This is a genomic window from Pseudomonas sp. No.117 (assembly GCF_054558395.1).
The window spans coordinates 168,989-280,352 of sequence record NZ_BAAJNP010000004.1; the positions used below are offsets into that span (position 1 = coordinate 168,989).

Below are 111,364 nucleotides of genomic sequence, written 5' to 3' on the forward strand. Positions count from 1 at the left end.
CGGCTATTACGGCGGCAAGGTCGATGCCCTGGTGAGCTACCTGGTGACCACCCGCCTGGCGCTGCCGGTGGTGATGGTGGCCCTGGCCGCGGCCTCCCTGGTCGGGGGCTCGCTGCAGGTGGTGGTGATCCTGCTCGGCTGCCTGCTGTGGGACCGCTTCGCCGTGGTGGTACGGGCCGCGGTGCAGCAGATCCGCGATGCCGAGTACGTCACCGCCGCCCAGGCGCTGGGCTGTTCCACCTGGCGGGTCATCGTCGGCGAGATCCTGCCCAACCTGCTGGGCGCCCTGATCGTGGTGATCACCCTGGAGATGGCCCACGCCATCCTGCTGGAGGCGACCCTGTCCTTCCTCGGCGTGGGGGTGCAACCGCCGCTGCCGTCCTGGGGGCTGATGATCGCCGAGGGCAAACCCTACATGTTCTTTTCGCCCTGGGTGATCGCCATTCCCGGCATCGCCCTGATGCTGCTGGTGCTGGCCATCAACCTGGTCGGCGACGGCATCCGTGACCTGGCCGCCCCCGACGGCCGCAACTGACTGGAGGTCTGACCATGGCACTGCTCGACGTACGCGACCTGCGCATCGACATTCCCCTGGGCGACGACACCCTGCACGCCGTCCGCGGCCTGGACCTGCAGGTGGAGCGGGGCGAGATGCTCTGCCTGGTGGGCGAATCCGGCTGCGGCAAGTCGCTCACCTCCCTGGCGCTGATGGACCTGCTGCCGCCCAAGGCCCGGCGCCAGGCCGCACGCCTCAGCCTGGGCGAGCACGACCTGCTGGCCGTGGGTGAAAGGGGCATGCGCGACCTGCGCGGCAACCGCCTGGCGATGATCTTCCAGGAGCCCATGACCGCCCTCAATCCGGCCTACAGCATCGGTGACCAGCTCGCCGAGGTGCTGCGCCGGCATCGCAAGCTGGACCGCAAGAGCGCCTGGGCGCGGGCCGAAGCCATGCTGGAGAAGGTCGGTATCAGCAACGCCGGCGAGCGACTGCGTCAGTACCCCCACCAGCTCAGCGGCGGTCTGCGCCAGCGCGTGGTGATCGCCATGGCGCTGCTCTGCGAGCCGGACCTGATCATCGCCGACGAACCGACCACGGCTCTAGACGTCACCATCCAGGCGCAGATCCTGCACCTGTTGCGTGGCCTGCAGCGTGAATTCGGCACCGCCATCGTCTTCATCACCCACGACCTCGGCCTGGTTGCGCGCATCGCCGACCGGGTGGCGGTGATGTACGCCGGGCAGATCGTCGAACAGGCGCCGGCCGCCGAGCTCTTCGCCGAACCGCGGCATCCCTATACCCGCGGCCTGCTGGCGAGCATCCCGGTGCCCGGCCGGACCCGGCCCGGACAGCCGCTGGGTGCCATCCCCGGGCTGGTGCCCAGCCTGGTGGGCGAGCAGCACGGCTGCGCCTTCCGCAACCGTTGCCCGCAGGCGGTGGCGGCCTGTGCCGACAGCGTGCCGCTGGTGGAGGAGGGTGCGCACCTGGCCCGATGCCACTTCGCCGTGCGCAGCGAACCCCTGCGCCGTGTGGGAGGTGTGCGATGAGCCGCGAGATCGCCCTGGAACTCTGCGACATCCGCCGCGAATTCACCCTCGGTCGCGGCCTGTTCCGCCCGCCGGCTACCTTGAAGGCGGTGGATGGCATCTCCCTGCGCCTCTACCGCGGCGAGACCCTCGGGCTGGTGGGGGAGTCGGGTTGCGGCAAGAGCACCCTGGCCAAACTGCTGCTGGGCCTGCTGGCGCCCACCAGCGGCGACATCCTGGTCGGTGGCGAACACCTGCGTGGCGTGGATCGCAAGCGGATGGCGCGGCATATCCAGCCGATCTTCCAGGACCCTTATTCCTCGCTCAATCCGCGCAAGACGGTGCGCCAGATCGTTGGCCTGCCGCTCAGGGTGCATGGCCTGGGGTCGGCCGAGGAGCAGCGCCGGCGGGTCGCCGAGATGCTCGACGTGGTGGGCTTGCCCCGGCGCGCCGCCGACAGCCATCCCGGCCAGCTCAGTGGCGGCCAGCGCCAGCGCGTGGCCATCGCCCGTGCCCTGGTGATGCGCCCGGACGTGCTGATCTGCGACGAGCCCACCTCGGCGCTGGATGTCTCGGTGCAGGCGCAGATCCTCAACCTGCTGCTGGAGCTCAAGCGTGAATTCGGCCTGACCTACCTGCTCATCAGCCACAACCTGGCGGTGGTGGAGCACCTGGCCGACCGGGTGGCGGTGATGTACCTCGGCAAGATCGTCGAGGAGCGCGAGCGGGCGGCGCTGTTCGCCCAGCCGGCGCATCCCTACACCCGGGCGCTGCTCGATGCGGTGCTCACCCCCGATCCGGCCCTGGGCCTGCCGGCCTTGGGGCTCGGCAGCAGCTTTCCCAATCCCATCCAGCCGCCCAGCGGCTGCGCCTTCCACCCGCGCTGTCCGCGCTGCTTCGGCCCCTGCGCCGAGCGCTATCCCGAGCGCGCGGACATCCCCGGTGGCAGCAAGCGCTGCCATCTGCCGGAACCCGCCTGATCCGGGTCGCGCACGCCCGCTCGATCCCTCGCACACCACCGGAGCCCGTCATGACCAGTCGTACCCACGCCCTCGACCTCGCCGCCGCTCATTTCGACAGCGGCGCCTTCCGTGAGCGGCTCGCCGCCGCGGTCGCCCTGCCAACCGAAAGCCAGGAGCCCGAGCGCCAGGCGGAGCTGGGCCGCTACCTGGACGCCTTCATCACCCCCTACATCGCCAGTCTCGGCTTCACCAGCCAGCGGCTGGACAATCCCGTCGCCGGCAAGGGGCCCCTGCTGATCGCCGAGCGCATCGAGGATCCAGCGCTGCCGACCCTGCTCAGCTACGGCCACGGCGACGTGGTCCGCGGCGACGCCGCCAACTGGCGGCCCGGCCTGGCCCCCTGGACGCTGGTGGCGGAGGGGGAGCGCTGGTATGGCCGGGGTACCGCCGACAACAAGGGCCAGCACCTGCTCAACCTGGCGGCGCTGGAACAGGTCATCGCCGCCCGCGGCGGGCGCCTGGGCTACAACGTCAAGCTGCTGCTGGAGATGGGCGAGGAGATCGGCTCGGTGGGCCTGCGCACCTTCTGCCAGGCCCAGCGCGAGGCCTTGAAGGCGGACCTCTTCATCGCCTCCGACGGTCCGCGGATCGCGGCGACGCGCCCGACGCTGTTCCTCGGCGCCCGCGGCACCTTCAACTTCGACCTGCACCTGGACCTGCGCGAAGGCGGCCATCATTCCGGCAACTGGGGCGGCCTGCTGGCCAACCCCGGCATCATCCTCGCCCATGCCTTGGCCAGCCTGGTCGATGCCCGCGGCCAGATCCGCGTGCCGGGCCTCAAGCCCGCCGAGTTGCCCGCGGCGGTGCGGCGGGCCCTGGCCGACATCGAGGTCGGCGGCGCCCCTGGCGATCCGGCCATCGATCCGGGCTGGGGCGAGCCGGGGCTGACGCCGGCCGAGCGGGTCTATGGCTGGAACACCTTCGAGCTGCTGGCCTTCACCACCGGCAACCCGGCGGCACCAGTCAACGCCATTCCCGGCAGCGCTCGTGCCCACTGCCAGATCCGTTTCGTCGCCGGCTGTGACTGCAACACCTTCATTCCCCTGATCGAGGCGCACCTGGCCGAACAAGGCTTCGCCGCGGTGCGCGTGACCCGCGCCAAGGATGAGATCCTCCAGGCCTCGCGGCTGGACCCGGAAAATCCCTGGGTGGACTGGGCCCTGACCTCCCTGACCCGCACCCTGGGCGAGAAGCCCGCGCTACTGCCCAATTTTGGTGGTGGCTTGCCCAACGACATCTTTGCCGACATTCTCGACCTACCCACCCTGTGGGTGCCCCATTCCTATCCCGCCTGCTCCCAGCACGCGCCCAACGAGCACCTCCTGGCCCCGGTCGCGCGGCAGGGGCTGCAACTCATGGCCGGCCTGTTCTGGGACCTGGGCGATCGCTGGAGTCGTCACTGATGTCGCTTGCCAAGACCACTGCGCTGGAGTGGCTCGCCACCCAGCGCGAAGCCATGACCAGCCTCCTGCAACGCCTGGTCGATACCGATTCCAACAGCTACGACAAGGCGGGCGTAGACGCCGTCGGTGCCGTGCTCGCCGCGTCTCTGGCGGAAGACGGCATCGAGGTCGCCCGTACGCCGATCGCCGAGTTCGGCGACGTCCTCGCCGCCCAGGTAGGACCCGCCACGGGCCCCGCGGTACTGCTGCTGGGCCACCGCGACACCGTCTTCCCCACCGGTACCGTGGCCAGCAGGGGCTTCACCCGCGATGCCAGCCAGGCCTACGGCCCGGGCGTCGCCGACATGAAGGGTGGCCTGGTGGCGAGCTGCTTCGCCCTGCGCGCCCTGCAGCGCGCCGGCCAGTTGCCGTTTCCGGTGCGGGTGCTCTACACCGGCGACGAGGAAATCGGCTCCGGCACGGCCCGGCCGCACCTGGAAGCGGCCGCGCGCGAGGCGCGGGCCGTGCTCAACTGCGAGCCCGGACGGGTCAGCGGCCATGTGGTCAAGGCGCGCAAGGGCGGCACCAGCCTCACCATCACCGTGAGCGGGCGGGCGGCTCACGCCGGGGTCAGCCACGCCGAGGGTGCCAGCGCCATCCAGGCCCTGGCGCTCAAGATCGTCAAGCTGCATGCCCTGACCGACTACGAGCGTGGTATCACCACCAACGTCGGTCTCATCGAGGGCGGTACGTCCAGCAATACCGTCGCACCCAGCGCTACGGCACGGCTCGACGTGCGCTTCGTGGCCCTGGCCGACTGGCCCGCCCTGCAGGCACGCATCGAGGCCATCGTCGCCGAGGTGGAGGTGCCGGGTACCTCGGCCAGCGTCACCCCTACCAGCCTGTTCCTGCCAATGGAAGAGCACCTGAGCCGCGACCTGCTGGCGCTCTACCAACGCGAGGCCCAGGCACTCGGCTTCAGCGTGGAGGGGGAGTTCACCGGCGGCTGCGCCGATTCGGGCTTCACCGCCAGCCTCGGCGTGCCCACCCTCTGCGGCCTGGGTCCGGTGGGCGCCAAGGTGCATACCGAGGCCGAGTTCCTGCTGCTCGATACCCTGGTCCCGCGGACCCAGGCGCTGGTCGCCACCATCCTGGCCCTGGCCCTGGCCGTAAAGGCCTGATCCTCTTGTCGGTTTACGAGCCATAGCTGCCCTTTATTTGGGGCAACGCTCGGTCGGAATCTGACACTGTCGGCGACGACCCGCATTGCTATGGAGAAGGGCAGTGGCGCAGCCTTTCGTCAGGGAGACGAAAGGCCCTTCCTTGACAGCCAGGTTATCTAGGCAAATACTCGCCGCAAGATTCATATAGATGACTAGATAATAAGGTGAATAAAGTCGATGAATTCCTTATCCAGTGATGCCCGACTGCCGCTGTACCAACGCCTGCGTGACCAATTGGCTGAGCAGATCGCCAATAATCGCTGGCGGCCGGGGGAGGCGATCCCTACTGAAGCGGCGTTGTCTGCGGAATATCAACTGTCCACCGGCACGGTGCGCAAAGCGATTGATGCGTTAGTGAGTGAGGGCATTCTGGAGCGTCAGCAAGGGCGAGGGACGTTCATTCGGCGGCCTCAGTTTCAATCCTCCTTGTTTCGTTTCTTCCGATTCCAGACTGTTTCCGGTGAGCGCCAGGTCCCGGAGAGTCGCATCCTCTCGATCGAACCCGTTGCAGCACCTTCGGCCGTAGCGCAAGCGCTAGGGTTGCCCGCCGATGCGCCGGTCATTCGTATTGTCCGTGTGCGATTGCTCGATGTTGAGCCGGTGCTCGCCGAGGAAATCTGGTTGCCCCGCCAGCGGTTTCAGGCGCTGCTGGAGATCGACCTCAGTCGCGAAGGGCCGCTGCTGTATCCGATTTACGAGGAAGTGTGCGGACAGGTTGTTGCATCGGCCGAAGAAACGCTGACCGCTGAATCGGTGAATGACGTGCATGCCCGACTGCTCCAGGTAGCGGTCAACAGTCCGGTGATCGTGATCGAGCGTTTGGCCCGCGATTATGCGGGTAGCCCGTTGGAATGGCGTCGCTCGCGCGGCCACGCGGAGCATTTCCGCTACCGCGTGGATATTCGCTAACGCCTGTCTGCGTAGCGAAGCGTTCTGCGGCGGCTGGATCGCCGCCCGATTGCTGTTTGTTTGCCTGAGTTGACCCTGTCGCGGTGGGGTTGGCAGTCGGCTGCCTTGCATAACACCTATAAGGATAAGAATCATGTTCAGCTGGTATCGCCACATCACCCCTCGTGAGCGCAAGACATTTTGGGCCTGCTTCGGCGGATGGTCGCTCGACGCGTTGGAAGTGCAGATGTTCGGTCTGGCGATTCCGGCGCTGATCGCCGCTTTCGCGCTGACCAAGGGCGATGCCGGATTGATCAGCGGCGTTACCCTCGTCACCTCGGCTCTCGGTGGTTGGGTGGGTGGGACGTTGTCTGACCGCTATGGCCGTGTGCGCACCTTGCAGCTGATGATTTTGTGGTTCTCGTTCTTCACCTTTCTCTCGGCTTTCGTCACGGGCTTCAATCAGCTGTTGGTGGTCAAAGCGCTGCAGGGTTTCGGGCTTGGCGGGGAGTGGGCGGCCGGCGCGGTGCTGATGGCCGAGACGATCAATCCGCACTATCGCGGCAAGGTCATGGGCACCGTACAAAGTGCCTGGGCGGTGGGTTGGGGCCTGGCGGTCGGGGTGTTCACGCTGATCTATACCGCTGTGCCACAGGATATGGCCTGGCGTGTGATGTTCCTTGTCGGGTTGCTGCCGTCGTTCCTGATCATCTGGGTGCGGCGTAACGTTGAGGAGCCGGACAGCTTCCAGCGTCTGCAAAAAGACAACGCCATCCCGCAGAGTTTCTTCAAGTCGCTCGCGGGCATTTTTCGCCCGGAACTGATTCGCGTGACCCTGTTTGGCGGACTGCTGGGACTGGGCGCGCACGGTGGCTACCACGCGGTAATGACCTGGTTACCGACTTTCCTAAAGACCGAGCGCAATCTGTCCGTGTTGAACTCGGGCGGCTATCTGGCGGTGATCATCGTCGCCTTCTGGTGTGGTTGTGTGGCCAGCGGCTATTTGATCGATCGCATTGGCCGTCGGAAAAACATCGTGCTGTTTGCCTTGTGCTGCGTGGTCACGGTGCAGTGCTACGTATTTTTGCCGCTGACCAATACGCAGATGCTGTTCCTGGGGTTCCCGTTGGGGTTCTTCGCCGCCGGTATCCCGGCCAGTCTGGGAGCGCTCTTCAACGAACTTTACCCTGCCGATGTACGCGGCGCCGGCGTTGGCTTCTGCTACAACTTTGGCCGGGTGCTGTCCGCTGTATTTCCATTCCTGGTCGGGCACATGAGTGCTTCCATGTCGCTGGGTTCGGCGATTGGTATCGATGCCGGAATCGCCTACGGCGTGGGGGTGCTTGCCGCACTTTGCCTGCCTGAAACCCGCGGCAGGGACCTTGAAGCCCATGCCACCCCCGTTCCGGCCACTATCAACGGCAATCAACGCGCTCGGGCGTGATGATCCCAACCTTCAGTAGATAAAACCCATGTCAGTTCCCCGCCCCATGTCGATCACCGGCATTGACGCCCATGCCCATGTGTTCAGCCGTGATCTGCAGCTGATCGGTGCACGGCGCTACAGTCCTGAGTACGACGCCACGCTTGACCAGTACCTCGAGCATTTGCAAACCCATGGTCTGAGTCACGGTGTATTGGTGCAACCAAGTTTCCTTGGCACCGACAATAGCTACCTGTTGGCGGCGTTGCAGCAAGCACCTCGGCAGTTGCGCGGTGTGGTAGTGCTGGAGCCAGGCATCAGTCGTTCTACCTTGAATGACATGGCTCAGCTGGGCGTGGTGGGCGTGCGCCTGAACCTGATCGGCAAGGCGTTACCCGATTTTCGTGACAGTGCCTGGCAAGGGTTTTTCAGCGATATCGCTGATCTTGACTGGCACGTCGAGTTGCACCGGGAAGTCAAGGATCTGCCGGGCTTGATCCAGCGATTGACGCCGTTCGGCGTGAAATTGGTGATCGATCACCTTGGGCGGCCGGACGCGAATGCGGGTCTCGATCAGCCCGGGTTTGGCGAGTTGCTTGAGGCCGGATCGAAAGGTTCGATCTGGATCAAGGTATCGGGAATCTATCGTTTGGGAGGTACGCCACAACAGAACCTCGATTTTGCTCGAAGGGCATTACCGTTGCTGGAAAAAAGCTTTGGCCTGCAGCAGTTGGTGTGGGGCAGCGACTGGCCGCATACGCAGCATGAGCAAAGCATAGCTTTCACTACCGTCGTCGACCAGTTGCAAGCCTTGGAGCTTTCAGCGCAAGCCAGCGCCTCGCTATTGGTGCAAGCACCTCGCAGGTTATTTGGTTTTTAGAAAGACGGACGCTGCAACTTAGCCGTTGCAGACGCCATTCATCTCACCCACTTACAAGAGTTTGGCACCAGCCCAACCGAGAACCTTTCATGACTCCCTTAGATATAGATCTGTTACTGACTGCATTGATCAGCGTCCTGGTGCTGGTAGCGCTGATCGTCTCGCGGCTCAAAATGCACCCGCTGCTGGCTTTGCTGGTAGTTTCCGTCGGCGTAGGCTTTGCGACCGGTATGGAGCCAGATCGCATCGTCTCCAATTTGATCACCGGCGCTGGCAAGACACTGGGGGCAGTGGGGGTGGTCATCGCGCTGGGGGCAATGCTCGGCAAAATATTGGCGGACGCCGGCATCACCGAGCAGATTGCTGCGGTCATCCTCAAGCGCACATCGGATCGGATGATTCCATGGGCGATGATGATGGTCGCGTTTGTGATTGGCATTCCGATGTTTTTCGAGGTCGGTTTGGTGATCATGCTGCCGCTGATCTTCAGCGTGGCGCGCAAGCTGGAAAGTCAGGCGCGCTTCAAGGGTTCAGCGTATGTCTACGTGGGCGTTCCGGTGATTGCCGCACTGGCCGCCATGCACGGTATGGTCCCGCCGCACCCTGGCCCGTTGACGGCCATCGCCGCGCTGAAAACCTCGGTCGGGCCGACCATGCTCTATGGTTTCCTGGCGGCTATCCCGGCCATGATCTTGGGTGGCCCCCTGTACGGCGCATTCATTTCCCCACGCATGAGCACTCGGCCCGATCAGGTGTTGCTGGATCAGTTCACCCTGGCTGAAAAAGCCGACGATAAACCAGGCCCCAGCGTATACCTTGGCGTGCTGGCAGCCTTGCTGCCGGCGATCCTGATGCTGATCCATGCCGTCGCCGAGATGGTATTGGCCAAGGACAATGCGCTACTGAAAATGGCCGGTTTCCTCGGCAATCCGCTGATAGCGATGCTGCTTGGCGTGCTGTTCGCCGGGGCGAGTCTGGTACTCGCACGCGGCGGCGACGCAGAACTACTGCGCGAATCGCTGGGCAAGAGCCTCAAGCCGATCGCCTCGATCATCATGATCATCGCTGGCGGCGGTGCCTTTCAGCAACTGCTGACCAGCGCCAAGGTGGGCGATGCGATCGTGCACCTGACTCAGCAGGCAGCGTTCCCTCCGCTGCTCCTGGGTTGGTTGATCGCCATGTTGCTTTCGGTCTCTACCGGCTCCGCCACGGTAGGTATCGTGGGGGCTGCCGGCTTGCTGGCGCCGCTTGCCGGTGCTGATCCCAGCCTCAACTTGCCGCTGCTGGCCTTGTCCATTGGCTGCGGCTCGCTGTTCTTCAACTATGCCAACCATGCAGGTTTCTGGATGGTGAAGGAATCCTTCGGCATGACGATGGGCGAAGCCACCAAGACTATTTCGGTGGTGCAATCGATCGTCGCCGTGGTCGGTTTGATTGTGGTGTTGCTGTTGAACGTGGTCGTGCATTGACCTGAGGCGGCGTCAAATCGGGACGCCGCCATCTGTGAAGCCCCTTATGGGTCGTCAGTTGCAGCGGAGTGGACTCGCGCAGTACCTCACCGCCTCCTTTTGGCCGATTGCGGCCCTTTGCGAAGGGCAGCTTTTGGTCGATTGCTGCCATTGGCTGATTCAGGCTTAGGTATTTCCAAAATTGCGCAACAACTTCGGAAACCGACACCGCTCCTGAACGGGCGCCGCTCGGCGTCCCCCTTCGGCGTCTCCTATCGAATCAGATGGGCAACAACCCATCGGTCTTGATCTCGTTCAGTACGAAAAAGGTGCGCACCTGGCGTACCCCGGGCAGGGCGATCAGCCGCTCGCTGTGCAGGCGATTGAAGGCGGCGATGTCCTTGACCCTGAGCTTGATGAAGTAGTCCACGTCCCCGGCCACCAGGTAGCACTCCAGCACTGGCGGCAGGGCGCGCGCCGCGGCCTCGAAGGCCTGGAAGGATTCCGGGGTCGACCGGTCCAGCACCACGCCCACCAGCACCGCCGTCTCCCGCTGCACGGCCTTGGGGTCGACATGGGCCCTGACGCCGGTGATGACGCCGCTGTCGAACAGCTTGCGCGTGTGGTTCCAGCAGGCGCTCGGACTCAGGGAGATCTGGCGCGCCAGCTCGGCATTGCTCAGGCGCCCGTCCTGTTGCAGCGCTCTGAGGATCTTGCGTTCGACCGGGGTGAGTTCCGCGCTATCGCTCATCGAAAGATTCTCCTTGAGCAGTGGGTATTTTCCGAATTTCCGGGTGTTGAAGCCGTACTCAGGAAAAGGAAAGCAGCTTTCGTACCGCGCAATCGAGAGCACCTTTTCGAAGGCTTTGCCTAGCATGGAAGGCGTCCTTTCAACCCCTGGAGTCGCCACCATGTCCCTGGATCTCGAAAAGCGCTTTCCCCGCGTCAAGCTCGGTTACTTCCCGTCCCCGCTGCACAAGCTGGAGCGTCTGTCGAAGGACCTCGGTATCGAACTCTGGGCCAAGCGTGACGACGTTTCCTCCGGTCTCGCCTATGGCGGCAACAAGGTACGCAAGCTGGAATGGCTGGCCGCCGATGCCCTGGCGCAGGGCTGCGACACCCTGGTGTCCATCGGCAACATCCAGTCCAACCACACGCGCCAGGTAGCCGCCGTCGCCGCGGTGCTGGGCATGAAGTGCCGGCTGGTCCAGGAGGAATGGACCAAGTGGGAAGACCCGGTCTACGACAAGGTTGGCAACATCCTGCTGTCCCGGCTGATGGGCGCCCAGACGCTGCTGGAGGGCGAGGGCTATTCCACCGCGGTGAAGGCCACCTGGGAACGCGCCCTGGACGAGGTGCGGCGCGAGGGCGGCAAGCCCTACGCCATTCCTGCCGGCGCTTCGGACCATCCGCTGGGTGGCCTCGGCTATGCCCATTTCGCCGATGAGCTGGCGGCGCAGGAGCGCGAGCAGGGCGTCTTCTTCGATACCGTGGTCACGGCCACCTGCACCGGTTCCACCCAGGGCGGCATGGTGGTGGGCTTTCGTGCCCAGGAGCGGGAACGCCGGCTGATCGGTATAGACACCGCCGCCGACGCCGAGATGACCCGCGCCGCCGTGACCAAGATCGCCCGCAACACCGCTGAGCTGATCGGTCTCAAGCAGGAGATCCGCGACGAGGACGTCATCATCGATCCGCGCTTCTGCGGCCCGGACTATGGTCTGCCGGATGGGCCCACGGTCGAGGCCATCCGCTACACCGCGCAGATGGAGGGGATGCTCACCGATCCGGTCTACGAAGGCAAATCCATGGCCGGGCTGATCGCCATGGCGCGCAGTGGCGAGATCGCCAAGGGCAGCCGGGTGCTCTATGTCCACCTTGGCGGCGCACCGGCGCTCAACGCCTACCACAACGCCTTCGAGTAAGTCCGAGCCACGTCCCGTCACGAGGAATCCAGTATGGCGATCCACCTTGGGAATCCCCTGGACGATGCGCGACCGGCCGTGGCGCTGGTCATCCTCCATGCCGGTATCGAACCGCAGCTGGCGGCGGCGTTGACCGCCGGCTTGCCCAGTTGCAGCGATCTTCCGCTGCTGCAGCTGGAGGACGTTGCCGCGCTGCACGAGGACTGGACGGCCCATGGTCCGCAAAGCCGCGTCGCGGGCTGGCTGAGCCGCCTGGGCAGCGATTGCCTGCTGCTGGTGGTTGAGCCGGCCGGTAGCAGCGAGCTGGAATGGCTGGGCTCGGTGGCGGGTCAGCGCCTGGTGCAATTCACCGCCACCACCCAGGGCGCCGCCACTGAGCTGATCGCCCACCTGCAACGGCTCAGGCGCGAGCGCTTGCTCGCCGTGCTGCCGCTCTAGCGGGCAGCGCTAGGCCAGTCGCTCGACCTGTTCCGTGATCAGGGCCTTGATCGCCCTCAGGCAACGCAGCTCACCCGCGAAGCGCGGCCGCAGCTCGGGCCGCGCCTGGGCCAGGACCAGGTTCTCCTGCTCGGTCCGCTCCAGCAGCGCCCGGGCCTGCAGTGGCAGGCGCTGGCACAGCCGCTGCAGTTGGGCAGCGGCCGGGGAGCGCTTGATGCCCAGGACCTCCGCGGCGTCGAGCAGGCGCTCGCGGTCGATGGCGATCAGGCGGCTTTCACCGAGGATCGGCCAGGCGAGGGTGGTTGCCTCCGGCCAGCGCTGCTGGTCGAAGGCGCGGCTCTCGTAGACGGCCGTGCAGAGCAGGTCGTAGCAGGGCGCCAGGGTCAGGCCGCGGGGCGACACCAGGAAGCCGAGGTTCTTTAGGTGGGCATCGGTATTGCCCACCAGCACGTTGAACGCCAACCAGCCGAACAGCCGCGTCCGGGTCACGGCCGGTGCTTCGCACAGCCGGGCCAGTTCGGCGAGCCGTTCCACGCTACCCGCCTGGTACTTGAAATGACGATCCAGCCCCAGCACCTGGCAGGCGTCTATGCCATGGCGGCGCTGCCAGCCGCCCGGGGTACGGACGCGGTCGAAGCGTTCGATCAGATAGACCGGCTCGGGTACGTAGCGCCGCTCGACGGCGGGAACAACCAGTCCCACCGAGCCTGCCAGGCGCATGGTGAACCACTCGTTGATCACCGAATGGGCGAAAGCCTCATGGGGATGGTCCGGCTTGAGGATATAGGTCGAGGGTAGGGCGCCTACCGGTTCCTGCAGCCCCTGTTCATCGAGGATCACCGCCAGCTTGTGCTGGGCGCCGGCCAGCGACATGCGCTTGAGCGCCTCGTGGGTCAGCGGCAACTGCGGCATGGCGCGGATCCGCCGGGAGAGGTCGGCATCGCTCAGGGGCCGGCGAGCCCCCGCTGGCAAGCGCTGGTCTTCACCAAGCAGGGTAAGGGATCCGGCGGACTCGGCCCCGTACCAGCCCAGCACGGCGAAGGCATCGGCCGCATCCAGCCGCGCGTCCTGGGCAAGCAGCTGCCGCTGGCCTTCCTCCGGCAGCAGGTTGTCGAAGTACCACTGCACCGGTCGTTGCGAACTGCCATCGACCAGGGGCTCAGGCTGCAAGGGGAGTTGTGGGCAGAGCCCGAACGCCTGCCAATCTGGTTGGTACTGGAATGACCAGATCCCGTTCTCGTCCCTCAGCCGACCCACCAACCGTTCGTCGATCCAGGCGAGGAGTTCGCGCTTCATGGCTTGCGGATGTTCGTCAGTGGCTCGACCTCGACCCCGGCGGGCAGGTCCACGATCAGCCGCACGCCGAGGCCGTCGAGCACCTGGAACAGCTTGCCCCACTGGACGGTTTCACCTCCGCGTTCGACCTTACCAAGGAAGTTTTCACTGACGCCGAGGCTACCGGCGGCATCGTCCTGGCGCAGCGCCTGGGCCTTGCGCACTTGGCGTAAGAGTGCACCCAGTTCCGCGGCATTCCTGAGTGTGATCTGCATGATGAGTCCTCACGATCATGAGGATTATCCTATCCTGCGAAGCTGTACCATGACAATCCTCACGAGCCTGAGGATTCACTTACCTTGAACCGCTAATAGCCTCTTAATCCTTTCGATCGTGAGGATTTCTAGCAGCCATTACCGCCGGGCTCCGATCTGCTGCGGCGCCAGGAAGGCGCTATGGAAATAGCTGCGAAAGGCCTGCATGGCCGGCGTCAGCGGGCGTTCGCGGTGCCAGGCCAGGCCGACGCTCATGGGGGTGATGGGTTCCACCAGGGTACGGGTCTCCAGCCGCTTGCCCTCCAGCGACCAGGGGCGATACACCAGGTCGGAGAGAATGGCCACGCCGCTGCCATTGGCCACCATGCTGCGCACGGCTTCCACCGAACTGGTGCGCAGCAGCACCTGGGGCTGCTGACCGGCCTGGCGCCAGTAGCGCATCGCGCTTTGCTCGGCCTCGTCGACGGTGAGCAGGACGTAGGGCTCGCGCGCCACATCGGCCAGGCTGACGTTGGGATGATCGCGCAGCGGATGGCCACTGGGCAGCCAGAGGCGGCGTTCCGAGTTGAAGAGCGTCTCGGAAACGATGTCTTCGTGGGTCAGGTTGGCGGTGAGCACCACCGCCATGTCGATGCGCTTGTCCAGCAGCGCCTCTTCGATGGCCTGGCGTTCCTGCTCGTGCACCGCGACCGTCACCTCGGGATAGAGCTGCGCCAGCCGTTGCAGGTGGTGCGGCAGGAAGTAGCCGATCACCGTATAGCTCGCGGCTATACGCAGTTCGCCACTGGCGCGGTGGTCGGGCAGGGCGCTGCTCAAGGCGTCATCGACCCCGCGCAGGATGCCGTAGGCATGATTGAGGAAATGCCGGCCGGCGTCGGTGAGGGCCATGCCCTGGGTCGAACGGACGAACAGACTGGCGCCCAACAGACTCTCCAACTCCTGGATGGCACTGGTGACCGCAGACTGGGAGATGTTCAGGTGGATGGCGGCCTGGGAGATCTGCCCCAGTTCGGCGGTGGCGGTGAAGTAGCGGAGTTGGCGCAGGGTAAGGGCCATGGCGACTGTCCTTGGTATCGATTTTTCCGAACGCCGGGCCTTGGATAATAAATCTTCCCAAGGGGGCAGGGCAGTCCTAAGGTCGAGGACATCGCACCGCTGCCAGGGAATACCGCAATGATCGAAGTGGACTTCAATTCCGACATGGGCGAGGGCTTCGGTGCCTGGACCCTGGGCGACGGCGTGGATGAACAGCTGCTCGAGCTGGTCAGCTCGGCCAACATCGCCACCGGCTTCCATGCCGGCGATCCCAGCCTCATGCAGCGCACCGTGCTGCAGGCCAAGGCGCGCAACGTGGCCATCGGTGCCCATCCTGGCTACCGCGACCTGGTGGGTTTCGGTCGTCGCCCCCTGCAGATGCCCGCCGAAGAACTGGTGGCGGACATCGTCTACCAGCTCGGCGCCCTGCGCGAATTCGCCCGGCTGCATGGCCTGCGCCTGCAACACCTCAAGCCCCATGGCGCGCTGTTCATGCACCTGGCTCGGGACGAAGCGGCTGCCCGGTTGCTGGTGGAGACGCTGCAGCGACTCGAACCCGACCTGCTGCTCTATTGCCTGCCGAACTCGGCGACCTGGCGAGTCGGTCGCGAGCTAGGGCAGCCGCTGGTGCGCGAGTTCTATGCCGACCGGGACTATGACGCCAGCGGCTCCATCGTGCTGGTGCGCCGCATGACCGCCCTCGATCCCCAGGCCGTGGCCGAGCGGGTACTGCGGGCCTGCCAACAAGGCCGGGTCGCCACGGTGGAGGGGGGCGAGGTCGGAGTGGCCTTCGAGTCCATCTGCCTGCACAGCGATACCCCCGGCGCCCTGGGCCTTGCCCAGGCGATCCGCCAGCGCCTGGACGCCGCCGGAATCGCCGTACGCGCGCCCGGCGCCGGCTGACCTCTTTTACGGACACCGGCGCCCAGACACCGGGTCCTCCCATTCTTCGCTCTGCCTGCCTTTCCGACAACATCGCCTAGAAGAGGAATCGTCATGGCCGAACATTCGGTGCTCTCGCCCCTGCCCGGGACGTTCTATCGCAAACCCACGCCCGACGCGGCGCCCTATGTGGATGCCGGGGAAACCGTCACCGCCAACACCGTGATCGGCCTGGTCGAGGTGATGAAGCAATTCTCGGAGGTCCATGCCGAGGTGGACGGGACCCTGGTCGCCTTCGCGGTGGAAGACGGCGACCCGGTCGAGCCCGGCCAGCTGCTGGCCACCCTGAGTGGAGTGGCCTCGTGAGCGCGACAGGGGGCGGTTTTCGCCGTCTGCTGGTAGCCAACCGCGGTGAGATCGCGGTGCGCATCCTGCGCGCGGCCAAGGCCTTGAACATCGAAACGGTGCTGGCCTGCAGCGAGGCCGATCAGGACTCCCTGGCGGCGCGGCAGGCCGATGCCGTGGTGGTGATCGGTCCCGCGCGGGCGGACCGGAGCTACCTCAATGTAGAGGCCCTGCTCAAGGCCTTGCGTGACAGCGGCGCCGATGCGGTTCATCCCGGCTATGGTTTTCTGGCCGAGAACGCCGCCTTTGCCGATGCGGTGGAGGAGGCCGGTGCCGTCTTCGTCGGCCCTTCGGGTGACATCATCCGCCGCATGGGCGACAAGGCCGAGGCGCGGCGTACCGCGCTGGCGGCTGGCGTCCCGGTGGTACCGGGCTCTACCAGCGAACCGGCCGATATAGAGGCAGCCATAGCGGCAGCGGAAACGGTGGGCTACCCGCTGCTGATCAAGGCGTCGGCCGGGGGAGGAGGCCGGGGCATTCGCCTGGCGCGGGATGCCGCCGAGCTGGCGCGGGAATTTCCCATTGCCCAGCGTGAAGCCCAGACCGCCTTTGGCAGTGGTGCCCTCTATCTGGAGCGCTTCATCGAGCGCGCTCGGCACATAGAGGTGCAGATCCTTGGTGACGGCCAGCGCGCCGTGCACCTGTTCGAGCGCGAATGCTCGCTACAGCGGCGCCGGCAGAAGCTCCTGGAAGAGGCACCATCGCCGGTGCTGAGCGCTGCCCAGCGCGAGACCCTGTGCGCCAGTGCGGTACGCCTGGCCGAAAGCCTCGGCTACCGCGGCGCCGGTACCCTGGAATACCTGTTCGACGAAGCCCGGGGCGAGTTCTTCTTCATCGAGATGAACACCCGCATCCAGGTCGAGCATCCAGTCACCGAGGTGGTCACCGGCATCGACCTGGTCCAGGCCATGCTGCGCATCGCCGGCGGTGAACCCCTCGGGCTGCGCCAGGAAGACATTCATCTGCAGGGCGCCGCCATCGAGCTGAGACTCAACGCCGAAGATCCGGCGCGCAATTTCTTTCCCAGCCCCGGGACGGTCGAGCAGCTCGCCTGGCCGCAGGGCCCGGGTATCCGCGTCGACAGTCATCTCTATGCGGGCTATCGGGTGCCGCCTTATTACGACTCGCTGCTGGCCAAGCTCATCGCCCATGGCGCCGATCGCACCGAGGCCCTGGCCCGGGCCCGCCAGGCGCTGGACGCATTGCGCCTGACCGGCATGGCCACTACCGCAGCCCTGCATCGCCGCCTGCTGGACGAGCCCTGGGTGATCGAAGCGCGCTTCGACACCGGTACCCTGGAACACTGGTTGGCCGAGGAGATCCCCGCATGACGACCGCGATTCGCTATAGCTTCGGCGGCGACGAGCACCTGTTCGTCGAGTTGTCCGAAAGCATGTCCCTGGAGGCGTTCTTCCGTGGCCTGGCCATGACCCGCGCGGTGCAGGCACTGCAGTTGCCCGGCATCCACGACATCTGCCTGGCCAACGCCTCTTTCCAGATCCGCTTCGATCCCGACGTGCTACCGCCCGACCAGCTGCTGGCCGCCGTCCAGGGCGTGGAAGACCAGGCGGTGGCCGAACGCCAACTGGCCACCCGGCTGATCGAGATCCCGGTGCTCTACAACGATCCCTGGACCCACGAGACGCTGATGCGCTTTCGCGATCGCCACCAGGATCCGACTGCCACCGATCTGGAGTATGCGGCTCGCATTAACGGCCTGGCCGATGTCGAGGCCTTCATCGCCGCCCATAGCGGCGCGCCCTGGTTCGTCTCCATGGTGGGTTTCGTCGCCGGGCTGCCCTTCATGTTCCAGATGGTCGAGCCCGAGCGGCAGCTGCAGGTGCCCAAGTACCTGCGGCCCCGCACCGACACACCCAAGCAGACCCTCGGCCACGGCGGCTGCTTCGGCTGCATCTATTCGGTACGGGGCGCCGGCGGCTACCAGATGTTCGGGGTGACGCCGGCCCCCATCTACGATCCGGCGCAGCGTCTCGACTACCTGCAGGAGCACATGGTGTTCTTCCGGCCCGGCGACATCGTCCGTTTCCGCGCCATCGACCGTGCCGAATACGACCGGATGCTGGCCGAGGTGGAGGAGGGTAGCTTCATCCTTAACATCCGTCCGGTGGATTTCTCCCTGGACGCCTTTCTCGATGATCCCCGCGGCTATCCGCGCACCCTGATGGAGGAGCCGGCATGATCAAGGTACTCAAACCCGGCCTGGCCACCTCGATCCAGGACCTCGGCCGCGAAGGCTATTACCACCTGGGCATCCCGCCGTCCGGGGCCATGGACAGCTACGCCTTGCGCGCGGCCAATCTGCTGGTGGGCAACCCATCCGGCGCCGCCGCCCTGGAGTGCACCTTGCTCGGCCCGGAGCTGCACTTCGGCGAAGACGCCCTGGTCGCCCTGAGCGGCGCGCGCATGACGCCACGCCTGGACGGCGCCGAAATGCCATTGGACGAAGCCTTCAGCGTGCAGGCCGGCCAGGTGCTCAAGTTCGATTACCTCAAGGCTGGCGCCCGGGGTTACCTGGCCATCGCCGGCGGGTTCGCCGTGCCCGAGGTGCTGGGCAGTCGCTCGACCTACGTCCTGGGCAGTCTCGGCGGCTTCCAGGGTCGAAGGCTCGCCGCCGGTGACGAACTGACTGTCGGAACCCCGGCGACAGGCGCCAAGCCTGGCACCCGCTTGCCCGACGACCTGGTACCCGCCTGCGGCGGCGAGGTGACCTTGCGGATCGTACCGGGTCTCTATCATCACCGCCTGACCTCAGAGGCGGCTGAGGCCTTCTTCGCCGACACCTGGACGGTGGGCTCCGAAGCCGATCGCATCGGCTACAGATTCAAGGGCGGCCGGCCGCTGGCATTCACGCCGCGCGAACAACCTTTTGGCGCCGGCTCGGATCCATCCAATATCGTCGACAGCTGTTATCCCATTGGCTCGATCCAGGTACCAGCCGGCCTCGAACCCATCGTCCTGCATCGCGATGCGGTCTCTGGCGGTGGCTACGCCATGATCGGCACGGTCATCAGCAGCGACCTGGACCTGATCGGCCAGCTGCAGCCCAACCAGAAGGCGCGTTTCGTCGCCGTGACCCTGGAAGAAGCCCTGGCGGCGCGGCGTGTCTACCAGGACCGCCTGCGGCGACTGGATCGGGCAGTGGCGCCCTGAGCGGCCGTGGTCCGGCCGCTGCGCGATCACTTGCGTCGCGGCCGGGGCGCCACGCCGGTCAGCTGTTCACGGACGCCGGACCAGGCGCGGTGCAGTCCGCTGCGCAAGGCCACCGCATCCAGGGTCATCAGGCGCACGCTGACCCCGCAATCGTTGGGCAGGGTGCTGACACCGACATAGCTGTCGGGCAGGGTGCCCAGGGCCTCGCGCAGGCGTTGCTTGAGCGCCTCTACCGGCAGCTCCTGACCCACCAGCATGAACGTCGCCAGGGCCTGCATCTCCTCGCTGACTCCCGGCAGACCGCTACGCAGGTCGGCACCGGTCAGGGCCAGGCGATCACCCGCCAGCAGGCGCCCGTCCAGGCTGCGTACCTCCAGATCGGCGCGATAGGCGTCGAACACCCCAGTACTGCCAGCGGGCGCATGCAGGCTGAAGGCATCGCAGAGCATCACCCGGGCCTGGGGATGCAAGACCACCCTGACCTGGCTGTGGAGCCGGGCCTGGGGGAACAGGATCGTCGCCATCGGCAGGTATTCGAGCCAGGCCCCTTTGCCGGCTTCCAGGCTCACCCGCTGCCGCGCCGGTTGTTCGAGCATGCTGTGGGCGACGGTGGCGGCGCCGGTGCTCAGGTAGGCCTGGCTGCCCGGTTCGGCCCTTAGCTGCAGATGCAGGTGTTCCCCGGCGAAGAGGCCGCCGGAGCAGGATTGCAGGTACACCGCGGCCATGCCTGGCGGATCGTCGGGCAGTCTCAGCGTACGCCCCAGGTGGAAGGGGTAGCCCACCCGCTGCGCGGATACATAGCTGCCACCCGCCGGGGCCTGGCTGAAGGTGATCCGCGCCTGGGGCGCGACGGCTTCGGTCAGCGGACGAAAGAGCGTCTGGGGCGCGTTCATGGACGGTCGAACAGCACGGCGCGGCTGATGGTGTCGACGACCGCATCGACGCCTTCCCCCGTCGCGCAGTTGGTGAACAACACCGGCTTGGCGCCACGGGCGTCGGCGGACTCGCGGCGCATCCGGGCCAGATCCACCCCGACGTAGGGCGCCAGATCGTACTTGTTGACCACCAGCAGGTCGCAGCTCAGCACGCCCGGACCGCGTTTGCGCGGAATGTCGTCTCCGCCGGCGACGTCGATGACGAAGATCCAGTAGTCCACCAGATCCAGCGAGAAGGTCGACGCCAGGTTGTCGCCCCCGGATTCGATGAGGATCAGGTCCAGCCGGGGGAAGCGCACCTCGAGCTCGTCCGCCATCTGCAGGTTCAGGGTCGGGTCCTCGCGGATCGCCGTGTGCGGGCAGGCGCCGGTTTCCACGGCGCGTACCCGTTCCGGGTCAATCAGGCCGCTGCGGCGGACGCGCTCGGCATCCTCGCGGGTCGCGAGATCGTTGGTGATCACCGCGAGTTCGGTGCCGCGGGCGAGGAACCGCGGGATCAGCTGTTCCAGCAGGCGGGTCTTGCCCGAACCCACGGGGCCACCGATGCCCACCCGGGCGGCGCCGGCATGGGCGAGCGGCTCGATCGAGGTCTGGGCGGCGTTGGGTGTATTCATCAGGGCACTCCTGGTATCTAGGAACATCAGCGCAGCAGGTAGCGCTGGGCGAGCGGAACCTGGCTGACCGGCTCGCAGGTCAGCCGCTCGCCATCGGCGTAGACGTCGAAGGTCTGCGGATCGACGCGGATGTCGGGGCAGGCGTCATTGTGCAGCATGTCGCCCTTGCGCAGCGTGCGGGTGCCGATGGCGGGGAGCAGCGCCTTCTTCAGACCCAGGGCGGCCGCGGTGCCGGCCTCGACGGCCAGGCGGTTGACGAAATTCACCGCCAGCGCCTGCTTGGCCTCGCCGAACGCGCCCCACTGCGGGCGCATCACCAAGGGTTCGCAGGTATAGAGCGAGGCGGCCGAATCGCCCATGACGCCATGGACGATGAAGCCGCCCTTGACCACCAGTTCCGGCTTGATCCCGAAGAACGCCGGGCGCCACAGCACCAGGTCGGCGAGCTTGCCCGGCTCCAGTGAGCCGATGTAGCGGTCGATACCGAACACCCGGGCGGCGTTGATGGTGTACTTGGCGATGTAGCGCTTGATGCGCTCGTTGTCGCCCAGCAGGGTGCTCTCTTCCGGCAACCGACCGCGCTGATCCTTCATCTTGGAGGCCAGTTGCCAGGTGCGGCAGATGACTTCGTTGATCCGGCCCATGCCCTGGCTGTCGGAGCCGAGGATCGAGATCGCCCCGGTGTCATGCAGGATGTCCTCGGCGGCGATGGTCTGAGGGCGCACCCGCGATTCGGCGAAGGCCACGTCTTCCGGTACGTCCGGATTGAGGTGGTGACAGACCATGATCATGTCCAGGTGCTCGTCGAAGGTATTCACCGTGTAGGGATTGGTCGGATTGGTGGAGGAGGGGATGCAGTTGGCCTTGCCGGCCACGCTGATGATGTCCGGCGCATGACCGCCGCCGGCCCCTTCGGTGTGGTACATGTGAATGGTGCGATCACCGATGGCGGCCAGGGTGTCTTCGAGGAAGCCCGACTCGTTGAGGGTGTCGGTGTGCAGTTGCACCTGGAAGTCGTACTCGTCGGCGACCTTCAGGCAGGTATCGATCACCGCCGGCATCGCGCCCCAGTCTTCGTGGATCTTCAACCCCAGGCAGCCACCGCGCAGCTGGCCCAGCAGAGATTCGGGCTTGCTGGAATTGCCCCGCCCGAGGAAGCCGAAGTTAATCGGCCAGGCTTCGGAGGCCTGCAGCATCTTGCCGACGTTCCACTCACCGCCACAGTCGATCCCCACCGTGATCGGCCCCAGCGAGCCGCCGATGAGGGTGGTGAGCCCCGCCGCCAAGGCGTGCTCGCAGAGTTGCGCCGAATCGAAATGCACGTGCACGTCGATGCCGCCGGGGGTGACGATCAGGCCCTCGGCATCGCGCACGGTGGTCGCGATCCCGCAGACCAGCTGCGGGTGCACGCCATCCATGACCTGGGGATTGCCCGCCTTGCCGATGGCGACGATCTTGCCCTCCTTGATGCCGATGTCGCCCTTGACGATGCCGAGCACCGGGTCGATCACCAGGGCATTGCAGATCAGCATGTCCAGGGCGCCGTCGTCGCTGTTGTGCCCGGGCATCAGGCCCATGCCGTCGCGCAGGGTCTTGCCCCCACCGTGCAGGCATTCGTCACCGGGCACCGAGTGGTCAAACTCGACCTCGGCCAGCAGCGAGGTATCGCCCAGGCGGACGGCGTCGCCGACTGTTGGGCCGTACATCGCGGCGTATTCCTTGCGGGTCATCGTCGCCATGGCTCAGGCTCCCTTGAATTGTTGTGCGCGGGCGCGCTGCAAGGCCGTGGCCTTGCACGCCGGATCGTGCAGGTTGCCGTTGGTCAGGCCGCTGAAGCCGTGGATGTCGCCGCTGCCGCCGAATTGCACCAGCTGCACCTCGCGCAACTCGCCGGGCTCGAAGCGCACGGCGGTCCCCGCGGGGATGTCCAGGTGCATGCCGAAGGCGGTTTCCCGCGGGAAGTCCAGCGCCTTGTTGACCTCGAAGAAGTGATAGTGGCTGCCGATCTGCACCGGCCGGTCACCGGTGTTGACCGCCCGCAGCGTCGCGGTGGGCCGGCCGGCGTTCAGCTGGATGTCGCCGGCGGGGGAAAGGATCTCTCCGGGCGTGGGTCCGTCTGCCAGGGCCAGGCGACCGGGGCGGATGGGCTGGTGCACGGTGACCAGCTTGGTACCGTCGGGAAAGGTCCCTTCCACCTGCAGCACCGGCAGCAAGTCGCTTACGCCGGGCAGGACGTCATCGGTGGTCAGGAGGGTCGAGCCGAAGCCGATCAACTCGGCGACGCTGCGGCCTTCGCGGGCACCTTCGAGAATCTCGTCGGCGATCAGGGCGCTGGCTTCCGGAAAGTTCAGACGCAGGCCCTTGGCGCGACGTTTGCGCGCGAGCTCGGCGGCGGTGTACAGCGTCAGGCGTTCGAGCTCCGTAGGGGTCAGCAGCATGATCTAGCTCCTATCTGGCCGGCGCGCAGGGCGGCCGGCTCAATTGGCGAACAGTCGCAGTTCCTGGGTTTCGTGGCGCATCACGGCGATTTCGGCCAGCGGGGTGAAGCCGCTGGCGTCTTCGAGCGCGGGAAGGGGCTGGGCGAGGATGTCCAGCAGCAGGGGTTGGATCGCGGTCAGGACCCGCTGGGCATCCAGATGACCCATGACGCCCAGGCGGATGGCGGCACTCACCAAACCGGTACAGAGCCCATGGGCGGCGGCCAGCTGGCAGTGCTCCTGGTGCATGCCCAGGCGCTGCCACAGCAAGCCCTGCACCACCGCCAGGTGGCCCGGCACCTCGCCCGCCAGCACGAGGCGCTGGTAGGCGGCGGCATCCGGGGTGCCCATGGCGACGTGCACGCCCAGCAGCGACTGCCCCAGGCGCCGTGAGCCCAGGCGCAGCTCTTCGGCGAGCGTCAGCGCCTCGACCTGGGCGTCGAGGTCAGCCAGGGCCGCCAGGTCGGGGGCGCTCCAGGCCGCGGCCAGGAATGCCCGGTCGAAGCTGGCCCAGCGATGCCGCAGCTGGCCGGTGACGAAGCCACTGACCTGGGCGCTGCGATCCCGGGACATCCCCTGCTGGCGGCGTGGCAGGGCCTCGCCGCCCAGGCGTCCGTCGGCGACCAGTGTCTCCAGCCCCCAGGACCAGGCGACCGCGCCGCCGGGGAAGAAGCTGTCGGCCTGTTGCAGCGCCAGCAGGCTGCTGTGCAGCGAATTCATGCGCGCGCTACCCGGCCGTCGGCCAGCATCGGCGCCAGGCGTTCGAGGTAGTCGGCTTCCGGCCCGGACAAAGGAATCTGCAACTGGTCATCGGCGAAGCGCACCTGCCAGTGCATGTTGCCGGCGAAGTAACCCAGTTCGAGCGCGGCGGCGGCGTCGCGCGGGCGTAGCCTCAGGTATTGCGGATCCTGCATCTGCACGATGATGGCGCGCTGACCGTCGAGCAGCAGCACCGAGCCGTTGCGCAGCTGCTGATGGCGCTCCAGGCGAATGGCGCAGTCGGTGCCCTGGTCGCTGGCCAGGCGCAGGCGATGCCGCTGGATATCGCTGGTCGAGAGGACCAGGGTCTCCACCTGGCCACCGTGGCTCAGGGCGTGCAGCCTATCGGCGAGCGCCGGGTCGCTGGCTTGGCCGAGGATGCGGTCGAGGATCAACATGGCGGGGTCTCCCGTGCCGGTTCAAATGGTCAGGTAGCGCAGGATGCGCTCGCGGTCGACGGTCTCGCGGACCTCGCTGTGGACGAACTCGCCCTTCTCGATGATCAGGTAGCGGTCGGCGACGGCCATGGCGAAGGACAGCACCTGCTCGGAGACGATCAGCGAAAAGCCGCGCTCCTTTTTCAGCAGGTTCAGGGCGCGGGCGATGTCCTTGATGATCGAGGGCTGGATGCCCTCGGTGGGCTCGTCGAGGATGAGCACCTTGGGGTTGGAGACTAGCGCCCGCGCGATCGCCAGCTGCTGCTGCTGGCCGCCGGAGAGATTGCCGCCCTTGCGCCGCCGCATCTCGAACAGCACCGGGAAATATTCGTAGACGTAGTCGGGAATCGGCGCCGCCGGTGCGCCCTGCATGCCACTGAGGATGTTCTCTTCCACGCTCAGGTAGGGAAAGATCATGCGGCCCTGGGGCACGAAGCCGATGCCTGCCGCGACCCGGTCGTAGCTCTTGCGCCCGCTGAGTTCCTCGCCGGCCAACTGGATGCTGCCGCTACGGGCGGGCAGCATGCCTACCAGGCTGCGCAGCAGGGTGGTCTTGCCCATGCCGTTGCGGCCCATGATGGCCAGGGATTCCGCCGGCGCCAGACTCAGGTCGAGGTTACGCAGGACATGGCTGTCGCCGTAGTACACGTTGAGGTTGTTGACGGTCAGCATGCTCAGTGCCCCAGGTAGACGTCGATGACCCGCGGATCGTTTTGCACCTGATCCATCGAGCCGTAGGCCAGGGTCTTGCCCTGATGCAGGACGGTGACCTTGTCGGCCACCGACTTCACGAACTCCATGTCGTGCTCGATGATGACCATGGCGCGCCCTTTGGCGATCTGCCTGAGCAAGCCCGCGGTCTTTTCCCGCTCTCCGGCGCTCATGCCCGCCACGGGTTCGTCGAGCAACAGCAATTCAGGCCGCTGCATCAGCAGCATGCCGATTTCCAGCCACTGTTTCTGGCCGTGGGAGAGCAAGCCCGCTTTGCGGCCGAGGTGCTCGTGCAGGAAGATCATCTCGGCGGTACGCTCGATTTCGGCGTGCAGCGCCCGGTCCTGGCGGGCGAACAGGCAGTTGAATAGGCCGCGCCTGTCCGGGGAGGAGATGTCCAGGTTCTCGCGGACGGTCAGGTCCTCGTACACCGAGGGATTCTGGAACTTGCGACCGACGCCGGCGCGGGTGATCTGGTACTCGATCAGGTTGGCCAGCTGCAGGTCCTTGAAGCGGATGCTGCCGGCACTGGGACGGGTCTTGCCGCAGATCATGTCGAGCAGGGTGGTCTTGCCTGCGCCGTTGGGACCGATCACCACGTGAACCTGGTCTTCCTCGACGTAGAAGTTGAGGCCGTCCACGGCCTTGAAGCCATCGAAGGACACCGTCAGGTCCTCGACACTCAAGAGGATTGCGCTCATCGCTCGACCTCCCGGTTGGTCAGGCGCTGCAGCAGCCCCGCCAGGCCCGCCGGCAGGAACAGCACCACGCCCATGAACAGGAAGCCGATGAAGTACTGCCAGAAGGTGACGAAGTTCTCCGACAGATAGGTCTTGGCCACGCCGATCAGCAGGGTCCCGTAGACGGCGCCGACCAGCGACAGGCGGCCGCCCAGGGCCGCATAGATGACGATCTCGGTGGACGGAATGATGCCCACCAGCGAGGGGGAGGCCAGGCCCACCTGCAGGGTGAACATCACTCCGCCAAGGGCCGAGATCAGCGCCGCCACGGCGAAGATGAACGCCTTGAACAACGCCGTGTTGTAACCGGAAAAGCGCACCCGGTCTTCGCGGTCACGGATGGCCACCACCACCTTGCCCAGCCGGCTGCGCAGGATGAAGCCGCACAGGGCCACGCAACCGAGCAACAGCAGCGCCGTGATGAGGTACAGGATCCAGGGGGTCTGCGGGGTTTGCAGGCTCAGGCCGAAGGCGGTCTTGAAGTCGGTGAGGCCATTGACGCCACCGGTGTAGCCCTGCTGGCCGATGATCATGATCGACATGATCGCCGCCAGCGACAGGGTGATGATGGAAAAGTATACCCCGCCCACGCGCTTCTTGAAGTAGGCGTAGCTGAAGGCGAACGCCAGCAGCGGCGGTATGACCAGGATCGCGGCCAGGGTGAAGGTCGCCGACTCGAACGGCTTCCACCACCAGGGGAGGGCGTCGACGCTGTTCCAGATCATGAAGTCGGGCAGGGCGGAGCCATAGAAGGCCGCCAGGGCACTGGCGGCCTCGTCGGTGGCGGTGGCCTCGAGCTTCAGGTACATGGCCATCATGTAGCTGCCCAGGCCGAAGAAGATGCCCTGGCCGAGGCTGAGAATACCGCCGTAGCCCCAGATCAGCACCATACCCAGGGCGCAGAACGCCAGACTCAAGTATTTGCCGACCAGCCCGAGGCGGAAGTCACCCAGGCTCAAGGGCAGGATGACCAGCAGCAGGATCGACAGCCAAAGCAATCCATGGCGCTCGATCAAGGGCAGCCAACCCGCGCTGCGGCTGCGCTGGGCGAGGGAGGCTGCCTGCGGCCGGCCCAAGGGCTTTTCAGTCATGTTATTCATGTCAGCGTCTCACTTTCGCGGCGAACAGGCCGTTGGGGCGGAAGAACAGCAGCACGATCACCACCAGCAGGGTGATGGCCTTGGCCATGGAGCCCGTGGTCAGGTATTCCAGCGATATCTGCGTCTGGCCGATGGCGAAGGCGGACAGGAAGGTCCCGAGCAGGCTTTCCACGCCGCCGAACACCACCACGATGAAGGTATCCACCAGGTACTGCTGGCCGCTGACCGGGCCGGTGGAGGCGAGCATGGTGAAGGAACTGCCGGCGATACCGGCCAGGCCGCACCCGAGGGCGAAGGTCACGGCGTCGACACGCGCGGTATTGATCCCGGCGGCCCCGGCCATGGCGCGGTTCTGGGTCACCGCGCGGATGCGCAGGCCCCAGCGGCTGCGGTAGAGGAACAGGAAGACGGCCCCGGCGATGACGAAGGTCAGGCCGATGATGAAGATCCGGTTGAGCGGCAGCTCCAGCCCCGCGGTGACCTTCCAGGCGCCCTGCAGCCACTGCACGGTCGGCACGCTGACCTCCTTCGGGCCGAATGCCTGGCGAAACACCTGCTGCAACACCAGGGACAGGCCCCAGGTGGCGAGCAAGGTGTCCAGGGGCCGGTTGTACATGAAGCGGATGAAGCAGCGTTCGAGCAGGAAGCCGAAGGCGAAGGTCACCGCGAAGGCCACGCCGATGCCGACGAGGAAATACCAACCCATGAACTCGGGTAGGTAGCGCTGGAAGACCAGGGAGGTGACGTAGGTCATGTAGGAACCCAGCGCCATCAGCTCGCCGTGCGCCATGTTGATGACGCCCATCAGGCCGAAGGCGATGGTCAGGCCCAGCGCCATCAGCACCAGTACCGAGAACAGCGAGAATCCGCTGAACACCTGCATTATCAAGATATCGAGAGTCATAGCGTCGCTACCTGTCGCTGCACGGGGGCGGAGCCGTGCTCACCGCCCCTGGATGGCCACCGGCGCGAGGCGAGTCGCGCCGGCACCGGGCTTTACAGTTTCGGGAAGGGATTGGGTTCGATGGGCGCGGACTCGTAGAGCACGTCGACCTGGCCCTGGGCGTTGATCGTGCCGATGCGCGCGCGCTTCCACAGGTGGTGGTTGTCCTTGTGCACCTTGACCTCGCCTTCCGGGGCATCGAGGGTCAGCTCAGAAGAGGCGGCGATCACCGCGGGGACGTCGAAGCTGCCGGCCTTTTCCACCGCCTTCTTCCACAGGTACACCGCGGTGTAGGCGGCCGCCATGGGATCGCCGACCACGCGCTGCTGGCCGTAGCGCGCCTTGAAGGCGGCGACGAACTTGTCGTTGACCGGATTCTTCAGGCTCTGGAAGTAGCTCATGCAGGTCAGGAAGCCGGTGAGGTTCTCGGCGCCGATACCCGTCACCTCTTCCTCGGTGACGGCCAGCGCCATCAGCGTCTGGTTGCTGCTGTCGATACCGGCCGCCTTGAGCTGCTTGTAGAAGGCCACGTTCGAGCCGCCGACCACGGTCGACAGGACGATGTCCGGCTTGGCGGCCTTGATCTTGTTGATCACCGAGGAGAACTCGATGTTGCCGAGCGGCAGATAGTCCTCGCCGACGATCGAGCCGCCTTGCTTGGTCACCGCCACGCGGGCGAGCTTGTTGGTGGTGCGCGGCCAGATGTAGTCGGAGCCGATCAGGTAGACGCTCTTGCCCTTGTTGGCCATCAGCCAGGCGACCGCGGCCAGGGTCTGTTGCGAGGCCTCGGCGCCGGTGTAGATGATGGCCGGGGACTTCTCCAGCCCCTCGTAGAACGTCGGGTAGTAGAGCAGCCCCTTGTTGCGCTCGAACACCGGCAATACGGCTTTGCGGGAGGCCGAGGTGAAGGCGCCGAAGGTCACCGCCACATGGTCGTTCTCCAGCAGTTTGCGCGCCTTTTCGGCGAACGTCGGCCAGTCGCTGGCGCCATCCTCGACGATCGGCTCGATGGTCTTGCCCAGCACGCCACCGCTGGCGTTGATTTCTTCGATGGCGAGCTTTTCCGCATCCACCACGGAGGTTTCGCTCATCGCCATGGTGCCCGTGAGCGAGTGGATGATGCCCACCTTGACGGTGTCAGCCGCCTGGACCTGGCTGGCCAGGGACAGCGGCAACAGGCTGAAGGCCCCTAACAGCAGGGCATGCTTGATCAAACGGCGCTTGTCGTTGTGCATTTGCTTTCTCCCCAGGAATAAAAAAAGCCCGACGTCCCGGTTGGTCGAATAACCGGGAGGTCAGGCTTCTTGTGCCGAATCTGGCGGGACAACAGTGTCCGATCCAGTCGTACGCGGGGTGTCCCCCTACTTGCCAAGTGGGCGTAGGGCAAACAGCCAGCGCGATGTCTCGCAAGCGCTTTTGCAAGGGTGGTGCCAGGTGCCAGAAAGGCCCGGATCAGGGACGGGCGGGGGCTGTCGCCTGAGTTCCTTGCATTAATTGCACATTGGGCTGGCCATGCGCCACTTCGGCGCAGGTACGCCGCTGCCTGCACCAAAAGCGGGACGAATCGCCGTTGCCGTGACGGTCGTCTGGGCGGCCGGCGCGCCCGCGTTGGCGTTTGCCGACGTCAGACGCGTCGCGCTACCACCCGGGTGGCCCGCAATCTGCAGGAGAGCAGGGCACTACCCTCGCAGGGTCCCTTGTCGCACGCCCGTTTCCGGCAGGTGTGGAAGGTCCCTCGCATGACCGGCCGCGACAGCGCAGTCGCACCGGTTCCAGGCACAGGTCGCCTGAGAGCAGCCGTCGAATCCACGGCCATCGCTCACCGAATCTTCGTCCGTTGTTCCCTTGCAAAGGGCTCGTTCCCTGGCGGACAGCGGGCGTGTGCGCTCACGTTGAACAAGGTTGATAGGCATGGTTGACCAGGCGATCCGCATAGGCGGTCTGTTTTCCGACACGGGAGTCACGGCCGCCGCCGAAGGCTCGACAAGGCGCGGCGCGCAATTCGCCATCGCGCAGATCAACGCCGCCGGTGGAGTAGGGGGGCGACCGCTGGAGCTCGTCACCCGCAATCCCGATTCGACGCCGGCGCTGTACGCCATGCACGTCGAGTCGCTGATTCGTGAGGAAAACCTGAGGTTCTTCTTCGGTTGCTACACCTCGGCCACGCGCAAGGCGGCATTGCCGGTCGTGGAGCGTTATGACGCCTTGCTGCTGTACCCGGTGTACTACGAGGGCTTCGAGTACTCGCGCAACATCATCTACACCGGTGCGACCCCGAACCACAACGCCGTGCCCCTGGGCAATTACATGCTCGACCACTTCGGCAAGCGGGTGTTGATGATCGGGTCCGAGTACGTCTATCCCTACGAAACCAATCGGCTGATGAGCGACCTGCTGTATGAACGGGGCGGGATCAAGCTGGGCGAATACTACCTGCCGCTGAAGAATGCCCGCCCCGAGGACTTCGCCAGGCTCATGGCCAAGGCCCGGGAGCTCAAGCCGTCGTTCATTTTTTCCACGGTGGTCGGAGCGACCATGGGGCACCTGTACCAGGCGTACGCCGATGCCGGTTTCGATCCCGCCGTGATGCCGATCGCCAGCCTCACTACCAGCGAGACCGACATCAAGCAGATGGGGGTCCATCTGGGGGCGGGGCACATATCGGCGGCGACCTACTTCCAGTCGGTCGACACGGCCATCAATCGCCAGTGCATCGCGCATTACCGTGAACTCTTCGGTCAGGACCAGGTGACCGACCGTTGCTGGGAGGCGGCCTATTTCCAGGTGCACCTGCTGGCCAAGGCGATTCTCCGTGCCGGCAGCACCGAGGTCGCGGCCGTGGTGCGGGCGATGCGCGGGCTGGAGTTCGACGCGCCCCAGGGGCGCGTTCGCATCGACGCGGACAATCACCACACCTACCTGTTCTCGCGCATCGGGCGGGCCAATGCCGAAGGCCAGTTCGACATCCTCTATGAAAGCCAGAGCGCCCTCCGGCCGGATCCCTACGCCATAGCGCCACGCCTGAACGACTGGTCGAGCAACACGGGGAGGGCGCTATGACCCTGCGCGCGGCAAAGAAGCGGCAACGCACCGATCCCGGCGTGGGGATCAAGGACCTGCGCGACATTAGCGTGCTGGTGGTGCATCCGGATGACGACGATGGCCGTCAGCTGATCGGCCAACTGCAGCGCATCGGCTGCCAGGTGCGGGTGCAATGGCCTATCCCGGAACGCCTCACTACCGAGGCGGACGTGATCGTGCTCGCGGTGTCCCCGGAAAGCCTGTCGACCAACACGCCCTGGCTGTTGCATGCCGCTACGCCGCCGATCATCCCGGTGATCGCCTACGAAAACCCGATCATCGTCGAGGCCCTGGTGCAGCTCAACGCCTGCTCGGTGATCCCGTCGCCGGTGCGTTCCTTCGGTCTGCTCACGGCGCTGACGCTGACCTTGAGCCAGTCACGCAAGGCCCGCGAGCGCGAAAAGCACGTCAAGCGCCTGGAGGGCCGGATGGCGGTGATGCGCACCGTCCAGCAGGCCAAGATCATCCTGATCGAAACCAAGGGCCTGTCGGAAATCGATGCCTACAACGCCCTGCGCGACCAGGCCATGGCCAAGCGTGAGCCGGTGGAGAAGATCGCCGAAGCCCTGGTCAAGGCCCACGAGTTGTTTCAACAAGCCTGTTCCTGAGTGTCGGCCCCAGGGGCCTGATCCTCTTCTGCGCGGAAGACTGCCATACGCCCTCATCGGCAGGTATGGATCACCGCGTGGCGACCGGCGTGGACAACGGCGTCCTCCGGAACGAACCGCGACCTGCGCACCGCGCAGCGGGTTCGAGTCAACGGCTGCCCGCTTCCGGACAGTCCTCATCCGCTACCTGGAGAACCTTCCATGCCCGTCAAACGCCCGAGCAAAGCCGACTTCCTCCTCGCTGCCGAAGACCACGGCTATCACCTGAGCGACAGCCAGCTGGAGTCCTTCCTGAACCTGGCCGACGAAACCCTCGGCTCCTACGACGCCATCGATACCCTCTATGCGCAAACCCTCGCCCAGCAGCCACCCGCGCGTACCTTCAGCAAGGCCACTGACGCCGACAACCGGCACGGCGCCTGGTATGTGAAGACCACCATCGCGGGCGCCGCCCAAGGCCCCCTGGCGGGCAAGACCGTGGTGATCAAGGACAATGTCTCGGTGGCCGGCGTGCCCCTGGCCAATGGCTCGCGCAGCCTGGACGGCTACATCCCCGCCGAGGATGCGACGGTGGTCAAGCGCCTGCTGGCCGCGGGCGCCACGGTGGTCGGCAAGTCGGTCTGTGAGGACCTGTGCTTTTCCGGCGCCAGCTTCACCGCGGCTAGCGGCCCGGTGAAGAATCCCTGGGACCTGACCCGCAACGCCGGCGGCTCCTCCAGCGGCAGTGCCGTGCTGGTCGCGCTGGGCGAGGTGGACATGGCGATTGGCGGCGATCAGGGCGGCTCGATCCGCATGCCGTCGGCCTGGAGTGGCATCGTCGGCCACAAGCCCACCTACGGGCTGGTGCCCTACACCGGCGCCTTCCCGATTGAAAGGACCATCGATCACGTCGGCCCCATGGCCAACAGCGTCCGCGACGTGGCCCTGATGCTCGATGTCATCGCGGGTGCCGATGGCCTCGATCCCCGCCAGAAGAATCCGCCTTCCGTCAGCTGCATGACGACCCTGGAGCAGGGCGTGGCAGGGCTCCGCGTGGGGGTACTGAAGGAAGGCTTCGGCATTCTGGGCGTGTCGGAGGCCCAGGTGGACGCCCAGGTGAAGGCGGCGATCACCCAACTGGAACGCCTCGGCGCGACGGTCGGCGAAGCCAGCGTACCCTGGCATTCCGGCGTGGCGCTGGACATCTGGAATGTCGTCGCCACCGATGGCGCGGCATACCAGATGCTGCAGGGCAATGGCTATGGCATGAACGTGGACGGCTACTACGACCCGGAGATCATGAGCTACTTCGGGGCCAAGCGTCGGGAGCACGCCGATGCCTTATCCAGCAGTGTCCGTGCCGTGGCCTTGACCGGGCACTACAGCCTGAAGAATCTCCATGGCGCCTCTTACGCCAAGGCCCGCATGCTGGTCCCCGAGCTCACCCGTCAGTACGGCGAGGCGTTCAAAGATTTCGATGTGCTGGTGATGCCGACCATGCCGTTCGTGGCCACCCCCTTGACCGCCGCCGATGCGCCGATCGAGGAATACGTCCACAGCGCCTTGAACATGCTGGCCAACACCGCGCCGTTCGACCTCACCGGCCACCCGGCGACCTCGGTGCCCACCGGCCTGGCCGATGGCTTGCCGGTGGCGATGATGATCGTCGCCCCGCGCTTCGAGGACGCCTTGGCCTTGCGCGTGGCCCAAGCCTACGAGCAGGCCCGTGGCGCCTTCCCCAAGCCGCCGCGTCCCTGAGGTAGCGGGGCAGGGTGTCGGCGGGACGGCTGTCGGCACCTGGCCATTCTTGAACTGCAGGAGTGCCTTGATGCAAAAGACTCGATTGATACGGCTGTCGCTGGGCGCGGCCTTCGGCCTGCTCCCCGCGTTCGCCTTCGCCCACCCGGGGCATGACGAATCAGGCCTGCTCGCAGGCTTCGCGCATCCGCTGAGCGGACTCGACCACCTGCTGGCGATGTTCGCCGTCGGCCTCTGGGCGGCCCAACAAAGAGGACGCGCTCGCTGGCTGTTACCCCTGACCTTCGTCGGCAGCATGCTCCTCGGCGGCCTGCTGGGGTTCGCCGGCTTCGCCATGGCCTATCTGGAAACCGGCATCGCCGCCTCGGTCCTGACCCTCGGCGTGCTGGTCACGGTGGCGGCGCGTCCGCCTGAGGTGGCGGCCCTGGCCATCACCGCCCTGTTCGGACTGGCTCACGGCATTGCCCACGGCCTCGAATTACCGGAGATGAGCAGTCCGGTGGCCTATGCGCTGGGCTTCACGGTGGCGACCTTGGGGCTGCACGGCGCTGGCTTCGCCCTGGCGCGCGGGTTGTCGATGAGCAACGGCGCCAGCGTGCGGGTGCTCGGACTGGCTTCGGCCGGCGCCGGTGCCTGGTTGCTGATGGCGTGATCGGGCCATAGTGACCCGGCCCCGGGAGCGGCCGCTGAGGCGCCTGGCAGTCGCCTCAGCGGCCCAATCGTCTCCTTCGCCGATTGCACCGTCTGATGTTCAACCACTTGGCGTCTGCGCCCCATGCTGATGCCAAAGGTAGGCGCCGTGCTGCGCGCTCATCCGGACCTAACGGTGTTCTTCGCGCCCTACGATGAATCCGCCAATGGCGTGAAGCTTGCCGTGGACGAGGCCGGTTACAGCAAGACGACGCGCATCTACAGCGCCGATATCTCCAACGCCAAGGTGCCCTAGGGCACTACCGTCGCCGGATAGATCGCGTCCTGAACCCGGATGGAGTGCGGAATCAATCCCAGCTCCTGGAAGGTATCGGCGAGGCGCTGCTGCTCTGCGACGATGTTTGGGCTGATGGCCACGGCGTTGTAGTTGCGTCTGCTGCTGGCCGCCTCCAGTACGCTGGCGTCAATACCCAGTTGCGGCGCGAGCAGTTGCGCGACGTCCTTGGGATGGGCATTGGCCCAGCTGCTGGCCTTGGCCAATTCGCTGAAGAAGGTACGGAGTAGGGCGCGGTGTGCGTCGGCGAAGGTAGCGGTGGAGAGATAGAAGGTGCGGTTGTTGGTCAGCCCCTCGCCGTCGCACAGGTTACGGACCTGCTGCTGTTGCTCGGCGGCGGCGAGAAAGGGGTCCCAGAGTGTAGCGGCGGCCACGCTGCCGGATTGCAGGGCGGCCACGGCATCGGCCGCGTTGGCCACGTACGCCGGCTGGATGTCCTTGTAGCTCATACCGGCCTGCTGCAAGGCCGCTGCCAACAGATACTGGGCATTCCAGCCACGACCGGTGGCAACGCGCTGTCCCTTGAGACCGGCGACGTCGGTAATCGGCGAATCCTTGCTGACCAAAATACCGATCCCTTTCGGATAGGGCTGCTCGGCGGCTAGGCAGACCACTGGCTTGCCGGCGGCCTTGGCGAAAACCGAGGGGGCATCTGCCGCATTGCCGAGGTCGATGGCGCCGCCAGCCCGTGCAGATCGGTTTTTCCCACTACGAGGTCGGCATGCTGGCGGCGGCAGCTGTGCACGCGGCAGGCTATGGCCGGCCGGCGTTCGTCCTCAACAGTGCAACGGGCGACTTGAGCGCCCTGGAGCGCTGCCAGGGATTCAAGGACGGCTTGTTGGCCAGGGGCATCACTATTCAGGTCCATGCACCCGCTGCGGAACTGGCACCTTTCGAAGCCGGCGAGCAGGCGATGCAGGTCTTGCTCGCCGGATCCGCGCCGGTGGACGTCATCTTCTTCGCCAACGACAACCTCGCGGCAGGCGGACTGCTGGCGGCCCAGCATGCCGGCATCCGCGTCCCGGAGCACTGTGCGGTGCTGGGTTTCGGCGACTATCCCTTTGCGCGGATGCTGATGCCGCGGCTCACGACCATTCGACCGCCAGCGCTGGAGATTGGCACCTTGGCCGCACAGCAGATACTCGAGGCGGTCGGCGGCGCTCAGGTTTCCAACATGACGGGACCGCTTCACTGTGAATTGATCAAGCGCGATAGTCTGTAGGATCAGCAGTCGCTGTCGCAGCGATTGTTCGGGTCGTGGCGGCTGAGTTCGAGGAGTAGCCGGGTAGGGCTGCACAGGTGCTGCCGCGAATCGCCAAGGCAGCCGCCAGCTGCGCCTTGATTGCCTGGCGTAGCTCGGTAGCTAATCATCCTGGTCAGGAGGCAAAGGGCAGATCCAGGGAATCAGCCATATCAAATTTAACATAATATACATTATGCGAAGTTATGGTTATGGAGCGCTGCACCGAGCCGTCTGCCTTTTCACGCTGGCTGCTTTCCCAAATTCGCTTCGACCTCGCCAGTTTACCTGCCACTACGGCTTCAGAGCTTCAGATCGCCGCTAACCTCACACCTGCACCGCAAAATCCGCAGCACCCGTTTGTACAAGATGGCGCCGACGGCTTTAATCGGATGGCGTCTTTATCCCGAATCTCTTTCCGGTGGTCGCGCGTCTCTGCCTGCACCATGCTGCGCGACCACCCTGGGTTTCCAACAAGTATTCCATCCCGAGGAGTTTTCAATGGCTTACCAAGCCGCTTCCGATCGTTATGACCGTATTCCTTACCGCCGCGTCGGCCGCAGCGGTCTCGTGCTGCCGGCGCTGTCGCTAGGCCTCTGGCACAACTTTGGCGATACCACGCCCTTGGATCGCCAGCGTGCCTTGCTGCGGACCGCCTTCGATCTGGGCATCAATCACTTCGACCTGGCCAACAATTACGGGCCGCCCTATGGCAGCGCCGAGATCAATTTCGGTCGGCTGCTGCGCGAAGACTTCGCTGCCTATCGCGACGAACTCATCATCTCCAGCAAGGCCGGCTGGGACATGTGGCCCGGTCCTTACGGTCAAGGTGGCGGCTCGCGCAAATACGTGCTGGCCAGCCTGGACCAGAGCCTCCAGCGCCTGGGCCTCGATTACGTCGACATCTTCTATTCGCACCGTTTCGATGAGCATACGCCGCTGGAAGAAACCGCCGGCGCCCTGGCCAGCGCGGTCCAGCAAGGCAAGGCGCTCTATATCGGCATCAGTTCCTATTCCGGCACCAAGACCCGCGAGATGGCCAAGCTGCTGGCCGACTGGAAGATCCCGCTGCTGATCCATCAACCCGCCTACAACCTGCTCAACCGCTGGATCGAAAAGGACCTGCTGGATGCGACCGAGGAAATCGGTAGCGGCGTCATTGCCTTCACGCCCTTGGCTCAAGGGCTGCTGACCGACAAGTACCTCAATGGCGTGCCGGCCGAGGCCCGGGTCAACCAGCCCGGTGGCCAGTCACTGCAACAAGGTCATCTGTCTGCGGAAAACCTCGAACGGGTCCGTGCCCTGAACGCCATCGCCCAGCGGCGTGGTCAGAGCCTGGCGCAACTGGCGCTGGCCTGGACCCTGCGCGATCCGCGGATCACCAGTGCCCTGATCGGGGCCAGTCGGCCCGAGCAGATCGTCGAGAACGTGGCTGCGCTGGACAACCTGGCCTTCACCGCCGAGGAACTGGCCGAGATCGATACCCATGCGGTCGAAGGCGACATCAACCTCTGGGCCAAGCCGTCGAGCGCCGAGTAGCCCTTGCTGGCGTGCCTGACTCGTCGAAGTCGGGCACGTCGGTCATCCGCTCGGCCGGTCCTTGAGGGACACAACCACCCTCACCCGCCCTTACCCCTTCGGTTCCGGCTGCCGCCTGGTCGCGAGCGCTTCACGTCGATACTGGCTCGGCGTTTGTCCGGTCTCGTTGCGGAAATGCCGATTGAAGTTGGACAGGTTGGAATAACCCACCTCGAAGCAGATGGCGGCCACGGACAGCTCCACCTGCAGCAGCAACCGACAGGCCCGCTGAATACGCAGCTTGCGCGCCAATTCGATGAAGCCATGGCCGGTGATCTTTTTGAAGAAGCGTGAAAATCCCGCTTCGCTCATGCCCACGCGCTGAGCGATCACGGTCAGCCGAATGTCTTCGGTGAGCTCGCTCAGTAGGTAGTCGAAGGCCTGGTGGACGCGCGCGGAACTGCGGTCATCCAGTGCTGGCGCATAACAGGCACTGGCCAGCACGAGCCTCTCGCTGAGTGGCGCCCGAGACAGCCAGCCAAGCAAAGCGAAAAGCCTAAGCAGGCGCTCGGCGCCCCGGGCCTCGCCGATCGCTTCGATCAGTTCGGCAGCCCGCCGCGCGGTCTCGCCCTTGAACTCCAGTCCGCGTCTGGCCTGCTCCAGCAGTGGCAAATAATCGCCCAGTTCCGGAGCCACGGCGCTCAGCGAGCGCAACAGCTCGCCGTTGAACTGGATGACCACGTCGCGGCCGGACAGCACCTCACCCTGAGGCAGGTCGCCGATCCAGTCGTGCGGCAGGTCCGGGCCGATCATGGCCACATGGCCGGCCGCGAAGGGCCCTACATAGTCCCCGGCCAGGAGCCGTCCGCTACCCTCGCGGATCAGATGGATCTCGTATTCCGGGTGGTGATTCCAGCGTGCCAGGGCATAGGGATAGTCGTGCTCATACCAGCGAAAGCTCTGTTCTGGCTCGGCAAGGATGACTTCCAGCTCCGCCGGCCGCGCTTCGAGGAAGGCGGTGGCCTTCATGGTGTTACCTCCGCTAGTGCTGATAAGGCTGCTCCGCCTCGATGGCCCGTCGATGCTTTTTTGACCTTGGCTAGACGACTGCTAGAGATCAAAAAAGTATCGGCGCCTGGTCAATGGCAGGTTAGCAAAGGTCCTGGGGCTGCTGCTGTAATCATCCGCAGCCGCCAGGGCAAATCAAATTTCCATCGGCGGTGTACGAGCCATAACAACAACAAGCTGCCCGCTACGGCAGTCACGGAGAGACGTCGATGAAGCACCCCTTCGCCTTGCTGCTTTTCACTGGCCTCGGTTTGACCGGCGTGGCCCAGGCCGTCGAATCGGTCACCGTCGCCACCGTCAACAACAGCGACATGGTCCGCATGCAGCGCCTGTCCCAGGTATTCGAAAAGCAGCATCCCGAGATCAAGTTGAACTGGGTGGTACTCGAGGAGAATGTACTGCGGCAGCGACTGACCACCGACATCACCACCGGTGGCGGTCAGTTCGATGTGCTGACCATAGGGACCTACGAAACGCCGCTCTGGGGCGCCAAGAACTGGCTCGAACCCCTCGACGATCTGCCGGCCAGCTATGACGTCGACGACATCTTCCCGGCGGTCCGCCAGGGGCTATCGGTCAACAACCGTCTCTATGCCCTGCCGTTCTACGGTGAAAGCACCGTTACCTATTACCGCAAGGACCTGTTCCAGGCCGCCGGACTGCAGATGCCGGACAAGCCGACCTGGTCGCAGCTCGCCGAGTTTGCCGGCAAACTCAACCAGCCGGAAAAGGACCAGTACGGCCTCTGCCTGAGAGGCAAGGCTGGCTGGGGTGAGAACGTCGCCCTGCTCAGCCTGATGGGCAATGCCTTCGGCGCGCGCTGGTTCGACGAGCGCTGGCAACCGCAGTTGACCAGCCCCGAATGGACGGCCGCGGCCACCTTCTATGTCGATACCCTGAAGAAGTACGGGCCGCCTGGCGCGTCCAGCAACGGCTTCAACGAGAACCTGGCCCTGTTCAACAGCGGCAAGTGCGCGCTGTGGGTCGATGCCAGCGTGGCCGGGTCCTTCATCACGGACAAGAGCCAGAGCAAGGTGGCTGATCAGGTCGGTTTCGCCGCCTCGCCCCACGAGGTAACCGACAAGGGCTCCTCCTGGCTGTACGCCTGGTCCCTCGCCATTCCGGCGAGCGCCAAGCACAAGGACGCCGCCAGGACCTTCATCACCTGGGCGACTTCCAAGGAATACATCCAGCTGGTGGCCAACCAGGATGGCATCAGCAACGTGCCGCCGGGTACGCGTCAATCCACCTACAGCCAGGCCTACCTGACTGCGGCCCCCTTCGCCAAGATCACCCTGGACATGATGCAGCATGCCGACCCGGCGCATCCCTCGGCCCAGCCGGTGCCCTACGTCGGTATCCAGTACGTGACCATTCCCGAATTCCAGGCCATAGGCACCGCCGTCGGCAAGCTGTTCTCCGCCGCCCTCACCGGGCAGATGAGCGTCCAGCAAGCCCTGGAGGCGGCCCAGACCTCGACGACGCGCGAGATGAAACGCGCCGGCTACCTGAAGTAAAGACACGCAGCGGCTCCCCGATGCCCCGAGGTATCGGGCGGCCGTACCCTACCGAGCGGAGTAACGAGCATGAACAGACTGGAAGGAAAAAGCGCCCTGATCACCGGCGCCGCCCGCGGTATCGGCAAGGCATTCGCCCAGGCCTACCTCAAGGAAGGCGCGACGGTGGCCATCGCCGACATCAACATCGAAAGAGCCCGGGAGACCGCCGCGGAGCTCGGCGAACGTGCCTATGCCCTGGCCATGGATGTCACCGACCAGACCTCCATCGACACGGCCATCGCGCAGGTGGTCGCCACCGCGGGCAAGCTCGACATCCTGATCAACAACGCCGCCCTCTTCGACCTGGCACCCCTCGTCGAGATCACCCGGGAAAGCTACGAGCGGCTGTTCTCGATCAACGTGGCCGGCACCCTCTTCACCCTGCAGGCCGCCGCCCGGCAGATGATCGCCCAGGGCCACGGCGGCAAGATCATCAATATGGCCAGCCAGGCCGGCCGCCGCGGCGAAGCCCTGGTAGCCGTTTACTGTGCCACCAAGGCCGCGGTGATCAGCCTCACCCAGTCGGCCGGCCTCAACCTCATCGAGCATCGCATCAACGTCAATGCCATCGCCCCGGGTGTGGTGGACGGCGAGCATTGGGAAGGGGTCGACGCCCTCTTCGCCCACTACGAGCAGCGTCCGCTGGGCGAGAAGAAACGTCTGGTCGGTGAAGCCGTGCCCTATGGCCGCATGGGCACCGCGGAGGATCTGGTGGGGATGGCGGTGTTCCTGGCCTCCCGCGACAGCGATTTCGTGGTGTCCCAGACCTACAATGTCGATGGCGGCAATTGGATGAGCTGAGGCGCCGGCTAGCTCAGATCGTGCAAGGCCTTGGCCACCACCGGGCCGATCTGGAGGTCGGTGAAGCTGACTTCCAGGCCTTCGCGCTGTGGCGAACAGCAATAGGGCCCGATCTCCAGCGGCGCGCCCTCCTCCCCGCCAGCGAATCGGCACAGCCGTAACAGCGGCCAGACTACCCCGTCGAGGGAATACTGGAGGCGCAGGACCTGGGCCTGTAGCGTCATCCTGAGCCAGAAACCGCGCAGCGCATCGGGCATCGGCCCCAGGGCCCAATCCGAATGCCCCAGGGTCAGCACGCTGCCCAGATGCGCGATGCCGTCATTGATCTCAAGCCCCGTCTTGCACCAGCGCGCGCTGTCCCGGCGCACCATCAAGCCGGCCTGATCATAGAGTTCGGTGAAGGTACCGGTGATTCGCACCTGGGCGGTGAATTCTTCCCCCACCGGGTAACCGTGGAAGTGTCCGCTATCCCTTTCGAAGCCGTACTGGGTCTTTTGCCAGAAATCGCTACCGCCCTCGGTACGTACGTGTAGCAGACCGTCCGTATCAGACCAGTGCCTCGGCTCGTTCAGCCAGCGGGGAGGCAAGGACTTCGCAAGGTTCATGGTCTGGCATCCGGAGGAAAGGGTTGCCAACACCATAGATCAAGGGCGCGAGAGGCGCCAAAGCGGATCGGTGGATTACGGGAGGTGGTAAGCCAAAAGCCAACAGGAACGGCGCTCGATGAGCATGAGCGGGAGGGTTGAGCGGGCAGCCAATGCCAGCACCACTTTCCGCCAGGCATGAAAAAAGGGAGCCTAGGCTCCCTTATCCAAACACGCTGCTGCCCTCTTGTTGTTGTTGTCGGACGTCAACGTCATCGATAGCTAGTACGCCCCACCAGGGGGTGGGAAGTGAACAGATTACTTTGGTGGCTCTGGGGAGTTCCAAAATGATCGGTTCGCGAGCCTTGGCCGTCTTGTTTTTGTTGTGGGCGTCAGCGGCGCATTTTGTTGTTCTTGTGCCAGTAATAAAGCAGGCACTGTGCCAACATTTATAAGCAATTGATTTATCTAGGATTTATCATTTCATGCCAGAGCTGGAGCCACCCGCTTCGCAGATTTTCGTTACCTTTTCACTCGGCCGGGGATGTATCCGGTTACGACAACCCTAGGCGCGGTAACGTGGCACATGACCGGCGCCGCTAGCGGCTGTAGGTCGATCTCTTGAGCGTTGCCTCGTTGTTACGCGGGGCAATGGGTCGCTCCGGGTTCTCGGTTGGCAGGTACAGCAGTCGCGTAGCCAGCACCTCCCGCCGCGGCTTGATGTCCGGTCGCAGTGCGCCGCGCTGGGTACGGTCGAAGTCGCGCAGGTCCACTACCTCCATGCCATCCTCGGCCGGCACCACGAAGACCGGTAGATTCGCATGGATCATGGCGTCGTAACGGCTCTCCTCGCCGAACCAGAGCATGGCCCGGGGATGGGGTGCGATCTTCTTGTGGCGGACCAGGATGTCGTCGTCCGCCATGCGACTGAGTGCCTGGTGCTCTTGCCACTCGGGGGTGCGATCCAGTGCGATCCGCTCACGATCCGCGCGGGCCATGGCCAGCGTCTTCAGCTGTTCCCGGACCTTGGACACCTTGACCCGCTCCCCACCGGCGGTATGGCCTGCCCAGGTGAAGGTCAGCTGGCGGACCGGATCGGGAAAGCCATGCACCTTGCGAATCAGCTGTTTGGTGTTGAAGGCCCCGCCCAGTGCCTTGCGCATGATCCGCGGCCGCGCTTCCGGAGCCAGCTTCAGTTCCAGCCGGGTCTGCTCGATCGCAGCGCTGAAGGCGGCCTTGCAATCGTTGATGGCCAGGACCTCCTCCATCAGTGGCTCGGCCAGCGCGATGTAACCCGGCAGACGGCTGACGGTACCAGGTGCCTGGCCAGGCTGCAGGTGGAAGGCCAGCAAGGCATCGCGGGTGAGCTCCACGGCTTCGCTACCCTCGAAGCCGTCCGCCAGGATGTGATCGGGCACCCGCTGCTGCGACAGCAACGGCAGGCGCCAGACCCGCGCCGCCACGACCCGGCTAGGCCAACGCTCGTTGAAGGTTGCGATGCTTCGCTTGAGGTCTTCAAACGCGCTCTTGATGTCTTCGTGCATGGCCAGCTCCAACCTGATGACTGCCAGATTGTAGCATTTGAGCGTATTTTCGGCTCATCATTGATTACCTTGCACGAGTCTAGCCTAATAGCTTATTAGGTTATTGGGGTGGTATTAATCTGTCTGGGTTGAAGGGCCTGGGTAAATTGCGCATGACCGTCCTGGTCTCTCAGGGTTACCTTCAGCTCGGCGGACTTCCCGTCGATTTCCACCTCTCCGAAGAATTGGAAACCACCCAACGGCGAGGTATTGGCCTGGGGTGGTGCTTTCTGGAATACCACCTCGGGCCCGAAGGTGGCGTCCAAGGGATTCGGACCGAAACTGCCGGCATTGAGCGGGCCCGCCACGAACTCCCAGAAAGGTTCGAAGTCCTGGAAAGCCGCCCGGTCCGGGTGGTAATGGTGGGCCGCGCAATAGTGCACGTCTGCAGTGAGCCAAAGGGTATTGGCGATCCCCTGCCGGGCGATGAAGCCCAGCAGATCGGCCATTTCCAGCTCCCTCCCCTTGGGCGCGCCCGGGTCGCCATTGGCTATGGCTTCCCAGCGGGCCTGCCCCTGGGCGTCCTTGCCATCCGGGACCTGCAGGCCGATGGGCATATCGGCCGCGATGATCTTCCAAGTCGCCTTGGAGGCCTGCAGACCGTGCTTCAACCAGTCGAGCTGCTCGCGGCCCATGAAGGCGCCCTGCCCGCCTTCCTCCGAGCCCAGGTTGCCATCGTTGCCAGCGCGATAGCTGCGCATGTCCAGTACGAAGAGGTCGAGCAGCGGGCCATAGGCGATCTTGCGGTAGATCCGCCCTGCCCCATCCGCCGAGACGCCACGCATGGGCGCGTATTCCAGGAAGGCCTGTCTGGCCCGGCCGCTGAGGACATTGATGTCCTTCACCTGGTAGCGCTCGTCCAGCATCTTGCTCGGCGACCAGTTGTTGGTGGTTTCGTGGTCGTCCCATTGCCAGACCTGAGGGACGTCGGCATTGAAGCGCTTGAGATGGGTATCCAGCAGGTTGTAGCGATAGTTGCCTCGGAATTCGTCCAGCGTCTCGGCCACCTTGCTCTTGGCTTCCGTGGTGAGGTTGCGCCAGATACGCCCCTCCTCGACGGTCAATTGCGCCGGCACCGGGCCATCGGCGTAGATGGTGTCGCCACTGTGCAGGAAAAAATCGGGCTGGCGTTCGCGCATGGAACTGTAGATGCGCATACCGCCGATGTCGGGATTGATGCCGAAGCCCTGGCCGACGGTGTCACCGCCCCAGACGAAGCGAATGTCGCCGCGCTGCGTCGGTGCCGAACGCAGGTGGCCGACGACAGGCTCGCTGAGCGCTCCCGTGTCCAGATCCTCGAACCGCACCCGGTAGAAGAGGTGCTGGTCGGCGGGCAACCCGGTGAGATCAAGGCGCGCCGTGTAATCCTGGGCGGCCGTGGTGACAGCGCCGGCAGCCTTGCGAGCCGAGCGAAAGCTGGCCTGGGTATCCCACTCCACCAGCAGTCGCGCCGGCCGGTCCGTACGGCTCCAGATCAGCGCGCGACCCGCGGTGACGTCACCGGCCTGGACCCCATCGGGCACGCCCGGCCGTCCGGACGGCGCCGCCCAGGTGCGCGCGCCGAGCGCTGGCAACAACAGCGTAGCCCCCAGGCCTTGGAGGACACGGCGACGATCAGGACGAAACAAGGACATGGCAGGTGCTCCTTTCGAAAGCAGCTAGCACTACCCTTCCTTGATTACCTGTTCGTGACAGCAGGACTGATCAGCGGAGTTACCTGCGCCTATAGGGGTGGTATTAACATAGGAGGTACTTGGGCCCGGGGGGCTGGAATGGCATCATGGCGCCCCTGTTACGATCCGCCGCCATGGCTGTCGCGAAGTTGCTTGGAGCCCTCATGTCCGCCAGACCCTGTATCACCGTCACCCCTCCCAACGTCGCGCTGCGTGGCCGCATCGCTCCGCCCGGTTCCAAGTCCATCACCAATAGAGCGCTGCTCCTGGCGGCCTTGGCCAAGGGGACGAGTCGGCTCTCCGGTGCCCTTAAGAGCGATGACACCCGGCACATGTCCGAGGCCCTACGACTGATGGGCGTCACCATCGACGAGCCCGATGCCACCACCTTCGTGGTCACCAGCTCCGGCCGCCTGCAGCAACCCACCCAGCCCCTGTTCCTGGGCAACGCCGGCACCGCGGTACGCTTCCTCACCGCTGCGGTCGCCACAGTCGATGGCGACGTCACCCTGACCGGCGATACCTATATGCAGAAGCGCCCCATCGCTCCCCTGCTGGAAACCCTGAGCGCCAACGGGATTCAGGTCGAAGCGCCCACCGGCTGCCCACCGGTCACGGTCAAGGGCCAGGGCCGGCTCACCGCCCGCCGTTTCGAGGTGGATGCCGGCCTGTCCAGCCAATACGTCTCGGCGCTGTTGATGCTGGCGGCGCTGGGCACCGCGCCCGTGGAAGTCGCCCTGCGCGGCAGCGAGATCGGCGCGCGGGGCTACGTCGACCTGACCGTGGCCGCCATGTGCGCCTTCGGTGCCGAGGTCGAACAACTGGACGCCGCCACCTGGCGGGTGGCGCCCACCGGCTATGTCGCCCGCGACTACTTCATCGAGCCGGACGCCTCCGCCGCCACCTACCTCTGGGCCGCCCAGGCCTTGACCGGCGGCGCTATCGACCTCGGTGTCGCCGACGATGCCTTCACCCAGCCCGACGCCAAGGCCCGCGACTTCATCGCGACCTTCCCACACCTGCCGGCGGTCATCGACGGCTCCCAGATGCAGGACGCCATCCCTACCCTCGCGGTACTGGCAGCCTTCAACGAGACCCCGGTGCGCTTCGTGGGGTTGGCCAATCTGCGCGTCAAGGAGTGCGACCGGGTGGCCGCGCTCCACGATGGCCTGAATGCCATTCGCCCCGGCCTGGCCACGGTAGAGGGTGACGATCTCCTGGTTGCGGCCGATCCCGCGCTGGCCGGGACCCGGGTAGATGCCGTGATCGAGACCCATGCCGATCATCGCATCGCCATGTGTTTCGCCCTGGCCGGCCTCAAGGTCGCGGGTATCCGCATTCTCGACCCGGAATGCGTGGGCAAGACCTATCCTGAGTACTGGAATGCCCTGCGCAGTCTGAACGTCCAGCTGACCGAGGGTATCGAAGACTAATAACAGCGGCTCCCGCCTGCGCAACGGAATTCCAGCATGTCGACGTCTTCGCTCGAACAACAGGCCCTGCTGCAGGTGACCTCCCACGCCCTGGTCATCACCGACCGGCACGGGGCTATCGAGCGCTGGAATCGGGGGGCAGAGTTGCTCTGTGGCTGGACGGCTGGCGAAGTCCAGGGCCAGCCCTTCGCCGAATTGCTCCTGGGTGGTCGGGACCCCGGTTTCCTGACGACGGCCCAGCATCAGGCCCTGGTCGACGAGCACGGCCGCGGCGCGGGCTGGATCGCCGTCCAGGGGGGCGCTTCCCGCTGGGTGGAGATCGCGACCTCGGCCCTCCGCGACGCCGACACGCTATGGGGCTTCGTGCATATCCTGCAGGATCGAACCGAACAGCTGGTGTCCGAGGAGCGCGTGCGCCTCGCCCAGGAAGTGGGCCGGGTCGGTACCTTCGAACTGCTGCCGGGCGAAGCGCGGTTGCTGGTTTCCTCGGGCTTCTGCCAGCTCTGGGGCTTGCCGGAAAAGCGCAGCTACCCGCTGGACGAGCTGGTCAGGCTGCTGCATCCGGACGATGTCGCCAGCCTGCGTACCCTGTCGCCCGCCCCCGACAACGACGCCCTCGACTATCTGGAATACCGCATCCGCCGCGCCGATACCGGCGAGGAACGCTGGCTGGGCCGCCGTGGCCAATTGATGACCAGCGAAGGCAGCGGGCGCTACCTGGGCGTGTGCTACGACATCACCGAGCGCAAGCGCCACGAGGCGGCCATCACCGAGCGGGATCTCTGGCTGCAGGAGCTGTACCACGGGATGCGCGAGGGCTTCTACATGGCCCAGGCGATCCGCGATGACGACGGGCTGATGGAAGACTTTCGCTTCCTGGAGGTCAATCCGATCTTCGCGACCCTCACCGGTATTCCGCTGGATCAGGTGCTGGGCAAGACCCTGCGCGAATCCCTGCCCGAGCTGGAAGCCAGCCTGCTACCCGCCTACGTTGACTTCATGAACTCCGACGCCGAGTTCACCCAGTTCGACATTCCGCTGCAACTGCAGCGGGATCACTGGTACGAGGTTCGCGCACACCGGTTGCCGGGCGATCGCTTCGCGGTGCTGTTCATCGACATCAGCGGGCATCGGCGCCAGGCCCAGGAGCTGGCGCGCAACGAAGCCCAGCTGCGCGCCATCATCAACTCCATCGACCAGATGGTCTGGGCCACGCGCCCGGATGGCCACCACTTCTACTTCAACGACCGCTGGTACGAATTCACCGGTGCCCCGCTGGGCTCCACCGAGGGCGAAGGCTGGGCCAACGTCTTCCACCCGGACGACCAGGAAAGAACCTGGAAGGTCTGGCACCACAGCCTCAGCACCGGCGAGCCGTACCACATCGAATACCGTCTCCGGCATCGGTCAGGGCGCTACCGCTGGGTGCTCGGACGGGCGCAGCCGGTGCGGGACGCCAAGGGCCGTATCGAACAGTGGTTCGGCACCTGCACCGATATCCAGAGCATCGTCGACGCCCGCGAGGTGCTCACCCGGTCGCGCCTGGAGCTGGAACGGCAGATCGAGTTGCGGACCCGCGAGCGGGACCGGATGTGGCGCATCAGCCATGACCTGATGGTGATCTGCCGTGCCGATGGCGAGGTGAAGACGGTCAACAGCGCAGCCACGCGCCTGCTGGGGCGGCGCGAGACCGATCTGGCCAGCATCCAGCTGACCGAATTGATTCACCCGGACGACCAGCGCCAGGTCTTCGATACCCTGCGCAGCCTGGGCGCCCTGCAGGGCTCGGCAGGCCTCCGGGCACGCCTGCGCGCCCGCGATGGCAGCTATCGCGTCCTCGACTGGACGGCCAGCGCCGAGGACGACCTCATCTATGCCGTGGGCCGGGACGTCACCGAACAGCAGGAACTGCAGGAGCAGCTCCGCCAGGCGCAGAAGATGGAGGCGGTCGGCCAGCTCACTGGCGGCATCGCCCACGACTTCAACAACCTGCTCACCGGGATCATGGGCAGCCTGGACATGCTGCAGCGCCACCAGAAGGCCGGCCGGCAGGACAAGTTCGACCAGTACCTGCATTCGGCGCTGACCTCCGCCCAGCGCGCGGCGGCCCTGACCCAGCGCCTGCTGGCCTTTTCCCGGCGTCAGGCGCTGGATCTCCAGCCCATCCACGTCAACGCCTGCGTCAGCTCCATGGAAGAGCTGCTGCTGCGCAGCCTACGTGGCGACATTGCGCTGGTACTCGACCTGGACGAACACCTCTGGCAAGCGCTGACGGATGCGCACCAACTGGAAAGCGCCCTGCTCAACCTGGTCATCAATGCCCGCGATGCCCTGCCCCACGGCGGCACCATCCGGATCGAAACGCACAACGTCTACCTCGCCGAAAGCGGCAATGGCCTGGACGCGGTGAGCGCCGGCGACTACGTGGCGCTGCTGGTGGAAGACGATGGGACGGGCATGAGCCCTGAGGTGATGGCGCGGGCCTTCGACCCCTTCTTCACCACCAAGCCCATCGGCCAGGGCACCGGGCTGGGCCTGTCGATGATCTACGGCTACGCCAAGCAGTCCAAGGGCCATGTGCGCTTGGAATCGCTGCCCGGCAAAGGCACCACCGTAGGCCTCTACCTGCCGCGCTACCTCGGCGCCGACGTCGAGCCGCCACGCCCGACCGCGCCTGCCGTCAGCCCCCATGGTGCTGGCAAGACCGTGCTGGTGGTGGAGGACGAGCCCGTGGTCCGGCAGATGGTGGTGGATCTGCTACGGGAGCTCGGGTACGCGACCCTGCAGGCCGAAGATGCCCGCGGCGCCCTGCCCATCCTAGAAGGCAGCCGGCCGATCGACCTGCTGCTCTCCGATGTCGGCTTGCCAGGCATGAACGGGCGGCAACTCGCCGAGATTGCGCGCCAGCGCCGGCCGGGACTCAAGGTGCTGTTCGCCACCGGCTATGCGGAAGGAGCGCATCTGGAAGGCTATCTGGAGCCGGGCATGACGCTGATCACCAAGCCCTTCAACCTCGATGCCCTGGCGGCGCGGGTGGCGGAAACCCTGGCCGGCGAGGCCCCGGACCTCAACCCGGCAGGTCCGCGCCGGCCAGACGTCGATAATTGACCGGGCTCTGTCCGGTCCCACGACGAAAGAAGCGCGCGAAGTAGGCGGGATCGGCGAAGCCCAGGGCATCGGCGATCTCACCTACCGAGGCCTGGGTGTAGCTCAGGGTACGGCGCGCCTCCAGTAGCAGACGTTCGTGGACGATGGCCAGGGCCGAGGCGCCGGCCAACTGGCGGCAGAGGCTGTTCAGGTGGACCCCGGAGATGCCCAGGGCCGCCGCATAGCGCCCCAGACTCCAGTGCTCGCGGTAATGCTGCTCCACCAGCGCCAGGAAGCGCCCGAGGTGCTGCTCGGCACGCCGCGGCAAGGCCGTACCCTGCTGCTGCCGATGCTGGCGGACCAGCCAGATCGACAGGCTATCGAGCAGGGCTTCGAGCAGCACCTCGCGTCCTGGCCTGCGGCCCTCGTATTCGGCGACAAGCTGGCCAATTAGCTGATCGAGCCAAGTGGCGTCCCCTCCCGCCAGCGCCAGGCATTCGGCGGCGAGGAACAGTCCTGGTCCGGCTCTCTGGCACCGCAGCTTCAGTCGCTCCAGCTGCGGCACCGGCAACGTGATGACGAATCCCTCGACCGCTGGATCGAAGGCGAAGGCGTGCACGCAGAGGACCGGCAGCACTACCAGCAAGGGCCCGGCCATCTCCCCGCGCCAGTCCTCCAGCTGCAGATTCACCCTGCCCTGGCGCACGTACAGCAACTGGGCCAGGTCCGCGTGGCGATGGCTTTCGATGTGCCAGGCATGCAGCCGGCTGCGACTCTCGATCGTTTCGCAGTGCAGGAGGTCGGGTGCCGGCCAGGCCTGGGCCTCGCCATACAGCTTGAATATCGGTGGATAGGCACTGCTCACGTTCAACCCCGGGCGATAGCCGCACGAATCATCGGAAAGTACCAGAAAGTATCGGAAAGCGCCCTGCCTATACCCGGAAAAATCGTCCAAAAATACCGGAGCCCAACAACAAGGCGGCGATTACGCCCAACAAGAGGACAGGCTCCATGCACACCCAAGTCGTCATCATCGGCGCCGGCCCTTCCGGCCTGCTACTGGGTCAACTGCTCACCCGCTCCGGCATCGACAACGTCATCCTCGAACGCCAGAGCGCGGACCACGTGCTCGGCCGCATCCGCGCCGGTGTGCTCGAGCAGGGCACCGTCGACCTGCTGCGCCAGGCTGGTGCCAGCGAGCGCCTGGAGCGCGAAGGCCAGGTCCACGAGGGTGTGGAATTCGCCCTCCACGGCCAACGCGAGCGCCTCGACCTCAATGACCTGCTCGGCGGACGCTGTGTCACCGTCTACGGCCAGACCGAGGTGACCCGCGACCTCATGGCCGCTCGCAAGGCCAGCGGCGCCACCACGCTCTATCTCGCCAGCGAGGTCCAGCCCCACGAGGTCAAGGGTGAGCGTCCCTACGTCACCTGCCAAGTCGCCGGCGAGCCGGTGCGGATCGACTGCGACTACATCGCCGGCTGCGACGGCTTCCACGGCGTCTCCCGCCGCACCATTCCGGAAGGGGTGCTCACCGAATACGAGCGGGTCTACCCCTTCGGCTGGTTGGGACTGCTGAGCGATACACCCCCTGCCAGCGACGAACTCATCTATGTCAACCATCCCCGCGGTTTCGCCCTCTGCAGCATGAGATCCGCGACCCGCAGCCGCTACTACCTGCAGGTGGAAGCGGGTGACGCAGTGGAGAATTGGTCGGACGAGCGCTTCTGGGACGAACTCAAGGCCCGTTTGCCGGCGGAGACGGCCGCCCGCCTGGTGACTGGTCCGTCCCTGGAAAAGAGCATCGCTCCGCTGCGCAGCTACGTGGTCGAGCCCATGCAGTACGGCCGCCTGTTCCTGGTCGGCGATGCCGCCCATATCGTGCCGCCCACCGGGGCCAAGGGCTTGAACCTGGCGCTCGGGGACGTGCGCAACCTGCATCTGCTGCTGGAGCGCGCCTACCGCACTGGCGACCCCAGCTGCCTGGAACGCTATTCGGCGCTGTGCCTGAAGCGGATCTGGGCCGCGGTGCGCTTTTCCTGGTGGATGACCACCGCCCTGCACCGGTTTCCGGATACCGATCCCTTCACCCAGCGGGTCCAGGATGCCGAACTGCAGGCCCTGCTCGATTCCAGAGCGGGTCGCACCACCTTGGCGGAGAACTACGTCGGCCTGCCCTTCCCCGCCATCGACTGACGGACCTCGCCGACCGGTGGTGACGGTCGCGCGTCTGATGCATGATGGCGCCCCCGTCCCACCTGGCGCTCCTCCGCATGTTCGAATTCACCCTGGATCCCATGACCCTGACGCTGCTCGCTGGGGTCGCCTTCCTCGCGGGTTACATCGATGCCATCGCCGGCGGCGGTGGCCTGCTGACGGTGCCCGCACTGCTGATGGCGGGGGTGCCACCGCACCTGGCGATAGGCACCAACAAGCTCAGTTCCACCTTCGGTAGCGCCACCGCCGCCTACACCTTCTACCGCCGCAAGCTCTTCCAGCCCCGCCAATGGCGCCATGCGCTGGTCGCCACGGCCATCGGCGCCGGCGTGGGTGCCCTGGTGGCCCACCACCTGTCCGCGGACTTCCTCAACCAGCTGCTGCCGGTCGTGGTGTTCAGCTGCGCCCTCTATCTGCTGTTCGGAGGCACGCCGAAGGCGCCGGTCCTCAGCGATGCCCCCGTCCCGCAGCGGCGCCAGTGGCCCCAGGGCGTGACCCTGGGCATGTACGACGGCATCTTCGGTCCCGGTACCGGGGCCTTCTGGACGGTCAGCAGCCTGCTGCTCTACCCCCTGGACCTGCTCAAGGCCAGCGGTGTGGCCCGTACCATGAATTTCGTCAGCAACGGCGTCGCCCTGGTCATGTTCATCCTGCTCGGCCAGGTGCTCTGGGTGCTGGGCCTGACCATGGGCCTGTCGCTGACCCTGGGTGCCTACCTCGGCGCGCGCAGCGCCATCGCCGGCGGCGCCAAGTTCATCCGGCCGGTATTCATCTGCGTCGTACTGGCGCTGACCGTCAAGCTAATCTGGCAGCACTGGTTCAGCGCCGCCTAGCCGTTGGGCTCGATAGAGGTCGATCAGGTAGCGGGAGATGGAGAACGGCGGCGGCAGGGTCGGCAGCCGTTCCATGTGAAACCAGCGGGCGTCTTCGATCTCGTCCGGCTGGCAACGGATGTCACCGGCTGCGTAATCGACGTGATAGCCCAGCATCAGGGAATGGGGATAGGGCCAGTTCTGGCTGCCCTGGTAGCGCAGGTTGGTGACCGTGACCCCCACCTCCTCCAGGATTTCCCGATGCACGCAGGCTTCCGCCGACTCGCCCGGCTCCACGAAACCGGCCAGCGTACTGAAGACGCCAGGGGCGAAGCGCGGCGAGCGCGCCAGCAGGACCTCATCGCCGCGGGTGACCAGGGCGATCATGCTCGGCGACAGTCGGGGATACTGGGTGAGGTGGCACTGCGGGCATTTAAGGCCGCGCTGGCCGTCGAGGGCGAAGGTACGGGTGCCGCATTGCCCGCAGAAGCGATGCTGGCGCCCCCAGGTGCCGATCTGGTTGGCGTAACCCAGTAGCTTGAACAGCGCATGGGGTGATTGCAGCATCAGGGGCCGCAAGGATTGCCAGGTGCAGCCTAGGAGTTCGACCGGTGCGTCCAGCTCCAGCAGGGTGACGGCCTGACCCTGCCACTGCCCCAGGCCATGGCGCTCGCCCTCGAGGCCCTGCAGCCTAGGGTCGTCCACGGCGAAGAGTACCTCGGCACCCGCGGTCAGGAAGGCCTGACCGCTATGTACCACCAGCCAACCGGCCGGTGTCGCGCTGGTCTGGAACCAGCCGGCCTGCCACTCGATCATGCCGCGGCCGACGTCCAGCCCAGGGCACGAATGCTTTGCGCCGCGATGTCGAGAATCTCCGGCGTACCGTCCTGGCTCTCGGTGCCGCCGCTTTCGACGAAGAACTCGATGCTGCTGAGCGCATCCGCCAGCATCTCGAGCGTCGCGGGCTCGCACGCCTGGCCACCTTCGATGAGACAGCGCTGGATGTAGCCGGTGCAGGCGCGCACCAGTTCGGCCGCCCGCGGATTACCGAGGAAGAACAGGGCTCCACGCACGGTATCGAGCAGCGCCGGCACGGTCGCCAGGTGCAGGGTATCGCCGCGAGAGTCAAGGAAGGCGCCTATGGCGCGCTTGGCATCGGTCAGGCCGCGATAGGCTTCCCGATGCAGCAAGGCCTGGGCCTCGCCCAGTTGGTAATTGGCCACGCTTCCCTGCACGTCCTGGGCTTCCAGCGGGACGTCCATCAGCGAGCCCTGGCCCTCGGGATGGGCGATCAGGCTTTCCACCAGCAACAGGGCATCGGCCAGGGGCGCGAGGTCCTCGAGCACCAGGCTGCGGTCCTTCAGCTGGGAAACACTCGGCAGGCACTGCTGCAGGATCTGGCCGGCGCTTTCCTGGCCCACCATCTCCAGCGTCTTGCCCAGCAGGCCGACCTGAACGTACAGCCGGGAGAAATTATCCGAGAACGGCACCCGGCGCTCTTCACTGCTGGTACGCAGCTCGCCTTCGATGAGATCGATGAGGTCCTTCACCGTATCCAGCTCTTCGCGGATGGCGGCGGACAGCGAGTGCATCACCGCCTGTCCCGGGCCGGCCAGGCGCTTCTTGCCGGCTTCGAGCTGGGCGTCGGTGAAGCCGAGGCGCTCGATGCCGTAGGCATCCATGACCTGTCGCGGATGGGTGCTGTCGACGCCGGCCAATGCCAGCAGATAGAGCAGTTCCTTGAGGGTGCTGCGGGCCGGCTCGTGCAGCTCGTTGCCGAGCATCTGGCGCAGCTCGCGATCGACGCGGGCAAACAGCTGCTTGCGCTCGCGGGTAGCGGTCAGGCGGCCCTGGGCGAACCCCTCGGCGGTGGCCGCGGCCACCCAGGGCAGGTAACCGCCGACGTGATCGTGCAGCAGGGCGGCGGATCGCTCCAGCGCCCGCGCCATCAGCTTGAGGCTGGCCGTGCCCTTGACATCGCGCAGGAAACCCAACAAGCCGATCTGGTACATCTGCCGCATTCTGCGCGCCTGGGCCTGGCGCTCACGCGCTGCCAGCCGGGTCACCTCGGTGACTGCCGGGCGTTGATCGAGGCGTACGCTGAAAAAGTAGCTTTCCGGGAGTTCCGGCTCACCGCCCGCCAGGCGCAGGGCATTGATGGCCGGCAGCAGCAGCTCGGGCATCTCGTCCTGGCCGCTGCGCAACTGCTCCAGATAGCGACGCAGGACATGCAGCCCCCGGCAGATGGCCATGAGGTGCTCGTCATGCTCGGCGCCCGCCCCGGCGGGAATGTCATTGGCAATCTGCAGCGTCTCGTGCGCCAACAGCTGGGCACCTGAAAGCTCGATGAGCGTCAGGGCGCCACGGATCTGGCCGATGCTCTCGACGGCCCGCTGCAACAGGCTGCTGCAGTGCCGTTCGACGATGAATCGTTCAAGATGGGACTCTGCTTCCTCGATGGTCGCGAACAGCTGTTCACGAACCAAGCTCAAAGCTCTCGCTCCGGTCACCATGGTGCCTTACGCCTCCTGCGCCATTACAACCTCGCAAACGCCACTCTAAAACGGGAAGAAAGGCTTGCTATTCCTGATGGAGCCTGGATACCCGCGTCGTCCTGACCGGGCCACGCCATTCATCCAACGCTCACTCGTCAGGGTGCGACGAGTGCTCACTGGAACCACCGCTCTGGAACGCTATACCTGTACATCCACAAAAGCGAAGCGATCATTCCGAATCGTCATATGAAACCCCAGAACCCTGAAAGTTCCGCGCGCTTCGAAATGTGAGGCTTCATGCGGGCTCAAATGACCAGCCTGCAGCATCCTTGTTGAACGGTAGCTGAAAATTGTGAAGCCTTTCAGCTTATTCGGACGAACGCGAACGCCGGTCTCGGGCGAGGCCTGGCGTACCGCGCCGGGAGGGCGCCGTTATTCGGCACTGCTGCCCGCGAGCCAGAGCGGCGTCTTGCCACAGCTCTTCTCGATGGCCGCCATACGGGCGGCATGGGCGTCGAGGTCCGCCGGGGTGGCCGTGATCACCCGTGTACGCGGGCGTTCGGCCGGGAGTCGCCGGATCGGCATGATGTAGTCGCCATCGCCATTGCCTTCCTGGCCATGGGCCGCCAGGGACAGGCTGGTCTGGCCACCGGTCATGGCCAGGTAGACGTCGGCGAGGATCTCGGCGTCCAGGAGGGCGCCGTGCAGTTCGCGGTTGGAGTTGTCTACGCCATAGCGCTTGCACAGGGCATCCAGGCTGTTGCGCTGGCCGGGATGTCGACCGCGCGCCATGACCAGGGTATCGAGCACCGAACAATGCTGGGCGATGTCGGCCCGCTCGGGGTGGCTACCCAGCCGGGCGAACTCCATGTTGATGAAGCCCACGTCGAAGGGCGCGTTGTGGATGACCAGTTCGGCGCCTTCGATGAATTCGAAGAAGCTGTCGGCGATCTCGGCGAAGCGCGGTTTGTCCGCCACGTATTCATCGGTGATGCCGTGGACCGCGATGGCGCCCTCGTCGATCTGCCGATCCGGGTTGAGATAGACATGGAAATGTCGCCCGGTCAGCCGCCGGCCAATGACCTCCACCCCGCCGATCTCGATGATGCGGTGGCCATCGGTCACCGGCATGCCGGTGGTTTCGGTATCCAGAACTACGTATCTCATCGCTAACCTCTTGGCTGTTACGCCTTGGCGGCCTGCTTGGCCTGCCGGACCTCATCGACACCGCGGTTGGCCAACTGGTCGGCCCGCTCGTTCTCGGGGTGGCCGGTATGGCCGCGCACCCAGCGCCACTCGACCTGATGGCGCTGAACCTGTTCGTCCAGGGCCTGCCACAACTCGGCGTTCTTGACCGGTTGCCGCGCGGCGGTCTGCCAGCCGCGCTTCTTCCAGTTCACCAGCCACTGGGTGATGCCCTTCATCACGTATTCGGAGTCGGTGGTCAGGCGGATCTGGCAGGGGCGCTTGAGCGCCGCCAGCGCCTGGATGGCCGCCATCAGCTCCATGCGATTGTTGGTGGTGTTGGCTTCACCACCCCAGAGCTCGCGCTCCGCACCCTTGAACTTCAGCAAGGCGCCCCAGCCACCCGGACCGGGATTGCCCTTGCAGGCGCCGTCGGTAAAGACCTCGACGATGTCGTCACTCATTGGATTCACTCGATTCGCGGCGGCTGATCTTGGCCACCGGCATGGGCACCAGCTTGCCACGCGGTTCCTTGCGCGCCTGAGGCACGGGGCGCAGGCCGAACATCAGCTTGCGCGCCGACAGCAGGTAGAAGCCCGCGCCCGCTGCCTGCTCGCAAGGGGGTTCGGGTTCGCCCTGCTCCATCCAGGCCAGGCGCTGCTGCCACTTGGGGGATGAAAGCGGCGGACGATAACACCCGAAGCGACGTTTCTCCAGCGCGAAGCCCAGCACCGACAACCAGTCCCCTACCCGGCTGGCGCCGAAACAGCGCGCCTTGCGCAGCGCATCCCGGGCCAGGTAGTGACGCACGCCCCACAGGCTCCAGGGATTGATCCCCACCACCACCAGATGGCCACCGGGCCGCACGCTCAACGCCGCTTCCCGGAGGAGTCGATGGGGTGCCAGCGAGAAATCCAGGCCGTGCTGCAACAGCACCACGTCGGCGGCATGCTCGCCCAGCGGCCAGGCGCCTTCCTCGCAGACGATATCGACATCGCCCAGGGGCGGACCTATGCGTACCGAGTGGCGCAGCTGGCCACAGTTGGCCGGCGACTCGGGATGCGGGCCGTAATGGACGAGATAGCTGCCGAAGTGCCGCTTGAGCTCCTCGTCGATCAGCACCCGTTCCTGCTCCAGCAACAGCTGGCCGAGCGGCCCCGCCAGCCACTCGCGAGCGGAGCTCATGAGCTTCAGCCAGCGCGGGTCGACCTGGGCGGAGAATTCATCGTGCATCGTCTGGTCCTCTGTTGCGGAAGCCGAAGCTATTGCCCTGCCACTGACTTGCTACCCTAGGGACCTGTCGTCCCACCAGAGAGCGTACCCATGTTCGACATCCTGCCCCTGCCCGCTTTCAACGATAACTACATCTGGCTGCTCAAGGACGCCGCGACGAGACAGGCGGTCGTGGTCGACCCGGGCGATGCGGCCCCCGTACTGGCCTGGCTCGACGCCCATCCGGACTGGCGCCTGACCGACATCCTCATCACCCACCATCATAACGACCATACCGGCGGCATCGCCGCACTCAAGCAGCGTAGCGGCGCCCGGGTCGCCGCACCGGCCGACGAGCGCATCGCCGAGGTCGACCTGGCCCTGCAGGACGGCGATCGCCTGGAGGTCCTCGGCGCCACCTTCGAGGTGCTGCGGGTACCGGGCCATACCGCCGGCCACATCGCCTACTACCTGGCCGGCGAACATCCCCTGCTGTTCAGCGGCGATACCCTGTTCTCGGCCGGTTGCGGGCGCCTGTTCGAAGGCACGCCGAGCCAGATGCTGGCCTCGCTGCAGCGGCTGGCGAGCCTGCCGGATGCCACCGCGATCTACTGTGGCCACGAATACACCCAGAGCAACCTGCGCTTCGCCCAGGCCGTCGAACCCGCCAATCCGGCGGTCCAGGCAGCCCTGGAGGAAACCCGTCGCCTGCGTGAGGCCAACCGCCCCACCCTGCCCACCCGCCTGGCTCGCGAGCGCACCTTCAATCCCTTCCTGCGGACCGCCGAAGCCAGTGTCCGACAGCGCCTGCAGGATGAGCGCGGGGTGGCCGCGGATGCGTCGGAGGATACCTTCTTCGCCGCCTTAAGAGCCTGGAAGGACACGTTCTGACATGCATTGACGAAGGCCCTCCGGGCGGCTGCCGCATCGCGTTTCCGGCCGTCGTCCCGGTCACAGGCCTGTGGGTTGTTCCTTGACCCCCCAGGATGCGGTTCCTAGAATCGCCCATCCTCCAGATCCCGGAAAGCCCAGACCCATGCCGCCAGCGCCGCCGAAAACCCGCGAAACAGACGTGCTGGCCACCTCTTTCAAAGTCTCGGCGCTGTGCCTCGCCCTCTTCCTCGCCGGCTGCCAGAGCAATCAGCAACCGGTGGATCGCGCCTATCAGGCCGATCTGGAAATGGCGCCCAACAAGATCCAGCGGCCGCCGGAATGGCTGCGCAAGGCCCCCGCGGCAGCGGCCACCAGCGGCGATATCTGGGATCGGGTCAGGGACGGCTACCAATTGCAGGGCGCGGGCGACAACGGCACCAACCCGCGCATCGATCGCCAGCGTCTATGGTACGCGAGTCACGACGCGGCGCTCTCCCAGTCCTGCAGCCGCGGCGCGCCCTACCTGCACTACATCGTCGAGCGCCTGGAAGAGCGCAACATGCCCCTGGAGCTGGCGCTGCTGCCGGTGGTGGAAAGCTCCTTCAATCCCAATGCCCTCTCCCGCAGCGCCGCGTCCGGCCTGTGGCAGTTCATTCCCACCACCGGCAAGTACTTTAACCTGCGCCAGACCCGCTTCTACGACGGTCGGCGCGACATCACCGCCTCCACCAACGCCGCCCTGGACTACCTGAGCAAGCTGCACGACATGTTCGGCGGTGACTGGCTGCTGGCCCTGGCTGCCTACAACGCCGGTGAAGGCACGGTCAGCCGGGCGATCGAGCGCAATCAGTCGCTCGGCCTGCCCACCGACTACTGGAACCTGTCCTCGCTGCCACCCGAGACCCAGGATTACGTCCCCAAGCTGCTCGCCGTCTCCCAGATCGTGCGCAACCCCGGCGCCTATGGCCTCGCCCTGGAATCCATTCCCGACGAGCCCTACTTCGAGGTGGTGGACATCAAGCAGCAGCTGGACCTGACCCGGGTCGCGGAGCTGGCGGACCTGGATGCCAACGAACTCTACCGGCTGAATCCGGCCTACACCCAGCGGGTGGCCATGGACGGACCCAAGCACCTGCTGGTACCGGCGGAAAAGGCCAAGCGCCTCATGGCCACCCTGCCCACCATCGCCTCCGACGCGGTGGTGCAGTGGCAGGAGTACAGGGTCCGGCGTGGCGATACCCTGCGCAGCGTCGCCAAGCGCAATCGCGTGAGCGTCGAGCAGCTCACCGCGCTGAACAAGCTCAGCAGCGGCAGCCGCCTGGCCGCGGGGCGTGAACTGCTGATCCCGCGCCGCGAGACCGGTAACACCACGACACCGCTCGAGACCATCGCCGTGGCCGAAGAGCCGGTGGTCCGCACCTACAAGGTCAGGACTGGCGATAGCCTCTGGTCCATCGCCCGCGCCAACGACGTGGAACTGGGTGATCTGAAGCGCTGGAACGACCTCGGCAAGCGCGGCCTCAAGGTCGGTGAGACCCTCAAGCTGCACGGCAACGGCAGTGCGATCGAGACCGCCGCGGCGATCCCCGCGTCCTTTACCGTGAAGACCGCCAAGGCGAGCGGCAAGGCCAGCAAGAGCGCCCCCACCTACTATCGGGTGAAGGCCGGTGATTCGCTCTACCAGATCGCCAAGCGCTACAACATTGGCGTCCAGGCCTTGCAGGACTGGAATCCCCGCGTCGCCTCGGCCCTGACGCCCGGCCAGACCCTGACCCTGTTCCTCAACTGAGCCGCGACCGCTCACCGCAGCGCTCATCCAGCGCTTTTGTCGCGGGTATCGACCTGCTACCTTACCGCCCCACCCGTGCCTGGCCCCCGAGGGGACCAGGCCAGATCTCGCTCTGACCTGCGCAGAGCCCTGCCCAACCCGGGACCCAGCCCTCTGGCTGTGGCCGGGGATTCAACACAGAAGAGGAAAAAACCATGGGATTTCTCGCCGGTAAGCGCGTTCTCATCGTCGGTGTCGCCAGCAAGCTGTCCATCGCCTCCGGCATCGCCGCCGCCATGCATCGCGAGGGCGCTGAACTGGCCTTCACCTACCAGAACGAGAAGCTCAAGGGCCGCGTCGAGGAATTCGCCGCCGGCTGGGGCTCCGGTCCCGAGCTGTGCTTCCCTTGCGACGTCGCCGACGACGCCCAGATCGAAGCCGTCTTCGCCGAGCTGGCGAAGAAGTGGGACGGCCTGGATTGCATCGTCCACTCGGTCGGCTTCGCCCCTGGCGACCAGCTGGACGGCGACTTCACCGCCGTGACCACCCGCGACGGCTTCAAGATCGCCCACGACATCAGCGCCTACAGCTTCGTCGCCCTGGCCAAGGCCGGTCGGGAAATGATGCGCGGCCGTAACGGCAGCCTGCTGACCCTGTCCTACCTGGGTGCCGAGCGCACCATGCCCAACTACAACGTCATGGGCATGGCCAAGGCCAGTCTCGAGGCCGGCGTGCGCTACCTGGCCGGTAGCCTCGGCCCGGAAGGCACCCGCGTCAACGCCGTGTCCGCCGGCCCCATCCGCACCCTGGCCGCCTCCGGCATCAAGAGCTTCCGCAAGATGCTGGCCGCCAACGAGCGCCAGACGCCCCTGCGTCGCAACGTGACCATCGATGAAGTCGGCAACGCCGGCGCCTTCCTCTGCTCCGACCTGGCGTCGGGCATCAGCGGCGAGATCCTCTATGTCGACGGCGGCTTCAACACCACCGCCATGGGTCAGCTGAACGACGACGAGTGATGGCGGCAACTGCCTGATCACTGTGAAGGGCCGGCAATTGCCGGCCCTTCTGCTTTCAGCTGTCGCTGCGTACCTGGGCGTGACTGATCAGGGCGAAGATCAGGCTGCCCCCGACGATGTTGCCCGCCAGGGTCGGCCCGGCGAAGGTCAGCCAGAAATCGCTCCAGCTCGCCTCGCCAGCGAACACCAGATAGGCCACCTCCAGGCTGCCCACCACGATGTGGGTGAAGTCACCCAGGGCCATCAGGTAGGTGACCAGCACGATGATCCAGATCTTGGCGCTTTCCGCCGAGGGCAGCATCCAGACCATGGTGGCGATCATCCAGCCGGACACTATGCCCTTGGCGAACATCGCCGAGGCATCGTTCTCCATGACATGGGTGCCGATCTCGAGGAATTTGGCATCGGTCTTGGCATCGAACAGCGGCAGATGCAGGATCACGTAGGCAACCAGGATGGTCCCTATGAGATTGCCCACCAGCACCACCCCCCACAACCGCGCCAGGCGCCCGAAATTATGCAGCGTGGGCTCGCTCATCACCGGCAGCACCGCCGTCAGGGTGTTCTCGGTGAAGAGCTGCTGGCGCGCCAGGATCACCGCCAAGAAGCCGGCCGAGTAGCCGAAGCTGGCGATGACCTTGCTGTAGCCGCCTTCCGGCAGGTTGGCGTTGAGCAGCCCCATGGCCATCAGCGACAGCCCCATGGTCAAGCCCGCTGCCAGTGCCGACCAGAACAGCGCTGCAAGGGTCCGTTCGAGTTCGTGATCACCCTGGGTGCGGATGATCTCGTGCAGTACCACCGCCCGGGGCAACTGATTCTCGTCGACGTTCTCCTCTTCCTCGCGAGTCAGTTCCGGATCATCCGGACCCGACTCCTGACCCTGTCGAGGTTCTTCGGCCTTTCCTTGGTCTCGATTCATCAGACGGCCTGCTCATCCCAAAGGAGTTCATCGTCATCGCCGATCTCGGTCACGCGATTGAGCGCCGCATCCGCCGCCTCTTCCGCCTCGGAAGCTAGATCGAAATGACGTTCGATAGCGACCTTGTGAAAGGTCGGATGGGCATCTTCCCGGCGCGCCTTGACGGCAATGACGGCTTCGAATCCCTGTTCAGCCGGAACGGCGGACGAGATCGCTTCGTGATGAGTGAAATGCTTGATGGCCATGGACGGCGAAGTCTCCCAACCTGCGGCGACCGGACTGGTCGCGCCTGATCAATAGACTGCCCAAGCGGAAAAACGATCTATGAGCGCCTGTCAGGCGCCGAGGAGTTTTTGCACCTGCAAGTGCAGGCGTTCGAGGGAAAACGGCTTGGTTAACAGCGGGACCTTGCCCAGCAACGGCGATCCGGTGTCGATGATCTCCGCCGGGTAGCCACTGATGAACAGCACCTTGAGATCGGGACGCAGCTTGAGGGCGGGCTCGGCGATCATGACGCCGGACACCCCATCGGGCAGGCGGAAATCGGTGATCAACAGGTCGAGACGCGGCCGGCCGGCCAGGATGCTGAAGGCTTCCAGCGATGAAGGGGCCTGCAGGACGGTGTAGCCGAGTTCGGAAAGGTAATCCGCCAGGATCATCAAGATCTGCGGTTCATCCTCGACTACCAGGACCACCTTGCCAGTTTCCGCACTCACCATCTAACCCCTGTAGCCACGCGTTCGGCTCCCTTGGACAGGAGATGCCGATAAAGTTCCACTCTGAGAAAAAGGCAACGGGCCGCCAGCCAGAGCCGACGACCCATAGTCCTTACTGCTGTTGCTTCTGGCCTTGCTCATTGATGGTGGTCTTGCCGGCACCGGTAGCGGCGCCTGCACCCTCACCGGTCTTCTGACCCGCCGGGGTACCCATGCCAGCGCTGTTGGCCTTCGGCGGATTGCCGGCGGTCTCGGTAGCGAAAGCGGCACCACTGACGGCGATCAGGCCAGCGAACATCAAGGCGGCGGTTTTCTTTGCGTTCATGGTAGGACTCCAGGTTGATTGGACACTGTTTAGGCAGGCCAAGCGCCGATTCGTTCTCCGCCCTCGAACGCAGGTGCTGTAACCGAATGCGAAGCAGCGCAACGATCACCGCTGCATCACCGGCCGCCCGCTCCAGAGCCGCCGAGCCGCTGGCGAGGCTGGACGCCTCGCCCAGCCTCGCGTGGCGCCAACTTGCCCCTACGCCCTAACCTGGCCGGGATGCTCACCCATGGCCAGCCTCACAATAGGCGCAACGGATAGTCGAGGATCAGCCGCAGCTGGTCGACCGAGCCACCCGTGGACAGCGAGCCGCGATGCCAGGCCTGGCGGACCCTGATCGACAGGCCCTTCGCCGAACCGGACTGCACCGTGTAGCGACCCTCCACGTTGAGCTCACGCTCCTGGTCGTCGGCGCCATAGAGGCCACGATAGGCACTGGTCGCCGGTAGCTGGCTGCCGTCGATGTCGGTGCCCTTGATGTAGCGGGTCATGAAGCTCAGGCCCGGCACGCCCAGTGTCTTGAAGTTGAGGTCGTAGCGCGCCTGCCAGGAACGCTCTCCCGGTGCGTTGAAGTCCGAGAACATCGAGGCATTGCCGAGGAACAGGCCGCCACCCACACGGTTGTTATCGCCGAAGCCGATATAGTCGAAGGGCGTATCGCCGTCGATGCGTTGCCAGCCGAGGGTGAAGGTCTGGGCGCCGTGGCTGTAGGCGGCCGCCAGACTGTAGGAGATATTGTCGATGGCGCCGGCCTTGGCCGCGCCCGTGTCCAGGGTGCGGTAGAGATTGGCGTCGAAGGTCAGTGCCTGGGTTGCGGAGAGCGGCTGTACCAGGTTGAAGTTGCCGTAGTACTGGTTCCAGATGTCGTCGAGCTGGGCGGCATAGAGCGACAGGCTAACGCCCTTGGCCAGGCTGTATTTGCCCCCGGCGAAGTCGACATGGTCGGCACGCCGCCGGGCGTAGCCGGCCCAGAGGTCGCCATCGCGGTTGGTGCTGACCTGATCGGTACCGGCCGTGAAGTGACCGGCCTCCAGGGCCAGGTCAGGCACATCGGTACTTAAAAGGCTCCAACCGGTCGCACTCTGGGGCAACAGCCGGCTGGTGCTGATGGCGAACACCGGCGCCGTGGGCAGTTGCTGGCCATAGCGCACCACCGTCTTGCCCAGGCGTAGCTTGGCCGCTGCGCCGGCACGGGAGTAGTCGTCGGCGGGTTCGTTGCCGGCATGGACCGGCAGGTTGCCGGTACCGCGCCGCCCGGGACCGCCATCGAGCTTGAGGCCCAGATAGCCGAAGCTATCGACACCCAAGCCAACGGTGCCTTGGGTAAACCCGGACTGGTAGTCCAGCAGGAAGCCCTGGGTCCAGTCCTTCTGGTCCGCTCGGCCATTGCGGCGGTCGCTGCCGAAATAGTAATTGCGCAATGTCAGGGTGAGCTTGCTGTCTTCCAGGAAGCCCTCGGCCGCAGCGTCCTGGCCACCTCCCAGCAGCGCACAGCCGCCCAGCATACCCAGCGCCAGAGGCGCGATGAGGGCGCCTCGCTTCTGCTGACGCCCGGTAGGTGCCATTCCTTGTTGATAGTGCGAGCTATCCATGAAGTCCTCTGCCTGTGGTAGGCCATTCGATGGGTTGAAACAGGCGCGCAGGAAGGCAAGGAAGCCCCTGCGCCGCCTTGGTGACACGCCTCGTCAGGGGCCCGCGCATGCCACGCGGGCCAAGATCTCAGCTCAGGGATGGCGCCAATGGACGAAGCTCCCCTGCAGCGGGCGCCAACGCCGTCGCTGTTGGGGTGCTGGTGGCCAGATGGATACGCCGATCGGCCACCGCATCGACCAGGGCCTCGTCGTGGCTGACCAGCAGGATCGCCGTGCCGAAGGCTTCGGCGGTCTCGACCAGCAACTCGATCATTTCCTTCTGGGTGATGAGATCCAGCCGCGAACTGGGTTCGTCGGCGAAGATCAGCGCAGGATCGAGCAGCAGCACGCGCAACAGGGAGAAGCGCTGCAGTTCGCCGCCGGAGATATTGCCCGGCAGCCGGTCCAGCAGCCGCTCGTCCAGGCGCAGGCGCTGCATCAGGCGGCCGATCCGCGCAGCGTCCAGGCGGTGCAGCCGGACCAGATCCGCCAGCAGCTGGCGAAGCGTCACCGAGGGCGCGAAGGCGGCCACCGGGTCCTGATGCAGCTTCTGGAAGGCGAACCGACTCAGGCCCGAGCGACGGCGGATGGCCCCGGCGCTGGGATCGGCCAGCCCCAGGAGCATATCGCCGAGGGTCGACTTGCCACAGCCGGAAGGCCCGGTCACCCCGAGGATCTCGCCAGCCCTGACCGAGAAGGACAGGCCCTCGAACAGCTGCTTGCCACCGCGCCGGGCACCGAGATCCTCGACCGCCACCACCGCCTCGTCGGCGAGGATTCGCGTCGGGCGCTTCGGCCACTGCGCGGGATCGGCAGCCAGCAATTGGCGGGTATAAGCATGCTGGGGCTGGTCGAGGACCTGTGCCGCCGGGCCGGACTCGATCACCCGTCCCTTGAGCATGATCATCACCTCGCCACCCAGCCGCCGGGCGACCTCCAGGTCGTGGGTGATGATCAGCAGGCTGCCACCGTCGGCCAGCATCGCTTGGAGCAGCTCGATGACCTCGTCGATCCGGTCGCGATCCAGGCCCTTGGTGGGTTCATCGGCGATCAGTACCGGCGAGCCGCCCGCATGGGTCGCGGCAAAGGCCAGGCGCTGCGCCATGCCGCCCGACAGCTGGAACGGGTACTTGCGCTCGGCACCCGCCAGACCGAGCCGTGCCAGGTCCGCCGAGGCCTGCTCCCGGGCTTGCGCAGTGGAAAGCCCGACCACCTGGGTGTAGGTCTCGGTTACCTGGGCGAGCGCCTTCATGGTCGGGTCCAGGCTCAGCCAGGGCTCCTGGGGCAGGACCGCGAGCCCCCTGCCCCAGTGCTGCCGTCGGCCCGCCTGGCGGCCTTCCTCGCTGAAGCCGTCCGGCAGGCCGATCTGGCCGACGGCCTGGAGTCCGGCCGGCAGGTTGCCGACCACCCCCTGGGCGAAGAGGCTCTTGCCGGAGCCGGTTTCGCCGATGATCGACAGCACCTGACCAGGCGCCAGGGAAATGGACAGCGGCTCCACGAGTTGCGTCTCGGCGGTACGGATCTCCAGCGCCGTGGTAGTGAGCGACGTGGTCATGGCTTGCGCCCTCCGGTGATGAGCATCAGCGACAGCACGGTGATGAAGATCGCGAGGATCGGCAGGGCGATGACGAAGGGCGCCTCGGCGTGATACGGCAGCAATTCGGTGATCATCAGCCCCAGTTCGGCGGTGGGTGGCCGGACGCCGATGCTGACGAAGCCGAGTGCGGCGATGGCCATGATGGTCGAGGCGGCGCCGAAGGCGGCGATGGTCAGCAGGACCGGCGCCAGTTGCGGCCAGAGGTGCCGGCGGATGATGTAGGCCGGACCGAAACCCAGCAGCTGGCTGGCGGCCACGGCGGGCGACGCCAGCACGGTACGGGACAGCGCGCGGGTCATGCGGAAGTACTCCACCCACAGCACCAGGGCGACGGCGCTGTAAAGGGCGACGAAGGAGCCGGGAAATACGGCGACGATCAGCAGCACCAGTAGCAAGCCCGGCAGCGCCAGGAACAGCTCGGCCAGACCGCCCAGCAGCTTGTCGACCAGTCCACCCTTCCAGGCCGCCAGGATGCCCAGCAGCACCCCTGGCAGCGCGGCGGTGCAGACGCTGATGAAGGCCAGCCCCAGGGAGAAGCGAACGGCCACCGCCAGTCGCGCGAGCATGTCCCGCCCCAGGTGGTCGGTACCCAGGGGATAGGCCTCGCTCGGCACCGCCAGGATCGCCAGATAATCCTGGCGCGCGATATCGCCCGGCCACAGCAGCGGCGTGAGCACGGCGAAGGCGACCAGGGAGGCCAACAGGCCCAGGCCCAGCCAACGCGCCGGAGCACGCGCCGGCGGCGCCGCCAGGGCGACGGTACTTTCCAGATTCATGCGTTTCTCCCGCGCGGGTCGATCAGGTGGTTGGCGAGATCGACGAGGGTATTGAGGATCACGAACAGCAGGCCCATCGCCAGGGCCGTGCCCTGCACCATGGGCACGTCACGCTGGACGATGGCATGCACCAGCCCGTGGCCGATGCCCGGCCAGGCGAATAGCGTCTCCACCACCACCACGCCCTCGATCAGGTACACCAGCTGCACCCCGAGGTAGGTCACCACCGGCACACCGATATTGCGCAGGCCGTGGCGCAGGAATACCCCGCCCCCCCTCAGGCCCTTGAGCCGACCGAAGGCGTAGTAGGCGGAGGCCGCCACCTCGACCGTCGCATCCCGGGCTACCCGCGAGGACACGGCAGCCAGGCCCAGGGCCAGGGTCAGCGTCGGCAGCACGCTGTGCCAGAAGGTGCCGTGCCCCGCCGCCGGCAGCAGGTTCCAGGCGATGGCGAAGAGCAGCACGAAGAGCACGCCGAGGACGAATTGCGGCAACGCCCGGATCGCGGTGGTCAGCACCAGCAGACCGCGATCCAGCAGGCTGCCAGGACGCAGGCCAGCCACAACGCCCAGCGGTGGGCCGAGCAGCAGGGATACCGCGACGGCGCCGACCGCCAGACGGATGGAGCTGCCCAGCTCATGGGCGACCACCTCCACTACCGGCTTGTCGGATACCAGCGAGCGACCGAGGTCCAGGGTCAGGAGATCGCCGATCCAGGCCAGCAGGCGCCAGAACAGCGGCTGATCGAGGTTGAGCTCGGCGCGCACCGCTTCGGCGGCCGCGGTATCCACCAGATCGTAGCCATAGCGTCCGGCCGCAATGCGGTAGGCGGCGTCCCCCGGTAGCAGGCTCATGAACAGGAAGGTGAGGCCGCCTACCAGCAGGGCGACCAGGCCTGCCTGCAGCAGGCGGAAGGCGAGCAGGCGCGTCATTGGGCCCACCGCATCTTGCTGAGGCCGAAGGTGCGCTCGAAGGGATCTATGCTGGCCCCTTCGACGGCATCCGAGACGGCCAGGGTCTGGCGGTACCAGGCCACCGGGATGACCGGCAGCTCCTGCTGGACCTGGGCCATGGCAGCGTAACGCTGGCGCTGCTGTTCGGCCGGGTCATCGCTGGCCAGCAGCGCATCCAGCGCCTGATCGAAAGCGGCGTTCTTCCAGCCCAGCGGCCCCCATTCGGCCCCACCCTTGGCGAAATCGTTGAGCAAGGTGACCAGGGGATCGGGTACCAGGGCGAAATTGCGGCCGTAGAGGGCGAGCTGCAACGTGCCGTCCTTGTAGGCTGCCGGGATGGCGCTGGAGTTCTCCACGGCCACCTCGACAGCTACCCCCACCTCGCGCAGCTGCGCTTGCAGCGCGGTGGCGATCAATGGCAATTCGGGACGATCGGAATAGGTCAGCAGCTTGAGCTTGAGCGGTTTGCCGTCCTTTTCCAGGATCCCGTCGGCGCCTGGGGTCCAGCCCTGCTTGGCCAGCAGCGCGCGCGCTGCCGCGGGGTCGTAGGCCAGGGGCGCCAGCTGCGGGTCATGCCAGGCGGGGACATTTTTGGCGAACAACTGGGTAGCCCCGGTTCCCGGCGCCCGCAGTACCGCCGCGGCCACGCCCTCGCGCTGGATGGCCAGGCTGAGCGCCTGGCGCACCTCTACCGGCGCGGTGGCACCCACGCCGGAATTGGGCGTCAGCAACACCACCCGCGGGATCGGCTCGATCAGTACCTTGAGGCTGCTGGAGCGCTTGAGGCGGGCGATGCTCGGCGGATCGATCTGGAACACCAATTCCGCGTCGCCGCTTTCCGCCATCAGGGTCCGCGTCTCGCCGCGACCTGCCGCCAGGTAGGTGGTCTTGGCGATCTGCGGCGGGGCGCCCCAGTAACCGGTGAAGCGCTCGGCGGCCAGCCGCTGCGGCGGCTCCAGCAAGGTCAGGCGGTAGGGTCCGGTGCCCAGGATCTTCTGTACCTTGCCGTCGGCATCGTAGGCGCCGGGCGCCAGGATATTGGTGGACGAATGGGCCAGCAGCGCCAGCAGCGGCTTGAACGGCTTCGCGAGCTGAATCACCACCTCGTTGCCGGACGCGGTGACCGACTCTATGCCAGCCTGCTTGAGCACGCCGGGCTTGCCGCGCGCCGCGTTCAGGGACGCCGCCACCGCGGCCGCGCTGAGCTCGCTGTCGTCGTGGAATTTCACCCCCTGGCGAATGACCAGGCGCCAGGTCCGACCATCCGCCGACTCCGTCCAGCGCTCAGCCAACCCGGGCACCGGCCGGCCCTGGGCATCGACGTCGAGAAGGGTCTCGGTGACCTGCATCCGCTGGAAGACCAGGCCTGAGATGGACGGATCCAGCCCGCCGATCTCGAAGGGACCCACCACGTCGAAGACGCGTTCCTCGGCAGCGGAAAGCGGGGGATGGAAGGCGACCAGGGTCGCCAGGGCGGAAGCCGTCAGGGCCGTACGGAGGATGCGGGATGAAAGCATGACAGTCCTTGTGAGAACGAAACGCCGCTGCTGGCCGGAAAGACCACTGCAGGGGCAGGCCAAAAGAGGCGCACGTTATATCATAACGTTTTCGTCGAAGAACCCAGGCCAGCCGTTATGGCAACATCTTGAAACAGCTCAGGATTTTCGGACCTCAGCCCCTAGTCAGGCGCAGTCATCAGGCTGACTTTTGGCTAGGCATGGGCAAAGAACCAGGCCTGCTGCTCCCTGGAGGCGAACGGCTCTGGCCGTCCGCCGCTCCAGCCAGGGCCCTCGCTCAGGCAGCAATGTTCAGGGTGCTGCCCAGCGAGGCGCTACCGCCAGCGCTGCCGATACTCTGGTATTGGCGCAATACCGCTTGAACCAGCTGATCGTAGGAGCTCGTCGAGCTCTGGGCGGTGGACGTGGTATCGCTGCCATCGTCCTCGCTTGCGCCCGGCGGCGGTGGTGGCGGTGGTTGGCGCGAGCTCGAGGCGCCGCCGAGTCCCTGGACGCCGGTATCGCTGCCACCTGCAGCGCTCGCCTGATCGCCAGGGCCGCCCGCCGGAGGCGCGAAAGCGGAGGCGAATTCGCTCTCGCCGACGGCGCCATCACCATCCTGGTCGAGCAGGCCGAGCAGCTGGTCGACATCGATGCCGCTGCTATCGGCGCTGCTGGTGTCGCTGTCACTCGTGGCGTTGGCGGCGGTGGTCAGCTCGCTTTTACTGATGGAGCCGTCGCCGTCGCTGTCGAGCTTGGCGAACAGCTTCTTCAGCGGATTGTCAGCGTCGCTGCCGCTGGTACTGCTGGTGCTGGTGCTGGTGCCTTTGATCGCGCTGGCACTGCTGTAGTAGCTGGAGTAGCCACTGCCTATTCCGCTGATCATGGAAGTCTCTCCCGGGAAGTGCGGACGTTAGTGTTCCGCGCCTCTCAGTATCCGCGCGCCAGATGTCGGCAATTTGCCCACTTTGTAGGCCGGGCGATACATCTAGTGGCGCGGTAGCACCACTTGGCAGGTCAGGCCGCCACCCGGCGTCGTTCCGAGGGTCAGGTCGCCGCCCATGTGCGCTGCCGCTTCCCGGGCGATGGCCAGGCCCAGCCCGGTGCCTCCCGAGGCGCGATTGCGCGAGCCCTCCAGGCGATAGAAAGGCTCGAAGACGGCTTCCCGATACTGCACGGGGATACCCTGGCCGTGATCGACGATGCTGATGATCAGCCGCTCCGGCTGCTCGGTGAGGTGGATTTCCGCATGACCGGCGTAGCGCAGGGCATTCTGCAGCAGGTTGCCAAGGCAGGAGCGCAGGGCCATGGGCGCTACCCGCAGCGGCTGGCACGTCCCCTCGACCACCACCTGGCCACCCTCCTCCGCTGCATCCTCCGCCATGGCCTCGACCAATGCCTGGACGTCACAGAGTAGCGGACGCTCCTCGCGGTGTTGCTCGCGCAGGTATCTCAGGGTGCCGTCGAGCAGCTCGATCATGTCATCCACGTCCTGGCTGACCCGAGCATGCAGCCGGGGATCGTCGATGTCTTCGATCCGCAGTTTCACCCGTGCCAGGGGCGTGCGCAGGTCATGGGAGATCGCCGTGAGCATGCGGCCGCGCTGTTGCAGCTGATCGAGCAGATGCTGGTGCATTCGATTGAGGGCTCGCGCGGCTTCGCGGGTTTCCCGCGGTCCGGTGACGGGGATGGGTGGTCCGTCCAGGTTATGGCTGAGGTGCTCGGCGGTCTCGGTCAGCTGGCGCAGTGGCCGGGTCAACAACCTGGCGCCCAGCCAGGCGGCGCATACCAGCGAACCCAGTTGGAAGATCAGCGGGCCGCCCAGCAACCACTCGAGGCGGCGCCAGACGCCAGGCTCGCGATCGGAAAAATGCTCCGGCGGCGGGGGTCGATCGAAGGACGCCTCTCCGGCCATCGGGGGTGGCGGCGGCGGACGTTCGCCGAGGCCATGCCGGAACCAGAAGAACGCCAGCAGATGCCCCAGCAAGATGGCCAGCAGGAAGACGCCAAACAGCCGGGCGAACAGGGTATCCAGGCGGCGCATGGCTAATGCCCTATCTGCCTGGCATCGAACAGATAGCCTTCGCCGCGGACGGTCTTGATCAGCCGCGGTGCGCGGGGGTCGTCACCGAGCTTGCTGCGCAACCGCGAGACCTGGAGATCGATGCTGCGATCGAAGGCTTCGATCGCCCGCCCACGGGTGGCATCGAGCAACTGCTCACGGCTCAGTACCTGCCGCGGCTGCTCGATGAAGACCCACAGCAAGCGCACCTCGGCGTTGGACAGCGGAACCATGACCCCGGCCGGGGAATGCAGCTGGTGCAGGACGCCATCGAGCTTCCAGCCGTCGAAACTGACACTGGTCCGCGGCGCTTTGCGCCGGGCGGTCCGGCCGTCCTGGGTGCGACGCAGCACCGACTGGATGCGCGCCACCAGCTCGCGCGGCTCGAAGGGCTTGGCCATGTAGTCATCGGCCCCCAGCTCGAGCCCCAGGATACGGTCGGCCGGCTCGCACTGGGCGGTCAGCATCAGGATGGGAATGCCGCTGTCGCGCCGCAGCGCGCGACAGAGCGAAAGTCCGTCCTCTCCGGGCAACATGAGGTCCAGCACGACCAGGTCGAAGGAATCCTCGGCCAAGGCCTGGTGCATTTCCACCCCGTCACCTACCCCCCGGGCGCTGATACTGAAACGCGCCAGGTAACCGCAGATCAGCTCACGGATCGACGGATCGTCATCCACCAGCAGGATGCGCGAAGTCCAGCGCGGGGATTCGGATGACAGCGACATCGGGGCTACCTGAAGGGTCGTACGATCTGAACGCGCATGCTAGCCGCTCAGCGTGACGGACAGCTACCGATTGCCTTGTAGCCTTGTGTAAAGCTGGTCAAGGCGCGGACACGAAAGCCGGAGTAGCTAACGCCCGCCCTTGCGCCAGCCCGATCGACGATAGGACCCCGCCCGCCTTGCCAATTGCGGAAGACCGGGAAGGATGCTAAATCGATCGAAGCGAAGCGGCGGTTCCCCGACCGTGACCAGATCCGGTGACGGAGCCTGCGGCTGCCAGGGATGACGCCTTTCCCGCCAGCAAGGCGGGCACGGGCACCTGCCCTGCGTGCGCGCCTGGACAGGGATGGCCCCCTTTTGGATTGCTCGGCCCTCGCCTGAACCGGCCCCACGCCCTGCACCTACGCCAGGAACCTCTTCCTTGACGACCAGCCCACCTGCCTCCGCCAGTCCTGACGTCAACGCAGAGCCCGTCGCGCTCGGCGTCCTGCTGCAAGCCTGCGGCCAGGGCAATCGCCAGGCGTTCGAAACCCTCTACCGCGCGACCTCGAGCAGGTTGTTCGGCGTGTGCCTGCGGTACCTGGGGGATCGCGCGGAGGCCGAGGAGGTCTTGCAGGAGGTGTATACCAGCGTCTGGCTGAAGGCGAACACCTTCGACCCTCGGCTGTCAGCCGCCATCACCTGGCTGGCGACCATCGCCCGGCACAAGGCTATCGATCGACGGCGCGCACAGCTGCGCCACGAATCGCTCGACGGTCTTGAAGAGAGTCCAACGGCGGAGTCCGTGGCGGAAGCCTTCGAGGCGTACCGCCAGCGGCGCCAGATCGACCTCTGCCTGGAAACACTGGGAGAGGACCAGCAGACCTATATCCGGGTCGCCTTCTTCGAGGGCTATTCCTACGCCGAGTTGGCCGCGCGCCATCGCATCGCGCTGGGAACGATGAAGAGTTGGATTCGTCGAGGACTCCTGCAACTGCGAGCGTGCCTGGGACTATGAACGACAACGACCTGCCACCGCCCGATCAGCCATCGCTGCTGATCGCCGAGTATGCCCTGGGCGTGCTATCCGCCGAAGAGCGGACTCGGGTGGAAGAGCTGCTGCAGCAGGACCCCGAGGCTCAGCGGCAGCTGGCGGCCTGGCAGCGCCATTTCGCGGACTGGCTCGCGGAGCTTCCCGCCGTCGAGCCACCCGCTCACGTCTGGCTCGGTATCCAACAGCGCCTGTTCCCCACGGCCGTACAGCCGCCGGAACCCCCTCGGCCATGGAATGACACTCGATTCTGGCGCTGGACGACCTTCCTGGCCCTGGCCGCCGCGCTGGTGCTGGCGGTGTCGCTGGTGCTGCGCCCGGCCGCCCAGGTGCCCGCGCCGCCGCTGCTCGCGCGGCTGGAGCAGAGCGATGGACGGCTGGTCTTCAGCGCCACCCTGCAGCTCGACGGCCGACAGGTCCTTTTCGTGCCGACTGGCGCCTCCCGCTGGCCAGACCACAGCGCCGAGGCCTGGCTTATCACGGCCGACGGCAAGCCGCATTCGCTGGGCCTGCTGCGGGACGATGCGGCGGTAGCCTTGACCGTCCCTGCGGGATTGGCGAAGGCGGTCGCAGGCGGGGCGGTGCTGGCCGTTTCTCTCGAACCGCCGGCGGGCTCCCCAACTGGATCACCAACGGGGCCGGTCATCGCCCAAGGTAAAATAATCTCGCTGTGATGCATCCGTTTCGCGGCCCGCTCCGTACATTCATCACCCTCATCCGGAGGGCCGAAGAACCGAGGAGACGCATCATGCATACCTTTCTACAACGACTTGCCGCTGTAGCCAGTTTCGCGATCCTTTGCGCCACCGCTTCGCTCGGCTTCGCCGCCGACACCGTGATGGTGGGCGGTGCACCCATGTACCCCTCCAAGACCATCGTCGAGAATGCGGTCAACTCCAAGGACCACATCACCCTGGTGGCGGCGGTCAAGGCGGCCGGCCTGGTCGATACCCTCAACGGCAGCGGCCCCTTCACCGTCTTTGCCCCGACCAATGAAGCCTTCGCCAAGCTCCCGGCCGGTACGGTCGACACCCTAATCAAACCCGAGCACAAGGCTGACCTGACCAAGATCCTGACGTACCACGTGGTGCCGGGTACCCATACCGCCAAGCAGCTGATGGCCGAAGCCAAGGCGCACGGTGGCATGGTCAAGCTGAAGACGGTCCAGGGGGAGGACCTGACCATCAAGCTGCACAACGGCAAGCTTTGGGTTGTTGACGCCAAGGGTGGCAAGGCCGCCGTCACCATTGCCGACGTGATGCAGTCGAACGGCGTGATCCATGTCGTGGATACCGTCCTAATGCCGAAATAAACCGGCAGGTCCAGCGGACGCTCGAACAGAGTGTCCGACGGCCCGGCCTCCGCCCGCAATCTGTACGACGTGAAGCTGGAGCGCGCCGTCGCCCGCTACGGCGCTGCTACCCAGCCCAAGGGTGCAGCATGAACAAGCCCGAGACCTGACCTCTCATCCGCGCGCTGCCGTGCCGGAACTGCGCCATGGCCCTGACCGGCTACTGGTCTTCATCGACACGGCAAGCTGCCCTGCGCCGCCGCGGCCAGCCTGTCCTGGGAATATGGCTACGAGCTCCAGGTCATCCTCACCGCGGACGCGGCTACACCACCCGCCTTGAGCTGGAAGCCAAGCTGCCGGAAGATCTGGTCGAGGAGATCCAAGGCGACTACACCGGCATCATCGCCTACTACCGCGACCCCAAGACCGGCAACGAGCACACCGTTACCGAAGGCGACCAGAGCAAGCCGCGGCGGCTGCGGCATCTGTACGCGACGAATGCGACGGCGAAGCGGGGGTGGAGCGGGAATGGAAGAAGATGCAGGAGCAATCCATCTGACTGTCAAACCTAAGTTGTAACGTCGCTTAGGTGGTCGAGTAAAAATGCTAGAGCGCGCCTTTTGAAAGGGCTGATGACAGGCAAATAATTTACTGCAAGAATACAAAATCAGAAATTAAATACAGTAAAACATAATGACTTACGAAAGTTAGATAACCGTGGAGTTTGACCATGACTAATGGTGCTGTGGTAGTAGATCACATAGGGTTTTCGGTCTCATCACTCGAGGACGCGATCAAATTCTGGACTGAGGCTATGGGTTTCGAAGTTTTACGCAGGGGCGAAATGGGCGGTGACTTCCTGCGAGAAGTAACGGGTGTTGCCGATCCACGGTGCCGTATGGCACTTGTTGTATCACCTTCAGGATTCCCTATAGAGCTTCTGGAGTACTCAACAGCCAGCACCTTGGGGAAGGCACCTGACAGCGCCGGCGCAATCGGTGCAGCACATATTGCTGTGAATGTGGAAAATATTGATGTAGCTGTGGCGAAGATAAGATCGCATGGCTGGAAGATAAAAGGTTCTTCACAAGCCATCTCAAGCGGTCCACGCGCAGGCACCGTTGTTGCCTATATAAGCGGCCCAGACGGAATCACCATTGAGCTCATGCAACTAACTAGCTAAGTTTTTAGGCGAGCCAATAATAACTTGTCAGTAGAGGAAGATTCATAGCTCAAACCGGCCCGCGGCACCTCCCCCACCGCGTCGTATACCCTTGCGACAGCTCTCGCCGCATCGTCCACCCCGGATCGGCGGGTACCCGCTCCAGGTAAAGTGCCGCCCGCCCGTATCGGGCATTGATCCGGTCCACCACCTGCATCAGCTCACTCGGGCGCCCCTGCCCGGCCGGGGCGAAGGCCTGGGCGTGAAATCATCGGTGGAGTACACCTCCAGGTCCGGCACCATGCCCTGGATGGTCCGCATCACCCAGTTCGAGACGTCGGCATAGAGTTCATGGTTGGAGCTAAAAACGGCCGCGTCGTGCTGCCGCAGGAAGGCGCGTTTCTGGAAGTACGGCACGCCCAGGCCTTCGCCTCTCGGCTTCGAGCGATAACGCATCCGGCTGGCTGGGTTAGATAGCGGTCCTCCAAGTCACCAAGCCACGTCTCGCCGATGGCCTTGAGCGTCGCCTCCTTGGTCCGGCCGACGGCGCCCCCGTATTGCTCAAGGTACCGATCGATCATCCGCTTCACGATCACCCCACCGCGGGTGACCCGGTCCAGTTCGCCAGGCTGCGCGAGCTCCGTTTCGCGCCTTTTCAGCCAGGCTTGGGCGGTCTGCTTCCGGTCGAATGTCTGGGTTTCCTGATAGACTCGGACTCCATCCCGCATGATGCGGACCTGGGCCGTGTAGCCCGTGCTGCCATCCTTACGGCGGCGCGAAGTTATCGTCCCCATTTCGATTTGCTACATGCCTCCGTGCATTTGCTACATTGTAGCAACGGGCTTGCAGAAACCGGCTGAAATGTAGCAAAACGGGCCTAGAACAGACGTATCAACATGCTTCCCGAAACCGCTTCAAAGCCAGTAACCACGCGCCCTGAGCCGTCCCGCCGCTTCTCCGTAGCGCCCATGATGGACTGGACGGATCGCCACTGCCGCTATTTCCACCGCCTGCTGTCGCAGCATGCCCTGCTCTATACCGAGATGGTCACCACCGGCGCCCTCCTGCATGGCGATGCCCAGCGGTTTCTTCGGCATGACGAGACCGAGCATCCCCTGGCGCTGCAGCTGGGCGGCAGCGTACCGGCTGAGTTGGCAGCGGCAGCGCGGCTGGGTGAACAAGCGGGATATGATGAGATCAACCTCAACGTCGGCTGCCCGAGCGACCGGGTGCAGAACAACCTGATCGGCGCCTGCCTGATGGCCTACCCCGAGCGGGTGGCCGACAGCGTCAAGGCGATGCGTGATGCGGTGGCCATTCCCGTGACGGTCAAGCACCGCATCGGCATCTCCGGCCGCGACAGCTACGAGGCGCTGCGGGACTTCGTCGGCCAGGTCGCCGAGGCGGGTTGCCGCAGTTTCACCGTGCATGCCCGCATCGCCATCCTCGAAGGGCTGTCGCCCAAGCAGAATCGCGAGATCCCGCCGCTGCGCTACGACGTCGCCGCGCAGCTGGTGCGGGACTTTCCGGATCTCGAGTTCATCCTCAACGGCGGCCTCAAGACGCTGGACACCTGCCGCGAGCAGTTGGAGGTGTTCGATGGCGTGATGCTGGGCCGCGAGGCCTACCAGAACCCCTATCTGCTCGCCGAGGTGGACGCGGCACTCTACGGCTGTGACCGTCCGCAACTGACCCGGCACCAGGTGATGCTGCAGCTGCGGCCCTATGTCGAGGCGCATCTGCAACAGGGTGGACTCATCCATCACGTCACCCGCCATGTCCTGGGCCTGGCGCAGGGTTTTCCCGGCGCGCGGCGCTTTCGCCAACTGCTCTCCACCGACCTGCATCGCAGCCCTGACCCGCTGCGCCTGTTTGACGAGGCCACTGAACTTCTCAGGGGCCATTGAGTCACGTCTCCACGATGTCCATTCGCTAACCGAAGGAAAGACCTGCCATGAGCAAGCTGGAACAACTCAAGCAATACACCACGGTCGTCGCCGATACCGGCGATCTGGACGCCATCGCCCGCCTCAAGCCCTACGACGCCACGACCAACCCCTCGCTGCTGCTCAAGGCCGCCGCCCTACCCCGCTACGAAGATCACCTGCAGGCCGCCTTCAGCGGCGCCGGTGGCGACATCGGCCTGGCCTGCGATCGCTTTGCCGTGGCCGTGGGTGGCGAGATTCTCAAGCTGATCCCGGGTCGCATTTCCACCGAGGTGGATGCCCGGCTGTCGTTCGATACCAGCGCCACCCTGGATCGCGCCCATCGCCTGATCGAGCTGTACGAGAAGGCCGGCATCGGCAAGGACCGCGTGCTGATCAAGATCGCCTCCACCTGGGAAGGCATCCGCGCTGCCGAGCAGCTGGAGAAGAAAGGCATCCAGACCAACCTGACCCTGCTGTTCTCCTTTGCCCAGGCCGCCGCCTGCGCCGACGCCGGCGTGTTCCTGATCTCGCCCTTCGTCGGTCGCATCTACGACTGGTACAAGAAGGCCGAAGGCCGCGACTACGAAGGCGCCGAAGATCCGGGCGTGAAGTCCGTGACCCGCATCTACCAGTACTACAAGGCCAATGGCTACGACACCGTGGTGATGGGCGCCAGCTTCCGTAACCTGAACCAGATCGAGCAACTGGCTGGCTGCGATCGCCTGACCATCAGCCCCGAACTGCTGCAGCAGCTATCGGAAGCCCAGGGCGACCTGCCGCGCGTGCTGACCGCCGACGCCAACGGTGGCGAGCCTAAGCAGCAGCTGAACGAGGCCACCTTCCGCTGGGCCCATAACGAAGACGCCATGGCCACCGAAAAGCTGGCCGAAGGCATTCGCCAGTTCGCACGTGATCAGGAAAAGCTGGAAGTGCTGCTGCCCGGCAAGCGCTAAGAGCTGACGTGGTCAGTGCCTTTCGAGGGCACTGACCAGATCGCGAAAGGCATTGCGATTGGATTCATTGAGGCCCATCAACACCCGATGGGCCTCAAGCACGCGACTGCGCACCTCGGCTTCCGATTGATCCTGCGGTGGCAGGTCGGTCAGGCAATCCGGGCAAGGCAGTACGGTCTCGACGATGTTGAACACCTGATCGAACCCCATTGAGTCCAGCAGGCGCAGGATGTCTGGGTTGCTCGTCGTGAGCATGGGCAGCAGCCCGATGCGCTGCCGCGACAGGATCGACAGCTTGGCTAGTAGCCCCAGGGTGGTGCTGTCGATGCTCTGCGTCTCGGTCAGGTCGATGACGATGGACGAGAAATTCAGCGACGAGAAGATGTGCTCGATGGTCGCGTCCAGCGCCGAGCAGAGGGTCAGACGCACCTCGCCGGTGAATTTCAGGACGAAGGTGCCATCCTGCTCGGCAAATTGGATTTTTCCGGTGCTCATGCCAGGTTCCTGCTCAACACCAGCAAAGCGATATCGTCAGGCATCTCGGAGACGGACGCCAGATTCAGGGCTTCACTCAGGCCTGCCAGTGTACCGCCGGCACGGCGGACATAGTCGGGCAAGCTGTGTTCTTTCTCTTTCAAATTGTCTCCCGGCAGCAGATCGAAGATGCCATCCGAAAAGAGGGTAAGGCTGAACCGCTCGGGCAAGGCCATCTGGTGGTCATTGTAGGTGGCTTCCTGGAACAGGCCCACCGGCAACCCCTTGCCGACCAGGAAGCGGGTTTCTTCCGGGGTGTGCAACACGGGTAACGGCAAGTGGCCACCGATGCTGTAGGCCAGGGTACCCGTGGTTTCGTCGATGACGCCACCCAGCATGGTCACGTGCTTGCCCAGCTTGCAATCCAGCAGCCCCCGGTTGATATGGCCGAGCACATCCGATGGCTTGAATTCCGGCAGGGTACCGTTGCGCTTGGACTCGTAGAGCAGGCGCGTGGTCATGAACTTGAGCAGCACCGTCACGAACGCCGATGAGGCGCCATGGCCGGAGACGTCAGCCAGGTAGAAGGCGACCCGGTGCTCGTCGATGCGAAAGTAATCGACGAAATCGCCAGACAGATACAGCGACGGGATGATCTCATGGGCGAAATGCAGCCCTTCGGTCTCCCAGGGCGTCACGGGCAGCATGTTCATCTGCACGTGGCGACCAGCGTTCTGGTCTTCCTGCAGCAGGCTCAGGCTGGCCTGCAACTCGCGATTGGTATTCTCCAGCTTGACCCGGTAGCGATCGTTCTCCAAGCGCAACCGGGCGCGGTCCAGGGCCCGATTCACCGAGTGCTCCAGGACCATCAGATCTTCGAGGGGCTTGATCAGGTAGTCGGCAGCGCCTAGGCGCAGGGCCTCCACGACGTCGCTCATGACCCCCGCGCCGGACAGCACCAGCACGGGCGTATCGATGGACAGCTCGCTGATGCGGCGCAGCAAGGTCAGGCCGTCGACCTGCGGCATGCGCAGGTCGCAGATGATGAGATCAGGCTGTTCACGCTCGAAAATCTGCAGGCCCTGCTGGCCATTGCTGGCCTGCAGGACGTTGAAGCCACTGTCTTCGAGATAGTCGGCGAGACTGAGGCGAACCACCTCGTCATCGTCAATGATCAAGAGCGTGGCAGGCGAATTAGACATAGAGGATCCAGGCATGCACCCGAACGGCAAACCGGCGGACGCTATCCGACACGGGCCACGGTGATTACGACACGGCGGAGACACTACTCCCATCCATCGGGGGGTTCAAGCTTGCCAACCGGATGGAATATCTTTACAGGGTAGCTTTAAGGAGTTTATACCTCCAAGAGACCGCCTTCCATCCTCCCAAGCAGTAGGATTGCCATGAGTACCCTTGACCGCTCTTACAGTGAAAAGCGCGATTTCATTCGCATGAACGTCGACTCCAAGGCCGTCCTGAAGGTCGGCGATGCCTCCTTCGAGGCGCGTTGCGTCGACCTGTCCAGCACCGGCTTCCAGATCGAGGCCGCCACCAGCCTGCAGGTGGGTGACCAGGTCACCGTGCTGATCCCCTCCAGCCACGCGGAACTCCAGGGCCTGGAAGCGCAAGCCGAAGTGCTGCGCGTCGAGACGACGGCAGCGGGCCAGCAGCTGCTGGGACTCTCCGTCCTGGAAATGCGCTAGGCGCCTGACGCACAAAAAAAGGCAGCCCGCGGGCTGCCTTTTTTTGTGGCGGCGAGCGGACTAGAAGTCGTCGACGACCTGGCCGTCCTTGACCTTGAACTCGCGGGTCTGCAGGTAGGCGTTGCGAATGAACACGTACTTGTCGCCAGTGATCAGGCGCTCGGCCTGCAGCAGACCGGCCCGGGTATCGACGGTGCTGAGGGCGAAGGCGCTGTTGCGCACGGCCACGTCGTCCACGTACGGGTAGGCGCTGGTGTAGCTGTCGGGAATCCGGCCAATCCCGTCGCGCACACTGCTGGGCCCGAAGAACGGCAGGACCAGGTAGGGACCGCTGTTGGCGCCCCACTTGCCCAGGGTCTGGCCGAAGTCTTCGTCGTTGCGCTGCAGGCCGGCCTTGGTGGCCACGTCGACGAGGCCCAGGCCACCCAGGGTGGTATTCATCAGCAGGCGCGCCGTATCCACCCCGGCATGCTCGACCTTGCCCTGCAGCAGGTCGTTGGCCAGGTTGCACACGTCACCCAGGTTGTTGAAGAAGTTGCTCACGCCGGTTTGCACGAAGCCCGGGGTGAAGCGCTGGTAGCCCTGGGCGACCGGCTTCAGGGCATAGGTGTCCAGGGTGTCGTTGAATACGAAGATCTTGCGGTTGAAGCCCTCCCAGGGATCGGGATTCCCGGCTTCCGCTGCCATCGCCTGACCGGCAAACGTCAGGGCCGTTGCCAGGAGCGCTCCCCAGACCCTGGAACCACGTCGCTCGACCGTCATCGCTTCTCTCCTCGTTGCACTCAGACGCCTGAAAGGCGCCGATTATAGTCATAGCTTTGCCAGTTTGGCTTAGGGCCAGGCTCAGTCACTCGATCTTTGACCCACCGTTGCGGTCAAAGAATCCGGACACAGGAGAAACGCCATGACCACCTCTCATCTGCAGGAACAACTCGATCACCTCCGCCACCAGCTGGACCAGGACCCACCCGCCTCGCCTGAGGATCGGGAGGAGCTGGAGCTGCTGATCCGGGACATCGAGTTCCAACTGGCCAACGAAGACGCCACCCACACCCGCGAGGGCAGCCTGGCCGAAGGTGTCAACCTGGCGGTGGAGCGCTTCGAGGTCAGTCACCCCACCATGGCCGGCACGCTCAGGTCGATCATGAATAGCCTGAGCAGCATGGGCATCTGATCACTGGCGCACGTAGCGCTCGGCGGCCGGCTGGACGACGTCACTGCTCCGGTAGGGATTGATGTCCAGCCCGCCACGGCGCACATAGCGGGCGAACACCGTCAGTTTCGCCGGCTTGAGCAGCCGCCACAGGTCGAGGTAGATGCGCTCGACGCACTGTTCGTGGAAATCCGCGTGCTGTCGGAAGGCGATCAGGTAGCGCAGCAGGCTGGCCGGTTCCAGCGCGAAGCCCTCCTTGTACTCGACGACCACGGTGCCCCAGTCCGGCTGCCCCGTCACCGGGCAATTCGACTTGAGCAGGTGGCTATAGAGCCTCTGGCTATCCCGCGCTGCGCCCACGCTCAGCTGGGTAGCCTCGGGATGGGCATAGCGATCCACGCTGATGTCCAGATCGTCGATGCACTGGCCGCCCGGGCGCTGCACACCGCGAGTCGCCCAGTCGTCCAGTGACACCAGGCTGACACCCACGGCAGCGCCTGCCGCCGCGCTCAGGTCCTTGACCAGCACGGCCTCAAGCTCCGCCAGGCTGGCGAATACCGACTGGTTGAGGGAGTTGAGGTACAGCTTGAACGACTTGGACTCGATGATGTTCGGTGAATCGGCCGGAATCGAGAATTCGGCGATGGCCACCACCGGCTTGCCCGAGGGCAGCAGCCAAGACAACTCGTAGCAGGTCCAGATATCCACGCCGCGAAACGGCAGGGCCTGGCCGTCCAGGCCGAGCTCCGCCCACTTGGGCGCGCGCGGGATCGGATAGAGCAAGGTCGGCGCGTACTGGCTGACGTACTCGGAGCTTTTGCCCAGGGGCGATTGTTCTACGCTATGCATGACGCTCGGACACTCAATGACGCATGCCACGCCCGCTGACGAGCAGGCGGATGCTGACCAGATAAAGCACGACCACGGCGAACAGCATGAAGGCGATCGCTACGCCGATACGGATGTCGGACACGCCCAGGATGCCGTAGCGGAAGGCGTTGACCATGTGCAGGATGGGATTCACCAGCGACACCTTCTGCCAGAAAGTGGGCAGCAGGTCGATGGAATAGAAGACCCCGCCCAGGTAGGTCAAGGGCGTCAGCACGAAGGTCGGCACGATGGAGATGTCGTCAAAGTTGCGCGCATAGACCGCGTTGATAAAGCCACCCAGGGCGAAGATCGCCGCCGTGAGCACGATCACCAGCAGCATGATGCCGATGTGGTGCACCTGCATATGGGTGAAGAACAGCGACAGCAGGCTGACGATGGCGGCCACGGCGAGACCGCGCAGGATGCCGCCCATGGCGTAGCCGATGAGGATCACATGGGGTGACACCGGCGAGACCAGCAACTCTTCCACCGAGCGCTGGAACTTGCTGCTGAAGAAGCTGGAAACCACGTTGCTGTAGGCGTTGGTGATCACCGACATCATGATCAGGCCCGGCACGATGTACTGCATGTAGGTGAAGCCACCCATGCCGCCGATACGATTACCGATCAGATTGCCGAAGATCACGAAGTACAGGACCATGGTGATCGCCGGGGGCAGCAGCGTCTGCGCCCAGATGCGGGTGAAGCGGCGCACTTCGCGGTGGACGATGGTCCGCAGCGCCACCAGGTTGGCTTGGAATTCGGTACTCATCGGGCGACCTTGGCTAGATTCTTTTCCACCAGGGAGACGAACAGCTCCTCCAGGCGATTGGCTTTGTTTCTCAGGCTCTGCACCTGGATGCCGGCGGCGTCCAGCTGGCGGAACAGGGCGTTGACCCCGCTGGCCTTGTCGATGGCCACCTCGAAGGAGTGATCGCCCAGCAGCCGGGTCGGATAGCCTTCCAGCTGCGGCGCCGCCGTCAGCGGCTGGACCACGTCGACGATGAAGGTCTCGACATTGAGCTTCTGCAGCAGCTTGCGCATGCTGGTGTGCTCCACCAGTTCGCCATGGTCGATGATGGCGATGTTGCGGCAGAGCTGCTCGGCCTCTTCCAGGTAGTGGGTGGTGAGGATGATGCTGGTCCCCTGCCCGTTCAGCTCGGTGAGGAAATTCCACATGGAGCGGCGCAGCTCGATGTCGACCCCGGCGGTGGGTTCGTCGAGGATCAGCAGGCGCGGCTTGTGGATCAGCGCGCGGGCGATCATCAGGCGCCGCTTCATACCGCCAGACAGCATGCGTGAGGGGGTATCACGCTTGTCCCACAGCCCGAGCTGGGTCAGGTATTCCTCGGCGCGCTCGCCGGCGATGCGTGCCGGAATGCCGTAGTAGCCCGCCTGGGTCACCACGATGTCGAAGGCCTTCTCGAACTGGTTGAAGTTGAACTCCTGGGGCACCACGCCCAGGCAGCGCTTGAGACCCGCCGGATCCTTATCCAGGTCGTTGCCGAACACCGACACCGCGCCACCCGACTTGTTGACCAGGGTCGAAAGGATGCCGATGGTGGTCGACTTGCCCGCCCCGTTCGGACCGAGCAGTGCGAAGAAGTCACCTTCGACCACATCGAGGTCGATGCCCTTGAGGGCGGTGAAGCCATTGTTGTAGGTCTTGGTCAGACCGCGAATGGAGAGAGCTAGACTCATGTGCCTCCCGGCAAGAACAGATTCGCAAAGAAAAGTGCTACTTCCTATAACCCCGGCAGAGGGCAAAGGTTCGATCCTAGTCGAACCAGACAACGCGGGACAGTGCCCCTATACTGCGCAGCCGCTTTTTCAGGAGACTCCCATGGCCACTACCTATCTCGCCCACCACGTTGCCCTCCTCGCCCAGCTGCGAGCGGTCCTGGCCGATGTCGGCGCGGCCGAGCAGGTGCCCTCGGAGAACCACGCCCTGTTCCTCGATCGCTTCGACGAACTGGTCGCCGGGCTGCCGCAGGCGCCGGAAGAGTACGCCTATCTTGGCCAGGACCTGCTGAGCCAGATCTTCAGTCGCTATCCGCAGATCGCTCACCGGGTGCCCCGCGACCTGCTGTGGTTCTTCGGCGGCGACTGCCTGCATTTCATGCCGGACGAAGAGCTGGCGCTCTATCAGCGGCTGGACGAGCGGCGTCACGAAGCCGAATCCCGCGGCGAAGCCTTCGACTGGGCGCAGGAACAGCGCCTGATGGCCCTGCCGGACAACGCCGCGCGCCACTAAAACGCCAGAGGGCTATCGACCAGGTCGATAGCCCTCCGTGACCGCAGAAACGCGCCAGCTCTAGTAGTAGGCGTTTTCGCGGTTGGTATGGTCGGTCACGTCACGCACGGCGGTCAGCTCGGGAATGCGCTCGAGCAGGGTGCGCTCGACGCCGTCCTTGAGCGTCAGGTCCACCTGGCCGCAACCCTGGCAACCACCGCCGAAGCGCAGCACGGCGACATTGTCATCGACGATGTCGACCAGGCTGACCATGCCGCCGTGGCTGGCCAGACCCGGATTGATCTCGGTCTGCAGGTAGTAGTCGACGCGCTCGTTGAGCGGGCTGTCCTCGTTGACCATGGGTACCTTGGCGTTGGGCGCCTTGATGGTCAGCTGGCCGCCCATGCGGTCGGTCGCGTAGTCCACCAGGGCGTCTTCGAGGAAGGGCTGGCTGATGGCATCGATGTAGGCGGTGAACGCCTTCAGGCCGATGGGCTGGTCGTCGGGCTTCTCTTCACCGGGCTTGCAGTACGCGATGCACGTTTCGGCGTACTGGGTGCCGGGCTGGGTAATGAAGATGCGGATACCGATCCCGGGGGTATTCTGCTTTTCCAACAGGTCGGCCAGGTAATCCTGAGCCGCGTCGGTAATGATGATGGCGCTCATGGTCACTCCTCAACAGGTGTGACAAGTTTACGCCACCCTACCCCCGGACGAAAGCCCTAGTGAAACAGTCGGATAATCGTCCTGGCGCCTCTCACCGCGGAGGCGGCTGGCGCCAAACGACGCCCAGCCATGAGTGACAGAGACGCACGGTGCGCTAGCCTGCCCAGGCTTCTCTATAGCGGCTGGCCCGCGCCGGGCTAGCCGTCAGTCCAGGCGATGGACGAAGCTAGTGACCCTGTTGCGCCCGGCGTGCTTGGATTCGTAGAGCGCCTTGTCCGCCTGCTGGATCAGCTGCTCGTGATTGCCCAGGGGTACCGACAGGTCGGTGATCCCGACGCTGATGGTGAAGGCGACCGGCGTGCCCAGCACGTCCAGGCGCATGGCCTCGACCGCCTCGCGCAGCCGCTCGGCGAGCAGGCGCGCGCCCTCCACCGCCGTGTCGAGCAGCACCACGCCGAATTCCTCGCCACCGTAGCGGCCGGCGATGTCGGCGTTGCGTACGTGGGTCTTGATCACCCCGGCCAGGGCCTTGATCGCCTGGTCGCCGACCGCGTGGCCGTAGGTGTCGTTGATCCGCTTGAAGTGGTCGATGTCGAGCATCATCAGCGCCAGACGGCCGCCATAGCGCTGGTGCCGGGCGAATTCCTCGATGAGGCGCTCTTCCCAATAGCCGCGGTTGGCGAGGCCGGTGAGTCGATCGGTACGCGACAACTCCTGCAGCTTGTCGTTGGAAAACTCCAGCTGCCGCTTGTTGATGGCCACGTCGGTGACGTCGTAGATCACCACGCAGATGTGGGCGATGGCGCCGGTGGAGTCCCGTAGCGGCAGCAGCGTCACGTTCTGGTACATAAAGGCTTCCACGCCGGTGATCGGCTGGTAGCTCTTGAAGTGCACCAGGTAGGGCCGCTGCTCCCAGATGGAGAAGGCGCGGGTGCCCAGCAGTACCACGCTTTCGGCCTTGGCCCGGAACCAGGCTTCGTCGATTTCCGCGAAGACCGCGAACAGCGATTGCTGGTTGACCTCGCTGAGGATCTGGCCGGAATGGTTTTCCATGAAGCTGTTCCAGACCTCGATCCGGTAGTCGAGATCCAGCACCACCACGCCGACATCGATGTTCTGCACGATGTCCAGCAGCCAATGGAGTTCGTTGATATCGATCTGTGCGGCCATGCTCAACTCATCAGGTAGCCGATCTTGCGGGTGATGCGTTTCACCGAATCCTCGGTGAACAGCAGCAGCAGATCGAAGTGGACGTTGTGGCCTTCCAGGCTGTAGCTGAGCTCGACGGCCAGGGTCTTCTTCCAGCGCGTCTTGTTGACCACGATGAGTTCGTCGATGGACGCATGGTGACCGAGGATGGTCGGATGCCCCTGGGAAAAGCGGATGTCGAATTGCTCGGCGATGCCCGCCAGGCAGGCACCGATGATGATGCTCGACAGGTCCAGCAGCATCTCGACGTCGCCCGACTGCCCTGCTTCGCGCCAGCGCACCAGCCGCGCCATGTCGTCGAATTCGGAGTCGTGGAAGATCAGCAGCGCCTCGCCGGCGATGCCCTCGCCGATGTAGCCCTGGCAGACCGCACTCAGACGATCCTCGCGCTGGGCATCCAGCAGCGTCATGTGCAGCTCGCTGACTTCGAGGATGTTGACGTTGGGAATGGGCAGTTCGACGAAGACATCCAGTGCCTTGGCCAGCAGGGCGCCGGCGCGCCCCATGGAAACGTTGACCACCTCCCGGAAGGCATCGCGGAAGCTGACCTGCAGCTCCGGACGTTCGAGAGGCTGCGCCGGTGGCGAAGGACTCGGGCTGTAGAGGCCGTGGCGTTCGAGCACCGCGGCGAGTTCGCCCGGATCCGCCGGCTTGCGCAGGAAGTCCAGCGCGCCGAGTTCGCGAACCCGGCCCACCGCCTGCTCCTGGACGTCACCGGAGACGACGATCACCTTGACCGCCAGGCCTTCGTTGCGGATCGCCGCCAGGGTGCCGTAGCCATCCAGGATCGGCATGGTCAGGTCAAGCAGCATCACCTGGCCGAGGCCCTGGCGCAGCGCGGCCAGGGCTTCTTCGCCATTGGTCGCCTGGGTGATGGATACCGCCCAGCCTTCCGGCAGGGAGCGAACCAGCTGCTTGCGCGCCATGTTCGAGTCGTCGCATATCACCAGAGGAATCACGGCTACCTTCCATGACGCAGTTTTGACGCACAGTAAACGTCTGATATCAGACAGTAAAGCAGCACATGGCCGGCTTGCACGCCCCAGCCTCGCATGGCGGACATCGGCCGCATGAGAAAGGCGCCGACCCTGCATGAGCGCGGCTCATCTTGCCAGGTCGTCGATGCCGGGACCACCGCCCGCTTTTGCTATGCTGCCACCCTTTGCCCCCGTGCCTCCTTTCTTCTTTGGAACGCCCATGACTGATCGTACCGCTCGCCTGTCCGCCCTTCGCCATGCCCTCGCGCAGCGCATTCTCATCCTCGACGGCGGCATGGGCACCATGATCCAGAGCTATCGGCTGGAGGAAGCGGACTACCGTGGCGAACGCTTCGCCGACTGGCCGAGCGACGTCAAGGGCAACAACGACCTGCTGCTGCTGACCCAGCCGAAGATCATCGCGGAAATCGAGAAGGCCTACCTGGATGCCGGTGCCGACATCCTCGAGACCAACACCTTCAACGCCACGCGCGTATCCCAGGCCGACTATGGCATGGAGGAAATCACCTATGAGCTGAACCTGGCCGGCGCCCGGGTCGCTCGCGAGGTGGCCGACGCCAAGACCCTGGAAACCCCGGACCGGCCGCGCTTCGTCGCCGGGGTGCTCGGCCCCACCAGCCGGACCTGCTCCATCTCCCCCGATGTCAACAACCCCGGCTACCGCAACGTCACCTTCGACGAGCTGGTGGACAACTACACCGAGGCCACCCGCGGCCTCATCGACGGTGGCGCCGACCTCATCCTGATCGAGACCATCTTCGACACCCTCAACGCCAAGGCGGCGATCTTCGCCGTCCAGGGGGTGTTCGAGGCCATGGGCGTCGAGCTGCCGATCATGATCTCCGGCACCATCACCGATGCCTCCGGCCGTACCCTGTCCGGCCAGACCACCGAGGCCTTCTGGAACTCGGTGCGCCACGCCCAGCCGATCTCCGTGGGCCTCAACTGCGCCCTGGGCGCCAAGGAACTGCGGCCCTACGTCGAAGAGCTGGCGACCAAGGCGGACACCTTCGTCTCGGCCCACCCCAACGCCGGCCTGCCCAACGCCTTCGGTGAATACGACGAAACCCCGGCGCAGATGGCCGCGGTGGTCGAGGAATTCGCCGCCAGCGGCCTGCTCAATATCGTCGGCGGCTGCTGCGGTACCACCCCGGCGCATATCCAGGCCATCGCCGAGGCCGTCGCCAAGCACGCGCCGCGCCAGCTGCCGGACATTCCCAAGGCCTGTCGCCTCTCGGGCCTGGAGCCCTTCACCATCAGCCGCGAGTCACTGTTCGTCAACGTCGGCGAGCGCACCAACATCACCGGCTCGGCCAAGTTCGCCCGGCTGATCCGCGAAGAGAACTATGCCGAGGCCCTGGAAGTGGCCCAGCAGCAAGTGGAAGCCGGCGCCCAGGTCATCGACATCAACATGGACGAGGGCATGCTGGATTCGAAGGCGGCCATGGTCACCTTCCTCAACCTGATCGCCTCCGAGCCGGACATCTCCCGGGTGCCGATCATGATCGACTCCTCCAAGTGGGAGGTGATCGAGGCGGGCCTCAAGTGCATCCAGGGCAAGGGCATCGTCAACTCCATCTCCATGAAGGAAGGCGTCGAGGCCTTCATCCATCACGCCAAGCTGTGCAAGAGATATGGCGCGGCGGTGGTGGTCATGGCCTTCGACGAAGACGGCCAGGCCGACACCGAGGCGCGCAAGAACGAGATCTGCGCCCGCTCCTACGACATCCTGGTCAATCAGGTCGGCTTCCCGCCGGAAGACATCATCTTCGACCCGAACATCTTCGCCGTGGCCACGGGTATCGAGGAACACAATAACTACGCGGTCGACTTCATCAACGCCTGCGCCTATATCCGCGACAACCTGCCCCACGCCCTCACCTCCGGCGGCGTGTCCAACGTCTCCTTTTCCTTCCGCGGCAACAACCCAGTGCGCGAGGCCATCCACTCGGTGTTCCTCTACCACGCCATCCAGAACGGCCTGACCATGGGTATCGTCAACGCCGGCCAGTTGGAGATCTACGACGAGATCCCCGCCGCGCTGCGCGAAAAGGTCGAGGACGTGGTGCTCAACCGCACCCCCGAGGGCACCGACGCCCTGCTGGCCATCGCCGACGACTACAAGGGCGGCGGCGCGGTCAAGGAGGCCGAGACCGAGGAGTGGCGAGGCCTGCCGGTGGACAAGCGACTGGAGCACGCGCTGGTCAAGGGCATCACCACCTATATCGTCGAGGACACCGAGGAGTGCCGCCAGCAGTGCGCGCGCCCCATCGAGGTCATCGAAGGCCCGCTGATGAGTGGCATGAACGTGGTTGGCGACCTGTTCGGCTCGGGCAAGATGTTCCTGCCCCAGGTGGTCAAGTCCGCCCGGGTGATGAAGCAGGCGGTGGCCCACCTGATCCCTTTCATCGAGGCGGAAAAAGGCGACAAGCCCGAAGCCAAGGGCAAGATCCTCATGGCCACGGTCAAGGGCGACGTCCACGACATCGGCAAGAACATCGTCGGCGTGGTGCTGGGCTGCAACGGCTACGACATCGTCGACCTGGGCGTCATGGTCCCAGCGGAGAAAATCCTGCAGACCGCCATCGCCGAGAAGTGCGACATCATCGGTCTCTCTGGCCTGATCACCCCCTCGTTGGACGAGATGGTTCATGTTGCCAAGGAGATGCAGCGTCAAGGCTTCACCCTGCCGCTGATGATCGGCGGCGCCACCACCTCCAAGGCGCACACCGCGGTCAAGATCGAGCCGCAGTACAAGAACGACGCCGTGGTCTACGTCACCGACGCCTCCCGCGCCGTGGGCGTGGCCACCCAGTTGCTGTCCAAGGAGCTCAAGGCCGGCTTCGTCGAGCGTACCCGCGCCGACTACGTCGAGGTCCGCGAGCGTACCGCCAATCGCAGCGCCCGTACCGAACGCCTCTCCTACGACAAAGCCGTGGCCAACAAGCCAGCGTTCAACTGGCTGGGTTACCAGGCGACCAAGCCGAGCTTCACCGGCACCCGGGTGCTGGAGGACATCGACCTGGGGGTGCTGGAAGAGTACATCGACTGGACGCCCTTCTTCATCTCCTGGGACCTGGCCGGCAAGTATCCGCGCATTCTCACCGACGAGGTGGTGGGCGAAGCGGCCACCGCGCTGTTCCACGACGCCCAGGCCATGCTCAGGAAGCTGATCGACGAGAAGCTGATCAAGGCCCGCGCCGTGTTCGGCTTCTGGCCGGCCAACCAGGTGCGCGACGACGACTTGGAAGTCTATGGCGAGGACGGCCAACCGCTAGCCACCCTGCACCACCTGCGCCAGCAGACGATCAAGCCCGACGGCAAGCCCAACCTGTCGCTGGCCGACTTCGTCGCCCCCAAGGAAACCGGCGTTACCGACTACGTGGGTGGCTTCATCGTTACCGCCGGCATCGGCGCCGAGGAGCTGGCCAAGGACTACGAACGCAAGGGCGACGACTACAACTCCATCATGGTCAAGGCCCTGGCCGACCGCCTCGCCGAGGCCTGCGCCGAGTGGCTGCACGAGCGGGTACGCAAAGAGCATTGGGGCTACGCCGCCGACGAGACCCTGGACAACGAGGCGCTGATCCGCGAGCAGTACAAGGGCATCCGCCCTGCCCCCGGCTACCCGGCCTGCCCCGACCACACCGAGAAGGCCACCCTCTTCAAGCTGCTCGACCCCGAGGCCAGCTTCAATGAAGCCGGTCGCAGCGGCGTCTTCCTCACCGAGCACTACGCCATGTTCCCCGCCGCCGCTGTCAGCGGCTGGTACTTCGCCCATCCCGAGGCCCAGTACTTCGCCGTGGGCAAGATCGACAAGGATCAGGTGGAGCGTTATACCGAGCGGAAAGGCCAGGAGCTGACGGTGACGGAACGGTGGTTGGCGCCGAATTTGGGGTATGACAACTAGCCCGGCAGACGCCTCAGGTAACAAAAACGCGGCCCTTTTCGCTGGCGTCCCTACTAGGGTGTAGGGACTTCAAACGACGAGGATCACGCGCCCATGAGAGGCCTTACCCTAGCCGCCGGCAGTCTCCTGCTTGGACTCGCCACCCTGAATGCCACCGCCGCGCCCCAGGCGCTGAGCCAGGAGCAGTGGCCCTTCACCGCCACGCCTCGGGCCACCCTGGATGCGCCCTGGGCCATTGCCTTCCTGCCCGATGGCACGGCGCTGGTCACCGAGAAAGGTGGCGTGCTCAAGCACCTGAATGTGCAGACTGGCAAAACGCAGGACATCAGCGGCGTGCCCAAGGTGGTCCACGCCGGCCAGGGTGGCTTGGGCGATGTCATCCTCCATCCGCAATACGCCAGCAATCATCTGATCTACCTCAGTTACGCCGAGGCTGGCGAAGGCGGCACCCAGGGTGCTGCCGTGGCCCGTGCCAAGTTGACCTTGAAGGAAGACGGCAGCGGCTCGCTCGGCGAACTCAAGGTGATCTGGCGCCAGACACCCAAGGTGACTGGCAACGGTCACTACGGCCATCGCATGAGATTCGGGCCGGACGGCAAGCTGTGGATCACCTCGGGTGAGCGGCAGAAATTCACCCCGGCCCAGGACATGAGCGGCAACCTCGGCAAGCTCATCCGCCTCAACGACGATGGCAGCGTTCCCCAGGACAACCCCTTCGCCCAGCAAGGCGGTGTCGCGGCCCAGGTCTGGTCGCTGGGGCATCGCAATCCGCTGGGTATCGCCTTCGACGCCCAGGGCCGGTTGTGGGAACAGGAGATGGGCCCCCAGGGTGGCGATGAGCTGAATCTTATCCAGCGCGGCGGCAACTACGGCTATCCCGAGGTCTCCAACGGCGATCATTACGGTGGCAAGCCGATCCCGGATCATGACACCCGTCCGGAATTCATCCCGCCGAAGATCACCTGGACGCCGGTGATCTCGCCCGCCGGACTGATGATCTACGAGGGGAATCGCTTCCCCGCCTGGAAGGGCAACGCCTTCATCGGTGGCCTCTCGTCCAAGGCACTGGTGCGGATCGAGCTCAAGGGCGAAGAGGCCCGCGAGGTGGAGCGCTATGCCATGGGCACGCGCATCCGCGACGTCGAGGAAGGCCCCAACGGCAGTCTCTGGGTCTTGGAAGACGGTGCCAATGCACGGCTGCTGGAGTTGCAGCCGAAATAGCGGCCAGGGTCACCCAGGGACGGGTGACCGCTGCCTCAGCGCAGCTCGGAAGGCGAGCGGCGGACGATCTTGATGGAATGCTTGATGTCGGGCTTGCGGGTCACGCTGATCGGCCGCTTGGTGACGGTGTCGAGGGTGATGTTCCAGAAGCCGGTGCTGGGTACGGTGATGCGCGCCGGAAAGGTATCGAACGCGCCACCGTGGTAGGTGTGGCGGCCGCCGTTCTTGAAGCTGCGGAAATTGGCATCGTTCATCAGGCGGATATTGCACACCCCCGAACTCTGGATGACGACCAGGTCGCCTTCGTTGAGATGCTCGCGCTGGTGGATGAACTTCATGACGGGTCCTCGTCTTGCAAAGGACTAGGATAGCATCCCTGCCCTGTCCTATTATCGCCGCCCACCCTCGAACCGCTCTCTTCCCATGCGTATTGCCGATGTCGTCCAGTTGCTCGCCGCCGCCGGCGCGAAGCCCAAGCACAGTGCCCGGATCCTGCGCGCCTGGTGCCAGGGCCTGCCGCTGGACACCGGCACCCGCCGCCAGCAGGCGGAGAACTTCCTGCCGCTGGACGTACGCCAGGCCATCCCGGCGCTGACCGCGCGGCTGGAGGGGCTGGCCCGGGTCACCTCGGAGCATCCGGGTGCCGACGGTTCGGCCCGCATGCTGGTGACCCTCGCGGACGGCCAGGCGGTGGAAAGCGTGTTGCTGCCCCGCGACGGCCTCTGCGTATCGTCCCAGGTCGGCTGCGCCGTGGGCTGCGTCTTCTGCATGACCGGCAAGAGCGGCCTGCTGCGCCAGGTGGGCAGTGCCGAGATCGTTGCCCAGGTGGCCCTGGCGCGACGCATCAGGCCGGTGAAGAAGGTGGTCTTCATGGGCATGGGCGAGCCGGCGCACAACCTGGACAACGTGCTGGAGGCCATCGACCTGCTGGGCACGGCCGGTGGCATCGGCCATCGCAACCTGGTGTTTTCCACCGTCGGCGATCCGCGGGTGTTCAATCAACTGCCGCAGCAGGCGGTCAGGCCGGCCCTGGCGCTGTCGCTGCACAGCACCAATGCCGAACGCCGTGCCCGGCTGCTGCCCAAGGCGCCACGCTACGAGCCTGCCGAGCTGATCGAGCAGGGCGAGGCCTATGCGCGGCTGATCGGCTATCCCATCCAGTACCAGTGGACCCTGCTCGCCGGCATCAACGACAGCCAGGAGGAAATGGACGAATTGCTGCGGCTGCTGAAGGGCAAGTACGGGGTGCTCAATCTCATCCCCTACAACAGCCTGGAAGTGGACGACTACCAGCGCCCCGACGGCGAGCGTATCGTCCAGATCGTGCGCTACCTGCACAGCCGCGGCGTGCTCACCAAGGTGCGCAACTCCGCTGGCCAGGACGTCGATGGCGGTTGTGGCCAGTTGCGGGCACGGGCCGAGGTGATAAGGCCCCGACGAGTCACCGCCTGACCGATCATCCCGTTCAGGACCCCGTCCATCCGTTCGGGCGGAACGCCGGCCCGATCGGTCTTTCTGAGAGCTTTCGCACCACTCAGAGGGAAGCTCTCCATATGCAGGACCGCATCAATCGCCACGACCCTTTCATCGCCGGCCTGAAGGAGCGCCTTCCCGAAGAGCTGCGCGAGTCCTTCACCGAGGAACAGCTGGAAGCCTTGAAACTGGCTTTCGGCACGCGCAGCTGGGGCAAGCACAGCGTCGATCTGCGTGGCACCCTCAAGTTCTGGCACCGGCGCTACTATTTCGTCGTCCTCGCCGGCCGCAACTACCGTCAGCTCTCGCGCCTGGAGCAGGAACTCTCGCTGCTCGGCAAGGCCACCATGCTGGCGGTGATCCTGCTCGCCTGTGGCCTGGTAGGCCTGGTGTTGCTCTATCTGCTCAAGTCCGCGCTCGGCATCGATATCCTGCCCGACTATCACGTGGGACTTTGGGACTGGTTCAAGGGTCTGTTCGAGTAGCACGGATTCGCTTGACCCTGGCAGGGAGGCTTGCCCCTCGGGAGACCTGCTATGCGCTATCTGAATCGCCGTCAGACCCTCGGCCTGCTGGCTGCCAGCGCCGCCCTGCCGCTGCTGGGCGGCCTTCCGCTCCAGGCGCGCGCGGCCGGCGAGGAATATCTTGCCCTGGTCGAGAAGGAAGCTCCAGGCGTGGGCTTCTATCGGCTGGCGGACGGCAAGCGCGTCGGCGGTCTGGAACTGCCCACGCAACCCCATGAAATCGTCGCCGACCGCTCGGGGCGCTATGCCTATGTCGGCCAATACGGCGTCAAGAGCTGGCAGGCGCCCGGCGACGGTGGCCACCAGGTCAGCGTGATCGATCTCGCCGGCCAGCGCCTGGTGCGCGCCATCGACCTGGCGCCCTACCACCGGCTGCATGGCATGCGCCTGGATGACCAGGGTCGCCTCTATGTGCTCAGCGAAACCGATTCGCTGCTCATCCGCTTCGACCAGCCGGCCACCGACGAGTCGCCCAGCCAGATCGTCCCGGTCGGGGGCACCCGCAGCCACTACTTCGCGCTGACCCGTGACGGTCGCCGCGCCTATGTGGCGGATACCCTGAGTGGCCTGGTGATCCTGGTGGATGCCCATAACCCGGCCGTCCTGCCGGTGAAAAGATTTCTCGGCCAGGCACCCGAGGGCTGCTGCCTGAGTCCGGACGAGCGCACCTTCTATGTGCTGGATCGCTTCGCCGGCATTCTCCATGCGCTGGACGCCCGCGACCTGACACCACTCCGGCAGATCAAGCTGCGCGGCGAGGCGGTACGGGTCGCCGCCCTGCCGGACGGGCGTCTGCTGGTGTCCAACCTGGCGGACAGGAGCCTGTCGTTGCTGCGGCCCGACACCCTGGGTGAAGTGGCCTACCTGCCCATGGGTAGCGCCGTACCCGGCCTCAATGTCGATGCCCGCGGCGAGCGCCTGTTCGCCGCCCTCGAGGACAACCAGCTGGCGGTTGTCGACCTGCGCAACTGGCGGGAGCTCCGGCGCTTCCCCACCGGCAAGTCACCTGACACCGCCGTGATGTTCCGGGCCTGAGTAACGTTCGTACCGCGTCCTACCGCTTAGCGCCAGCGAGCGTCTCGGTCGCGGTACGAGAATCATCCTCATTTAACAATCCGAATCATTGTGATACAAATCACCGACCTTCGGGCGCATGGGTGCGCCCTCGTTCCTGTCGGTGACCTTTTCCATGCTCGTCCCCTTTCTGATCATGCTCCGCGAAGGCATCGAAGCGGCGCTCATCGTTGGCATCATCGCCAGCTACCTGCAACGCACCGGCCGCGGTCACTGGATGCCCGCGGTCTGGATCGGCGTGATGCTGGCCGCCGCCCTCGCCCTCTTCGTCGGCGCCGGCCTGCAACTGGCCAGCGCCGAGTTTCCGCAGCGCCAGCAGGAACTCTTCGAAGCGGTGGTCGGCCTGGCTGCGACCGCCATCCTCACCTCCATGGTGTTCTGGATGCGCAAGGCCGCGCGCTCGATCAAGACCGAGCTGCACGCCTCCCTGGACGCAGCCCTGTCCAGCTCGCGCAACCAAGTCTATGCCCTGATCGGCATGGTGTTCCTGGCCGTCGCCCGTGAAGGCCTGGAAACCGTCTTCTTCCTGCTGGCCATCTTCCAGCAGAGCGAAGGTCCCGGCGCCCCTCTTGGCGCCCTGCTGGGCCTAGCCATCGCCATCGCGGTCGGCTACGGCCTGTACAACGGCGGCGTACGCCTCAACCTCGGCAAATTCTTCCGCTTCACCGGGCTGTTCATCCTGTTCGTGGCAGCCGGGCTGTTCACCAACTCGGTCAAGGCGCTGCACGAGGCCGGGCTGTGGAATTCGCTACAGCAGGTGGTGTTCGACTGGAGTCACGTGCTGCCGGCCGACGGCCCGGTGGGTACCGTGCTGGCCGGCATGTTCGGCTATCAGGACACCCCGACCGTGAGCACCCTGGGTGCCTATCTGCTGTTCCTGGCCGTCACCCTGCCGCTGTTCTTCCGCACGCCGGCGCCCGCGCAGCGCCCGGCCGCCACCACCACTGCCTCGCTGGAGCGTCCCTCTTGAACCTGCCCATTTCCCCGCCGCCGAAGCAGCGCTCGGCAGCCATGCGCCTGGCCGTAGCGGGATCGGCGACGCTGCTGATCGTCGCGGCCGCCGCCTTCTACTACGCCTCGCGTTCTGCCGGCCAGCGCCACGCCGCGGTGGGTGCCGGTGAAGTCCGGGTCGATATCCTGGCCAACCGCTGCGAGCCCAACGCGCTGGAAGTGTCCGCAGGTCCGGCACGCTTTCGTATCGTCAATCGCTCGGACCGGGCGGTGGAGTGGGAAATCCTCGACGGCGTGCTGGTGGTCGAAGAGCGCGAGAACATCGCGCCGGGCCTCAGCCAGGTCATCAATGCCACCCTGGCACCCGGCGACTACGCCATCACCTGCGGCCTGCTGAGCAATCCGCGCGGCACCCTGAAGGTGCTGCCCACGGCGGCCTCCGAGGCTGCCAGCAAGGCAGGCCCGACCCTGACCCAGTTCGTCGGACCGCTCTCCGAATACCGCGTCTATCTCAACCAGCAAAGCCGAATGCTGCTGCAGGGTATCGCCAGCCTGCAAGAGGCGCTGGCCGCGGGTGACCTGAGCCAGGCGAAAGCCGCCTACGCCGCCGCCCGCCTCCCCTACCAGCGCCTGGCGGCGACGGCCCAGCGCTTCGCCGAACTGGACAATCGCCTCAATGCCCGCGCCGATTACTACGAGCAGCGCGAGCGGGATCCGGCCTTCGGCGGCTTCCACCGCATCGAGCAAGGTCTCTTCGCCGCTGGCAGCACGGCTGGACTGGCGCCCGTCGCCGCCCGCCTGCAGCAGGACGCCACCGCCCTGCGCGACGCCCTGCTCGGTCAGCCGCTGCCGCCGGAGCAGCTCAGTGGCAACGCCGCCCGTTTGTTGCACAACCTGGCCAGCACCCGTATCTCGGGTGAGGAAGAGCGTTACAGCCAACTGGTCCTGCCCGGCTTCGCCGCCAACCTGGAGGGCACCCGCAAGGTCATCGAGCTGTTGCGTCCCCTGCTGAGCAAAGGCCACCAGGACTTGCAGCAGCGACTCGACGCTCAAGTCCAGGTCCTCGCCGAGGCGCTGGGCGATCAGCAGCGATCCTACGCCAGCCTGACCGATGCCGACCGTGATCACATCGCCAAGGCGGCCCAGGCGCTGGGCGACTCCCTCGACCAGGTTGCCCCGGCCCTCGGCCTGACTCCGACCAAGACCGCGCCATGAAGAAGCCTTCCGACCAACCCAATATCGAACGCCGCCGACTCCTGGGGGGCCTGGGCGCTACCGGCCTGGCCCTGGCCGGGGCCGGGCTCTGCCCGATGCACGCCGGGGCGGCTACCACCGCCGAGGTAACCCGCGCCCCCGGTAGCGCCAATACCCATCAGCGCCAAGCCTTCCTGGGGCAGCACCAGAGCGGCATCGTCACCCCGCGCCCGGCCGCCGGCATGGTGGTGGCCTTCGATGTCCTGGCCAGCGATCGCGAGGACCTCGAGCGGCTGCTGCGCACCCTCGACGAACGCATCCGCTTTCTGATGCAGGGCGGTCCGGTACCGGAGGTCGACCCCAGGTTGCCGCCACTGGATTCCGGCATCCTCGGCCCGGTGGTGACGCCGGACAACCTCACCATCACCGTCTCGGTGGGTGAATCCCTGTTCGATGATCGCTTCGGTCTGAGCGCCGCCAAGCCGCGCCAGCTGCAGCGCATGACCAGTTTTCGCAACGATGCCCTGGAGGCGGATTGCTGCCATGGCGATCTCTGCCTGCAGTTCTGCGCCAACACGCCCGACACCAACATCCACGCCCTGCGCGACATCGTGAAGAACCTGCCCGACCTGCTGGCGATCCGCTGGAAACAGGAAGGCAGCGTACCGGTGCAGGATCCGCCGCCCGGGCAAGCGGCGGAGAGCGCGCGCAACTTCCTCGGCTTTCGCGATGGCTCGGCCAACCCGGATTCCACCGACGCCCAGGCCATGGAACGCATCGTCTGGATCCAGCCCGACAGCGGTGAGCCGGCCTGGGCGGCCCAGGGTAGCTACCAGGCGGTACGCATCATCCGCAATTTCGTCGAGCGCTGGGATCGCACGCCACTGCAGGAGCAGGAAGCCATCTTCGGCCGGCGCAAGGCCAGCGGCTCACCCATGGCCGGTGGCCACGAAACCGATGTGCCGGACTACGCCAGCGATCCCAAGGGCGCCATCACGCCCCTGGACGCCCATATCCGCCTGGCCAATCCGCGTACCGCGGAGAGCCAGCGCAACCTGATCCTGCGCCGGCCCTTCAACTACTCCAATGGCGTACGCAAGAACGGCCAGCTCGACATGGGGCTGCTGTTCATCGCCTACCAGGCCGATCTGGAACAGGGCTTCATCGCGGTGCAGAAGCGCCTGGATGGCGAACCGCTGGAGGAATACATCAAGCCCATCGGCGGCGGTTACTTCTTCGTCCTGCCTGGGGTCACCGATCCAAAGGATTATCTCGGCCGCAGCCTGCTGGCCGCGGCACAGTCTTGAACCCTCGACAGGAGAAGTCGAATGAAACGCTCGTCCCTCGCCGTTGCCCTTGGTCTGGCCTTGGCCATGCCGGTGTTCGCCGCCAACTCGCCGCTGGATCTGGTCGGCCCCATCTCCGACTACAAGATCTACGTCACCGACAACCTGGCCAAGCTGACCGAGCAGACTCAGGCCTTCACCGCCGCGGTCAAGCGTGGTGACCTGGCCACCGCGCGCAAGCTCTATGCGCCGACCCGGGTGTCCTACGAACAGGTCGAGCCCATCGCCGAACTCTTCAGCGATCTGGACGCCGCCATCGACTCCCGCGAAGACGACCACGAGCAGGGCGTCAAATCGGAGGACTTCACCGGCTTCCACCGCCTGGAATACGCCCTCTTCACCCAGAACACCACCGACGGCCAGGGCGCCCTCGCCGACAAGCTGCTGAGCGACGTCAAGGACCTCCAGGCCCGCGTCGACGGCCTGACCTTCCCGCCGGAAAAGGTGGTGGGTGGCGCAGCGGCGTTGATGGAAGAGGTCGCGGCGACCAAGGTCTCGGGTGAAGAGGAACGCTACAGCCATACCGACCTGTACGACTTCCAGGCCAACGTCGATGGCGCGAAGAAGATCGTCGACCTGTTCCGCCCGCAGATCGAGAAGCAGGACAAGGCCTTCGTCGGCAAGGTCGACAAGAACTTCGCCACGGTCGACAAGATCCTGGCCAAGTACAAGACCAAGGACGGCGGCTTCGAGACCTACGACAAGGTCAGCGAGCGGGATCGCAAGGCCCTGGTCGGCCCGGTCAATACCCTGGCCGAGGACCTCTCCACCCTGCGCGGCAAGCTGGGTCTGAACTGACCACGGCGGGTAAAACACTGCGCGCCCGCCAGGCGGGCGCGTGCAGTGCCCGGAATTCTCATGTAACTCTCGTACACTCGTGCGCGAGCCCGGTCCGATTCCTGCGCACCGCGCGCACCCGCCTGACATTTGCTCGCTACGTTTTACCAACCGTAGCTTATAGCAGTCGGCATCCGGCGCCGTCCGCGCCTACCGCTTATCGCCGGAATAGATTTATATATAAAGAAACATCGCTTTTAAGCATATAGCCCTGCTGCTATCGTTCACGGCCTAGAAAAGTCCCTAGCGCCCTCTCGGGAGCCGAAGACTTCGATCACGCGCAGCCGTGCGCGCCGCCTGACAGCAGGATGACCATGTACGTTTACGATCAGTACGATCAGCGGATCGTCGAAGAACGTGTCGCCCAGTTTCGCGACCAGACCCGCCGCTTCCTCGCCGGGGAGCTCGGTGGCGAGGAATACCGCCCCCTGCGCCTGCAGAACGGCCTCTACATCCAGCGCTATGCGCCCATGCTGCGCGTGGCCGTGCCCTATGGCCTGCTGAACACCACCCAGGTGCGCAAGCTGGCGCAGATCGCCCGCGACTACGACAAGGGCTACGCCCACATCAGCACCCGCCAGAACTTCCAGTTCAACTGGCCGGAGCTGGAAGACGTCCCCGAGATCCTCGCCGAGCTGGCCACCGTGCAAATGCACGCCATCCAGACCAGCGGCAACTGCATCCGCAACACCACCACCGACCAGTTCGCCGGCGTCGCCCATGACGAACTCGTCGATCCGCGCCCCTGGTGCGAGATCATCCGCCAGTGGTCGACCTTCCACCCCGAATTCGCCTTCCTGCCGCGCAAGTTCAAGATCGCCGTCAACGGCGCCGCCCTGGATCGCGCCGCCATCGAGGTGCACGACATCGGCCTGGAAGCGGTGCGCAACGAGGCCGGCGAGCTGGGCTTCCGCGTGCTCGTCGGCGGTGGCCAGGGCCGTACGCCCCACACCGGTGAATTCATCCGTGAATTCCTGCCCTGGCAGCACCTGCTCAGCTACCTCGAAGCCACCCTGCGGGTCTACAACCGCTACGGCCGCCGCGACAACAAGTTCAAGGCCCGCATCAAGATCCTGGTCAAGGCCTTGGGCGCCGACGTCTTCGCCGAGAAGGTCGAGGCCGAGTGGGCCCATCTCAAGGATGGCCCCATCACCCTGACCGACGCCGAGGTGGCGCGCGTCTCCGCCTTCTTCGTCGACCCGGCCTATGCCGAGCTGCAGGACCAGGACGCGGCTCTCGCCCGCCTGGACGCCGAGCACCCCGGCTTCGCTCGCTGGCGCCAGCGCAACACCTTCCGCCACAAGCGTCCGGGCTACGTCGCCGTGACCCTGTCGCTCAAGCCCACCGGCGTGGCCCCGGGCGATGTCACCGACCGCCAGCTCGACGCCATGGCCGACCTGGCCGATCGCTACAGCTTCGGTGAGCTGCGCACCTCGCACCAGCAGAACGTCATCTTCGCCGACGTCCGCCAGGACCAGTTGCTCGAACTCTGGCACGAACTGCGCGAGCACGGCTTCGCCACGCCGAACATCGGCCTGCTGACCGACATGATCTGCTGCCCGGGTGGCGACTTCTGCTCCCTGGCCAACGCCAAGTCGATCCCCATCGCCGAATCCATCCAGCGTCGTTTCGATGACCTGGACTACCTGTTCGACATCGGCGAGCTGGACCTGAACATCTCCGGCTGCATGAACGCCTGCGGCCACCACCACGTCGGCCACATCGGCATCCTCGGCGTGGACAAGAAGGGCGAAGAGTTCTACCAGGTGTCCCTGGGCGGCGACGCCGGCCGTGACGCCACCCTGGCCAAGATCCTCGGCCCCTCCTTCGCCCAGGACCAGATGCCCGAGGTGATCGGCAAGCTGATCAACGTCTACGTCGAGCAACGCACCGAAGACGAGCGCTTCATCGACACCTACCGCCGTATCGGTATCGACCCCTTCAAGGAGCGCGTCTATGCAAAGAATCATTAAGGGCGACCAGCTGGTCACCGACAACTGGCACCTGCTGCCCAAGGACGTCGCCTTCGAAGACGTCCCCAACAGCGATGACGTCATCATCCCCGCCGCCCTGTGGCTGGAGCACGGCCATGCCCTCACCTGCCGCGACGGGCGCCTGGGTATCTGGCTGGACAGCGATGAAGAGCCGGAGAGCATTGCCGCCGACCTGGAGCACTTCGCCCTGGTCGCCATCAACTTCCCGGCCTTCGTCGATGGGCGCGGCTATTCCTACGCCCGACTGCTGCGCGAGCGCTTCGGCTGGACCGGCGAGCTGCGCGCCATCGGCGACGTGCTGCAGGACCAGCTGTTCTTCCTCAAGCGCTGTGGTTTCGACGCCTACGTGGTACGGGCCGACCGTGACCCGGAAGCGGCACTGAAGGGCCTGCGCGATTTCAGCGAGACCTACCAGGGCGCGGTCGACGAGCCCCAGCCACTGTTCCGTCGTCGCCAGGCCTGACCGAACTCAGGCCAGGTAAAAGAAAACCCGCCGCGGCGGGTTTTCTTTTGCGCGGTGATACCTCACCCGAGGTCCACGACCACGCGCCCCACCATCTTCCCCGCCAGGATCTGGCTGATGGTGTCGGGCAGCTCCTGCAACCCGATCTCGCGGGTCAGGCTGTCCAGGTCGTCCAGCTTCCACTGCACCGAGAGCTTGTCCCAGAGCGCGGCCTTGGCCATCAGCGGCAACTCCACGGAATCGACGCCCAGCAGGTTCACGCCGCGCAGGATGAAGGGAAAGATCCCGGCTTCGAACTTGGTGCCGGCGGTCATGCCGCAGCAGGCCACGCTGCCACCGTATTCCAGCGACTTGATGACGTTGAAGAGGATGTCGCCGCCCACGGTATCCACCGCGCCTGCCCACTGCTGATCCAACAGCGGCTTGCCGACGCCATCGGCTAGGGTCGCCCGGTCGAGGATCTGCCGGGCACCCAGGCGGTGCAACCACTCCGCCCGCTCCAGCTTGGCGGTGGAGGCCGCCACGTGATAGCCCAGTCGCGCCAGCAGCTTGACTGCCAGGCTACCCACGCCGCCGCTGGCGCCGGTGACCAGGACGGTACCGGACTCGGGCGCCAGGCCCATCTGTTCGAGTTTCTCGACGCACAGGGCCGCGGTCAGGCCGGCGGTGCCCAGCACCATGGCCTCGCGCAGACCGAGGTTGTCCGGGCGGCGGATCACCCAGGCCGCCGGCACGCGGATGTACTGGCCGAAGCCGCCCGCGGTATTCATGCCCAGGTCGTAGCCGGTGACGATCACCTCGTCACCGACGGCGAATTCGGCGGCGCTGGAGGCCTCCACCACGCCGGCCGCGTCGATCCCCGGGGTATGGGGATAGCGCCGGGTGACGCCCCTGTTGCCGATGGCCGAAAGGGCGTCCTTGTAGTTGAGGGATGAATAACGCACCCGGATCAGCACCTCGCCCGCGGGCAGGTCGTCCAGCGTGCGTGTCACCACCTCTTGCCGGAAAGCGCCGTGGGCCCCTTCGGTCACCCAGAGCGCCTGAAAATTGCTCATCGCAGAACCTCCGTTGGAGTCTTGTTATGGGGCGCCAGTCCCAGGGACCTCAGCGCCAGCGGGTCGACTCGGCGAGGCGCTCCCACCAGGTGGTCACCAGGCGATCGACGCCAAGGCTCGCCGCCATGCCCAGGCGTTCGGGCAGCGACTTCTTCTCGACGAAGCGCACGGCGAAGACTTCCACCACCTGGGCCCGTTCGGCCAGGTACTCGTCGCTGGTGCGTAGCTCGTCCACCAGGTGCTTGCCCAGCGCGGCCTGGCCCAGCCAGACCTCGCCGGTCGCCACTTCGTCGATGTTCAGCTGGGGACGGTAGTGGGCGACGAAGTTCTTGAACAGCTCATGGGTGGTATCCAGGTCATCCTGGAATTTCTCCTTGCCCTTCTCGTCGTTCTCGCCGAAGACCGTGACGGTGCGCTTGTACTCGCCGGCGGTGAATACTTCGAAATCCACGTCGTGCTTCTTCAGCAGCCGGTGGACGTTGGGCAACTGGGCGACCACGCCGATGGAGCCGAGGATGGCGAAGGGCGCGCTGAGGATGCGGTCGCCGATGCAGGCCATCATGTAGCCGCCGCTGGCCGCCACCTTGTCGACGCAGATGGTCAGGGGCACGCCGGCCTGACGGATGCGCGCCAGCTGCGAGGCGGCCAGGCCATAGCTGTGCACCAGCCCACCACCGCTTTCCAGCCGCACCACCACCTCGTCCTTGGGCGTGGCCAGGGTCAGGACCGCGGTGATCTCGTTGCGCAGGTGTTCGTTGGCCGTGGCCTTGATGTCGCCATGGAAATCCAGCACATAGACCCGGGACTTGCCGGTTTCGCTCTTGCGCTTGGTCTTTTCGGCCTTGGTCTCGCGCTTGCGCAGGGCCTTGAAGGCCTCCTTGCCGAGCACGCTCTGCTGCAGGCGCAGGCGGAGATCGCGATAGAAGTCGTTGAGCTTCTGGACCTGCAGCTGACCACCCGAGCCACGGCGATTACGACCGCGAATGGCAGCGGCGAACAGCAGCACGGCGAGGATGGCCACCACCAGGGTGACGGTTTTGGCCAGGAAACTGGCATAGTCGGCAAGAAACTCCACGGACTCTCCTAGAATGGCGGCAGCAATGCCCTGCCCAGCATACCGAGTCGCCGGACCGATAGAAACTCGCCTGCCGCACGAGGCGCCCTGGGCATGCCAGTCGGCGTACTTGGTGCAGGTCCGATACGCCCACCCATTCAAACGGTTGTATGAATAGCCGTTGACAGGGCTCCAGCCGCCCCCTACCCTCGGTCGAGTGCCCTGCCAGGCCGCTTCGGACCTGGCTTCATCGAAAAAGACCACAAGGACCCTCGCCATGAGCGCAGCCGATGCCATCGCCACCCTCAAGAGCAAGTTCGATCCCGCCGCCGCGGCCGGGCTGGATCTGACCTATCAGTTCGACGTCGAAGGCGGTGACAACTACTACGTGGTCATCAAGGATGGCACCTGCGACGTCCAGCAGGGCGACGCCGCCGATCCGGATTGCACCCTGATCATGGACCAGGCCACCCTGGCCGGTATCGTCAGCGGCGAGACCGACGGTATGCAGGCCTTCATGTCCGGCAAGCTGCGGGTCGAAGGCAACATGATGCTGAGCATGAAGCTGGGCGAACTCTTCCCCAACTGAGCCGCCAGCCAGGCGAAAAAGCCGGGCCTCTGCCCGGCTTTTTCATGCCTGCCGTCAGGGCCGCCGCCCTGGCGTGGGCGGCGTGAGGTTGCCATCCCAGCCACCGCCGAGCGCGGCGATCAGCCGGACGCTAGTGCTCAGACGACTGCCAGCGACGTAGCGTGGAAAACGGCGCAGCCTTTTCCACTGAGATACTCAGCCCAACACGCGGCCCTCGCGACTCCAAAGCTTACGCGTGGAAAACGCTGCGCGGTTTTCCACCCTACCGACTGGACCTGCTTTATCGCGGCCATGGTCCGCTCCTCCAGGCATGAGCCACTACGTTTGATCACGGCGATGCGGCCGTTCCTAAGGGCTCCAAGATAACTGTAGGAGCGGTCGCTACGGCGCGCCGGCATGGCCGCGATTAGGAACCTGCCCGACTCCTCCTGCCTGGGTTCAGGGACGGCGAGGCGCTGCGGCGGGGGCGAGGTTGCCATCCCAGCCGCCGCCGAGGGCGGCGATCAGCTGGACGCTGGCACTCAGGCGACTCCCCAGCAGGGTCAGGTTGGTGCGTTCGTTGCTCAGGGCGGTGGTCTGCAGGGTGACCACGTCGAGATAGCCGATCAAGCCGGCCTGGTACTGGTTCTGCGCCAGCTGCAGGGCGCGGCGGGCGGCCGCCAGGGCCTCCTGGCGGACCCCGGCTTCGTCGTCGTAGGTGCGCAGTTGTACCAGGTAGTCTTCCACCTCGCGGAAGCCGTCGAGCACGGTCTGGCGGTAGCCGGCGACGCTGGCGTCGTAGCTGGCCTCGGCGGACTCCACCTGGCCGCGTCTCAGGCCGCCATCGAACAGCGACAGCGCAAAGGACGGCCCGATCGACCAGAAGCGATTTGGCGTGCTGATCAGGCTACCCCACTGGCTGGCGGTATAGCCGCCGCTAGCACTCAGGGTCAGGTCGGGATAATAGGCCGCCTCGGCGACGCCGATGGCGGCATTGGCGGCCATGACCTGGCGCTCGGCCTGGGCGATGTCCGGCCGGCGCTCCAGCAGGGCCGAGGGCACGGCGCGGGGCAGCCCCGGTAGCGTTGGAATAGCCTCGACCGCCGCCAGCTGGAAATTGGCCGGGACTTCGCCGACCAGTACCGCGATGGCGTTTTCCAGCTGGGCACGCTGATACCTGAGATCGATGGCGTCGGCCTGGGTACTCTTGAGCTGGGTGGTGGCCTGGGCGACGTCGGCCAGGGTAACGATCCCCGCACGGTACTGGTTCTGGGTCAGGCGCAGCGAACGCTCGTAGGCGGCGACAGTGGCGTCGAGCAATCGCTGCTGGGCGTCTAGCACCCGCAATTGCAAATAGTTGGTGGCCAACTGGGTCTGCAGGCTCAGCCGGGTCGCTGCCAGCTCCGCCGCGCCGGCCTGGGCGGTGGCGCGGTCCGCTTCCAGTTGCCGGCGCACGCGGCCCCAGAGATCGACCTCCCAGCTCACCCCCAGGCTCGCGTCGTAGGAGTTGTTGATGGTGCTCACGCCGCCGCTGCTGACGGTACTGCTGGTGCCGCTGGAGTTGCGGATGACAGTGCTGTTGCCCGACCCACCGCCGCGTCCGGAGCGCGTAGCCCCCAGGCTGCTCGTCAGGGTGGGAAACAGCGCGGAACGGGCCTGGCGTACCAGGGCCAGCGACTGCCGATAACTGGCCTCGGCCTGGGCCAGGCTCTGGTTGCGCTGGTTCAGCTGGACCATCAGCCGGTCCAGGGTCGGGTCGTCGTAGCGCCGCCACCAGTCGCCACGCAGCTCCAGGTCCTTGGGCGCGGCGGCCTGCCAACCCTCGGCATGGCGATAGGCGACCGGCACCGAAGTGGTCGGCCGCTGGTAGTCCGGGCCCAGGGTGCAACCGGCCAGCAACAGCGCCAGGGTCAGCGCCGACAGGCGCAGGGTTGGAATCATAGCGGCGTATCCAGGGCAGCGTCGGTACGGATGCCGCGCCAGCGATTGACACGGCGGCGCAGGCGTTCGAAATAGAGATAGACCACCGGGGTGGTGTAGAGGGTGAGGATCTGGCTCAGCACCAGCCCGCCGACGATCACCAGGCCCAGCGGCTGGCGCATCTCGGCGCCCTCGGTGTCGCCGATCAGCAGCGGCACGGCGCCGAGGATGGCGGCCATGGTGGTCATGAGGATGGGCCTCAGGCGCAGCAGGCAGGCCTGGCGGATGCCTTCCTCGGGCGTCAGCCCCTGCTGGCGTTCCAGCTGCAGGGCCAGGTCCACCATCATGATGGCGTTCTTCTTCACCACGCCGATCAGCAGGAACAGCCCAAGCATGGAGATCAGGCTGAACTGGCCACCGGTGAGCTGGATGGCCAGCAAGGCCCCTACCCCGGCCGAGGGCAGCGTCGAGAGGATGGTCAGGGGGTGGACATAGCTTTCGTAGAGCACGCCGAGCACGATGTAGACCAGCACCAGGGCGCCGAGGATCATCAGCGGCTGCCCGGACACGGTGCTGGCGAAGATATTGGCGGAGCCACCTAGCCGGCCTTGGACATCGCTCGGCAGGCCGATGGCGGCCACTGCGCGCTGCACGGCGCGGGTGGCCTGCTCCAGGCTGACATCGGGCGCCAGGTCGAAGTTGATGCTTTCCGAGGCGAACTGACCGTCGTGGGTGACGCGGTCCTCGGCCAGGCTGTTGGTGTAATGGGCGAAGGCCGCCAGCGGCACCTGGGCGCCGCTGGCGGTGATGACCCGCACCTGCTCGAGGACGGTGGGGTCCTGGGCATAGCGCGGATTGATCTCCATCACCACCTTGTACTGGTTGAGCGGCTCGTAGATGGTCGAGATCTGCCGCTGGGCGAAGGAGTTGTTGAGCACCGCGGCGACGGTTTCCATGTTCACGCCCAGTCGCTTGGCCATTTCCCGGTCGATCTGCAGAGTGATCTGCTGGGTGCTGCCCTCGCGCCCATCCACCGCGGTCAGTTCCGGCAGCGCCTTGAGCGCCGCCAGCACCTTGGGTTGCCAGGTTTCCAGCAGGTCGACATCGCCGGACAGCAGGTTGTACTCATAGGACGAGGTGCTCTGCTGGCGCCCGCCGAATCTCAGGTCCTGGTCGGCCATGAGGAACAGCTGGGCGCCCGGCACCTTGGGCGCGTTGGCGCGGATGCGCTCGATGACCTTCTGGGCATCCAGCTTGCGCTCGGCGACGGGTTTGAGGCGGATCAGCATGACCGCGTTGTTCACCCCGCTGCCGGCACCCGAGCTGCCGACGAAGCCGGAGGCACTGGCCACCGCCGGATCGGCCAGCAGCGCCTTGCGCAGGATCTCGATCTTGGGCTGCATCACCTGGAACGACAGGGCATTGTCGCCGCGGATGAAGCCGATCAACTGGCCGGTATCCTGCTGCGGCATGAAAGTCTTGGGCACCACCACATAGAGCACGACGTTGAGCACTATGGTAGCGATCAGGCTCAGCAGGGTCAGTCGCCGATGGCGCAGGGCCCAGCCCAGGGTACGGTCGTAGCCGGCTACCAGGCGGCGGTGGGCGCGCTCGCTGAAACGCTGCAGCCGGCTTTCGCTACCCGGATCGTGGGGACGTAGCCAGCGGGCGCAGAGCATTGGCGTCAGGGTCAGGGATACCACCAGCGAGACCAGGATGGCCGCGGCCAGGGTCAGGGAAAATTCGCGGAACAGCTTCTCGACGATGCCACCGATGAACAGGATGGCGACGAACACCGCGACCAGGGAGACGTTCATCGACAGCAGGGTGAAGCCCACCTCACGGGTACCCTGGTAGGCGGCCTTCAATGGCGCCATGCCATTGTCGATGTGCCGGGCGATGTTCTCCAGCACCACGATGGCATCATCGACCACCAGCCCCGCGGCCAGGATCAGGGCCATCAGCGACAGGGTGTTGAGCGAGAAGCCGAGGATGTACATCACGGCGAAGGTGCCCACCAGTGAGATGGGTACCGCCAGGGCCGGGATCACCGCGCTGCGCAGGCGGCCGAGGAACAGCCAGACCACCCCGATCACCAGGAACACGGCGATGATCAGCGTCAGCTCGGCTTCGTGCAGGGTCGCCTTGATCACCCCGGACCTGTCCATGGCCACTTCCAGGCGAGCACTGGCCGGGACGATGGCTTCCAGCGCCGGCAGGCGCGCCTTGAGCGCGGCGATGGTCTCGATGATGTTGGCGTTGGCCTGGCGATTCACCACCAGCAGCACGGCACTCTGGTTGTTGTAAAAACCGGCGTTGTAGCGATCCTCCACCGCATCGCTGACCTTGGCCACGTCACGCAGGCGCAGGGTCGCGCCATCCTGGTAGCGGATGATCAGCGGCGCATAGTCGGCCGCCTTGAACAGCTGGTCGTTGGCCTGGATCTGCCAGTTGTGCTCGGCATTGGCCACCGCGCCCTTGGGCCGGCGCTGATTGGCGTTGTTGATCGCGGTGCGGACGTCGTCCAGCGCCAGGCCATAGTGCTCCAGCTGGCGCGGCTCCAGCTCGATGCGCACGGCCGGCAGGGAGCTGCCGCCGATCTGCACCTCGCCTACACCACTGACCTGGGACAGGCTCTGCGCCAGCACCGTGGAGGCCAGGTCGTAGAGCTCGCCCTTGCTCAGGGTCTTGGAGGTCAGCGAGAACACCATGATGGGTGCCTGTGACGGATTGACCTTGCGGTAGCGTGGCATCTGGCGCATGCCGCTGGGCAGCAGGTTGCGCGAGGCGTTGATGGCCGCCTGGACTTCCCGGGCGGCGGTGTTGACGTCCTTGTCCAGGTCGAACTGGATGATGATCTGCGTCGAGCCCTGGCTGCTGCGGCTGGTCATGGAGCTGATACCGGCAATGGTGCCCAGGGAGCGCTCCAGCGGCGTGGCGACGCTGGAGGCCATGACCTGGGGACTGGCGCCGGAAAGGCTGGCGGACACGGTGATGGTCGGAAAGTCCATCTGCGGCAAGGGTGCCACCGGCAGCAAGCGGAAGGCGATGGCGCCCAGCAGCAGCAAGGCCAGGCTCAGCAGCAGAGTCGCCACCGGCCGGGCGATGAAGGGCGCCGAGAGATTCACCTCAGGCCGTCCTGCGCCGACCCAGGCGCTCGCCCAGGCTGTCGAAGGCCAGGTAGATCACCGGGGTGGTGAACAGCGTCAGCACCTGGCTGACCAGCAGGCCGCCGACCATCACCAGGCCCAGCGGCTGGCGTAGCTCGGCCCCTGCCCCGGTCGCCAGCATCAGCGGTACCGCGCCGAACAGCGCGGCCAGGGTGGTCATCAGGATCGGCCGGAATCTCAGCAGCGCCGCCTGGTAGATCGCCTCCTCCGGCCTTAGCCCCTGGTGGCGTTCGGCGTCGAGGGCGAAGTCGATCATCATGATGGCGTTTTTCTTGACGATGCCGATCAGCAGGATGATGCCGATCACCGCGATCAGGCCGAGGTCGTTGCCGGTGAGCAGCAGCGCCAGCAGCGCGCCGATGGCCGCCGAGGGTAGCGTCGAGAGGATGGTCAGGGGGTGGATGAAGCTTTCGTAGAGCACGCCGAGGACGATGTACATCACCACCACCGCGGCCAGGATCAGCAGCAGGGTGCTGGACAGCGACGCCTGGAAGGCCGCCGCCGCACCCTGGTAGCGGGTGTTGATACCGATCGGCAGGCCGATCTCCTGCTTGGCCGCGTCGATGGCGGCTACTGCAGCGCCCAGCGAGACCCCGCTCGCCAGGTTGAAGGACAGTGTCACCGCCGGGAATTGGCTCAGGTGGTTGATCACCAGCCGCGTCGGCCGCTGCTCCATCTTCACCAGGCTGGACAGGCGCACTGGCGCGCGGCTGCTGTCGGTCGTGGTATCCGAGGTGGCGGCCGTGCCGGTGCCACTACCGTTGCTGGCGGTGCTGCCGCTGCCGGCCTTGACCCAGACCTGGTCGAGAGCATCCGGGCCCAGGCTGTCGGCGGCGGCGCTGGCCAGCACCACCCGGTACTGATTGGCCTGGGTGTAGATGGTCGAGATCTGCCGTTGGCCGAGGGCGTCGTAGAGGGCGTCGGTGATGGCCGACACCTGCACGCCGAGGCGCGCCGCGGCGTCGCGGTCGATGGTCAGGTACAGCTGCAGGCCCTTGTTCTGCAGGTCGCTGGTGACATCGGTCAGTTCCGGCCGCTGCTGCAGGGCCTGGGTCAGACGCGGTACCCAGGTGTCGAGTAGGTTGGCGTCCGGCGAGTCCAGGCTGAGCTGGTACTGGGTGCGGCTGACCCGGTCCTCGACGCTGAGATCTTGCACCGGCTGCATGTAGAGGGTGATGCCGACCAGCTTGGCGACCGCGGGTCGCAGGCGGTCGATCACTTCCTGGGCGGTGACGTCGCGCTCGCCCTGCGGCTTGAGGTTGATCTGCATCCGCCCGCTGTTGAGGGTGACGT

The 111,364-nt window shown here is 65.4% G+C and carries 107 protein-coding genes and 2 pseudogenes (2 of these 109 cut by a window edge); 54 read left to right on the forward strand and 55 right to left on the reverse strand.

Features of this window, described 5'->3' with window-relative positions; all coding sequences use genetic code 11:
* From ACYJP6_RS10625 to ACYJP6_RS10665, 9 genes are all read left to right on the forward strand, one after another.
* A protein-coding gene (locus ACYJP6_RS10625) for an ABC transporter permease (RefSeq protein ID WP_145002508.1) crosses the window boundary here: on the forward strand, window positions 1–535 show its 3' portion. Its footprint begins 368 nt before the window's first position; 535 of the gene's 903 nt are visible here — the last part of the coding sequence; its start codon lies off the left edge, out of view; it ends in the stop codon at window positions 533–535.
* A 14-nt stretch (window positions 536–549) separates the two neighbouring features.
* Entirely contained in the window at window positions 550–1,545 is a 996-nt protein-coding gene (locus ACYJP6_RS10630) for an ABC transporter ATP-binding protein (RefSeq protein WP_459474949.1), read from the forward strand.
* Window positions 1,542–2,504, forward strand: coding sequence for an ABC transporter ATP-binding protein (locus ACYJP6_RS10635; RefSeq protein WP_459474950.1), 963 nt, complete (start codon window positions 1,542–1,544; stop codon window positions 2,502–2,504). Before ACYJP6_RS10630 ends, ACYJP6_RS10635 begins: the two co-directional genes overlap by 4 nt.
* 50 nt (window positions 2,505–2,554) lie before the next feature.
* Entirely contained in the window at window positions 2,555–3,949 is a 1,395-nt protein-coding gene (locus ACYJP6_RS10640; protein ID WP_459474951.1) for a M20 family metallopeptidase, read from the forward strand.
* Window positions 3,949–5,109: a M20 family metallopeptidase gene (locus tag ACYJP6_RS10645; protein ID WP_459474952.1), complete on the forward strand. Its 1,161-nt coding sequence runs from the start codon at window positions 3,949–3,951 to the stop codon at window positions 5,107–5,109. The genes ACYJP6_RS10640 and ACYJP6_RS10645 overlap by 1 nt, the downstream gene beginning before the upstream one ends.
* Before the next feature lie 219 nt (window positions 5,110–5,328).
* Entirely contained in the window at window positions 5,329–6,060 is a 732-nt protein-coding gene (locus ACYJP6_RS10650; protein ID WP_459474953.1) for a GntR family transcriptional regulator, read from the forward strand.
* A gap of 133 nt (window positions 6,061–6,193) precedes the next feature.
* Window positions 6,194–7,483, forward strand: coding sequence for an MFS transporter (locus ACYJP6_RS10655; RefSeq protein WP_459474954.1), 1,290 nt, complete (start codon window positions 6,194–6,196; stop codon window positions 7,481–7,483).
* A gap of 46 nt (window positions 7,484–7,529) precedes the next feature.
* Window positions 7,530–8,342 carry an amidohydrolase family protein gene (locus ACYJP6_RS10660; protein WP_459474955.1) on the forward strand — a complete coding sequence of 271 codons (813 nt, stop codon included), beginning with the start codon at window positions 7,530–7,532 and terminating at the stop codon, window positions 8,340–8,342.
* Window positions 8,343–8,431: 89 nt separating this feature from the next.
* Entirely contained in the window at window positions 8,432–9,811 is a 1,380-nt protein-coding gene (locus ACYJP6_RS10665) for a GntP family permease (protein WP_459474956.1), read from the forward strand.
* A 259-nt stretch (window positions 9,812–10,070) separates the two neighbouring features.
* Here ACYJP6_RS10665 and ACYJP6_RS10670 read toward each other — a convergent pair whose 3' ends face one another.
* Window positions 10,071–10,541: an Lrp/AsnC family transcriptional regulator gene (locus ACYJP6_RS10670; protein WP_459474957.1), complete on the reverse strand. Its 471-nt coding sequence runs from the start codon at window positions 10,539–10,541 to the stop codon at window positions 10,071–10,073.
* A gap of 160 nt (window positions 10,542–10,701) precedes the next feature.
* Between ACYJP6_RS10670 and ACYJP6_RS10675 the strand changes: the two genes are divergently transcribed.
* Both ACYJP6_RS10675 and ACYJP6_RS10680 read left to right on the forward strand, forming a co-directional pair.
* Window positions 10,702–11,715, forward strand: coding sequence for a 1-aminocyclopropane-1-carboxylate deaminase (locus ACYJP6_RS10675; protein WP_459474958.1), 1,014 nt, complete (start codon window positions 10,702–10,704; stop codon window positions 11,713–11,715).
* Between the two features lie 33 nt (window positions 11,716–11,748).
* Window positions 11,749–12,153, forward strand: coding sequence for a hypothetical protein (locus tag ACYJP6_RS10680; protein WP_459474960.1), 405 nt, complete (start codon window positions 11,749–11,751; stop codon window positions 12,151–12,153).
* 9 nt (window positions 12,154–12,162) lie between these two features.
* Here ACYJP6_RS10680 and ACYJP6_RS10685 read toward each other — a convergent pair whose 3' ends face one another.
* The 3 genes from ACYJP6_RS10685 to ACYJP6_RS10695 form a co-directional block, all read right to left on the reverse strand.
* A complete protein-coding gene (locus ACYJP6_RS10685) occupies window positions 12,163–13,449 on the reverse strand; it encodes a HipA domain-containing protein (protein ID WP_459474961.1) in 1,287 nt (428 codons plus the stop codon).
* Window positions 13,446–13,703, reverse strand: a complete 258-nt coding sequence (locus ACYJP6_RS10690; RefSeq protein ID WP_459474962.1) for a helix-turn-helix domain-containing protein — start codon at window positions 13,701–13,703, stop codon at window positions 13,446–13,448. The genes ACYJP6_RS10685 and ACYJP6_RS10690 overlap by 4 nt, the downstream gene beginning before the upstream one ends.
* A 138-nt stretch (window positions 13,704–13,841) precedes the next feature.
* Window positions 13,842–14,759: a LysR family transcriptional regulator gene (locus ACYJP6_RS10695; RefSeq protein WP_459474963.1), complete on the reverse strand. Its 918-nt coding sequence runs from the start codon at window positions 14,757–14,759 to the stop codon at window positions 13,842–13,844.
* A 117-nt stretch (window positions 14,760–14,876) separates the two neighbouring features.
* Here ACYJP6_RS10695 and ACYJP6_RS10700 point away from each other — a divergent pair, with 117 nt between their 5' ends.
* The 5 genes from ACYJP6_RS10700 to ACYJP6_RS10720 all read left to right on the forward strand — a co-directional run bounded on the left by ACYJP6_RS10700 (window position 14,877) and on the right by ACYJP6_RS10720 (window position 19,196).
* Complete coding sequence (locus tag ACYJP6_RS10700) at window positions 14,877–15,641, forward strand: 5-oxoprolinase subunit PxpA (RefSeq protein WP_459474964.1); 765 nt, start codon at window positions 14,877–14,879, stop codon at window positions 15,639–15,641.
* A gap of 93 nt (window positions 15,642–15,734) precedes the next feature.
* Window positions 15,735–15,986 carry an acetyl-CoA carboxylase gene (locus ACYJP6_RS10705; RefSeq protein ID WP_459474965.1) on the forward strand — a complete coding sequence of 84 codons (252 nt, stop codon included), beginning with the start codon at window positions 15,735–15,737 and terminating at the stop codon, window positions 15,984–15,986.
* Window positions 15,983–17,356 (forward strand): acetyl-CoA carboxylase biotin carboxylase subunit, encoded by a 1,374-nt coding sequence (locus ACYJP6_RS10710; RefSeq protein ID WP_459474966.1) that lies wholly within the window; start codon window positions 15,983–15,985, stop codon window positions 17,354–17,356. The genes ACYJP6_RS10705 and ACYJP6_RS10710 overlap by 4 nt, the downstream gene beginning before the upstream one ends.
* The gene (locus ACYJP6_RS10715) at window positions 17,353–18,225 is read left to right on the forward strand and encodes a 5-oxoprolinase subunit B family protein (RefSeq protein WP_459474967.1); all 873 of its coding nucleotides are present in this window, start codon (window positions 17,353–17,355) and stop codon (window positions 18,223–18,225) included. The genes ACYJP6_RS10710 and ACYJP6_RS10715 overlap by 4 nt, the downstream gene beginning before the upstream one ends.
* Complete coding sequence (locus ACYJP6_RS10720) at window positions 18,222–19,196, forward strand: 5-oxoprolinase subunit C family protein (protein WP_459474969.1); 975 nt, start codon at window positions 18,222–18,224, stop codon at window positions 19,194–19,196. Before ACYJP6_RS10715 ends, ACYJP6_RS10720 begins: the two co-directional genes overlap by 4 nt.
* 26 nt (window positions 19,197–19,222) lie before the next feature.
* Here the strand turns inward: ACYJP6_RS10720 and ACYJP6_RS10725 are convergent, their stop codons facing one another.
* The 11 genes from ACYJP6_RS10725 to urtA all read right to left on the reverse strand — a co-directional run bounded on the left by ACYJP6_RS10725 (window position 19,223) and on the right by urtA (window position 29,147).
* Window positions 19,223–20,089, reverse strand: coding sequence for an urease accessory protein UreD (locus ACYJP6_RS10725; protein ID WP_459474970.1), 867 nt, complete (start codon window positions 20,087–20,089; stop codon window positions 19,223–19,225).
* Entirely contained in the window at window positions 20,086–20,745 is a 660-nt protein-coding gene (gene ureG / locus ACYJP6_RS10730; RefSeq protein ID WP_459474971.1) for an urease accessory protein UreG, read from the reverse strand. Before ureG ends, ACYJP6_RS10725 begins: the two co-directional genes overlap by 4 nt.
* 26 nt (window positions 20,746–20,771) lie before the next feature.
* A complete protein-coding gene (gene ureC / locus ACYJP6_RS10735) occupies window positions 20,772–22,484 on the reverse strand; it encodes an urease subunit alpha (RefSeq protein ID WP_459474972.1) in 1,713 nt (570 codons plus the stop codon).
* Between the two features lie 3 nt (window positions 22,485–22,487).
* Window positions 22,488–23,183, reverse strand: coding sequence for an urease subunit beta (locus tag ACYJP6_RS10740; RefSeq protein ID WP_007162459.1), 696 nt, complete (start codon window positions 23,181–23,183; stop codon window positions 22,488–22,490).
* A gap of 39 nt (window positions 23,184–23,222) precedes the next feature.
* Window positions 23,223–23,942, reverse strand: a complete 720-nt coding sequence (locus ACYJP6_RS10745) for an urease accessory protein UreF (RefSeq protein ID WP_459474973.1) — start codon at window positions 23,940–23,942, stop codon at window positions 23,223–23,225.
* Window positions 23,939–24,379, reverse strand: coding sequence for an urease accessory protein UreE (ureE, locus tag ACYJP6_RS10750; RefSeq protein WP_459474974.1), 441 nt, complete (start codon window positions 24,377–24,379; stop codon window positions 23,939–23,941). Before ureE ends, ACYJP6_RS10745 begins: the two co-directional genes overlap by 4 nt.
* Window positions 24,380–24,400: 21 nt before the next feature.
* Window positions 24,401–25,090, reverse strand: coding sequence for an urea ABC transporter ATP-binding subunit UrtE (gene urtE, locus ACYJP6_RS10755; protein ID WP_007162456.1), 690 nt, complete (start codon window positions 25,088–25,090; stop codon window positions 24,401–24,403).
* 2 nt (window positions 25,091–25,092) lie between these two features.
* Complete coding sequence (gene urtD / locus ACYJP6_RS10760; protein ID WP_007162455.1) at window positions 25,093–25,830, reverse strand: urea ABC transporter ATP-binding protein UrtD; 738 nt, start codon at window positions 25,828–25,830, stop codon at window positions 25,093–25,095.
* Window positions 25,827–26,969, reverse strand: a complete 1,143-nt coding sequence (urtC, locus tag ACYJP6_RS10765) for an urea ABC transporter permease subunit UrtC (RefSeq protein WP_459474975.1) — start codon at window positions 26,967–26,969, stop codon at window positions 25,827–25,829. The genes urtD and urtC overlap by 4 nt, the downstream gene beginning before the upstream one ends.
* Before the next feature lies 1 nt (window position 26,970).
* On the reverse strand, window positions 26,971–27,873 hold the full coding sequence (gene urtB, locus ACYJP6_RS10770) for an urea ABC transporter permease subunit UrtB (protein ID WP_039976323.1): 903 nt from the start codon (window positions 27,871–27,873) through the stop codon (window positions 26,971–26,973).
* 92 nt (window positions 27,874–27,965) lie between these two features.
* Window positions 27,966–29,147 (reverse strand): urea ABC transporter substrate-binding protein, encoded by a 1,182-nt coding sequence (urtA, locus tag ACYJP6_RS10775; RefSeq protein ID WP_459474976.1) that lies wholly within the window; start codon window positions 29,145–29,147, stop codon window positions 27,966–27,968.
* Between the two features lie 676 nt (window positions 29,148–29,823).
* Here urtA and ACYJP6_RS10780 point away from each other — a divergent pair.
* From ACYJP6_RS10780 to ACYJP6_RS10800, 5 genes are all read left to right on the forward strand, one after another.
* Entirely contained in the window at window positions 29,824–30,972 is a 1,149-nt protein-coding gene (locus ACYJP6_RS10780) for a transporter substrate-binding domain-containing protein (protein WP_145002590.1), read from the forward strand.
* Window positions 30,969–31,601 carry an ANTAR domain-containing response regulator gene (locus ACYJP6_RS10785; protein WP_145002593.1) on the forward strand — a complete coding sequence of 211 codons (633 nt, stop codon included), beginning with the start codon at window positions 30,969–30,971 and terminating at the stop codon, window positions 31,599–31,601. The genes ACYJP6_RS10780 and ACYJP6_RS10785 overlap by 4 nt, the downstream gene beginning before the upstream one ends.
* A gap of 201 nt (window positions 31,602–31,802) precedes the next feature.
* Window positions 31,803–33,338 (forward strand): amidase, encoded by a 1,536-nt coding sequence (locus ACYJP6_RS10790; protein ID WP_459474977.1) that lies wholly within the window; start codon window positions 31,803–31,805, stop codon window positions 33,336–33,338.
* Between the two features lie 70 nt (window positions 33,339–33,408).
* Entirely contained in the window at window positions 33,409–33,990 is a 582-nt protein-coding gene (locus ACYJP6_RS10795) for a HupE/UreJ family protein (RefSeq protein ID WP_459474978.1), read from the forward strand.
* Between the two features lie 123 nt (window positions 33,991–34,113).
* Window positions 34,114–34,284, forward strand: coding sequence for a hypothetical protein (locus ACYJP6_RS10800; RefSeq protein WP_459474979.1), 171 nt, complete (start codon window positions 34,114–34,116; stop codon window positions 34,282–34,284).
* Here the strand turns inward: ACYJP6_RS10800 and ACYJP6_RS10805 are convergent.
* A pseudogene (locus tag ACYJP6_RS10805) lies at window positions 34,281–35,015 on the reverse strand (ABC transporter substrate-binding protein); the annotation flags it as partial. The gene ACYJP6_RS10800 and the pseudogene ACYJP6_RS10805 overlap by 4 nt on opposite strands.
* A 2-nt stretch (window positions 35,016–35,017) precedes the next feature.
* On the opposite strand from ACYJP6_RS10805, the gene ACYJP6_RS10810 reads away from it, so the two are divergent.
* Entirely contained in the window at window positions 35,018–35,545 is a 528-nt protein-coding gene (locus ACYJP6_RS10810; RefSeq protein ID WP_459475355.1) for a substrate-binding domain-containing protein, read from the forward strand.
* 519 nt (window positions 35,546–36,064) lie between these two features.
* The gene (gene mgrA, locus ACYJP6_RS10815; RefSeq protein WP_459474980.1) at window positions 36,065–37,102 is read left to right on the forward strand and encodes an L-glyceraldehyde 3-phosphate reductase; all 1,038 of its coding nucleotides are present in this window, start codon (window positions 36,065–36,067) and stop codon (window positions 37,100–37,102) included.
* Window positions 37,103–37,192: 90 nt separating this feature from the next.
* Here mgrA and ACYJP6_RS10820 read toward each other — a convergent pair whose 3' ends face one another.
* Window positions 37,193–38,110, reverse strand: a complete 918-nt coding sequence (locus tag ACYJP6_RS10820) for an AraC family transcriptional regulator (RefSeq protein ID WP_459474981.1) — start codon at window positions 38,108–38,110, stop codon at window positions 37,193–37,195.
* Window positions 38,111–38,358: 248 nt separating this feature from the next.
* On the opposite strand from ACYJP6_RS10820, the gene ACYJP6_RS10825 reads away from it, so the two are divergent.
* Together ACYJP6_RS10825 and ACYJP6_RS10830 are read left to right on the forward strand one after the other, a co-directional pair.
* A complete protein-coding gene (locus ACYJP6_RS10825) occupies window positions 38,359–39,666 on the forward strand; it encodes an ABC transporter substrate-binding protein (RefSeq protein WP_459474982.1) in 1,308 nt (435 codons plus the stop codon).
* Window positions 39,667–39,735: 69 nt separating this feature from the next.
* The gene (locus ACYJP6_RS10830; RefSeq protein ID WP_459474983.1) at window positions 39,736–40,509 is read left to right on the forward strand and encodes an L-iditol 2-dehydrogenase; all 774 of its coding nucleotides are present in this window, start codon (window positions 39,736–39,738) and stop codon (window positions 40,507–40,509) included.
* Between the two features lie 8 nt (window positions 40,510–40,517).
* Here the strand turns inward: ACYJP6_RS10830 and ACYJP6_RS10835 are convergent, their stop codons facing one another.
* From ACYJP6_RS10835 to ACYJP6_RS10845, 3 genes are all read right to left on the reverse strand, one after another.
* The gene (locus tag ACYJP6_RS10835; protein WP_459474984.1) at window positions 40,518–41,114 is read right to left on the reverse strand and encodes a DUF1349 domain-containing protein; all 597 of its coding nucleotides are present in this window, start codon (window positions 41,112–41,114) and stop codon (window positions 40,518–40,520) included.
* A gap of 578 nt (window positions 41,115–41,692) precedes the next feature.
* Window positions 41,693–42,637 carry a DNA replication terminus site-binding protein gene (locus ACYJP6_RS10840; protein WP_459474985.1) on the reverse strand — a complete coding sequence of 315 codons (945 nt, stop codon included), beginning with the start codon at window positions 42,635–42,637 and terminating at the stop codon, window positions 41,693–41,695.
* Between the two features lie 95 nt (window positions 42,638–42,732).
* Entirely contained in the window at window positions 42,733–44,310 is a 1,578-nt protein-coding gene (locus tag ACYJP6_RS10845; protein WP_459474986.1) for an alkaline phosphatase D family protein, read from the reverse strand.
* A 203-nt stretch (window positions 44,311–44,513) separates the two neighbouring features.
* On the opposite strand from ACYJP6_RS10845, the gene ACYJP6_RS10850 reads away from it, so the two are divergent.
* Both ACYJP6_RS10850 and ACYJP6_RS10855 read left to right on the forward strand, forming a co-directional pair.
* Window positions 44,514–45,782 carry a 3-phosphoshikimate 1-carboxyvinyltransferase gene (locus ACYJP6_RS10850; RefSeq protein ID WP_459474987.1) on the forward strand — a complete coding sequence of 423 codons (1,269 nt, stop codon included), beginning with the start codon at window positions 44,514–44,516 and terminating at the stop codon, window positions 45,780–45,782.
* Between the two features lie 36 nt (window positions 45,783–45,818).
* Window positions 45,819–48,890: a hybrid sensor histidine kinase/response regulator gene (locus ACYJP6_RS10855; protein ID WP_459474988.1), complete on the forward strand. Its 3,072-nt coding sequence runs from the start codon at window positions 45,819–45,821 to the stop codon at window positions 48,888–48,890.
* On the opposite strand, the gene ACYJP6_RS10860 is transcribed toward ACYJP6_RS10855, so the two are convergent.
* On the reverse strand, window positions 48,850–49,734 hold the full coding sequence (locus tag ACYJP6_RS10860) for a helix-turn-helix domain-containing protein (RefSeq protein ID WP_459474989.1): 885 nt from the start codon (window positions 49,732–49,734) through the stop codon (window positions 48,850–48,852). The genes ACYJP6_RS10855 and ACYJP6_RS10860 overlap by 41 nt on opposite strands.
* 146 nt (window positions 49,735–49,880) lie before the next feature.
* On the opposite strand from ACYJP6_RS10860, the gene pobA reads away from it, so the two are divergent.
* Together pobA and ACYJP6_RS10870 are read left to right on the forward strand one after the other, a co-directional pair.
* On the forward strand, window positions 49,881–51,065 hold the full coding sequence (gene pobA / locus ACYJP6_RS10865; RefSeq protein WP_459474990.1) for a 4-hydroxybenzoate 3-monooxygenase: 1,185 nt from the start codon (window positions 49,881–49,883) through the stop codon (window positions 51,063–51,065).
* A gap of 77 nt (window positions 51,066–51,142) precedes the next feature.
* Window positions 51,143–51,919, forward strand: coding sequence for a TSUP family transporter (locus ACYJP6_RS10870; RefSeq protein ID WP_459474991.1), 777 nt, complete (start codon window positions 51,143–51,145; stop codon window positions 51,917–51,919).
* Here ACYJP6_RS10870 and nudC read toward each other — a convergent pair.
* From nudC to ACYJP6_RS10895, 5 genes are all read right to left on the reverse strand, one after another.
* The gene (nudC, locus tag ACYJP6_RS10875) at window positions 51,887–52,714 is read right to left on the reverse strand and encodes an NAD(+) diphosphatase (RefSeq protein WP_459474992.1); all 828 of its coding nucleotides are present in this window, start codon (window positions 52,712–52,714) and stop codon (window positions 51,887–51,889) included. The two genes, ACYJP6_RS10870 and nudC, sit on opposite strands and share 33 nt — an antisense overlap.
* Window positions 52,711–54,411 carry a ferrous iron transporter B gene (locus ACYJP6_RS10880; RefSeq protein WP_459474993.1) on the reverse strand — a complete coding sequence of 567 codons (1,701 nt, stop codon included), beginning with the start codon at window positions 54,409–54,411 and terminating at the stop codon, window positions 52,711–52,713. Before ACYJP6_RS10880 ends, nudC begins: the two co-directional genes overlap by 4 nt.
* A gap of 414 nt (window positions 54,412–54,825) precedes the next feature.
* On the reverse strand, window positions 54,826–55,560 hold the full coding sequence (gene dnaQ, locus ACYJP6_RS10885; protein WP_459474994.1) for a DNA polymerase III subunit epsilon: 735 nt from the start codon (window positions 55,558–55,560) through the stop codon (window positions 54,826–54,828).
* A 17-nt stretch (window positions 55,561–55,577) separates the two neighbouring features.
* Window positions 55,578–56,042, reverse strand: coding sequence for a ribonuclease HI (gene rnhA / locus ACYJP6_RS10890; protein WP_007161713.1), 465 nt, complete (start codon window positions 56,040–56,042; stop codon window positions 55,578–55,580).
* Entirely contained in the window at window positions 56,035–56,811 is a 777-nt protein-coding gene (locus tag ACYJP6_RS10895; protein WP_145002890.1) for a methyltransferase domain-containing protein, read from the reverse strand. The genes rnhA and ACYJP6_RS10895 overlap by 8 nt, the downstream gene beginning before the upstream one ends.
* Before the next feature lie 90 nt (window positions 56,812–56,901).
* On the opposite strand from ACYJP6_RS10895, the gene gloB reads away from it, so the two are divergent.
* The 3 genes from gloB (at window position 56,902) to fabI (ending at window position 60,447) form a co-directional block, all read left to right on the forward strand.
* A complete protein-coding gene (gloB, locus tag ACYJP6_RS10900; RefSeq protein WP_459474995.1) occupies window positions 56,902–57,681 on the forward strand; it encodes a hydroxyacylglutathione hydrolase in 780 nt (259 codons plus the stop codon).
* A gap of 145 nt (window positions 57,682–57,826) precedes the next feature.
* Window positions 57,827–59,452: a lytic transglycosylase domain-containing protein gene (locus tag ACYJP6_RS10905; RefSeq protein ID WP_459474996.1), complete on the forward strand. Its 1,626-nt coding sequence runs from the start codon at window positions 57,827–57,829 to the stop codon at window positions 59,450–59,452.
* A gap of 194 nt (window positions 59,453–59,646) precedes the next feature.
* Window positions 59,647–60,447 (forward strand): enoyl-ACP reductase FabI, encoded by an 801-nt coding sequence (gene fabI / locus ACYJP6_RS10910; protein WP_459474997.1) that lies wholly within the window; start codon window positions 59,647–59,649, stop codon window positions 60,445–60,447.
* Between the two features lie 55 nt (window positions 60,448–60,502).
* On the opposite strand, the gene ACYJP6_RS10915 is transcribed toward fabI, so the two are convergent.
* The 12 genes from ACYJP6_RS10915 to ACYJP6_RS10970 all read right to left on the reverse strand — a co-directional run bounded on the left by ACYJP6_RS10915 (window position 60,503) and on the right by ACYJP6_RS10970 (window position 71,647).
* The gene (locus ACYJP6_RS10915) at window positions 60,503–61,366 is read right to left on the reverse strand and encodes a formate/nitrite transporter family protein (protein WP_459474998.1); all 864 of its coding nucleotides are present in this window, start codon (window positions 61,364–61,366) and stop codon (window positions 60,503–60,505) included.
* A complete protein-coding gene (locus ACYJP6_RS10920) occupies window positions 61,366–61,611 on the reverse strand; it encodes a hypothetical protein (RefSeq protein ID WP_459474999.1) in 246 nt (81 codons plus the stop codon). Before ACYJP6_RS10920 ends, ACYJP6_RS10915 begins: the two co-directional genes overlap by 1 nt.
* A gap of 90 nt (window positions 61,612–61,701) precedes the next feature.
* Window positions 61,702–62,085 (reverse strand): response regulator, encoded by a 384-nt coding sequence (locus tag ACYJP6_RS10925; protein WP_459475000.1) that lies wholly within the window; start codon window positions 62,083–62,085, stop codon window positions 61,702–61,704.
* A 109-nt stretch (window positions 62,086–62,194) separates the two neighbouring features.
* Window positions 62,195–62,407, reverse strand: a complete 213-nt coding sequence (locus tag ACYJP6_RS10930; protein ID WP_459475001.1) for a hypothetical protein — start codon at window positions 62,405–62,407, stop codon at window positions 62,195–62,197.
* Window positions 62,408–62,646: 239 nt separating this feature from the next.
* Window positions 62,647–63,972: an OprD family porin gene (locus ACYJP6_RS10935; protein ID WP_459475356.1), complete on the reverse strand. Its 1,326-nt coding sequence runs from the start codon at window positions 63,970–63,972 to the stop codon at window positions 62,647–62,649.
* 154 nt (window positions 63,973–64,126) lie between these two features.
* Complete coding sequence (locus ACYJP6_RS10940) at window positions 64,127–65,593, reverse strand: ABC transporter ATP-binding protein (protein ID WP_459475002.1); 1,467 nt, start codon at window positions 65,591–65,593, stop codon at window positions 64,127–64,129.
* Window positions 65,590–66,411: an ABC transporter permease gene (locus tag ACYJP6_RS10945; RefSeq protein ID WP_459475003.1), complete on the reverse strand. Its 822-nt coding sequence runs from the start codon at window positions 66,409–66,411 to the stop codon at window positions 65,590–65,592. The genes ACYJP6_RS10940 and ACYJP6_RS10945 overlap by 4 nt, the downstream gene beginning before the upstream one ends.
* Window positions 66,408–67,343: an ABC transporter permease gene (locus ACYJP6_RS10950; protein ID WP_459475004.1), complete on the reverse strand. Its 936-nt coding sequence runs from the start codon at window positions 67,341–67,343 to the stop codon at window positions 66,408–66,410. The genes ACYJP6_RS10945 and ACYJP6_RS10950 overlap by 4 nt, the downstream gene beginning before the upstream one ends.
* A complete protein-coding gene (locus tag ACYJP6_RS10955; RefSeq protein WP_459475005.1) occupies window positions 67,340–68,881 on the reverse strand; it encodes an ABC transporter substrate-binding protein in 1,542 nt (513 codons plus the stop codon). The genes ACYJP6_RS10950 and ACYJP6_RS10955 overlap by 4 nt, the downstream gene beginning before the upstream one ends.
* A 277-nt stretch (window positions 68,882–69,158) precedes the next feature.
* Complete coding sequence (locus ACYJP6_RS10960) at window positions 69,159–69,746, reverse strand: EF-hand domain-containing protein (RefSeq protein WP_459475006.1); 588 nt, start codon at window positions 69,744–69,746, stop codon at window positions 69,159–69,161.
* Window positions 69,747–69,848: 102 nt separating this feature from the next.
* Window positions 69,849–70,904 (reverse strand): ATP-binding protein, encoded by a 1,056-nt coding sequence (locus ACYJP6_RS10965; RefSeq protein ID WP_459475007.1) that lies wholly within the window; start codon window positions 70,902–70,904, stop codon window positions 69,849–69,851.
* A gap of 2 nt (window positions 70,905–70,906) precedes the next feature.
* The gene (locus tag ACYJP6_RS10970; RefSeq protein WP_459475008.1) at window positions 70,907–71,647 is read right to left on the reverse strand and encodes a response regulator; all 741 of its coding nucleotides are present in this window, start codon (window positions 71,645–71,647) and stop codon (window positions 70,907–70,909) included.
* Between the two features lie 418 nt (window positions 71,648–72,065).
* Between ACYJP6_RS10970 and ACYJP6_RS10975 the strand changes: the two genes are divergently transcribed.
* From ACYJP6_RS10975 to ACYJP6_RS10995, 5 genes and pseudogenes are all read left to right on the forward strand, one after another.
* Window positions 72,066–72,641, forward strand: a complete 576-nt coding sequence (locus tag ACYJP6_RS10975; protein ID WP_459475009.1) for a sigma-70 family RNA polymerase sigma factor — start codon at window positions 72,066–72,068, stop codon at window positions 72,639–72,641.
* Window positions 72,638–73,348 (forward strand): anti-sigma factor, encoded by a 711-nt coding sequence (locus tag ACYJP6_RS10980; protein WP_459475010.1) that lies wholly within the window; start codon window positions 72,638–72,640, stop codon window positions 73,346–73,348. The genes ACYJP6_RS10975 and ACYJP6_RS10980 overlap by 4 nt, the downstream gene beginning before the upstream one ends.
* Window positions 73,349–73,422: 74 nt before the next feature.
* A complete protein-coding gene (locus ACYJP6_RS10985) occupies window positions 73,423–73,986 on the forward strand; it encodes a fasciclin domain-containing protein (protein WP_459475011.1) in 564 nt (187 codons plus the stop codon).
* A 261-nt stretch (window positions 73,987–74,247) separates the two neighbouring features.
* Window positions 74,248–74,524: pseudogene (locus ACYJP6_RS10990) on the forward strand (phage late control D family protein); the annotation flags it as partial.
* A 171-nt stretch (window positions 74,525–74,695) separates the two neighbouring features.
* Window positions 74,696–75,148, forward strand: a complete 453-nt coding sequence (locus ACYJP6_RS10995; protein ID WP_459475012.1) for a VOC family protein — start codon at window positions 74,696–74,698, stop codon at window positions 75,146–75,148.
* 49 nt (window positions 75,149–75,197) lie between these two features.
* Here ACYJP6_RS10995 and ACYJP6_RS11000 read toward each other — a convergent pair whose 3' ends face one another.
* Window positions 75,198–75,344 (reverse strand): DUF4113 domain-containing protein, encoded by a 147-nt coding sequence (locus tag ACYJP6_RS11000; RefSeq protein WP_459475013.1) that lies wholly within the window; start codon window positions 75,342–75,344, stop codon window positions 75,198–75,200.
* Window positions 75,344–75,583, reverse strand: coding sequence for a hypothetical protein (locus tag ACYJP6_RS11005; RefSeq protein ID WP_459475014.1), 240 nt, complete (start codon window positions 75,581–75,583; stop codon window positions 75,344–75,346). Before ACYJP6_RS11005 ends, ACYJP6_RS11000 begins: the two co-directional genes overlap by 1 nt.
* 440 nt (window positions 75,584–76,023) lie before the next feature.
* On the opposite strand from ACYJP6_RS11005, the gene dusA reads away from it, so the two are divergent.
* Together dusA and tal are read left to right on the forward strand one after the other, a co-directional pair.
* The gene (gene dusA / locus ACYJP6_RS11010) at window positions 76,024–77,034 is read left to right on the forward strand and encodes a tRNA dihydrouridine(20/20a) synthase DusA (RefSeq protein ID WP_459475015.1); all 1,011 of its coding nucleotides are present in this window, start codon (window positions 76,024–76,026) and stop codon (window positions 77,032–77,034) included.
* Between the two features lie 47 nt (window positions 77,035–77,081).
* Window positions 77,082–78,008, forward strand: coding sequence for a transaldolase (gene tal, locus ACYJP6_RS11015; RefSeq protein ID WP_459475016.1), 927 nt, complete (start codon window positions 77,082–77,084; stop codon window positions 78,006–78,008).
* A 12-nt stretch (window positions 78,009–78,020) separates the two neighbouring features.
* Here the strand turns inward: tal and rssC are convergent, their stop codons facing one another.
* Window positions 78,021–78,503 (reverse strand): anti-sigma factor antagonist RssC, encoded by a 483-nt coding sequence (gene rssC / locus ACYJP6_RS11020; protein WP_459475017.1) that lies wholly within the window; start codon window positions 78,501–78,503, stop codon window positions 78,021–78,023.
* On the reverse strand, window positions 78,500–79,684 hold the full coding sequence (gene rssB / locus ACYJP6_RS11025; RefSeq protein WP_459475018.1) for a two-component system response regulator RssB: 1,185 nt from the start codon (window positions 79,682–79,684) through the stop codon (window positions 78,500–78,502). The genes rssC and rssB overlap by 4 nt, the downstream gene beginning before the upstream one ends.
* A gap of 204 nt (window positions 79,685–79,888) precedes the next feature.
* On the opposite strand from rssB, the gene ACYJP6_RS11030 reads away from it, so the two are divergent.
* Window positions 79,889–80,188 carry a PilZ domain-containing protein gene (locus tag ACYJP6_RS11030; protein ID WP_459475019.1) on the forward strand — a complete coding sequence of 100 codons (300 nt, stop codon included), beginning with the start codon at window positions 79,889–79,891 and terminating at the stop codon, window positions 80,186–80,188.
* Between the two features lie 60 nt (window positions 80,189–80,248).
* Here the strand turns inward: ACYJP6_RS11030 and ACYJP6_RS11035 are convergent, their stop codons facing one another.
* Window positions 80,249–80,875: an MlaA family lipoprotein gene (locus tag ACYJP6_RS11035; protein WP_459475020.1), complete on the reverse strand. Its 627-nt coding sequence runs from the start codon at window positions 80,873–80,875 to the stop codon at window positions 80,249–80,251.
* Window positions 80,876–81,092: 217 nt separating this feature from the next.
* Between ACYJP6_RS11035 and ACYJP6_RS11040 the strand changes: the two genes are divergently transcribed.
* Entirely contained in the window at window positions 81,093–81,362 is a 270-nt protein-coding gene (locus ACYJP6_RS11040; protein WP_459475021.1) for a DUF4404 family protein, read from the forward strand.
* On the opposite strand, the gene queF is transcribed toward ACYJP6_RS11040, so the two are convergent.
* The 3 genes from queF to ACYJP6_RS11055 are packed head-to-tail and all read right to left on the reverse strand — an operon-like array spanning window position 81,363 to window position 83,912.
* Window positions 81,363–82,190: an NADPH-dependent 7-cyano-7-deazaguanine reductase QueF gene (queF, locus tag ACYJP6_RS11045; RefSeq protein ID WP_459475022.1), complete on the reverse strand. Its 828-nt coding sequence runs from the start codon at window positions 82,188–82,190 to the stop codon at window positions 81,363–81,365.
* A gap of 13 nt (window positions 82,191–82,203) precedes the next feature.
* Window positions 82,204–82,983, reverse strand: coding sequence for an ABC transporter permease (locus tag ACYJP6_RS11050; RefSeq protein ID WP_459475023.1), 780 nt, complete (start codon window positions 82,981–82,983; stop codon window positions 82,204–82,206).
* Window positions 82,980–83,912: an ABC transporter ATP-binding protein gene (locus ACYJP6_RS11055; protein ID WP_459475024.1), complete on the reverse strand. Its 933-nt coding sequence runs from the start codon at window positions 83,910–83,912 to the stop codon at window positions 82,980–82,982. Before ACYJP6_RS11055 ends, ACYJP6_RS11050 begins: the two co-directional genes overlap by 4 nt.
* A 142-nt stretch (window positions 83,913–84,054) precedes the next feature.
* On the opposite strand from ACYJP6_RS11055, the gene ACYJP6_RS11060 reads away from it, so the two are divergent.
* On the forward strand, window positions 84,055–84,465 hold the full coding sequence (locus ACYJP6_RS11060) for a PA2817 family protein (RefSeq protein WP_459475025.1): 411 nt from the start codon (window positions 84,055–84,057) through the stop codon (window positions 84,463–84,465).
* Window positions 84,466–84,525: 60 nt separating this feature from the next.
* Here the strand turns inward: ACYJP6_RS11060 and nfuA are convergent, their stop codons facing one another.
* The 3 genes from nfuA to ACYJP6_RS11075 all read right to left on the reverse strand — a co-directional run bounded on the left by nfuA (window position 84,526) and on the right by ACYJP6_RS11075 (window position 87,245).
* On the reverse strand, window positions 84,526–85,110 hold the full coding sequence (gene nfuA / locus ACYJP6_RS11065) for a Fe-S biogenesis protein NfuA (protein ID WP_459475026.1): 585 nt from the start codon (window positions 85,108–85,110) through the stop codon (window positions 84,526–84,528).
* A gap of 204 nt (window positions 85,111–85,314) precedes the next feature.
* A complete protein-coding gene (locus ACYJP6_RS11070; RefSeq protein WP_459475027.1) occupies window positions 85,315–86,280 on the reverse strand; it encodes a sensor domain-containing diguanylate cyclase in 966 nt (321 codons plus the stop codon).
* A gap of 2 nt (window positions 86,281–86,282) precedes the next feature.
* Window positions 86,283–87,245: a response regulator gene (locus tag ACYJP6_RS11075; protein WP_459475028.1), complete on the reverse strand. Its 963-nt coding sequence runs from the start codon at window positions 87,243–87,245 to the stop codon at window positions 86,283–86,285.
* Between the two features lie 271 nt (window positions 87,246–87,516).
* Between ACYJP6_RS11075 and metH the strand changes: the two genes are divergently transcribed.
* Complete coding sequence (gene metH / locus ACYJP6_RS11080; protein ID WP_459475030.1) at window positions 87,517–91,227, forward strand: methionine synthase; 3,711 nt, start codon at window positions 87,517–87,519, stop codon at window positions 91,225–91,227.
* Window positions 91,228–91,320: 93 nt separating this feature from the next.
* Window positions 91,321–92,448, forward strand: a complete 1,128-nt coding sequence (locus ACYJP6_RS11085; RefSeq protein WP_459475031.1) for a PQQ-dependent sugar dehydrogenase — start codon at window positions 91,321–91,323, stop codon at window positions 92,446–92,448.
* Window positions 92,449–92,483: 35 nt separating this feature from the next.
* Here ACYJP6_RS11085 and ACYJP6_RS11090 read toward each other — a convergent pair whose 3' ends face one another.
* Window positions 92,484–92,786 carry a DUF1883 domain-containing protein gene (locus ACYJP6_RS11090; protein ID WP_007158402.1) on the reverse strand — a complete coding sequence of 101 codons (303 nt, stop codon included), beginning with the start codon at window positions 92,784–92,786 and terminating at the stop codon, window positions 92,484–92,486.
* Between the two features lie 85 nt (window positions 92,787–92,871).
* On the opposite strand from ACYJP6_RS11090, the gene ACYJP6_RS11095 reads away from it, so the two are divergent.
* The 9 genes from ACYJP6_RS11095 to ACYJP6_RS11135 all read left to right on the forward strand — a co-directional run bounded on the left by ACYJP6_RS11095 (window position 92,872) and on the right by ACYJP6_RS11135 (window position 102,304).
* On the forward strand, window positions 92,872–93,900 hold the full coding sequence (locus ACYJP6_RS11095) for an RNA methyltransferase (RefSeq protein WP_459475032.1): 1,029 nt from the start codon (window positions 92,872–92,874) through the stop codon (window positions 93,898–93,900).
* Between the two features lie 101 nt (window positions 93,901–94,001).
* Window positions 94,002–94,406 (forward strand): 3-phosphoshikimate 1-carboxyvinyltransferase, encoded by a 405-nt coding sequence (locus tag ACYJP6_RS11100; protein WP_459475033.1) that lies wholly within the window; start codon window positions 94,002–94,004, stop codon window positions 94,404–94,406.
* 51 nt (window positions 94,407–94,457) lie between these two features.
* Window positions 94,458–95,480, forward strand: a complete 1,023-nt coding sequence (locus ACYJP6_RS11105) for a YncE family protein (protein WP_459475034.1) — start codon at window positions 94,458–94,460, stop codon at window positions 95,478–95,480.
* A 154-nt stretch (window positions 95,481–95,634) separates the two neighbouring features.
* Entirely contained in the window at window positions 95,635–96,489 is an 855-nt protein-coding gene (gene efeU / locus ACYJP6_RS11110; RefSeq protein WP_459475035.1) for an iron uptake transporter permease EfeU, read from the forward strand.
* Window positions 96,490–96,530: 41 nt separating this feature from the next.
* The gene (efeO, locus tag ACYJP6_RS11115) at window positions 96,531–97,685 is read left to right on the forward strand and encodes an iron uptake system protein EfeO (RefSeq protein ID WP_459475358.1); all 1,155 of its coding nucleotides are present in this window, start codon (window positions 96,531–96,533) and stop codon (window positions 97,683–97,685) included.
* Window positions 97,682–98,971, forward strand: a complete 1,290-nt coding sequence (gene efeB / locus ACYJP6_RS11120; protein ID WP_459475036.1) for an iron uptake transporter deferrochelatase/peroxidase subunit — start codon at window positions 97,682–97,684, stop codon at window positions 98,969–98,971. Before efeO (ACYJP6_RS11115) ends, efeB begins: the two co-directional genes overlap by 4 nt.
* A gap of 21 nt (window positions 98,972–98,992) precedes the next feature.
* On the forward strand, window positions 98,993–99,808 hold the full coding sequence (gene efeO / locus ACYJP6_RS11125; RefSeq protein WP_459475037.1) for an iron uptake system protein EfeO: 816 nt from the start codon (window positions 98,993–98,995) through the stop codon (window positions 99,806–99,808).
* A 353-nt stretch (window positions 99,809–100,161) separates the two neighbouring features.
* Window positions 100,162–101,820 (forward strand): nitrite/sulfite reductase, encoded by a 1,659-nt coding sequence (locus tag ACYJP6_RS11130; protein WP_459475039.1) that lies wholly within the window; start codon window positions 100,162–100,164, stop codon window positions 101,818–101,820.
* A complete protein-coding gene (locus tag ACYJP6_RS11135) occupies window positions 101,804–102,304 on the forward strand; it encodes a DUF934 domain-containing protein (protein WP_459475040.1) in 501 nt (166 codons plus the stop codon). Before ACYJP6_RS11130 ends, ACYJP6_RS11135 begins: the two co-directional genes overlap by 17 nt.
* 62 nt (window positions 102,305–102,366) lie before the next feature.
* Here the strand turns inward: ACYJP6_RS11135 and ACYJP6_RS11140 are convergent, their stop codons facing one another.
* The gene (locus ACYJP6_RS11140) at window positions 102,367–103,359 is read right to left on the reverse strand and encodes a YhdH/YhfP family quinone oxidoreductase (protein WP_459475041.1); all 993 of its coding nucleotides are present in this window, start codon (window positions 103,357–103,359) and stop codon (window positions 102,367–102,369) included.
* Between the two features lie 49 nt (window positions 103,360–103,408).
* Entirely contained in the window at window positions 103,409–104,434 is a 1,026-nt protein-coding gene (sohB, locus tag ACYJP6_RS11145; RefSeq protein WP_459475042.1) for a protease SohB, read from the reverse strand.
* A 256-nt stretch (window positions 104,435–104,690) separates the two neighbouring features.
* Here sohB and ACYJP6_RS11150 point away from each other — a divergent pair, with 256 nt between their 5' ends.
* Window positions 104,691–105,002 (forward strand): SCP2 sterol-binding domain-containing protein, encoded by a 312-nt coding sequence (locus tag ACYJP6_RS11150; RefSeq protein WP_459475043.1) that lies wholly within the window; start codon window positions 104,691–104,693, stop codon window positions 105,000–105,002.
* Window positions 105,003–105,440: 438 nt separating this feature from the next.
* Here the strand turns inward: ACYJP6_RS11150 and ACYJP6_RS11155 are convergent, their stop codons facing one another.
* The 3 genes in view from ACYJP6_RS11155 to ACYJP6_RS11165 are tightly spaced (at most 1 nt apart) and all read right to left on the reverse strand, a layout consistent with a single transcriptional unit that may run on beyond the window.
* Window positions 105,441–106,922 carry an efflux transporter outer membrane subunit gene (locus ACYJP6_RS11155; RefSeq protein ID WP_459475044.1) on the reverse strand — a complete coding sequence of 494 codons (1,482 nt, stop codon included), beginning with the start codon at window positions 106,920–106,922 and terminating at the stop codon, window positions 105,441–105,443.
* Window positions 106,919–110,029 (reverse strand): efflux RND transporter permease subunit, encoded by a 3,111-nt coding sequence (locus tag ACYJP6_RS11160; RefSeq protein ID WP_459475045.1) that lies wholly within the window; start codon window positions 110,027–110,029, stop codon window positions 106,919–106,921. The genes ACYJP6_RS11155 and ACYJP6_RS11160 overlap by 4 nt, the downstream gene beginning before the upstream one ends.
* Window position 110,030: 1 nt before the next feature.
* Window positions 110,031–111,364, reverse strand: partial view of a multidrug efflux RND transporter permease subunit gene (locus tag ACYJP6_RS11165; protein ID WP_459475046.1) — the end only. 1,798 nt of this gene lie beyond the right edge of the window; 1,334 of the gene's 3,132 nt are visible here — the last part of the coding sequence; its start codon lies off the right edge, out of view; its stop codon occupies window positions 110,031–110,033.

Bases quoted from the DNA above. Each gene is read 5' to 3' on its own strand.
- ACYJP6_RS10630 (WP_459474949.1), top strand. From the start codon at position 550: ATGGCACTGCTCGACGTACGCGACCTGCGCATCGACATTCCCCTGGGC.
- ACYJP6_RS10635 (WP_459474950.1), top strand. From the start codon at position 1,542: ATGAGCCGCGAGATCGCCCTGGAACTCTGCGACATCCGCCGCGAATTC.
- ACYJP6_RS10640 (WP_459474951.1), top strand. From the start codon at position 2,555: ATGACCAGTCGTACCCACGCCCTCGACCTCGCCGCCGCTCATTTCGAC.
- ACYJP6_RS10645 (WP_459474952.1), top strand. From the start codon at position 3,949: ATGTCGCTTGCCAAGACCACTGCGCTGGAGTGGCTCGCCACCCAGCGC.
- ACYJP6_RS10650 (WP_459474953.1), top strand. From the start codon at position 5,329: ATGAATTCCTTATCCAGTGATGCCCGACTGCCGCTGTACCAACGCCTG.
- ACYJP6_RS10655 (WP_459474954.1), top strand. From the start codon at position 6,194: ATGTTCAGCTGGTATCGCCACATCACCCCTCGTGAGCGCAAGACATTT.
- ACYJP6_RS10660 (WP_459474955.1), top strand. From the start codon at position 7,530: ATGTCGATCACCGGCATTGACGCCCATGCCCATGTGTTCAGCCGTGAT.
- ACYJP6_RS10665 (WP_459474956.1), top strand. From the start codon at position 8,432: ATGACTCCCTTAGATATAGATCTGTTACTGACTGCATTGATCAGCGTC.
- ACYJP6_RS10670 (WP_459474957.1), bottom strand. From the start codon at position 10,541: ATGAGCGATAGCGCGGAACTCACCCCGGTCGAACGCAAGATCCTCAGA.
- ACYJP6_RS10675 (WP_459474958.1), top strand. From the start codon at position 10,702: ATGTCCCTGGATCTCGAAAAGCGCTTTCCCCGCGTCAAGCTCGGTTAC.
- ACYJP6_RS10680 (WP_459474960.1), top strand. From the start codon at position 11,749: ATGGCGATCCACCTTGGGAATCCCCTGGACGATGCGCGACCGGCCGTG.
- ACYJP6_RS10685 (WP_459474961.1), bottom strand. From the start codon at position 13,449: ATGAAGCGCGAACTCCTCGCCTGGATCGACGAACGGTTGGTGGGTCGG.
- ACYJP6_RS10690 (WP_459474962.1), bottom strand. From the start codon at position 13,703: ATGCAGATCACACTCAGGAATGCCGCGGAACTGGGTGCACTCTTACGC.
- ACYJP6_RS10695 (WP_459474963.1), bottom strand. From the start codon at position 14,759: ATGGCCCTTACCCTGCGCCAACTCCGCTACTTCACCGCCACCGCCGAA.
- ACYJP6_RS10700 (WP_459474964.1), top strand. From the start codon at position 14,877: ATGATCGAAGTGGACTTCAATTCCGACATGGGCGAGGGCTTCGGTGCC.
- ACYJP6_RS10705 (WP_459474965.1), top strand. From the start codon at position 15,735: ATGGCCGAACATTCGGTGCTCTCGCCCCTGCCCGGGACGTTCTATCGC.
- ACYJP6_RS10715 (WP_459474967.1), top strand. From the start codon at position 17,353: ATGACGACCGCGATTCGCTATAGCTTCGGCGGCGACGAGCACCTGTTC.
- ACYJP6_RS10720 (WP_459474969.1), top strand. From the start codon at position 18,222: ATGATCAAGGTACTCAAACCCGGCCTGGCCACCTCGATCCAGGACCTC.
- ACYJP6_RS10725 (WP_459474970.1), bottom strand. From the start codon at position 20,089: ATGAACGCGCCCCAGACGCTCTTTCGTCCGCTGACCGAAGCCGTCGCG.
- ureG (WP_459474971.1), bottom strand. From the start codon at position 20,745: ATGAATACACCCAACGCCGCCCAGACCTCGATCGAGCCGCTCGCCCAT.
- ureC (WP_459474972.1), bottom strand. From the start codon at position 22,484: ATGGCGACGATGACCCGCAAGGAATACGCCGCGATGTACGGCCCAACA.
- ACYJP6_RS10740 (WP_007162459.1), bottom strand. From the start codon at position 23,183: ATGCTGCTGACCCCTACGGAGCTCGAACGCCTGACGCTGTACACCGCC.
- ACYJP6_RS10745 (WP_459474973.1), bottom strand. From the start codon at position 23,942: ATGAATTCGCTGCACAGCAGCCTGCTGGCGCTGCAACAGGCCGACAGC.
- ureE (WP_459474974.1), bottom strand. From the start codon at position 24,379: ATGTTGATCCTCGACCGCATCCTCGGCCAAGCCAGCGACCCGGCGCTC.
- urtE (WP_007162456.1), bottom strand. From the start codon at position 25,090: ATGCTGACCGTCAACAACCTCAACGTGTACTACGGCGACAGCCATGTC.
- urtD (WP_007162455.1), bottom strand. From the start codon at position 25,830: ATGAGCGCAATCCTCTTGAGTGTCGAGGACCTGACGGTGTCCTTCGAT.
- urtC (WP_459474975.1), bottom strand. From the start codon at position 26,969: ATGAATAACATGACTGAAAAGCCCTTGGGCCGGCCGCAGGCAGCCTCC.
- urtB (WP_039976323.1), bottom strand. From the start codon at position 27,873: ATGACTCTCGATATCTTGATAATGCAGGTGTTCAGCGGATTCTCGCTG.
- urtA (WP_459474976.1), bottom strand. From the start codon at position 29,147: ATGCACAACGACAAGCGCCGTTTGATCAAGCATGCCCTGCTGTTAGGG.
- ACYJP6_RS10780 (WP_145002590.1), top strand. From the start codon at position 29,824: ATGGTTGACCAGGCGATCCGCATAGGCGGTCTGTTTTCCGACACGGGA.
- ACYJP6_RS10785 (WP_145002593.1), top strand. From the start codon at position 30,969: ATGACCCTGCGCGCGGCAAAGAAGCGGCAACGCACCGATCCCGGCGTG.
- ACYJP6_RS10790 (WP_459474977.1), top strand. From the start codon at position 31,803: ATGCCCGTCAAACGCCCGAGCAAAGCCGACTTCCTCCTCGCTGCCGAA.
- ACYJP6_RS10795 (WP_459474978.1), top strand. From the start codon at position 33,409: ATGCAAAAGACTCGATTGATACGGCTGTCGCTGGGCGCGGCCTTCGGC.
- ACYJP6_RS10800 (WP_459474979.1), top strand. From the start codon at position 34,114: ATGCTGATGCCAAAGGTAGGCGCCGTGCTGCGCGCTCATCCGGACCTA.
- mgrA (WP_459474980.1), top strand. From the start codon at position 36,065: ATGGCTTACCAAGCCGCTTCCGATCGTTATGACCGTATTCCTTACCGC.
- ACYJP6_RS10820 (WP_459474981.1), bottom strand. From the start codon at position 38,110: ATGAAGGCCACCGCCTTCCTCGAAGCGCGGCCGGCGGAGCTGGAAGTC.
- ACYJP6_RS10825 (WP_459474982.1), top strand. From the start codon at position 38,359: ATGAAGCACCCCTTCGCCTTGCTGCTTTTCACTGGCCTCGGTTTGACC.
- ACYJP6_RS10830 (WP_459474983.1), top strand. From the start codon at position 39,736: ATGAACAGACTGGAAGGAAAAAGCGCCCTGATCACCGGCGCCGCCCGC.
- ACYJP6_RS10835 (WP_459474984.1), bottom strand. From the start codon at position 41,114: ATGAACCTTGCGAAGTCCTTGCCTCCCCGCTGGCTGAACGAGCCGAGG.
- ACYJP6_RS10840 (WP_459474985.1), bottom strand. From the start codon at position 42,637: ATGCACGAAGACATCAAGAGCGCGTTTGAAGACCTCAAGCGAAGCATC.
- ACYJP6_RS10845 (WP_459474986.1), bottom strand. From the start codon at position 44,310: ATGTCCTTGTTTCGTCCTGATCGTCGCCGTGTCCTCCAAGGCCTGGGG.
- ACYJP6_RS10850 (WP_459474987.1), top strand. From the start codon at position 44,514: ATGTCCGCCAGACCCTGTATCACCGTCACCCCTCCCAACGTCGCGCTG.
- ACYJP6_RS10855 (WP_459474988.1), top strand. From the start codon at position 45,819: ATGTCGACGTCTTCGCTCGAACAACAGGCCCTGCTGCAGGTGACCTCC.
- pobA (WP_459474990.1), top strand. From the start codon at position 49,881: ATGCACACCCAAGTCGTCATCATCGGCGCCGGCCCTTCCGGCCTGCTA.
- ACYJP6_RS10870 (WP_459474991.1), top strand. From the start codon at position 51,143: ATGTTCGAATTCACCCTGGATCCCATGACCCTGACGCTGCTCGCTGGG.
- nudC (WP_459474992.1), bottom strand. From the start codon at position 52,714: ATGATCGAGTGGCAGGCCGGCTGGTTCCAGACCAGCGCGACACCGGCC.
- ACYJP6_RS10880 (WP_459474993.1), bottom strand. From the start codon at position 54,411: ATGGTGACCGGAGCGAGAGCTTTGAGCTTGGTTCGTGAACAGCTGTTC.
- dnaQ (WP_459474994.1), bottom strand. From the start codon at position 55,560: ATGAGATACGTAGTTCTGGATACCGAAACCACCGGCATGCCGGTGACC.
- rnhA (WP_007161713.1), bottom strand. From the start codon at position 56,042: ATGAGTGACGACATCGTCGAGGTCTTTACCGACGGCGCCTGCAAGGGC.
- ACYJP6_RS10895 (WP_145002890.1), bottom strand. From the start codon at position 56,811: ATGCACGATGAATTCTCCGCCCAGGTCGACCCGCGCTGGCTGAAGCTC.
- gloB (WP_459474995.1), top strand. From the start codon at position 56,902: ATGTTCGACATCCTGCCCCTGCCCGCTTTCAACGATAACTACATCTGG.
- ACYJP6_RS10905 (WP_459474996.1), top strand. From the start codon at position 57,827: ATGCCGCCAGCGCCGCCGAAAACCCGCGAAACAGACGTGCTGGCCACC.
- fabI (WP_459474997.1), top strand. From the start codon at position 59,647: ATGGGATTTCTCGCCGGTAAGCGCGTTCTCATCGTCGGTGTCGCCAGC.
- ACYJP6_RS10915 (WP_459474998.1), bottom strand. From the start codon at position 61,366: ATGAATCGAGACCAAGGAAAGGCCGAAGAACCTCGACAGGGTCAGGAG.
- ACYJP6_RS10920 (WP_459474999.1), bottom strand. From the start codon at position 61,611: ATGGCCATCAAGCATTTCACTCATCACGAAGCGATCTCGTCCGCCGTT.
- ACYJP6_RS10925 (WP_459475000.1), bottom strand. From the start codon at position 62,085: ATGGTGAGTGCGGAAACTGGCAAGGTGGTCCTGGTAGTCGAGGATGAA.
- ACYJP6_RS10930 (WP_459475001.1), bottom strand. From the start codon at position 62,407: ATGAACGCAAAGAAAACCGCCGCCTTGATGTTCGCTGGCCTGATCGCC.
- ACYJP6_RS10935 (WP_459475356.1), bottom strand. From the start codon at position 63,972: ATGGCACCTACCGGGCGTCAGCAGAAGCGAGGCGCCCTCATCGCGCCT.
- ACYJP6_RS10940 (WP_459475002.1), bottom strand. From the start codon at position 65,593: ATGACCACGTCGCTCACTACCACGGCGCTGGAGATCCGTACCGCCGAG.
- ACYJP6_RS10945 (WP_459475003.1), bottom strand. From the start codon at position 66,411: ATGAATCTGGAAAGTACCGTCGCCCTGGCGGCGCCGCCGGCGCGTGCT.
- ACYJP6_RS10950 (WP_459475004.1), bottom strand. From the start codon at position 67,343: ATGACGCGCCTGCTCGCCTTCCGCCTGCTGCAGGCAGGCCTGGTCGCC.
- ACYJP6_RS10955 (WP_459475005.1), bottom strand. From the start codon at position 68,881: ATGCTTTCATCCCGCATCCTCCGTACGGCCCTGACGGCTTCCGCCCTG.
- ACYJP6_RS10960 (WP_459475006.1), bottom strand. From the start codon at position 69,746: ATGATCAGCGGAATAGGCAGTGGCTACTCCAGCTACTACAGCAGTGCC.
- ACYJP6_RS10965 (WP_459475007.1), bottom strand. From the start codon at position 70,904: ATGCGCCGCCTGGATACCCTGTTCGCCCGGCTGTTTGGCGTCTTCCTG.
- ACYJP6_RS10970 (WP_459475008.1), bottom strand. From the start codon at position 71,647: ATGTCGCTGTCATCCGAATCCCCGCGCTGGACTTCGCGCATCCTGCTG.
- ACYJP6_RS10980 (WP_459475010.1), top strand. From the start codon at position 72,638: ATGAACGACAACGACCTGCCACCGCCCGATCAGCCATCGCTGCTGATC.
- ACYJP6_RS10985 (WP_459475011.1), top strand. From the start codon at position 73,423: ATGCATACCTTTCTACAACGACTTGCCGCTGTAGCCAGTTTCGCGATC.
- ACYJP6_RS10995 (WP_459475012.1), top strand. From the start codon at position 74,696: ATGACTAATGGTGCTGTGGTAGTAGATCACATAGGGTTTTCGGTCTCA.
- ACYJP6_RS11000 (WP_459475013.1), bottom strand. From the start codon at position 75,344: ATGCAGGTGGTGGACCGGATCAATGCCCGATACGGGCGGGCGGCACTT.
- ACYJP6_RS11005 (WP_459475014.1), bottom strand. From the start codon at position 75,583: ATGCGTTATCGCTCGAAGCCGAGAGGCGAAGGCCTGGGCGTGCCGTAC.
- dusA (WP_459475015.1), top strand. From the start codon at position 76,024: ATGCTTCCCGAAACCGCTTCAAAGCCAGTAACCACGCGCCCTGAGCCG.
- tal (WP_459475016.1), top strand. From the start codon at position 77,082: ATGAGCAAGCTGGAACAACTCAAGCAATACACCACGGTCGTCGCCGAT.
- rssC (WP_459475017.1), bottom strand. From the start codon at position 78,503: ATGAGCACCGGAAAAATCCAATTTGCCGAGCAGGATGGCACCTTCGTC.
- rssB (WP_459475018.1), bottom strand. From the start codon at position 79,684: ATGTCTAATTCGCCTGCCACGCTCTTGATCATTGACGATGACGAGGTG.
- ACYJP6_RS11030 (WP_459475019.1), top strand. From the start codon at position 79,889: ATGAGTACCCTTGACCGCTCTTACAGTGAAAAGCGCGATTTCATTCGC.
- ACYJP6_RS11035 (WP_459475020.1), bottom strand. From the start codon at position 80,875: ATGGCAGCGGAAGCCGGGAATCCCGATCCCTGGGAGGGCTTCAACCGC.
- ACYJP6_RS11040 (WP_459475021.1), top strand. From the start codon at position 81,093: ATGACCACCTCTCATCTGCAGGAACAACTCGATCACCTCCGCCACCAG.
- queF (WP_459475022.1), bottom strand. From the start codon at position 82,190: ATGCATAGCGTAGAACAATCGCCCCTGGGCAAAAGCTCCGAGTACGTC.
- ACYJP6_RS11050 (WP_459475023.1), bottom strand. From the start codon at position 82,983: ATGAGTACCGAATTCCAAGCCAACCTGGTGGCGCTGCGGACCATCGTC.
- ACYJP6_RS11055 (WP_459475024.1), bottom strand. From the start codon at position 83,912: ATGAGTCTAGCTCTCTCCATTCGCGGTCTGACCAAGACCTACAACAAT.
- ACYJP6_RS11060 (WP_459475025.1), top strand. From the start codon at position 84,055: ATGGCCACTACCTATCTCGCCCACCACGTTGCCCTCCTCGCCCAGCTG.
- nfuA (WP_459475026.1), bottom strand. From the start codon at position 85,110: ATGAGCGCCATCATCATTACCGACGCGGCTCAGGATTACCTGGCCGAC.
- ACYJP6_RS11070 (WP_459475027.1), bottom strand. From the start codon at position 86,280: ATGGCCGCACAGATCGATATCAACGAACTCCATTGGCTGCTGGACATC.
- ACYJP6_RS11075 (WP_459475028.1), bottom strand. From the start codon at position 87,245: ATGGCGCGCAAGCAGCTGGTTCGCTCCCTGCCGGAAGGCTGGGCGGTA.
- metH (WP_459475030.1), top strand. From the start codon at position 87,517: ATGACTGATCGTACCGCTCGCCTGTCCGCCCTTCGCCATGCCCTCGCG.
- ACYJP6_RS11085 (WP_459475031.1), top strand. From the start codon at position 91,321: ATGAGAGGCCTTACCCTAGCCGCCGGCAGTCTCCTGCTTGGACTCGCC.
- ACYJP6_RS11090 (WP_007158402.1), bottom strand. From the start codon at position 92,786: ATGAAGTTCATCCACCAGCGCGAGCATCTCAACGAAGGCGACCTGGTC.
- ACYJP6_RS11095 (WP_459475032.1), top strand. From the start codon at position 92,872: ATGCGTATTGCCGATGTCGTCCAGTTGCTCGCCGCCGCCGGCGCGAAG.
- ACYJP6_RS11100 (WP_459475033.1), top strand. From the start codon at position 94,002: ATGCAGGACCGCATCAATCGCCACGACCCTTTCATCGCCGGCCTGAAG.
- ACYJP6_RS11105 (WP_459475034.1), top strand. From the start codon at position 94,458: ATGCGCTATCTGAATCGCCGTCAGACCCTCGGCCTGCTGGCTGCCAGC.
- efeU (WP_459475035.1), top strand. From the start codon at position 95,635: ATGCTCGTCCCCTTTCTGATCATGCTCCGCGAAGGCATCGAAGCGGCG.
- efeO (WP_459475358.1), top strand. From the start codon at position 96,531: ATGCGCCTGGCCGTAGCGGGATCGGCGACGCTGCTGATCGTCGCGGCC.
- efeB (WP_459475036.1), top strand. From the start codon at position 97,682: ATGAAGAAGCCTTCCGACCAACCCAATATCGAACGCCGCCGACTCCTG.
- efeO (WP_459475037.1), top strand. From the start codon at position 98,993: ATGAAACGCTCGTCCCTCGCCGTTGCCCTTGGTCTGGCCTTGGCCATG.
- ACYJP6_RS11130 (WP_459475039.1), top strand. From the start codon at position 100,162: ATGTACGTTTACGATCAGTACGATCAGCGGATCGTCGAAGAACGTGTC.
- ACYJP6_RS11135 (WP_459475040.1), top strand. From the start codon at position 101,804: ATGCAAAGAATCATTAAGGGCGACCAGCTGGTCACCGACAACTGGCAC.
- ACYJP6_RS11140 (WP_459475041.1), bottom strand. From the start codon at position 103,359: ATGAGCAATTTTCAGGCGCTCTGGGTGACCGAAGGGGCCCACGGCGCT.
- ACYJP6_RS11150 (WP_459475043.1), top strand. From the start codon at position 104,691: ATGAGCGCAGCCGATGCCATCGCCACCCTCAAGAGCAAGTTCGATCCC.
- ACYJP6_RS11155 (WP_459475044.1), bottom strand. From the start codon at position 106,922: ATGATTCCAACCCTGCGCCTGTCGGCGCTGACCCTGGCGCTGTTGCTG.